This window comes from Erwinia piriflorinigrans CFBP 5888, from assembly GCF_001050515.1.
GTDB classification, from domain to species: domain Bacteria; phylum Pseudomonadota; class Gammaproteobacteria; order Enterobacterales; family Enterobacteriaceae; genus Erwinia; species Erwinia piriflorinigrans.
In genome coordinates this window covers 173,015-288,357 of record NZ_CAHS01000015.1, presented here as the reverse complement: position 1 = coordinate 288,357, position 115,343 = coordinate 173,015, and the positions used below count along the sequence as shown (strand labels likewise).

The following is a 115,343-nucleotide window of genomic DNA, read 5'->3' as shown; positions in this document are numbered from 1 at the left end:
CGTTTGACAAGCCTGGTGAACTGAATATCGACCGTGTTAATGCGCAGCAGGCACGGCGCTTTATGGACCGTGTCGTTGGTTATATGGTCTCTCCACTCCTGTGGAAAAAAGTGGCGCGTGGACTCTCCGCCGGGCGAGTACAGTCGGTAGCGGTGCGTCTGGTTGTTGAGCGCGAACGCGAAATTAAGGCTTTCGTGCCCGAAGAGTATTGGGAACTGAATGCCGATTTGACCACACCTAAAGGTGTCGATCTGCCGATGCAGGTGACGCACCAGCACGATAAACCTTTCCGCCCGGTCAATCGTGAGCAAACCTATGCGGCTGTCAGCCTGCTGGAAAAAGCGCGCTTTACGGTGGTCGATCGCGAAGATAAACCGACCAGCAGCAAGCCCGGCGCGCCTTTTATCACCTCCACATTGCAACAGGCTGCCAGTACCCGCCTCGGTTTCGGGGTCAAAAAAACCATGATGATGGCCCAGCGTCTGTATGAAGCTGGTCATATTACCTATATGCGTACTGATTCCACCAACCTGAGTCAGGATGCGGTAAGCATGGTGCGCGGTTACGTTGAAGATGAATTTGGTGCGAAATATCTGCCGAAAACCGCCATTATTTACAGTAATAAAGAAAACTCACAGGAAGCGCACGAAGCCATCCGTCCTTCAGATGTGAAAATTCAGTCTGAGCTGCTGAAAGATATGGAAGCGGACGCACAGAAGCTTTACCAGCTTATTTGGCGTCAGTTCGTCGCCTGCCAGATGATGCCTGCACAGTACGACTCGACTACCCTGACAGTCGAGGCCGCTGATTTCAAACTCAAGGCGAAAGGGCGTACGCTGCGCTTTGACGGCTGGACGCGCGTCATGCCCGCGTTGCGTAAGGGTGACGATGAGCGTACTTTGCCGGCGGTAGACGTGGGTAGCGAGCTGAGTCTGCAACAGCTGTTGCCAAGCCAGCACTTTACCAAGCCGCCTGCTCGATTCAGTGAAGCCTCACTGGTGCGAGAGCTGGAAAAACGCGGTATTGGTCGTCCATCCACCTATGCTTCTATTATTTCGACCATCCAGGATCGTGGCTACGTGAAGGTCGAAAGCCGTCGTTTCTATGCGGAAAAAATGGGTGAGATCGTGACCGATCGCCTGGAAGAGAACTTCCGTGAGTTGATGAATTATGACTTCACCGCGCATATGGAAGACAATCTCGATAAGGTGGCGAATAACGAAGCGCAGTGGAAAGCGGTGCTTGATAAGTTCTTTGGGGAGTTCAGCGAGCAGCTGGAGCAGGCTGAGAAGGATCCGGAAGAGGGCGGCATGCAGCCGAACCAGATGGTGCTCACCTCTATCGAATGCCCGACCTGTAGCCGTCAGATGGGCATTCGTACCGCCAGCACCGGGGTATTCCTCGGCTGTTCCGGTTATGCCTTGCCGCCTAAAGAGCGCTGTAAGCAGACCATCAACCTGATCCCCGAGAATGAAGTGCTTAACATTCTTGAAGGTGATGATGCGGAAACTAACGCCCTGCGTGCGCGTCGTCGCTGTCAGAAATGTGGCACCGCAATGGACAGCTACCTGATCGATAATCAGCGCAAACTGCATGTCTGTGGTAATAACCCTGAGTGCGATGGTTATGAGATTGAGCAGGGCGAGTTCCGTATCAAAGGCTATGACGGACCGGTAGTAGAATGCGAGAAGTGTGGTTCAGAAATGCATCTCAAGATGGGGCGTTTTGGCAAATATATGGCCTGCACCAATGAAGACTGCAAAAACACGCGAAAAATTCTGCGTAACGGGGACGTAGCGCCGCCAAAAGAAGATCCGGTGCCGTTACCAGAGCTGCCCTGCGAAAAATCAGATGCATACTTCGTACTGCGTGACGGTGCGGCTGGCGTGTTCCTCGCGGCCAATACGTTCCCTAAGTCGCGTGAGACACGCGCGCCACAGGTAGAAGAGTTGCAGCGTTTCCGCGATCGCCTGGCAGAAAAGTTGCGCTATCTGGCGGATGCGCCTGCTGAAGATGCTGATGGCAATAAGGCAGTCGTGCGTTTTAGTCGTAAAACCAAACAGCAGTACGTGAGTACAGAGAAAGACGGCAAAGCCACCGGCTGGTCCGCCTTCTTTGTTGACGGTAAATGGGAAGTGGCGAAGAAATAATTTCGCCGGTTTTCGTCGGGGGCAGCCTGTCAAAGTGCTGTCCCCACTTATCATCCCCTTCAACTCTCCCCGAGTGATGCTATACATATCCGCTACATTTGATATAGTTGTTATAGATATGTCTTTTCTTATTATTTAATTGCATTAAGCCGGTACTGACTCCCCCTCCGGTTACTCTTCGCCTTGCCCCACCCTGGATGGAATACTAAATGAAATTGCAGCAGCTGCGTTACATCGTTGAAGTGGTGAATCATAATCTCAATGTCTCTTCGACAGCCGAAGGCCTTTATACTTCTCAACCCGGCATCAGTAAGCAGGTGCGCATGCTGGAAGATGAGTTGGGTATTCAGATTTTTGCCCGAAGCGGTAAGCATCTGACTCAGGTCACTCCAGCAGGGCAGGAGATCATCCGCATTGCACGTGAAGTGCTGTCGAAAGTTGACGCGATTAAATCAGTCGCAGGTGAGCATACCTGGCCTGACAAAGGTTCGCTTTATGTCGCAACGACTCATACCCAGGCACGTTATGCTTTGCCAAATGTCATTAAAGGCTTTATTGAACGCTATCCACGCGTTTCTTTGCACATGCATCAGGGGTCGCCGACACAGATAGCAGAGGCCGTTTCGAAAGGAAACGCTGACTTTGCCATCGCTACCGAAGCGCTGCATTTGTATGATGATTTGATTATGCTCCCTTGCTATCACTGGAACCGGGCCATCGTGGTGACTCCCGATCATCCATTAGCAGGTAAAAGCAGAGTGTCGATTGAAGAACTTGCAGAATATCCGCTAGTGACTTATACCTTCGGGTTCACCGGCCGTTCCGAACTTGATACGGCATTTAACCGGGCCGGCCTGACGCCGCATATTGTTTTTACTGCCACTGATGCAGATGTCATCAAGACCTACGTCAGGCTGGGACTGGGGGTTGGCGTCATTGCAAGTATGGCGGTTGATCCTCTCTCCGATCCTGATTTAGTCAGGATTGAAGCCACTGACGTGTTCACCTACAGCACCACTAAAATTGGTTTTCGCCGCAGCACCTTCCTGCGCAGCTATATGTATGATTTTATCCAACGTTTCGCGCCTCACCTGACGCGCGATGTTGTCGATACCGCCGTCGCTTTACGTTCAAATGAAGATATTGAAGCGATGTTTAAAGATATCAAGCTACCTGTTAAATAGTAATCCTTATAAAAACTAATGTTTTTTAATGGGCCTGCCTAAGGCCCTTTTTTTTCCACTGAACTTACCTGTTAATCTAACAGGTAATATCCCCGAATAAATTGCCGTAAATGAATCCTGGATCACACCATGCTTCATTTTTATTTCTTAGATTAACAATACACGCCTTTTTAAGCATGGTTGCAGTCCAAATGAGAACCACTTTCATTCACATAAGGTTCGCTTTGAATTGATTCTTATTTAGCTTAAATAAAAAAATTAGCTGGCATTTTAAAATTAAATATCTCTGGATTTTGCAGCACTAAATGTTTAGGATTAATCCTGAAATTCTCATGCATTCTTTAACGAGGTGGTTGTCAATATTATGGCTACAAGAGTCTCTGACCAACCCGGATTCGGGGGAAAGGTTATCACTGCTAAACGTTCAGGTGATGTGAAACGTCGAACCTGGATAACCGTGTTTGCTGCCAGCGCGCTGTTTTGGGCCGTGGTAGTGCTATCTGTTTGGTGTATCTGGGGGTAACTATGTATGTCGCCGCTTTGACTAAACGCTCGGCACGTGAAGTCAGCATGTCACATGTTGGCTTCTGTAAAACTGTTGAAGAGGGTCACATCGATTCTCTGGTGAAAATCCCTTCTTCATGGGATATCAGTAAATTGCAGCGTGGTTTCATTGAGTCAATGTTTGAAGATAAAAAATAAAATAACTCAGTACGTGACCATTTTTTTAGTAACCAGGTAAATAGAATTTACAAATTGTTAAAATATATCCCTTGTTTGGGTTAAGTCACCATTCTGGCAATGATTAAGCTGTATGACATATCTGATTTTTTTCAGATGCACCAGGCGCGAAGAAAGTAAATTTTTACTTAACACAAATAAACAGGACGGTTGCCTGAAGGCTTCAGTTCTGTCAGCGATCTGTGTAGATGCATTGGAAGAAAAGTTCAAAAACACAGTTATAATGATTGCTCAAGTGACTTAATATTAACGCCTCGCTAATTCCAATAGCGAGGCGTTTTTGTTTTTTTTATCTCTTTTTGTTTCAGCCGTTATCTAATAGTAATGCCCGCAAAATGCGACCTCCAGCTTGTGCTATGTTTATAACTAACCCTGTATTTTCTATGGTTATGTCAGATATATAACAAGAAAGGAGGAGCCATGCCGTTAACCCTACGCCAACTCAGTCAGGACATACTCAACGTCAAACAACAGCAATATCACTATTTTAGTCTTACCAAAGTTGCCGCTGAGCTGGGTGACACAACGCGTTTGCCTAAATCAATGAAAGTGCTTCTGGAGAATCTACTGCGCTGGCAGGACGAAGATTCCGTCACCGCAGAAGATATTCGCGCTCTGGCGGCATGGTTGAAACATGGCCATGCCGATCGTGAGATTGCCTACCGCCCAGCGCGGGTGCTGATGCAAGACTTTACCGGCGTTCCAGCGGTAGTCGATCTGGCCGCCATGCGTGAAGCCGTGCAGCGTCTGGGGGGGGATGTAGCAAAAGTGAACCCCTTATCGCCCGTTGACCTGGTGATTGACCACTCGGTGACGGTTGATCATTTTGGTAACGATGAGGCATTTGAAGAAAACGTGCGCCTCGAAATGGAACGTAACCACGAACGTTACGTTTTTCTGCGCTGGGGGCAAAAAGCCTTCAACCGTTTCAGCGTTGTTCCACCGGGCACCGGGATCTGCCATCAGGTCAATCTGGAATACCTCGGCCAGGCAGTCTGGCATGAAACCCGTGATGATAAAGAGATTGCCTACCCTGATACGCTGGTCGGCACGGATTCGCACACCACGATGATCAATGCGCTCGGCGTGCTGGGCTGGGGCGTGGGGGGAATCGAAGCGGAAGCGGCCATGTTGGGGCAGCCGGTATCCATGCTTATCCCGGACGTGGTGGGTTTCAAATTGAGTGGTAAACTGCAGGCCGGGATAACCGCCACTGACCTTGTACTTACGGTGACCCAGATGTTGCGTCAGCACGGCGTAGTGGGCAAATTTGTTGAGTTCTATGGTGATGGCCTGGATGACTTGCCGCTGGCCGATCGTGCGACCATCGCCAATATGGCGCCTGAATACGGTGCAACCTGCGGATTCTTCCCTGTCGATGATATTACGCTAGGTTATATGGAGCTCACCGGGCGAAGTCATGAGCAGGTAGCGCTGGTCGAAGCCTATGCCAAAGCACAGGGCTTATGGCGTTGCAGCGGAGATGAACCTGTATTTACCAGTACGCTGGCTCTTGATATGAGCAGGGTAGAGTCGAGCGTTGCCGGGCCGAAGCGTCCACAGGATCGGGTATCATTGAGAGATGTCCCCGCTGCTTTCCTTGCCAGTAACGAACTGGAGATTAATCACGTTCGAAAGCAGCATAAAGCGGTCAGCTACCAGGACAGTCGTACCGGCCAACAGTACCAGCTTGAAGAGGGTGCCGTGGTCATTGCCGCGATTACCTCCTGTACGAATACCTCAAATCCCAGCGTGCTGATGGCCGCCGGGTTGTTGGCGAAAAAAGCCGTTACGCTGGGGTTGAAGCCCAAGCCCTGGGTTAAAGCCTCACTCGCGCCGGGATCTAAGGTTGTTTCCGACTATCTGGCCAGCGCCCGTCTCACGCCCTACCTCGACAAGCTTGGCTTTAATCTGGTGGGCTATGGCTGCACCACCTGTATTGGTAATTCAGGCCCGCTGCCTGACGAAATCGAAAAAGCCATCAGGCAGGGCGATCTGACGGTGGGAGCCGTGCTTTCCGGTAACCGTAATTTCGAGGGACGAATCCATCCATTTGTGAAGACAAACTGGCTGGCCTCGCCTCCGTTGGTGGTGGCTTACGCGCTGGCAGGTAATATGACGCTTAATCTTGACAGTGACCCGCTTGGTGATGATATCAACGGCAACGCTGTGTATCTGAAAGACATTTGGCCAACCCCGGCAGAAATTGCCGAGGCGGTGCAGCTGGTCTCCACCGCCATGTTCCACAAAGAGTATGCTGAAGTATTTGAAGGCACGCCGGAGTGGCGGCAGATTGAGGTCAGTGAGGCGGCAACCTACGACTGGGATAGTCGCTCGACGTATATCCGCCTTTCACCCTTTTTTGATGGCATGGACAAAGAGCCGAAGCCTGTGCAGGACATCCGCAGTGCGCGCATTCTGGCCATACTCGGAGACTCTGTCACAACCGACCATATTTCGCCAGCCGGTAGCATCAAAGCGGACAGTCCTGCCGGGCGCTATCTGCTGGAGCGTGGCGTTGAGCGGGCTGATTTCAACTCTTATGGTTCAAGGCGCGGCAACCATGAAGTGATGATGCGCGGAACCTTCGCCAATATCAGGATCCGCAATGAGATGGTTCCCGGCGTAGAGGGAGGCATCACGCGTTATATCCCAGGTAACGAACAAATGGCGATTTACGATGCGGCGATGCGCTATCAGCAGGCCGGTATACCTCTGGTAGTCATTGCAGGTAAAGAGTATGGCTCTGGCTCAAGCCGTGACTGGGCGGCGAAAGGCCCGCGTTTGCAAGGGGTGCGTGCGGTCATCGCTGAATCATTTGAGCGCATTCACCGCTCCAACCTGATCGGTATGGGGATTTTACCCCTGGAGTTCCCGCAGGGCGTAACGCGCAAAACGTTAGGTCTTACCGGAGATGAACAGATAGATGTGAAGGATGTTAACCAGCTAAAACCTGGCGGGACGGTATCCGTAACTGTGACAAGAGAGGATGGCACACAAGAGTTGCTATCTGCGCGTTGCCGTATTGATACGGGCAACGAGCTGAAGTATTACAAGAATGATGGCATCCTGCATTACGTCATCAGGAATATGCTGCAATAAAATTAGTTTTACTGGCACGCTGCAGGTGGTGGCATTTCCGGAAGCCTGCAGCGTGACATTTTACAAAGGCGGTTAAGCAAGCTATTTAGATAATAGGTGGCCCAGCTTTGCCGCCTTAGTGTCAAGGTAATGTGTGTTACTTGGATTGCGTCCAACAATCAGCGGCACACGTTCCACGATATTTATTCCGGCTTCGGTCAGGATCTCCACTTTGCGTGGATTGTTGGTCAGCAACCGAACTTCTTTCACGCCAAGCAGTTTAAACATATCCGCACAGATGGTGAAGTCGCGTTCATCGGCGGCAAAGCCCAATTGATGATTGGCTTCCACCGTATCATACCCTTTGTCCTGTAGCGCATAGGCTCTAATCTTGTTCAGCAGGCCGATATTACGCCCTTCCTGACGGTGGTAAAGCAGAATACCACGGCCCTCTTTAGCAATCTGCGTTAGCGCCGCTTCCAGCTGAAATCCGCAATCGCAGCGCAGGCTGAATAACGCATCACCTGTAAGACACTCTGAATGAACACGCGCCAGCACAGGCTCACTGCCAGAAATATCGCCATAGACAAGCGCGACATGGTCTTGCCCGGTGGCAATTTCTTCAAAGCCCACCATAAGGAAATCTCCCCTGGGCGTGGGCAGATTGGCTTCAGCCACCCGTTTAAGTTGCATCTCAATCTCCATAAAATTCCGGTGTTGCGCCAGCGAAAAAGAATGTTCTGTCAATGATCCGGCGTAAACGATGCTACTATTTTGCCACAACATTTACAGCGTTGGGTAATACCTTAGAGCGATTGTTGTAATACAGCACAATTATCAACACTACAAAGGTTATGTTATTATTTTTAAAGATATTCTTATAACAAGCCTCGTCAAGGAATAAAAATGACCGGAATCCTTAAACGCACAATCTCTGGCACGCTGTTATTACTGCTGATGCCGCTGGCCGTGATGCTTTCAGGCTGGCGCTGGCAGCCTGTAGAAATGGGTTGGGGCCATAAAGTCATGTTCTGGTTTACCGAAACCGTTACCAGTCCCTGGGGAACACTGACAAGCGTCATTCTTTGTGGGTGGTTTATTTGGTGTATGCGCTTACGCCTGAAACCTACTTTGATTTTGCTGGTGATCATCACTTTGACGCTGCTTATCGGACAATATACTAAAAGTATGGTTAAGGATTATGTGCAGGAACCCCGCCCATATGTGATGTGGCTGGGCGAGAAGCAAGGTATTGATCAACAGGCTTTTTACGCCGAAAAACGTGCGCAGCGCAGTGAAATAGTACGCGAAGCCGTACGCGATGATAACCAGATCCCAACTTGGCTAAAGCAGCATTGGGCATTTGAAACCGGATACGCTTTCCCTTCGGGACACACTATGTTTGCCGCTACCTGGGCATTACTGGGCATGGCGTTGCTTTGGCCTCGTCGCTGTTATACCAGCGTTGTACTACTCATGAGCTGGGCAATTGTGGTGATGGGGAGCCGTTTGCTGTTAGGTATGCACTGGCCGCGTGATCTGATTGTTTCCACACTAATCAGCGGGCTGTTGGTGACGCTGGCAACGCTGGTGGCGGGGCATTTTTGTGGCCCACTCTCTCTGTCAGGCGGGAAAGATCGGAATCAGATCCGCGCTGCCAGTAAAGATAACTGATTGTAAAACCTTTTTTCGGCCCCATATTTGATGTTTGCCAGGACGCTAAACGGCTACAGTCGCCGCATATCGTGGAATTAGCCTCCAGACTGCAACCGATCGACATCAGGCAAGCATCAACGCGTTTTTTTTGGCATAATTCATCTGGTTAACTCCAGCTTGAGGGATGAACAGTGAAATATTTGCTTATTTTTTTAGTCGTTCTGGTCATTTTTGTTATTTCCGTCACCCTGGGCGCGCATAACGATCGGATAGTGACATTTAATTATCTTTTGGCGCAGGGAGAGTTCAGCATTTCGACATTGCTGGCGTCATTATTTGCCGTTGGTTTTTTGCTGGGTTGGGCTATTTGCGGACTGTTTTGGCTACGAGTACGCGTTTCGCTGGCCCATGCGCAACGTAAAGTGAAACGCTTACAGCATCAACTGGGGCAGACAGACACTGCTGTGACAACGTCACAGAAAGTTGTCACAAAGGAATAATCGTCTATGTTGGAACTGCTGTTTCTGTTACTTCCCGTCGCTGCCGCCTATGGCTGGTACATGGGCCACAGGAGTGCACAACAGAATAAGCAACAGGAAGCGAATCGCCTGTCGCGTGATTACGTGGCGGGCGTGAACTTCCTGCTTTCTAATCAGCAGGACAAAGCCGTCGACCTGTTCCTGGATATGTTGAAAGAGGACAGTGGCACCGTGGAAGCCCATCTGACTCTTGGCAATCTGTTCCGTTCCCGTGGTGAAGTCGACCGGGCAATCCGCATACATCAGGCGCTGATGGAAAGCGCTTCTCTCACCTACGACCAGCGTCTTCTGGCGATCCAGCAACTCGGCCGCGATTATATGGCTGCGGGATTTTACGACCGCGCAGAACAGATGTTTGGTCAACTGGTGGATGAAACTGATTTTCGCGTCAGCGCTTTGCAACAGTTGTTAATCATCCATCAGGCGACCAGTGACTGGCTGAATGCAATAGAGACGGCCGAGCGTCTGGTGAAGCTTGGAAAAGATCGCCTGAAGATGGAAATCGCGCACTTTTACTGTGAGTTGGCTCTACAGGCGATGAGCAGTGACGACCTGGAAAGGGCGATGAGCCTGCTGAAAAAAGGGGAGTCGGCGGACAGAAATAGCGCCCGTGTCTCAATTATGATGGGACGAATTCATATGGCTAAGGCCGAATACGCCAAAGCGGTACAGCATCTACAGCGAGTGATAAACCAGGATAAACAACTGGTCAGTGAAACGCTGGAGATGCTGGAAAGCTGCTATCAGCATTTGGAAGAACAGCCAGCATGGGTTAGCTACCTTGAGCGTTGTGTTGAAGAAGATACCGGTGCTGCGGCCGAGCTTTACCTTGCTGACATCATCGATAGGCAGCAGGGAGCGGAGGCGGCGCAGAATTACATTACGCGTCAGCTTCAGGGGCATCCAACCATGCGTGTTTTCCACCGCCTGATGGATTTCAACCTGCAAGAAGCGGAAGAGGGTCGTGCGAAAGACAGCCTGTTGGTACTGCGCGATATGGTGGGAGAGCAGATCCGCACCAAGCCACGCTATCGTTGTCATAAATGCGGGTTTACCGCCCATGCGCTTTACTGGCACTGTCCATCATGTCGGTCATGGTCTTCTGTGAAACCAATACGTGGGCTCGACGGGCAGTAGCCTGAAGTTTAGATTCAGGTTGAGCGAACCGATTTAGTTACAACATACTAATAATTTATGTACAGACATTTTCCAGCAGCCGCCGTGTTTCGCTTTTCAGGCAAGTAGGGAGTTTCAATCAGATTACATGCAGCCCGCCGAGGGGATTATTCTGTGAATTTTGCACCCGCACGGGTAGAATGCATGCCGTTTATCGTTTGCGCCTTGTGGTGCTTCATCTAAAGAGGGTCTTTTTATGCATTCACCTCAGGTTACCGGTTCGCCAATCGTGGTAGCGCTCGATTATGCCGATCTCAATCGCGCTATGGCCTTTGTCGATCGGATTGAACCCGACAGTTGCCGTCTCAAGGTCGGCAAAGAGATGTTTACCCTGTTTGGCCCACAGCTGATACGCGACCTCCAGCAACGTGGTTTTGAGATATTTCTCGACCTGAAGTTTCACGATATTCCTAATACGACGGCTCATGCGGTTGCAGCGGCTGCCGATCTTGGCGTGTGGATGGTCAACGTCCATGCCAGCGGCGGGGCGCGCATGATGAACGCGGCGCGCGATGCGCTGACGCCTTTTGGCAAAGATGCGCCGCTACTGATAGCCGTAACGGTGCTGACCAGCATGGATGCCAGCGATTTAAAAGGGCTTGGTATTGAGCTGACGCCCGCAGAACAGGCGGAACGCCTGGCGCGTCTGACTCAGCAGTGTGGCCTGGATGGTGTCGTCTGCTCGGCGCACGAAGCCAGCCGTTTCAAACAGGTTCTGGGGCCAGACTTCCGCCTGGTAACACCCGGTATTCGCCCGGTGGGCAGTGATGCAGGCGATCAGCGTCGCATCATGACGCCACAACAGGCGCAGCAAGCAGGCGTGGATTATATGGTGATCGGACGCCCGATTACCCAATCTGCCGATCCGGCTGCGACGTTGCGCGCCATCCTTTGTTCATTACAGGAGGCATAATGGCTGACGAAAACAGTCGCCTGGTCTATTCCACCGATACTGGGCGTATTAATGAACCTGAAGCGGTTATTTCGCGTCCTAAGGGTGACGGGATTGTGCGCATTCAGCGCCAGACTAGCGGTCGTAAAGGGAAAGGCGTCTGCCTGGTCAGCGGCATCGATCTTGATGATGCAGAGCTGAACAAGCTGGCGGCTGAGCTGAAGAAGAAGTGTGGCTGTGGGGGCGCAGTAAAAGAGGGCGTCATTGAGATTCAGGGCGACAAACGCGACTTGCTGAAGACGTTGCTGGAAGCGAAGGGCATGAGGGTTAAACTGGCAGGTGGTTAATATTATTTATTGATTAACGTGAGTAATTAAATATAGTGTATTACACCTGCTGTAATACTAAAATATAAAAGAGATAATTACTTATGAAAAAAATGCTAATGCTCTTGGCCATACTGTCTTTCGCTGGCAGTTATTCAATGACGGCAAGCGCTGTAATCATCTGTTTTGAGGGTGGTACGTGCATTGATGTTGGGGATGTAGGGGTTCACCCTTAAACTCACGAATGGGGCATTGCAAAATGCCCCTTCTTGACAGTATTTAACTTCATATTTTCTAATCTTTTCAAAGTTGCATAAGTATTTTCTCGCATTCATTTCATTTATGTTGCTAATGAATTTGATGGCCGATAATGCCACCAACAGCCGCTCCGCCAATGGTTCCCAGGCCGCTTCCATTTGTCAAAATGGAGCCTCCGATGGCCCCTGCACCGGCTCCAATCGCCGTGTTACGATCCCGCTTGGACCAGTTTGAGCATGCCCCCAGGGAGAGTATTAAGGTTGCTGCTAACATGGCGGCGGTAAGACGTTTTGCGCTAATTAACATAAAGTATTCCTCTGATCAACGGTGAATCTATCTTTCAGTATAGAATACGCACTGTTTAGCAGGCTTTCTGCGCCGCCATCCTTTGGTGATCTCCGTCACTGAAACGTAAAATTCAGCGCTAATCATGCAGTGGGATCTTGTAGGGGGCCGATAGAGAGGGGGCCTACGGCCATTACAGGGTGCGGCAATTTTTTATCGGTAGCCATACCTCTGGAATGCTGAAATACGCGACAACTGCTTTTGATTTTGCGTTAGCACTGTATTTCATCAGTAAAAACGGCGAGTGACCTCTCCCCTCGTCGTTTATCTCATCCTGTTACCTTTTTCATCAACCACCTTCTCACCGTCCTCTTTCGTGAACGGGTTTTTCTGTGCATCGGGAAGGATATCCAGCACCACTTCAGAAGGTCGGCATAGCCGGGTACCCAGCGGCGTCACCACAATGGGACGATTGATCAGAACAGGATGCTGCAACATAAAGTCGATTAACTCCTCGTCAGTAAACCGGTCTTCCGCAAGCCCCAGGTTTTCATAGGGTTCAACATTTTTACGCAACAGCGCACGTACCGAAATACCCATATCCGCAATAAGTTTTACCAGTTCATCGCGCGACGGAGGGATATCAAGGTAATAGATTATGGCTGGCTCAGCGCCGCTGTTGCGGATCATTTCAAGGGTATTACGTGACGTGCCGCAGGCCGGGTTGTGGTAAATCGTAATGTTGCTCATATCAGTACCTCATCACAAACTGAAAGACAGACGAAACGCCAGTGCTACCAGCGTGACAAACAGCACGGGGATTGTCATGACAATGCCCACCCGGAAATAGTATCCCCAGGTGATTTTGATATTTTTTTGCGACAGAACGTGCAGCCATAGCAAGGTTGCCAGACTGCCGATAATAGATGCTTAAAGCATAGCTTACTGAATGAAGATTTTTTTTGACCGGCTTACCTGCAATCGAACCGAATTGCTTTGATGATGCGATTGCCAGCAAACTTCTGGACAGCGCTTAAACCCTGCCGCGTATTCTTATCCTTTAGGGATCGGTATGGGAATGCTCCTACAGCCGTTGTCAGCGGGAAATTGCCGCGATCCAGCCAATCTCTCCATACCCGATCGGCCTTACGCCATCGACAATGACCGGATGTCATAACGGAGAGAACATCATGCTGGAACAACTAAAACAGCAGGTACTGGAAGCGAATCTGGCCTTGCCGCGCCACGGTCTTGTCACCTTTACCTGGGGCAATGTGAGTGCGATAGATAGGCAGCAAGGGTTAATGGTGATTAAACCTTCCGGGATGAGTTATGAGACGATGCAGCGTGACGATATGGTGGTGGTGGCGTTGGGGAGCGGGGAGGTGATAGAAGGCAGTAAGCGGCCGTCTTCCGACACGGCAACCCATCGCGCACTCTATCTTGCCTGGCCTGAGATTGGCGGGGTTGTGCATACCCATTCGCGGCACGCCACTATCTGGGCGCAGGCTGGAAAAGATCTTCCGGCATGGGGCACCACCCATGCCGATGACTTTTACGGCGGCATCCCCTGTACACGCCGAATGCGTGATGATGAGATAGTCGATGGCTACGAATGGCAAACCGGACAGGTCATCATTGAAACACTGCGGCAGCGCGGCATTGATCCGTTATCAGTCCCGGCAATTCTGGTTAACGCTCACGGGCCATTTACCTGGGGACGTAGTGCAGAGGAAGCGGTGCAGAGTGCGGTGGTTTTGGAAGAGGTGGCCTACATGGGGATATTCAGTCAGCATTTGACGCCCGGTCTTCCGGCGATTAATCAGGCGCTGCTGGATAAACATCATCAGCGTAAACACGGAAAGAATGCGTGGTACGGTCAAAATTAACCGCCGTGGCGAACCGGTCGGAAATATTCAGGCGGGACAGTAAAAACTATCCCGCCTGAGGCTATCAGGCTACAGGACGTGCCACGATACTGCGGGTTTCCATGCGTACTTCAGCAATGGTCACCTCAATCAGGTCAGTCACGCGATACGCCACCTCACCTTTGATTTGAACGCTGCCATTTTCATTACTGCACACCATCTCATCACGCACGGCATGAATAAATGGGGCTGGAATAAAGGCCACGGCGCCGTTTTCCTGAAGGCGGACACGCATACCGCCACGGGAAACGTCGATCACTTCAGCACTGAAACGCTGTTCGCTACCGGCCGCTTGCTGCAGGAAACGTGAATATAGCCAGTCGCCGACATCGCGCTCCGCCATACGGTTCTGACGACGGCGTTCAGCCATCTTCAGCGTCAGTTCATCGGCAGGACGCGCACACTGTTCGCCTTTGATAATGGCTTTCAGCAGGCGGTGGTTAACCATGTCGCCATACTTACGGATCGGAGAAGTCCATGTCGCATATGCCTCAAGGCCGAGACCAAAATGCGGGCCTGGCGTGGTGCTGACTTCGGCAAAGGACTGGAAGCGGCGAATACGGCTGTCAAGGAACTGAGTCGGCTGGGCATCAAGCTCACGACGCAGATGGCGGAAACCCTCCAGCGTGGCAATCGCCAGCGGGTCAGCGGTGACGCCGTGATTAGCCAGCACGGCGGCAGCCTGCTCGGCATTCACTTCGTCGAAACCGAGGTGGACGTTATAGATACCAAAGCCCAGCTTGTCGCGCAGCACGCTGGCAGCACAAATGTTGGCGAGGATCATAGCTTCTTCAACGATGCGGTTAGCAATACGGCGATGTTCGGCAATGATATCCAGCACTTCGCCTTTCTCACCCAGCAGGAAGCGGAAGTCAGGACGATCTTTGAACACCAGGGCGTGCGACTGCCGCCACTCGCTGCGCGCGAGGCAAAGGCGATTCAGCAGGCGGATCTGATGGGCAATTGCCTCATCTTCAGGCTGCCAGGCACTTGCTTCATCGTTTTCCAGCCAGTCGGAAACGTTGTCATACGCCAGTTTGCAATGTGATTGGATCCATGCGGCGAAGAACTGGACATCGTCTGGTGTACCATCTGCGGTAATGGTGATGCGGCAAGCCAGTACCGGACGGCGTTCATGCGGGCGCAGTGAACAGATATCATCCGACAGCTGGCGTGGCAGCATCGGGATATTGAAGCCGGGCAGGTAATTGGTGAAAGAACGCTCAGCCGCAGCGGCATCCAGCTTGCTGCCTACCGGCACATAGGCGGTAGGGTCAGCGATGGCGACGATCAGTTTCAGCATGCCGTTGCCAGCATCTTCCACAAACAGCGCATCGTCCATATCTTCGGTACTGGCGCTGTCGATAGTGACAAACGGCAGAGAAGTGAGGTCTTCACGCTCCAGCTGCTCATCCAGCATCTCTTGTGGCGTCGCCACATCCGGCGCTTCGCGCTCCAGATTATGGCGCGACAACGTAACCCACCACGGAGCCAGGTGGTCTTCCGCTGTGGTAATAAATTCGGTCAACTCGGCATAAAAGGTGCGATCGCCTTTCAGCGGATGACGGCGCATTTCAGCAACCGCCCAGTCGCCAGCCTGAAAGTCATGCTTCACATTACGCTCGGAGCGGCATTGAATGGCATCTTTCAGCAAAGGATGATCGGGAATAATCGACAGGCGGTCGTCTTTCTTCTGCACACGGCCGACAAACCGCGTCAGGAACGGTTCAATCAGCGTTTCCGGATCGGCAACTTCACGATCCTTATCACTTTGAATAACCGCACTTACACGGTCACCGTGCATGACTTTTTTCATGAACGGAGGGGGAATAAAGTAACTTTTCTGCGCATCGACTTCCAGGAAGCCGAAACCTTTTTCAGTACCTTTTACCACACCCTCAACGCGCGGCGTTTGGGAATGGAGCTTCTCTTTGAGCTGCGCGAGCAGCGGGTTATCCTGGAACATAATTTCAACAATTTTCGTGGCCTAAGAGCGGCAGACAGTTTTACGCGATTAACCGCTCCACGGCAAGTAAAAAGCCCTGCATGATCAGGCGATGCGTAGCCCGTTTATTGCAGGCGACAGGGTGATTTTAACCGGAATCGATTTTGACGTCGGCGTACCGCTGTCATCGCCAAAGCTGGAAAGAGGAACCAGCGGGTTCGTCTCCGGATAATAGGCGGCAAGATTTCCGCGCGGAATAGCATAAGGAACCAACTTAAAGCCGCTTACCTTGCGGGTAATCCCATCATTCCACAGGGTTTCAATGTCGACATCATCGCCAGCGGCATAACCCAGTTTCGCTAAATCTTCGGGATTGATAAACAGCACTTCTCGCTGGCCATAGACACCGCGATAGCGATCGTCCAGCCCGTAGATGGTGGTGTTGTATTGATCGTGTGAACGCAGGGTTTGCAGAGTGAAGGGGACTTCAACATCCAGCTGTGGGAAAAGCGTCTCGGGCAGGGCCGCCGCGCTAAACTGCGCTTTTTCATTAAGGGTATTAAAACGCAGCTCGGCGGCGGCATTGCCCAGATAGAAACCGCCTTTAATATCGCAGCGGGCATTAAAATCGTTAAAGCCTGGGATGGTCGCGGCAATATGATCGCGGATTTTATTGTAATCATCCGCCAGTCCGAGCCAATCCACTTTCTCGCTGCCCAGAACCGCATGAGCAATTCCGGCCACAATCCAGGTTTCAGAACGCTGGGTCGTGGCGATGGGCTTACCGACGCCTTCTGATGCATGTACCATGCTGAAAGAGTCTTCAACGGTGATAAACTGCGGTCCGCTGGCCTGAATATCCTGTTCTGTACGTCCGAGCGTCGGCAGGATAAGGGCATCCAGACTACCGGGGCAAAGGTGGCTGCGATTCAGCTTGGTACTGATTTGTACCGTAAGGCCACAGCGCTTTAGCGCTTCTTCAGTGCGCGGGCTGTCAGGTGCGGCTGCCGCAAGATTGCCGCCAAGCGCGATCAGAACTTTGATCTCATCACGTAGCATGGCCTCCAGCGCCTGGACGGTGTTGTGACCGATTTCACGCGGTGGGGTGAAAGCAAAGTGTTCTGCCAGACTGTCAAGAAACGCCTTAGAGGGCTTTTCGTCAATCCCCATCGTGCGATTACCCTGCACATTACTGTGACCTCGAACGGGACACAGGCCGGCCCCTTTTTTGCCCAATTGGCCAAACAGTAGCTGTAGGTTAACGATTTCGCGCACGGTATCTACGGAATGCTTATGCTGGGTAATGCCCATTGCCCAGGTACAAATGACCCGATCCGCGCTCTGATAAATTGCCGCCGCTTCACGGATCTGCTGTTCACTCAGACCGGACTGTTTAACAATTTGCGGCCAGCCGGTGGCATCGACCATCGCAAGATAGGCACTGACTCCTTCCGTATTGGCCTGGATAAAGGCTTCATCAAAAAGACCCTGTTCACCCTTCGCGATACGTGCACGATGGTTTTCAGCCAACACTTTAACCATGCCGCGCACTGCCGCCATATCCCCACCCAAATTCGGCTGGTAATAACTCGAACTGATGGTACCCGATTTGCTCGTTACCACTTCAAGCGGCTTTTGTGGATCGGCGAAACGCTCAAGCCCACGTTCGCGCAGGGTGTTAAAGGCGACGATTTTTGCGCCATGATCGGCGGCATGGCGCAGGCTGTGCAGCATACGAGGGTGGTTTGTTCCGGGGTTCTGACCGAAGACAAAAATGGCATTGGCATGGTCGAAATCATCAAGACGAATCGTCCCTTTGCCCACGCCGATACTGCGTTTCAGGCCCGTGCCGCTGGCCTCGTGACACATATTGGAACAGTCAGGGAAGTTATTGCTGCCGTTCATGCGGCCAAACAGCTGATACAGCCATGATGCTTCATTACTGGCACGGCCGGAGGTGTAAAGCTCCATCTGGTCAGGATTGTCCATCGCGTTAATATGAGACGCGATGAGTGCGAATGCCTCTTCCCAGTCAATCGGCTCATAGCGATCGGTCGCGCGGTTATAACGCAGGGGTTCGGTAAGGCGACCCTGATACTCGAGGAAATAGTCGCTTTGTTGATAGAGAGCCGATACGCTGTGCTGCGCAAAAAATTCAGCACCGATGTGGCGACGAGTGGCTTCCCATGTCACCGCTTTCGCGCCGTTTTCGCAGAAGCTGAAAGTACTTTTATTATCATCACCCCATGCACAACCGGGGCAGTCAAAGCCTTTTGCCTTATTCATGCGCATTAGATTGCGCATGTTTTTTAACACTTCTTTGCTGTCGAAGACGAAACGGGTGGTAGCTTCCAGCGAACCCCAGCCGCCCGCAGCGGCCTGGTATGGCTTAATGGCTTGTTTAAATTTCATAATCTCGCAGGCTTATATTGATTTTTTGTTAAAAATTATAGCGCTCTTTTTTGCAAGTCTGCGGCGAAAGAGGGACATTGTCTAATTGATTGCGAAGATGGTGCGATAAGTCGCGTTTATCACGCAATTGGGAAAAACAGCAAGTTGTACGGATTCATCATCAGCAAATTAGCTCTTCGCTTCAACCGCGTTGGGTATACTGGATGACGTGCGCATAATTTGTGTTCCTCCCTGGTAAAGACGGCGCGAATTGTCACCTGATGGCGTCACCGGGAAGCTTACTTGACTGACTGAAATAGAATTCCTATGGATATTAAGCAACTGATCTACCTTTGTAATCTGGAACGTGAACGCCATTTTGGCCGTGCCGCCGAGGCCAGTTTTGTCAGTCAGCCTACGCTTTCAATGCGTCTGAAAAACCTTGAACGTGAATTAGGGCTGTCGCTGATCAACCGTAGCAACAACTTTGACGGTTTCACCCCGGAAGGTGAGCGGGTCTTGTCATGGGCGCGTGAGATAGTTTCTGTTTATCAGGGACTTAAACTGGAGGTAGAATCACTGAAACATGGGGCCGGTGGTACACTGCGTATCGGCGTGGTCCCGCAGTGCAGTATTTCTCTACCGGTCATTCTTAAAGCGGTCACTGAGCGCTATCCACAGCTTGACTATCGTGTCGCGGTGCTTAGCGCCGACCAGCTGCTCGAAGCACTTAACAGCCATACTGTCGATGCTGGAATCGGCTTTTTTGAACCGGCAACGTTGCGCGAGCTGCATTTTCAGGCAGAGATGCTGGCGGATCGAGGGGTGGAACTGCTGTACCATCCACACTATTTTCCGCAGTTAGTGGGTGTGACCTCACTGGAACTGGTGGATATTGCCAGACTGCCGCTGTGTCTCGCTGAACCGACGCGCTATTTTCGTCGCTACATTGACAACCATTTCCGTGATGCGGGCCTCATTCTGCGCGTGGTGCTGGAAACAACCTCTGTATTTCAGCTATTGCAAGGCGTGCAGGTTGGGCTTGGCTGCCTGATTTCACCGGTCGGTCATCTGTCAGAGCCGATGCCCAGCGATGTGCAACGCTGTCGCGTGGTGATACCACCGATGTCAAGGCAGGGAGCCGTAGTGATTGCTGAACCCGGGCGTGCCACACCGCTGGCACAGCATTTCTTTGATGAGGTACGCCGTTGTCTAATGAGTTAGCTAATGGTTACTGCTGGTTCCCAGCCCCTGCATCAGGCGGTTGCACCAGCTGCTCACGGCCACGCTCAGGATAATGCCGAATACTTCTGTCAGGTTCAGGCCCACTTCCCTCAACGGCTGAATATGCGCTTGGCCGACGCGCTCCGGTGTCCGCGTCAGATGGGCGGCGAACTGAATGACCGCCTGCTGTTGCTTATCGGCAGCGCCTAATGCGCATTGGACGCTCTCCTTTAATGCTTCACGCAATGTTCCTGCCGGATAACGATTGAAGCAGATGCTACTGCCGTTAATACGTGCCGTGACTGCTGCGGCAAGGGCGAACTGCGGGTGATGGCGCTCGTCGGCCAGGCTGTCCAGCAGATGGCTCCATCCTGACAGTGTTCTTGCATCATGTGCAAACAGTCGCGCAGCGACCTGCAATTCGTTGAGCGGCTGACAGTGAGCCAGTGCATCCAGCTGATCGGGAGCGGCATAGCGCATTTCCAGCGGGGTGATCAGGGGTTGCCAGTCGACTATGGAGGTGAAAAGAGTGCTGTCGGCATCGGGAGGCACATTCACGCCAGGCATCCAGCGTACCGGTAGCGCCAGCAGGGCGTGAATACCCGCCACCACTCGCGCCTGATAACTGACAAAACCGATAACCTGACTCATGCTGATAATATCGGGTGCGCTCAGGCCAACATCATCCAAACGCTGCACCGTGACGGCATTAATTAACGTTGGCTGGGTAGCAAGCTGACGGGCAAATTCCGTGATCTGCGTCAGACGATGATTGCTTTCTCGCGAGGAGTCTGGCCCCGGCAACGGATGAAGTCTGGCGGCATAATGATTGCATAAGCGCTGTACGCCCGCGACCTGTGCTACCGTCAATGCGCTGCTAAGACGATCGTATAGTGTAAGCGTGTGGCTAAGCGTTGTGGGCAACAGAGCAGGGAAGAGAAGCTGATAAAGATGTTGGGAAGCCCGAAGAACGGGGCGGTTTTGTTGCAAAATGGATTTGATTTCCCCCTCTACTCTTTCGGCCAGACCAAGCAGAAAACGGTCTTCAATTGTTGCAGCTTCGGGAACCAGCGGTGCACGCTGTGCGGGCAGGCTGGTCTGCGTTTCGTGATACCAGCAGCTATTACCGGTAAAGCGGCGCTGTTCCATAAGCTTTCCTTTTCGGGTTAACGTGCACGCAGCGCAGGCACTTTGCGACGCGCATCTGACAAGCGGGCCTGAATGGCTGAATTATCCTGACGCAAGCCGTTGGCCGAAAGAAATAATCATCGGTACTATCAAATAGCTGGAAGGTATAAGCGGCGAGAAATACAGCGCTGATTGCTGACAACTTTGCCAGCAGAATAGGCTGGCGCCGGAAGGGGGGAGGGTTGCCATCAGTGGCGGCAACCCTCCAGATTTATCCGGCTGGCAACAGAGGGTATCGCGGCAGAAAATGACCGGGCGTGAGTTTTATTTATGTATTTGCCTGTTTTAGTGTCCTGGTGCAGGATGCAACGTCTCGCCAAAATGGCTTGAAACCAGGCGTTTAGTCAGTTCGTGTTGAGGCGAGGCAAGCACCTCGGCTGTGGCTCCGCGCTCTACCACTTCACCATGATGCATCACCAGCACCTGGTCGCTGATATGCTTCATCATGCCCAGATGCTGGGTAACATAGACATAGGCTATGCCGTGCTTCTCTTGCAACTCCAGCATCAAATTGATCAGCTGTGAGCGCATGGACATATCCAGTGCGGCTAGCGCTTCATCGGCAACAATCACCTGGGGTTGTAATATCAGCGCACGCGCAAGGCCGATACGCTGTTTCTGACCCGGTGCCAACATATGCGGATAATAGGAAGCGTGATCGGGCAGCAGACCGACCTGGCGTAACGTGGCAATAATGCGTTTTTCACGCTCTGCGCTCTCCAACTTGGTATTAAGACGTAGCGGAAAATCGAGAATTTGGCTGATACGCTGACGAGGATTAAGCGATGTCGAGGGGTCCTGAAAAATCATGCGGATACGCTGGCTACGCCAGGCATAATCACCAAACTCCAGCTTCCGACCGTCAATGGATATGTCGCCATCAGACGGGGCGATCATGCCGCTGAGCATTTTTGCCAGCGTCGACTTGCCTGAGCCATTTTCTCCGATAATCGCCAACGTCTGACGCGCACTCAGGCTGAAACTAACATCTTTTACCGCTTCGACATGCTGGCGTCGAAACAGTCCGGTACGGTAGCGAAAGGTTTTACTCAGATTCTGCACTTCCAGCAGTGTTTCACCCATTATTGGCTCTCCATATTCAGCGGAAAGTGACAGGCAAAAAGATGATTTTTGGACCCAGCCAAACGCGGTGTTTCGATACAGGTTTTCTGCGCGTAGGGGCAACGCGGGCCAAGACGACATCCAATCGGTAAATGCTCAAGAGAAGGAATAGCGCCCGGTAAAGTATTCAGACGACTTTTGTGCGCCAGCGAACGACCGAAGTCCGGCATCGCACGTATCAACGCCTGAGTATAAGGATGATGAGGCGCACTAATCAGCTCGTCGCTGAATGCGGTTTCCACCGTTTGCCCGCAATACATCACGTTGATTCTGTCTGCCCATTGACTAAGCATTTGCAGGTCGTGGCTGATTAACAGAATGGTGGTGTTATTGTTCTGATTCAGGCGCGCCAGCAGGCGGAAAATCTGCGCCTGGGTGGTTGGCTCCATCGCGTTGGTCGGCTCATCCGCGATCAGCAGCCGGGGCTGGTTTGCCAGCGCAATGGCAATCATCACCTTTTGACACTCCCCGTCGGTTAACTCGTAGGGGAAACTGCTCATGATATCTTTGTGATCTTTAATCCCCACGCGGTGCAGAAGTTCAATCGCGCGCCGGTGACGCCAGTGAATGCGTTGATACCAGCGGCCTTTCCATGTCCAGCCTGGAATGGCCTGTTTCAGCTGGGTGCCGATACTTTCTGAAGGATCGAGGCACGACTGCGGCTCCTGGAAAATCATCGACACATTATGACCGACGATTTTGCGGCGTTCGCGTGCCGAGAGATGCAGCAGGTCAATATCGTTGAAGCGCATCCGATCGGCGGTAATGCGCCAGTTATCTTTAGTCACGCCGCAGATAGCCTTAGCGATCAGACTCTTCCCCGAACCCGACTCACCAACCAGACCTCTCACTTCCCCTTCTGTCAGCGTGATACTGACGCGATCCACCACCTTGACCGGACCTTCGGCCGTCATAATTTCAATCGTCAGATTGCGAATATCAAGTAGCGGCATTATTCAACTCCAGCAACGATAGCGCGCCGCACCCCGTCACCCAGCAGATTGACAATGAGTACACTGAGCATAATGGCGGCGCCAGGTAACATGACGGTCCAGGGAGCGACATAAATCAGTTCAAGAGAGTCACCGAGCATCGCCCCCCATTCGGGAGAAGGCAGCTGTGCGCCGAGATCAAGAAAACCGAGAGCGGCTATATCCAGGATGGCTATCGACAGGGCGCGGGTGAACTCGGTGACCAGCAGCGCAAGGATATTCGGTAAAATGGCATAAAGCAGGATCTGAAAGCTGCTGGCACCGTCAAGACGAGCGGCCACCACGTACTCTTTTTCCTGCTCATCGTGTACCGCAGTGTAAATAGCGCGAACCAAACGAGGCAGCAGGCCGAGGAAGACTGCCAGCATGGCATGCTCCAGCTTTGGCCCCATAAACGCCACAACAATGATCGCCAGCAGCAGCGAAGGTATCGACAGCAGGGTGTCCAAAACATGGTTAAGTACCGCCGAACGCAGCCCGTGCGTTAGCCCGGCCATCACTCCGATCAGCATGGCGCAGCAGGCGGAAATCAGCGTCACGATAATCGCCGAACCTACCGTCGGTGTCGCCCCACATAACAGCCTGCTAAGCAGGTCACGGCCCAGATCATCAGTGCCGAGAAAAAAAGAGACGTCGCCATAACGTGACCATGACGGCGGCAGCAGCTGATAACCGAGGAACTGTTGATCGATATCGTAAGGTGCCAGCAAAGTCCCAAAAACAGCCAAAAGCAGCAGGGCCGCAAAGGCGTAAAAGGCAATCATCGAGGTGGTATCGCGATAAAACAGTCCCCAGGTATGGCGGAGTGGACTGGGTGGTCGCCTCTCGGAATAGATATTATCGGATGGCATACAGTTCCTTATGTTTCAGCGGGTTCGTCATGGCACCCAAAATATCGGATAGCACGTTGACGGCGATGACCAGCCCACCAACCACCATCACCCCGGCAGATATCGCTGCATAATCCTGTTGTCGGATAGCATTAATCAGCCAGCGTCCCAATCCTGGCCAGCTAAACACCATTTCAGTGATCATCGCCAACGTCAGCATGGTGGAAAACTGTAAGCCCAGGCGGGGGATCACCGGGGGCAATGCGTTATGCAAAACGTGACGACGAATAATGGTCATTAACGACAGCCCGCGCGTTGATGCTGCTTTGACATAATTTTGTTGCATTACATCCCGCGTGCTGAGACGCAGCAGTCGGATCACCTCGGTGGTTGGAGCGACCGCCAGTGCGATAACCGGCAGTACCATATGTTGCAATGCGCTGATGACCATTTCACGACGCCACGGCGAATCAGAGAGCCACGCGTCGATTAGCGCGAACCCGGTAACATGCTTCACCGGATATAACAGGTCAAAACGTCCTGAAACCGGTAGCCAGCCTAGATTTAGCGAGAAAAACAGCGTCAACAGCAGTGCCAGCCAAAAAACCGGTAACGAAAAGCCTAATAACGCCAGCGTACTAATGGCCTTATCCTGCCATTTGTTACGCATGACTCCGGCAACAATACCTAGCGGGATGCCGATTGTCAGGGCCAGCGTAAAGGCCATCAGACAAAGCTCCAGCGTGGCCGGAAACACTTCACGAAGCTGTTGGTTAATAGACTGACCGTTAATACTGGACACGCCAAAATCGAGATGCAAAATCCCCTTAAACCAAAACATCCAGGCATCCGGCAGGGAGGCCCCCTGTAGCGGTGCTTGCGGGGTAAAGTAACTCAGGCTAAAGCCCAGCAGTGTTAACATAAATAACGTGATAACAAACAGCGCTAAGCGGCGTAGACTATAGATAATCACCGTGATTTCTCCTCGCCATCATCGCGGTAAACACCGGCAAATGAAGCATTTCCAAACGGGCTGAGCACCAGTCCTTTTATATCATAGCGGTAAGCCTGTAGGCGCAGAGAGTAGGCGAGTGGCAGTACCGGTAACTCCTGTGCCAGCATCATCTGCGCCTGGTCATAATAGTCGATACGTTTTGCCAGTTGCTGCGACAGTAGCGCTTTGTGCAGCAGGCCATCAAAACTGACATTGCACCAGTGCGCATAGTTAGTTTGTGAGGCGATGGCTGCGCAACTGAGCAGAGGGCGGAAAAAGCTGTCCGGGTCATTACTGTCGGTGGCCCAACCGGTTAGCGTCAGATCGTGGTTCATCTCCATTAATCTTGCTTCCTGAAAACGACCTTCCACCTGCACGATGGTGACCGTGACGCCGACTTGTGCCAAGTCTGCCTGAATAAGCTCTGCCGTTTTCAGCGGGCTGGGGTTCCAGGCTTGCGAAGCGGAGGGAACCCACAGCGTCAGATGCAGGTTGTCAATTCCCAGCGCCTGAAGCTCTTGACGCGCCTGTGCCGGATTGTAAGGAGTGACGTGCGCCTCCGTATCATAAGCCCATGAGGCACGCGGCAAAATTGAAGCGGCCGTTTCGGCCGTGCCGTAATAGATTGAAGCCATCAAACGTTCGTTATTGATGGCCAGCGCCAGTGCCTGGCGTACCTTTGGATTGTCGAGTGGCGCCTTGCGGGTATTAAATGCCAGATAGGCGATATTCATTCCCGGGCGCAACGTCAGGCGCAGGCGCGGGTCATCACGCAGGATTGAGAGCTGGCTTGCCGCCGGGTAAGCCAGTACGTCGCACTCCCCGGTTAACAGTTTTGATAAGCGCCCGGTACCGCCCGCGCTGATGTCCACCACGACCTGTGACATACGTGGCTGGCCTTTCCAATAGCCATCGTGACGTTGCAGGCGAATATATTGCCCACTGCGGTAGTCATTAAGCATGAACGGCCCCGTACCGACCGGCTGGCGGTCCAGCAGTTCCGGGTGGTCAACTTTGGTTAACCGTTCGGCGTATTCGTTTGACAGCACCGGAGCGTAGTGCGTGGCGAGATGCCACAGGAAGGAGGCATCGGGGCTGTTAAGGCGGATCTCCACCGTGCGATTATTCAGCTTTTTCACGCTCTGTACCGCATCGACAAATTGCAGGCTGTCAAAGTACGGGTAGTTGCCCCCATTAACATTATGCCAGGGATGATGACGGTCAAATACGCGCCCAAAGCTGAACACCACATCATCAGCATTCATCGGCCGCGTCGGGGTAAACCACGGGGTATGCTGAAAAGGGACATCTTGACGCAGGTGAAAACGGTAGGTCGCGCCGCTATCCAGTACTTCCCAGCTCTCCGCCAGCTCCGGGATCAGGCGGTAGGTATAAGGATCGACGTCGAGCAGTCGGTCGTAGAGCTGCGCCGCCAGCGTGTCTACCACCAGCCCACCGCTGGCCAACTGTGGGTTAAACGTATTGATGACGCCATTTACACAATACACGAAGCCGCTCTGGCGAATATCGCCGGGCGAGGAGGACCAGGCCGGTGTACTCAGCACGCTCAGGGCGAGAAGCAATAGAGGGAATAATTTGCGCATAACTCTTCTGATATTTCAGGCAGTAAACTTAGTGTAACCCACACTCTGCCTGTACCCAAAGTTTGCGGTGGTAAATGCTTTTTTTTCATCCAGGGGAGACAAGCGCAGCAATCAGGATACATATACTCACCGCTTCTGCGGGAATGAGAAAAATTCTCAATAAACCTCTTTACAAGTGTTATTGAGAATGATTATTATTATCGCGCTGCTTGTCGGTGGCTCTGCCGCTAAGTAGCACGACATTGCTCACATTACTTCCAGTATTTTTAGCCCGCCTGGCGCGGGCTTTTTTTTCGATATGCCGATTCTATTCGTTGGGATCATCGGCCGATATCCAGATAAAAAAATCTTGACCCTGGCCGGGACACAATGATATCAGTAGTTTCGTTACGTGACTAATTTTAATATTTCCCTTGCCCACCGCAAAATTAAAGTCTCACTATGGATAAAAGGAAATGATCTCTGTTTTTTTAAAAAAATCATCTGCCATATTAAGTTTACCGCTAACAATATTATCTATCTCTTTTTCATCGATGCGCATAATTGGCGAGCATAACTCCCTTGTTGACGTTTTTTTATCAGTCATCATTTTCCTTGGTTTTACGGGTTTATTTAAAATAATAATAAGTCTGACATGCTGGTTCAATGGAAAGAGCAGTTAATATCTAACTCTAAAAGGAATTTTAAATGAAAGCATTAACACAAGTTGAAATAGTCTCTGTTTACGGTGGGGATGGTGGGGCTCCAGCAACTCCCGCCAACGCCGTTGGAGAAGCCGTAATCATTGGCGCTATGAGTACAATCGCCTTAGGTGCTGCCACAGGTTCCCCTGTGGGCCCTGTTGGTATGATTATTGGCGGCGTTACTGCCGGCATATTAACTGCCGTTGGTTCACATATTGGCGGCGGTGGTCGACAGTGTCGAATCCATGCCGGATATCAGTTCTGTGATTGATAATTTGTATTAAAAGGTTGGATGATCGCATTGCCAATTGTCCAACCATTGTTAGCCTTTGAAAAAAGGCTAACAATTTTCAGGTTATTAATCATCACATATCTAAAGTCTCATATTATCGTTCAAATCAATCCTCTGTGTTCACTCATTGAGATTCCACCAAGTGATATTCTATAAAATCGAAACGCGGTACACGGCCCTGCATGCATGACGGCGAAGGAGGAACCTGATGGTGAATTCAGTCACTATCACTGCGGATTGCCTCACTTGGCTACTCCTCATCAAACTGAATTTGATGCTTCTTAAGCATGGCCCTTAGCTGATGATAGGTCACGCTCAACAGTTCAGCGGCCCGGCGTTGATTAAATCGCGCTTGTGTCAGAGCTTGTTCAACCAACATTTTTTCCTGCTGATACTGCCAGTGACGCAGATCGAGCGGCAGAGCCGGCAAACTGTCTGCATTGTGCGGCGGCGGAGACTCCACTCTGCTGCGTTGGAAAGGATCGATAATGATGGTATCCAGCGTCTCTTCGCTATTTGCATGGCGGTAAACCGAGCGTTCCACCACATTTTTCAGTTCGCGGACATTTCCCGGCCAACCGTATTCCAGTAGCTGTCTCTCTGCGGCGCGGGAAAAACCGGTAAACAGCGGCAGTCCCAGTTCTCTGCACATCTGAATGGCAAAATGCTGCGCCATCACCAGGATATCGCTACGACGTTCGCGTAAAGGCGGTAGCTGGACAACATCAAAAGCCAGCCTGTCTAACAGATCGGCGCGGAATCGACCCTCGCGTGCCAACTGGGGTAAATCGGCATGAGTGGCACAAACCAGTCGGACGCTTACCTGCAACGGCTGGCTGCCACCAACCCGCTCAAGCTGACCATATTCAATAACCCGCAGCAGTTTTTCCTGTACCAGCATCGGTGCGGTTGCCAACTCGTCAAGAAACAGCGTGCCGCCATCGGCGCGTTCAAATCGCCCCAAATGACGTTTCTGTGCGCCGGTAAACGCCCCGGCCTCATGGCCAAACAGCTCAGAATCCAGCAGGTTTTCATTCAGGGCGGCGCAATTTAAGGAGATAAACGGCCCCTGCCAACGCTCCGAGAGGTAGTGCAATCGGCTGGCGATTAACTCTTTACCTGTACCGCGCTCACCAATCACCAACACCGGTTTATTAAGGGGGGCCAGCCTTGAGACCTGCTCCAGAACCTCAATAAAATTGTTTGATTCACCAATCAGATTATCAGGGTTTTCACTTGTCATTAAATTCACCAATTTTTAGTGATAATCACCATGTTATTAACTTTCACACTGGCTGTAAAGTTAATCGTTCATTGAAAATCAATGAGATACAAATTGGCACGCTATTTGTATTAAGTCTTTAGCCAACAGGCACAGTGCCTGACACCAGACTCAAAGAGGATTTTAATTATGGGTATTTTTTCCCGTTTTGCCGACATCGTTAACGCCAACATCAACTCTCTGCTGGAGAAAGCGGAAGATCCGCAGAAGCTGGTCAGACTGATGATTCAGGAAATGGAAGACACGCTGGTAGAGTTGCGTTCCACCTCTGCACGAGCGCTGGCTGAGAAAAAGCAGCTGCTGCGCCGAATTGGGCAGGGAGAAAGCCAGCAGGCCGAATGGCAGCATAAAGCCGAACTGGCGCTGTATAAAGAGAAAGAAGATCTGGCGCGTGCAGCCCTGATGGAAAAACAGAAACTGACTGACCTGATTGCCGCTTTGCAACAGGAAGCCAGCCAGGTAGAAGAGAGCCTGACACGCCTTAAAGGTGAAATCGGTGAGCTGGAAAATAAGCTGGCTGAAACCCGGGCGCGCCAGCAGGCGCTGACGCTGCGCCACCAGGCCGCTTCCACATCACGGGATGTGCGTCGTCAGCTTGACAGTGGCAAACTGGATGAAGCAATGGCACGCTTCGAATCATTCGAACGTCGTATTGATCATATGGAAGCTGAAGCCGAGAGCCACAGCTTTGGCAAACAAAAAAATCTTGATCAGCAGTTTGCTGAATTGCAGGCAGATGATGAAATCAGTCAACAACTTGCCGCACTGAAAGCGAAACTCAATCGTAGCGACGATAAGTAATCATTGGGCAGGGCATCCGTGGCGATGCCCGTGAACTCAAGTCAGGTTAATTCAAGGAGAGTGAATGAGCGTGTTATTTCTTGCTATACCCTTAACCATCTTTGTGCTGTTTGTTGCGCCGATTTGGTTATGGTTGCACTACACTAACCGAAATAATGGCAGTGCTGAGCTGTCGCAAAATGAACTGCAACGCCTGCAACAACTGACGGTGGATGCACGTAAAATGCGTGAACGCATTCAGGCGTTGGAAGCTATACTTGATGCCGAGCATCCGAGTTGGAGGCAGCCATGATTCAGAAGAAGCTTTACCGTATTCCGCAACAGGGTAAGGTAAAAGGAGTTTGCGCTGGGATTGCCGATTACCTGAATATTCCGGTGCGGCTGGTGCGGATTATCGTGGTGCTGTCGATGGTGTTCGGCCTGTTTATCTTTACGCTGGTGGCTTACTTCGCACTGGCAATGGTACTGGATGAGATGCCGCTGAGTGAGCAGGGCGCCGATAAACCGCTCAGCGCCCATCAGTTGCTTGACCAGTTGAGTCATGAACTTAACGGCGGTGAGCAGCAGCTGCGACAGGTGGAGCGTTACGTGACTTCTGAAACGTTTAGCGTACGCAGTCGCTTCAGTCAGCTTTAACCTCAAGGGGTAATAAGATGCGTCATATAAAACGACATGCTCCGGCGCTCAAAAAAGCCGGTAAATTTATTTTGATCAACGCGATCACCTACGGCCCGGCGGGGCTAAGCGGCTGGGCGGTGAAATCAGTGGCGCGCAAGCCGCTGAAAATTTTCCTGGCCTGGGCGCTGGAACCGCTTATCCGCCGCGTAATCAAAGGGGCCAGCTCACGCTGGGTTAAACCCTGATCGATTGACGACATAACCCGATAAGGCATTATCGCCACCGATGAAAAGACTACAAAATGAATTGCTGTCTCTGGTCAATCGCGGCGTGGATCGCCATCTGCGTTTGGCTGTTACCGGACTGAGCCGTAGCGGCAAAACCGCGTTTATAACCTCCCTGGTTAATCAACTGCTTAATGTCAATGCTGGCGCGCGTCTGCCGCTGTTTTCCGCAGCGCGCGAACAGCGCCTGCTCGGCGTGAAACGCGTCGCGCAGCGCGATCTTGGTCTGACTCGTTTTACCTATGATGAAGGGCTGGCACAGCTGTACGGCACGCCACCAAGCTGGCCTACGCCAACGCGCGGCGTCAGTGAAATGCGCCTTGCGCTGCGTTACCGTTCTCGTGATTCGCTGCTGCGTCACTTCAAAGATACCTCAACCCTCTATCTTGAAATCGTCGACTATCCAGGAGAATGGCTGCTTGATTTGCCCATGCTGGCGCAGGACTATCTGAGCTGGTCACGCCAGATGACCGGGCTTTTGCAGGGCGATCGTGCCATCTGGGCGCAGCGCTGGCGGGAGCTGTGCTCCGGGCTGGATCCGTTCGCTCCCGCTGACGAAAATCGGCTGGCGGAGATTGCCGCTGCCTGGACAGAATATTTACAGCTCTGTAAGCAGGAAGGCTTACATTTTATCCAGCCCGGACGCTTTGTGCTGCCCGGAGAGATGGCTGGTGCACCGGCTCTCCAGTTTTTCCCGTGGCCAACGATAGAGGAAGGGGCGGAAACGCGTTTGATGCAGGCTGAGGCCTCCAGCAATATCGGTACGCTCCGCGCGCGCTATCAATATTATTGCCAACACGTCGTGAAGGGTTTCTACAAAAATCACTTCCTGCGTTTTGACCGACAAATCGTACTCGTCGACTGCCTGCAACCTCTCAACAGCGGGCCGCAGGCATTTAACGATATGCGTCTGGCGCTGACGCAGCTGATGCAAAGTTTCTCTTACGGTCAGCGTACCCTGTTTCGACGCCTGTTCTCACCGGTGATTGACAAGCTGATGTTTGCCGCGACAAAAAGTGACCATGTCACGGCTGACCAGCATGCCAATCTGGTCTCTTTGTTACAGCAGTTGGTACAAGATGCCTGGCAGAATGCCGCTTTTGAAGGGATCACAATGGATTGTGCGGGGCTGGCTTCAGTGCAGGCCACACAGAGCGGTCGGGTCGATCATCAGGGAGAGAGCATCCCGGCGCTGCGGGGTCACCGGCTGGCGGATAATCATGAGCTGACCGTTTACCCAGGTGAGGTTCCTGCCCGTCTGCCCGGCAGCGTATTCTGGCAAGAGCAGGGCTTCCATTTTGAACAGTTCCGCCCGCAGGATGTAGATATCGATCGTCCTTTGCCGCATATCCGTATGGATGCGGCGCTGGAATTTTTACTGGGAGATAAGCTGCGATGAACGCACCGATTAAACCACGTATCGATTTTGCCCAGCCGCTAAAGGAAGAGCGGGTGACGGCTGTGCGCCAGCCGCAGGCTTTTGTCGACCGGCAGGATCGCTTTATTGCCGCAGATCCTGCAACAGAGACAGCACCTGAAGGTGCAGGCGAACAGGCTGTGGAGGCAGCGCTGCGGCCGAAACGCAGCCTGTGGCGTAAAATGGTCACCGCCGGGTTGGGCCTGTTTGCCGTCAGTGTTATCGCCCAGGGCGTGCAGTCGTTGTACCACGCCTGGATCGCGGCAGACTGGATTGCTTTGGGGGCTGGCGCGGCTGGCACATTGATCGTGGCCGCCGGAGCCGGATCGTTGATTAGCGAGTGGCGTCGCCTGTATCGTTTGCGCGAACGCGCAGAAGAGCGTGATGTGGCGCGTGAGCTGCTGGCCAGTCACAGTATTGGCAAAGGTCGTTCCTTCTGCGAAAAGCTGGCACAGCAGGCGGAGCTGGAAGCGGGGCATCCGGCGCTGCAACGATGGCAGGCATCACTGCATGAAACCCATAACGATCGTGAAGTGGTCGTGCTGTATGCACAGTTGGTGCAGCCGGTGTTGGATCGCAAAGCACGGCGTGAAATCAGTCGTTCAGCCGCTGAGTCAGCGCTGATGATTGCCGTCAGTCCGCTAGCGCTGGTGGATATGGCATTTATTGCCTGGCGCAACCTGCGTCTGGTCAATCGTATCGCCGCACTGTATGGCATCGAACTTGGCTATTTCAGCCGTATCAGGCTTTTCCGTATGGTACTACTGAACATGGCATTTGCCGGGGCGTCAGAGCTGGTCAGCGAAGTCGGAATGGATTGGGTGTCACAAGATATTGCCGCCCGACTCTCCACCCGGGCAGCACAGGGGATCGGTGCGGGTCTGTTAACCGCCCGGCTTGGCATTAAGGCAATGGAGCTTTGCCGCCCGCTGCCGTGGCTGGAAGAAGATAAACCGCGACTTGGCGACTTCCGACGTGAGCTGATGGCGCAACTGAAAGAAAGCCTGCAAGGAAGTGATAAAAAAGCACAGTAGTCTGCCTAAGTGTCAACTTTTCATGACAGAGTACTTCTGGCCCGGCGAGGGATAGCGTATTATCTGCGGATAGGGTTTGCACTGTAATAACAAGGGAAACGCATGCGTCTTGAAGTTTTTTGCCAGGATAGAATCGGCCTGACCCGCGAACTGCTGGACCTGTTGGTTGAACGCAGTATCGATCTCCGTGGCATTGAAATTGCCGCCATCGGCCGCATCTATCTCAACTTTTCTAATCTTGGTTTCGACGCGTTCAGCCAGCTGATGGCGGAGATCCGCCGCATTTCCGGCGTTACCGATGTTCGTACCGTCTCCTATCTCCCTTCGGAACGCGAACATCGTGCGCTAAGTGCGCTATTGATCGCCCTGCCGGAGCCGGTTTTTTCTATCGACTTGAAAAGCAAAGTTGAGCTGGCTAACCCTGCCGCACAGACACTGTTTGCCCTTAACGAAGAAAAAATGCGCAACTATAATGCCGGTTCGCTTATTTCCGGCTTCAACTTTCAGCGCTGGCTGGAAAGTGAACGCATTGAGCCTGAAGCACATCATGTGGTGCTTCAGGGGAGAGATTTTCTCATGGAGGTGACGCCGGTATATGCTCAGGATGAAGGGCAGACGGCACCTAATCCGGTGGGCGGCGTGGTGCTGCTAAAGTCAACGGCGCGCATGGGCCAGCAGTTGCAAAAGCTGGCGGTCAATGACGACTCTGATTTTCAGCACATTGTTGCGGTTAGCCCCAGGATGCGCCAGGTTGTCGATCAGGCCCGTAAGCTGGCGATGCTGGATGCTCCGCTGCTGATCGTCGGGGATACCGGCACAGGAAAAGATATGCTGGCAGCGGCATGCCACCTGCGCAGCGCGCGCGGGAAAAAGCCGTTCCTTGCTCTCAACTGCGCCTCACTGCCTGATGATGTTGCGGAAAGTGAGCTATTTGGTCACGCGCCGGGGGCCTATCCCAATGCCCTTGAGGGCAAGAAAGGCTTTTTCGAGCAGGCCAGCGGCGGCTCGGTGCTGCTGGATGAAATTGGCGAAATGTCACCACGCATGCAGACCAAACTGCTGCGCTTTCTTAATGACGGCACTTTCCGACGCGTAGGGGAAGAACACGAGGTTCACGTTGATGTTCGTGTGATCTGCGCTACGCAGAAGAATCTGTTGGAGCTGGTACAACGCGGTGACTTCCGTGAAGACCTGTACTATCGACTTAATGTGCTGACGCTGAATCTGCCGCCGCTGCGCGACCGCCCACAGGATATTCTGCCACTGACGGAAATGCTCGTTGCGCGGTTTGCTGATGAGTTGGGTGTGGCACGGCCTAAACTGTCTTCACAGCTTAATGCCTTTCTGACTCGCTACGCCTGGCCTGGCAACGTGCGGCAGCTGAAAAACTCGCTGTATCGGGCATTAACCCAGCTGGAAGGCAATGAAGTGCGCCCGCAGGATATTATGTTGCCGGAGCATGTCATGGCGCTGCCATTAGGAGAAGAGGCGATTGAGGGGACGCTGGATGAAATTACCAGCCGCTTTGAGTCTTCAATATTGACCCGGCTTTATCTTGCCTATCCCAGCACGCGCAAGTTGGCAAAACGACTGGGGGTTTCCCATACGGCAATTGCCAATAAATTGCGTGAGTATGGCATCAGCCAAAAGAAAAGCCACCAAGACACGGGCAGCTAAGCGTATTGCGGCAGGCAAAGGGCGCCCCTAATCGGGGGCGCCACGTTGTGAGAATTACTTTAGACTTGCCAAAGCCGCGTCGTAATCCGGCTCTGAGGAAATTTCATCAACCAACTGGCTGTAAATCACCTGGTCATTCTCGTCAAGCACCACGACGGCGCGTGCGGCAAGGCCATTTAACGGGCCATCGATAATAGCAACGCCGTAATCTTTAAGGAAAGCGGTGCCGCGCAGGGTAGAAAGGGTCACGACGTTGCTTAAGCCATCTGAACCACAGAAACGTGACTGCGCAAACGGCAGATCGGCCGAGATGCACAACACCACGGTATGGGTGAGCTCGCTGGCCAGTTGGTTGAACTTACGTACTGAAGTGGCACACACGCCGGTATCAACACTGGGGAAGATATTCAGTACCTTACGTTTTCCCGCGTAATGTGAAAGTGAAACATCTGAAAGGTCTTTAGCGACCAGAGTGAAAGGTTGCGCCGTCTGGCCAGGTGTTGGCAACTGGCCATCAACGGTAACCGGATTGCCCTGAAGATGTACGGTCTGAGACATAATCTATCCTTTTATTGTTTATGATGTTTTATCGTCTTCAGTGTCAGTCACACTAAAAGCATGAACCCGTAAAGTACCATTAGAGCAGCTTAAAGCGAACCTGTTAAGGAACTCAGTATGAGAGCAGTGAGGGTCTATCCAGAAAGCTGGCCATTGCACAGTGCATTTGTTATCGCGCGTGGTGCGCGCCTGGAAGCGGGGATTGTGGTGGTGGAACTGGAGGAGAACGGCGTGAAGGGGATTGGCGAATGCACCCCTTATGCGCGTTACGGCGAAACGGATGCATCGGTGCTGGCGCAAATCGCGCCGCTGATCCCAGAGATTGAGCAGGGATTAACGCGCGCCGCGCTGCAACAGCGCTTACCGGCCGGTGCGGCGCGTAACGCTATCGACAGCGCGCTGTGGGATCTGGAAGCACGTTCTGCTGCGCAGAGTCTCTGGCAATTAACCCATACAACGCCCCCCGTGCAGATTGAAACAGCGCAGACCGTTTGCATCGATGTGCCGGAAATGATGGCCAGTAGCGCACTGGCGCTTTGGGAAAATGGTGCCACGCTGATAAAAATTAAGCTGGATGACCATTTGATTGCTGAGCGCCTGGTCGCGATCCGCAGCGCGGTTCCACAGGCGATGCTGATCGTTGATGCCAATGAGTCCTGGCACAGTGAAGGGCTGGCATCGCGATGTCAGCTGCTGGCGGATCTGCACGTCGCCATGCTGGAGCAACCGTTGCCGGCCGGCGATGACGCAGCGTTGGAAAACTTCGTCCATCCACTGCCAATCTGTGCTGACGAAAGCTGTCATACTGCTGACAGCCTGTCTGCACTGCGCGGACGCTATGAAATGGTCAATATCAAACTGGATAAAACCGGTGGACTGACCGCAGCGCTGGAGCTGGCACATGTTGCTCAACAGCAGGGATTGGCTATTATGCTGGGCTGTATGCTGTGCACTTCCCGCGCTATCCGGGCGGCGCTGCCGCTGGTGCCGGCCGCGCGCTTCATCGATTTTGATGGCCCAAGCTGGCTGGCGATAGATGCTGAACCGGCGCTGGCATTCCACCGTGGGCATATTGCGCTCACATAGCGGTCAGCCGCGCCGTTCCACCTTTATTCAGTGTATTTGGGCAATAAACTCGGGGGGCAGAATGAGTGCTTCGGTCGACGAGGTCAACCACAGGCGCTGACAATTAAAACGCTGTTTCCCGGCGGATAATTTGCGTTAATGTGCCGCTGCTAGCCATAATACACCTTATATCAAACGACTCTGACAGGTAAGGATATCGTATATGAGCGAGCCATCACCCATTCCGCTGGCCGTATTGGCCCTGATTATTACCTCGGTAGCGCACGCTGCGGACGTCCCGCCGGGGGCCCAGCTGGCGCAGCGGCAGGAAATTGTGCGGCACATCAAAGACGAACCCGCTTCGATCGACCCGGCGAAAGCGGTGGGCCTGCCGGAAATCCCGGTGATCCGCGATCTGTTCGAAGGGTTGACCAACCAAGATGCCAGCGGCAACATCGTTCCCGGTGTCGCAAGCAGTTGGCAAACTCAAGACAATATCACCTGGGTATTTACGCTAAGGAAAGATGCACGCTGGTCTAACGGTGACCCTGTCACAGCCGAAGATTTTGTTTACAGCTGGCGGCGACTGGTGGACCCAAAAACCAGCTCTACCTTTGCCTGGTTCGCAGGATTGGCTGGGATTGCCAATGCAGACGCGATTGTTAAAGGCCAGATGCCTGCGGATAAGCTGGGTGTCAGTGCCATTGATGCCACCCATTTGAAAGTCACGCTTGATAAACCACTCCCCTGGTTTGTGAGTCTGACTTCCAACTTCAGCCTGTTTCCGGTACCACAAAAAGCTATTGCGCAATACGGTGAGCTATGGACGCGCCCCGGCAACCTGGTGGGCAACGGTGCCTATGAGTTACATAGTCGGGTGGTGAATGAAAAGCTGGAACTGGTGAAGAATGAGAATTATTGGGATAACGCCCACACCGTTCTGACCAAAGTGACCTTTGTGCCGATCAGTGAGGAGTCCAGCGCCACCAAGCGTTACCGGGCAGGGGATATTGATATCACCGAGTCATTCCCGAAAGAGCTGTACGGCCTGTTGAAAAAACAGCTGCCGGGCGAGATCTATACCCCGGATCAGCTAGGAACTTACTACTATGCGTTCAATACGCAGAAGGGGCCGACTGCTGACGTGCGGGTACGCAAGGCGCTGTCCTGGACGATTGACCGCCAGGTGATAGCGGGTAAGGTGCTGGGAACCGGCGAAAAACCGGCCTGGCATTTTACGCCGGATGTGACCGCCGGTTTTCACCCGCAGCAGAGTTTCATCCAGCAGCACAGGCAGGATGCATTAAATACCCAGGCTAAAACGCTGCTGGCAGCGGCGGGTTATGGTCCCGATCGTCCGCTTGATTTAACGCTGCTGTATAACACTTCCGAAAACAATAAGAAGCTGGCTATCGCGGTTGCCTCAATGTGGAAGAAAAATCTCGGTGTGAATGTCAGGCTACAGAATCAGGAGTGGAAGACTTATATCGATAGCCGTAACAGCGGAAATTTTGACGTCATCCGCGCATCCTGGGTAGGCGATTATAACGAACCGTCTAGCTTCCTCAGTCTGCTGACGTCCACACATAGCGGTAATATGTCCCGCTTTAGCAACAGCGAGTATGACGGTCTGTTGGCGAAGGCCAGCCGTGAGACCGACGCTAAACGGCGTAATGATGACTATAACCGGGCGGAGCAGATTATCGCCGATTGGGCACCGATTGCTCCGGTCTATCAATTCACCAACGCCAGGCTGATAAAACCGTACGTTAAGGGGTATCCCATTACCAACCCGGAAGATATTGCCTACAGCCGCACGATGTATATCCTGAAGCACTAGGCCTCCCGCAGTAAGTCAGACCTGCTGGCTTACTGCGAGTTTGAACTGCACTTCTAATCAATTAGCGTCAGCGTTAACTGTGATTCACTGCGGTGCATGCTGCTGACTCGTGCATTTTCTTCACCTAAAGTGGGTTGTATCTCCAGACGTGCCGTTAGCATTTTTCCCTCAATCACTCGCCCGGAGGAAACGGCGATCAGCCGTTGGCCCGATGCCAACGCTAATGCTTCACTGGCAGCCTCTGCCAGTGCACCATCTGGCGAAAGTGGACGTAACTCTGCCGCATTGCCGTCCAGCTCAACATCCAACAAGCGGAACCGGGTATAACCACGGTCACCATAGCGCAGATGACCTGTTTCGTTGACCTCTCCCTGGACCAATAGCTTTATTGGCCGTGAATGTGGGCAGACCACGTTCACCATCGTCGAGCGGATGCCGGGAGTAACCTGTCTGTTTGGCAAATCCTGCATCTGCCAACGTGACATCACACCGTAGTCGACAAACGGGTTACTGACAGAGATTGTGCAGTGAGCATCAGGCATCCGCTGTGGTGTGAAAAGGTTATCAATACCGTGGTTGGGTTCGGCAGTGCTGGGGTGGCTGATTGCCATTAACAAGGGCAATATCCACGTTCTGTAAAATACTCTCATTCCGTATCCTTACTGGCAGGTTGCCGTTGCGTTTTCGTACAGCTGCGAAGATCCCGCCTTCTTTGGCAGCGTGAGATTCATCGTGCAAAGCGATGCACCCGCACTTTGCACTTCCAGAGTCATATCAACTGCCGCATCCGGGACGAAAACCGTTCCATCATCAGCCACAATCGTCACCAGACGGCCATCTTCATCAAACAGGCTTGCACCACGAGGGAGTTTGCTCCCATCCGCCATTTGCGCATTGACCAACACCCGGCGGGTTTGTACCACCTCAAAATTCACCTTACCGACAGCACCGTGAGCCAGGTCAGTTTCTTTCCACGCGTTGGCGATATCGACATTTTTCTTCAAGCTCCGGGTATCGACCTGAATGTTGGAGCTGCGGTAACCGTTTAACACAGGCAGAACGGCATAGCCGCGCCAGTCAGTCCAGACCGGCCCTGCTGGCGTGTCGATGCGTACGCCCGACTCATCACCCACTTGTGCAACGCCGAAAGTATCGGAAACGCGATGAGGTGAAAAGGTCAATCCATCAGCATGCAGTACCGCTGTGCCACTGGCTTGCGTCGACCAACTGGTATAATTATTGCTGTTATGATTGATGCTGGCACCAAGTTGGCTAACGCGCGTTATCGTACTCAGACTACCGCTTGCCGAGGTCCGGTCGTTACGCAAGTCGCGTTCGCTGGCAATGCTCCAGTTGAGATCCCGACTGGCGCGATCGCTGTAGCGGATACCGCTCCGTGCGCTGCGTTTTGTCGCATTCAGGAAGCTGTTGATCTCGCGTTTATCACCTACAGGTATGCTGAGAGAGGCATACAGACGATCGTCATTTTGACCACTCAAGGTGCCGGAGTCATGTTCAAGGCTGAGTCCCAGCCATGCGCAACCCAACTGTTGGTTCCAGCCTGCGCGAAGATAATCGTTTTGTGCGCCAGCAAATGTGGTTGTGCGGCCCCATGACAGTGACAGGCTTCCCACCGCGTCTGTTGACCAACTGAGACCGCTTCCCCACTGATAGCGACTACGGCTCATGCCGTTGGGGTTATCGTGCCGCATGCTGACCAGTGCATCACTCAGTTCACGGTAGCCTGATGTTTGCTGACGTCCATTTGCACTAAAGCTCAGGCGCTCGGTAAGGCTGTGGCTGAGGAGGGCGGATGTTGACGTTCCGGCAGCTGCATGTTTTGCATCCTGAGCAATTGTCGTCTGGAGGTTAAGCCGTGTCGGAGCAAACAGTTGGGTATCCAGGCTGAGTGCTCCGGCTCTCCAGGGGGACGATACGATCAGTCCCGCGTACAGTCCGCTATAGGGCGTCAGTTGCCAGCCTGTGGCGATGGTTCCCACCAGCGGTTTGATCCCATCATGCTGTTCGATACGCCCTGCACCGAAAGAGATACCCGGCGATACCACGGGTGCGTGTACCAGCAGCGTGGAGGCAGGGACGGTAAATTGGCGTGCCTCCCCGTTACTGCCGGTCAGGGTGACTTCCAGATCCGAGCGTGTGTTAAGCAGGGAAAACCCCTGTAGTCGAAAAGGACCAGCGGGAACGATGGTGTTATAGACCAGAACGCCGGACTGCCTGACTTCAACGACTGACGGCGAGTCAGCCACCCCATCTACCAGCCCGGCTCCTTCCTGTTCGTCAAGGGCAGATTCGGGGAACATCTGGAATCCCTGTACCTGTCCCGTACCAAACAGGGAGTTGGCTAAACTGACCTGGCCGAGCTGCAACACTTTTTTGATGTCGGCAAAACTGCGCTGTGCATAGGTGGCCTGATGGTTAATACGGTTCTGCCGATTAAAACGGCTAAAGGTCTGGCGACTGCGTAATATCCAGTTGCTGTAGTTTAGCCCGACCTCGCTACCGATTTGACCGAAGCTCACACCGCCCGACGAGTTCATATAACTGGCGTCATAATTTAGCATGCCGGCATTTCCGCCGTGCTGCCATCTACCGTTCTCAACGCCTGGCTTAGTGACAGCCTGAGGCGGAACGATCAGGTTGACTTTACCTTCACTCTGGTTTGTTTGCACTTCAGCCTGGGGCCATGCAAGCCTAAGGTCAAAACAAGGAATATCGTCAGAATAATTGGCTGGTGAAATCAGGCCAGACTGCTGCTGAAAGATGCGGTCTGCGCAGAGCGTGCCGGTATCATCAAATTTCACCTTTACGCGCCCCCGATTTGTGCCATTTACCGTTAAGATCGCCGAAGACTCGCCGGGGAGAAAACGTGGCCGATGACGGAAAAGTTCCGCTATTTTGGGGTCTATTCCACGTTCTTTCAGCACGTCGGTATCGAAGGTGATATTGTCGTGCTCAGAATGACTAGGTTCCGCATCGGCAGGTGATACATGGCCGATCACCGCCACCAAGGTGAACGTTAGCCGCAATATACGCTGCTGCAATGCACTAAAATTCGCATGCATAATCATTCTCCTGACTGCAACGGCGCATCATAGTTGTCTACGCTGAAGCCCCAGGCGGTGGCCGGAGAGATACGTACTTTGCCTTTTTCAGCATTTGAAATATTATCTTTACCTGACAGCGTCAACCGTTGACCGGGCAAAATCCAGGCGTGGGGGAGTGACCAGTTAGAACCTTGCGGAAGGATGGTAACGCTCTGTCCAAGTCTGACGACGTAGGGTGAGGGATTACTGACGCTGAGTTTGCCTGCTTTATGCGTCCATACCAGCCGTTTCCAGGGCGTTTTGTCACGTTTAAGGCCGGCGGGGCGAATAATTACCGGCAAATTCTGCCGCACTGTCATGCGCACCACGTTCTTACCCTTTTCCTGTGGCGGCACACCGTCAAAAGCTACCCGCATCAGATGTTCGGTTTTCAAAGGTACTTTTGAGGTCAGAATGAAACGCACCCGCTGCGTCTTGCCCGGCTCTACTCGGGCTGCGGGTGGTGTAACGGTTAACAGCCTGCCTGTTTCCGATTCAACATCCTGCAGGTTAGTCAGTAGTAATACGGGAGAGGCGTCGGAATTCTTAAGATTAATAACGCCTTCACCATCTTCTTCTTCAACGATCACGACTGATGTTTCGGGTAAAATTCCCGTTGCATTTGCAAAGGCTGCAATAAACCACAACGCCGGGGCTATAACCCAATAGATGGCGGTAAACTTCATATTATCAATCGTCCATGTTTGAAGGGTATATAAGGCTGGGATAAGTTTTCAAAATTAACCGGGCGCACAGGCCCGGCCTAACAACCGATTACAGGTAGACCAATTCAATGGTGGTCTGACCGTCAAGCGCAATCGGCTGGCTGATATCAAGTTCAGAGGTTTTATTTATATAAGCACGGACATTGATCGTGCCGCTCATATTGGTAAAGGTAAGCGGGGTATTGCCGCTGGGCTTGGACCATGAGGTTAAAATTTCTTCTTTAAGATAAAAAGGAAGGAATAGCATTTTATCCCACGAGGACGAACCGGAAGATGTAAATCTGTAGAGATTATTAACGGGATCACCGTCGGCGGTTATACGGTCCATCATAATATTGTATCCGCCAATTTTTTTATCACCACTCTTGCCCAGTCCGACAACTACATTACCATTTTCAGCGGAAATTCCAACGGGAGTAAAGCCGCCATAGTGGCCATCCTCATCCCCCCTTGCAGCGGCAGCGGTGCCCGGACGCCCGTTAACCGCTTTCAGGCCCAACTTAGTGGGAGCATCGCAGGTGATTGAAAACGTCAGCTGTTTATTATCCAGCTGGGTTAAGGAATCCGTACTTAATGTGGCAGTCGAAATAATGCCGTAGTCAATATTCCCATCATTGGAAATAACAGGGGTGCATGCCGATGGCTTTATCGTGCCAACGACTTGCACTCCAACGCTTTCAGATATTGCCGTGCCGGAAAATATTGCCAATGCGGCAACTGCACAGGTATTTATTAATGATTTCATCATTTAAGCACTCTTCTTATTGGTAAGCCTTTTGGGTAATGGTTTATGCCAGAAAAACGGCATTAGGGATACCTTATATGTTTTTAATCAAAGAGGGTTAGCCCTTAATTAAGAGTGAATAAAAAATAGACGCATATGTCGCCAGTTATCTTTATAGCGACCATAAAGATCGAATATCAATTTTATCAAGTAAAAATCATCAGGGTAATGCTGGCTCGACTGTTTTTATTAAAAACAAAAAGACCAGACGCATGGTCAATATTTAATATCAGCGGGCGTTGATGGGATTTTTTGTTATTCCAATCGGCGTTTTGTTCACTGACTTATTCAATAGCTATGCCCCTCTTTCTTTAGAATGGCATGGAAACGATAATCGAAATCTGCGACACGCATACCCCGTAGAATGAAAATACGACATGTCACTCCTTGATACATAAGCAAAATTTGCAACAAAGCCGTCACGGGTTAGACTGTCTTACAATAAATATTATCAAGGTGGAACCAACGTGGATGCTATTGCAGGAAAATCACTACAGGTATCAGACGCAATTATCTCATGCCAGTTAGATGGTAAGGGGGGAATGAACCCGATTAATGACCGTGAGATATTTGACTGCGATCGGCCGTGCTGGTTGCATCTCAATTACGCCCATCACGAGAGCGCTGACTGGCTGAGGCTGACGCCGCTGTTGCCTGATGCGGTGCGTGATGCACTCGGCGGCGACAGCATGCGCCCGCGCGTAAGTCGACTTGGTGATGGCACCATGCTCACCTTACGCAGCGTCAATCTGAACACCGAATCGCGCCCGGAACAGCTGGTGGTGATACGGGTGTTTATCAACGAAAAGCTTATTATTTCCACACGGCGGCGCAAGGTTTATGCCGTTGATGAAGTCCTTAACGACCTCAAAAATGGCAATGGCCCGGTGAGCAGCGGCGGCTGGCTGGTGGACGTGTGTGATGCGTTAACCGACCATGCCAGTGAGTTTATTGAACAGCTGCACGACAAAATCATAGAGCTGGAAGATGCCGTGGTCGATCAGCAGGTGCCGCCGCGCGGCGAGCTGGCACTGATCCGCAAACAGTTGATTATTATGCGCCGCTATATGGCACCGCAACGCGATGTTTATTCACGTATCGCCAGCGAACGTCTGCCCTGGATGACCGATGATGATCGCCGTCGTATGCAGGATATCTCCGATCGTTTGGGACGAGGGCTGGACGATCTCGATGCCAGCGTTGCACGTACCGGTGTCCTCTCTGACGAGATCAGTACCGTGATGGCAGAAGCGATGAACCGCCGCACCTATACCATGTCATTAATGGCGGTTGTCTTTCTGCCCACTACATTCCTGACGGGACTGTTTGGCGTTAACCTGGGAGGAATACCCGGTGGCGGATGGCGCTATGGGTTTGCCGCGTTCTGTTTGCTGTTGGTTTCTCTGGTTTTGGCGGTTGCCTGGTGGTTGAGAAAGCGCAAATGGCTTTGACCAGTAATGATAAGTATTGCTAATCGTTAAAAGAACGACTTAATACTGATCGATATCAATAAAGGACGCCTCGCTTCAGGGCAAACTCTTTCTTGCAGGTGAATGCAACGTCAAGCGATGGACGTTGCGCTCCAATTTGTCCTTCTTCCTTTTTGAATTGATGCATAGCAAGTTCGATTCCTACGACACCGGCCTTGAGCCGGTTTTTTTTACTCCTGTTCACTCGAAATAAGGCCGTACGTAATGCGCTCAGACTCATAGGCCAGTGTGCGAGAAGGGTAAAAATGACAATCAAACCAGGGAAAATTCTAGCCGTTTAATAATGGATTTCTTACGGAGAAAAGTTTGATGTCACGTTGTCTACTCAATATCGCTACGGCGTTATTACTTACACTTTTGCTGTCTGTTTCTTCAGGTCAGGTGATGGCCGCTAAAGCAGATGTTGCAATGACCACAGAGATGCAGAAATCTGATGATCTACCCTCCTGGTGGAAGCAGGCGGTATTTTATCAGGTTTATCCACGATCTTTTAAGGATACAAATGATGATGGTATCGGTGACCTGAAAGGAATTATTGAAAAACTCGACTATCTGAAGAAGCTGGGTGTTGATGCTATTTGGATCAATCCACATTACGACTCACCCAACACCGATAACGGCTACGATATCCGCGACTACCGCAAAATCATGAAAGAATACGGTACGATGGAAGACTTCGATCGTCTTATCGCGGAAATGAATAAACGTGATATGCGATTAATGATTGATATCGTGATTAATCATACCAGCGATCAACATAGCTGGTTTTTGCAAAGTAAAAGCGGCAAAGATAATCCGTATCGGGATTATTATTTCTGGCGTGATGGAAAACAGGATAAGCCGCCTAATAACTATCCCTCATTCTTCGGCGGTTCAGCGTGGGAGAAAGATGATAAATCTGGCCAGTATTACCTACATTATTTTGCAAAACAGCAACCAGACCTGAACTGGGATAACCCCAAAGTGCGTGAAGACCTCTACGACATGTTGCGCTTTTGGTTAGATAAAGGCGTCGCTGGCCTGCGGTTTGATACGGTCGCTACCTATTCGAAGATTGCGGGCTTCCCGAACCTTTCCCCTCAACAGCTTAAGAATTTTGCCCAAGCCTACACGGAGGGGCCAGACATTCATCACTATATTAAAGAGATGAATCAGAAGGTATTTTCTCAGTATGATGTGGCCACTGCCGGAGAAATATTTGGTGTTCCTTTAGAGAAATCAATTGATTATTTCAGCAGCCAGCGTGAAGAGCTGAATATTGCATTTACCTTTGACCTGATCCGTATGGATCGAGGGGTAGAAGAGCGGTGGAGGCAGAAAGCATGGAGCTTGACTGATTTCCGCCAGACGATTGGCAGCGTTGACCGCTCAACGGGAAAATATGGCTGGAATGCCTTCTTCCTTGATAATCACGATAACCCGCGTGCCGTATCGCATTTCGGTGACGATCGACCACAATGGAGAGCTATATCCGCAAAAGCGCTGGCAACCTTAATTATCACCCAGCGTGCGACGCCTTTTATTTATCAAGGCTCTGAACTTGGCATGACAAATTATCCATTCATGAATATCAACGACTTCGATGATATTGAAGTTAAAGGTTTTTGGCAGGATCATGTTGCGAGCGGCAAGGTTAATGCCAATGAATTTTTGCACAACGTACGCATGACCAGCCGTGATAACAGCCGCACACCGTTTCAGTGGGACGCGACTAAAAATGCCGGGTTCACCTCCGGTACACCGTGGTTCAAGGTCAATCCCAACTTTAAACAGATAAATGCCGCGAATCAGATCGACGATCCTGATTCGGTCTTCAATTATTATCGCAAGCTGATCGGCCTGCGGCATGCTATCCCGGCACTGACATACGGCGAATATAGGGATCTGGACCCCAGCAATGATACGGTTTATGCCTATACGCGCACTCACGGAGATGAACGCTATTTAGTGGTGATTAACTTTAAAGAAAAGAGAGTTAACTTCCATTTGCCGGAGAATATGACCATCTCAAAAGTCGTCACAGAGAGTAACGCTAAAGAAGTCGTGTCCATGAATGCGACTGCGCTTGAGTTACAGCCGTGGCAATCGGGCATTTACAGGCTCAATTGAAAAAGGTCAGGGCCAGAAAACGTTGAATTTGCGTTTTCTGGCCGCTATTTGACTAACGTATTTGTACCACGTCCAGACGGGCAGGCGCGGCTTCATCTTCCTCCGGCTGCCAGGCGGACGGCTGAAGAGGTAGCGTTTCTCGGTCAAATGCCAAATCGCCCCCGTCTATTACCTCGCTACCGTGGCGGATCTGTTTAAAGTTGAAAAGATTTGCATCGGCAAGATGAGAGGGAACCACGTTCTGCATGGCGGTGAACATCGTTTCAATACGCCCCGGGTAGCGCTTATCCCAGTCGCGTAGCATATCGCCAATCACCTGACGCTGTAGGTTAGGCTGCGAACCACACAGGTTACATGGAATAATCGGGTACTGACGAGCAATAGCAAAACGCTCTATGTCTTTTTCGCGGCAGTAGGCTAGCGGGCGAATAACGATATGCTGACCATCGTCGCTCATCAGTTTCGGCGGCATTCCCTTCATTTTCCCACCGTAAAACATATTCAGGAACAGCGTCTGCAAAATGTCATCACGATGGTGTCCGAGAGCGATTTTAGTACAACCCAGCTCGCTGGCAGTGCGGTAAAGAATGCCACGGCGCAGGCGTGAGCAGAGAGAGCAGGTGGTTTTCCCTTCAGGGATCTTCTCTTTGACAATGCTGTAAGTGTCTTCGTCGACAATCTTATATTCCACACCCTGCTGCTCAAGATATTCAGGCAGGATATGCGCCGGAAATCCTGGCTGTTTCTGGTCCAGGTTTACTGCCACCAGTGAGAAAGAGATCGGGGCACTTTGTTGCAGATTGCGTAAAATCTCCAGCATGGTGTAGCTGTCTTTACCGCCTGAGAGGCAGACCATAATGCGGTCGCCTTCTTCGATCATATTGAAATCAGCAATCGCTTCACCCACGTTACGGCGCAGACGCTTTTGAAGTTTATTCAGGTTGTACTGTTCTTTTTTACTATTTTCTTGATTTGATTGCATTTTACTATCTCTGAAATCAAAAAGGGCATGTAAGGGGCAAAAGTGTCTAAAGTGCCAGCTTATTGTTAAACGTTAGCACCCGGTTGCCGTTCAGCTAACCCACTCTCCGTAGACTTCATAAAGCCTCCGCGCGTTTTCATGCCCCATCTGATTTGCGATAAACGAAGGGTTTGCACCGACAGGCAAAAGTATGCCGCGTATGGTACGGATTCCGACGGCGAATGCCAGCATGTTTTGCGGCTGCGTTCTATGCCAGTCATTCGATTAGACTGGAAATTCCTGGATAGCACTTCAGGTCATCTCAATGACTAAGAGGTAACTTTTATAGTAGCGGCGTTTCAACTGGCCAAGTTTGACCACTTTCAGAAGACTTTTAGCGGTTCTTCATTCGTCCGGCTTTCAGCCGCAATTTCTTCGCGCAGGACATTAATAAGTTCTCTCAGGCCCTGAGGTACACGTCGGTGGCCCGGGTAATAGAGATACATTGCTGGCTCTATGGGTGACCAGTCAGGAAGCACAATACGCAAGCTTCCGTCTCGCAGATAATCCTTAACTCTATCTTCAAGGCAATAGGTAATGCCGACACCTGCAAGAGCCAGCTCGACCCCCATAGTGGTTTCATTAACACAAACCTGTCCTTTTACATCAATTGCAAAATATTCTTCGTCTTTTTTAAATTCCCAGTTATAAATAATTCCCTGACCAGTTCTGATCTGAATACAGGAATGGCGGCGAAGATCATCAGGTATAACCGGCTGCGGACGCCGGTAAAGATAGCGCGGTGATGCCACCGCAACCCATCTAAGATCCGATCCAAGACGCACGGCCACAAGGTCCTCCGGTACCGTCCCTCCAAAGCGTATCCCGGCATCGAATCCTTCAGAGACAATATCCACCATTCTGTCATCTACGCTGATTTCAACTTCAACTTCAGGATACTGACTCAAAAATTTGGGCAGATGCCTGGCCATAATCAGCCGGGCACCATCACACAGAACGTTGAGTCTCAGGCGGCCTAACGGGCGGTCGCGCATCCGATTAATTTCATCCAGTGCATCACCTATTTCACGGAATCCTACATCAAGGCGAAGGGCCAGGCTCGCACCAGCTTCCGTTGCTGCAACAGTACGGCTGGTACGATTAAGAAGTCGGACGCCAAGGCGAGACTCAAGATTGCGGACAGCATGGCTGAGTGCTGATGTGGTTATACCAAGTTCAACAGCGGCCTTAGTAAAGCTGCGCAATCGCTCAACAATACGAAACGCGTTTAAATCTGCAAGGTCGCTGCGTGACAAGCGTGATGTGGGTCTGGCTGGCATGAGGCAATTTCCATAGATGAGCTGAATTTAATGGCGTATTGAAAAACACGCAATATCAAGCAAGGAATGTGATGTTAAGTTTAGTAAAATTCATAAATACTGTGCAAGCGGTACACAGTATTTCATCCAGCCGTACTGGTGTGTTGATCATTGCGGAGAAGAAAAATATTTCATGTAAGGACGCTGCTGCCTGCCGTGTATGTATGCCTGCGCTTTATATGGCCGCTGGGCTACAGCAAAAAACTTAAGTTCCTGATTGGACTGATTGTAGTGGCCGGGTGCGAATTCCACCTAATCAGCCGTCTTATCTTCGGCACCATGTTTTCCCCCGAACTACCTCTGCCTGTCATGATCCTTCTGGAATGGATGTTTGGCTGCACGATAATTCTTGCGCCCAACAGATGGGTATTACGGAGTCGAATATTGAGCAGGCTGTCAGGGGGGCAAAAAAGGGGGCTTGTATGGCTGCCTGCCTGACTCTGCTGAACAGGCTGACCCTCAAGGATACACCTGAAGAGCGGAACAGGATGAACTTGACGCACCAGGCCCTTACCGCCAATCCTCTGACGGATATATTAAGACTCGGAGCCGTGGGTTTTATGCGTTAATCATCAGGCTGTCCGAAGCGCTCATGGTTTGCTTCTGCCGATAAAATTGGGATATCGGTGGGTGGTGCTTCCCCAAATTTAAGTGGGCTCGGTGGCTGAGGAGAGGAATACACAAATGAAGAGACTAACGCAGACAACAGGCAGCACAGGAAGAACATGATGTCCATGAAACGTCCTCACTGGTGACGTAGTAGAATCTTTCAGTGACGACCTGAAAATATCAAGATTCGTCCGATCCTCAGACCGGACGATAAAGAATCCCTTATGTACTGATTTCTTCAGAAAAAGAGGTTATTTGTTGTTGGCGGAGCCTGGTTCAGAAATAATGCGGTGCCGCTGTGCTTTTTGAGATTCACTCTGAAGACGATTGAGCACATCACCTTCATGCTCGGCTTCATCATTTCCGTAAACATATTCATGACCGCTCATCAGTGCATACCAGGCACGTTCAGCTACTTCGTTTGGCTTGGTGGTCTGCGAAGCACCAACGCGGGTATTGGACTGACCGGCATTTTTGAAGAAATTAGTTTCCGTGGCACCCGGCATTAACAGGGTCATATTCAGACCGTTACCTTTTAGCTCGTTGCGGATTGCCCAGAAGAAGGAATTTATGAAGGCCTTGGAAGCACCATATACAGCCTCAAAGGGAATGGGAGCCGTACCTGAGAGTGATGAGGTCATCAGAACATGCCCGCCACCACGTTTGATCATGTCCGGCAGGAAAATCTTGGACATATGGACGTAAGAGTCCACATTAAGACGGATAAGTTGCCGTTCTTTTTCAAGCTCGGTACCGCCAATAAAGCTGCCGCCCAACCCCTGGCCGGCATTAATAACAAGGGCGTCAATGCCATACCCGGCATCATCGACTTTCGTCTTAAGCAATTCAATCTCTTGATAACAGCTCAGATCGGCAGAAAAAGCATGTACGCTGCCGCCGAATTGACGAAGCTCGTCACAGGCTTTATTCAGTTTCTCTTCGTTCCTGGCCACGGCAATAATGTCGTATTCATTTTTAGCGAAAATTTTCGCCAGTTCGAATCCAATGCCATTGGATGCCCCGGTAATAAAAGCCAGTTTCTTACTCATTATAACAGCCCCCTTATTTCATGAATTATAAGCAAGCATGGCATCAAAATTAAAATAATGCTTCCGAAAATCATCGGGTAAATAAATTTATCAGGTGAGGCGTGTAATTTTTATATAAAAATCATTATGTTAATCATGTTGAGGGGGATTCAATGCAGTATTGATTAAGGTGAGAGGATTTTCTGGTAATATCCGCTAAGATTTTACTTTTAATCTTTTTTAATCTAAGTGCACCGATATGCAAAATATTTCTTTATAAATTACTTGTTGATTTAAACTATTTAACGCCAGGAGTAATTATTTATGTCACTGAATAAAGACACGGTAACAGTTATTACCGGCGCAGCTTCAAGCATTAGTGCCTCAGCCGCCAACAGACTGGCCCAGTCAACTACCCGTATCATTCTGGCTGCACGCAGTGAAGATAAGCTAAAAAAATAGCTGAAGAGATTAGCGAAAAGGGCGGTCGCGAGGTTTTACAGGTGAACTAATGCCCGGAGCATTTACACTTCAACACGCAAATATCGACTAAGCTTAATGAAACAGATCGAAAGGAGAGAGTCATGTCCCAAGCTGAACGTCACCATGAACCGCACCCCGCTAAAGATGAGCCGAAAGAACACGGCGAAGTCCCGCGCGCGCCAGACAGCAGTGAAGATGATAAAAAAGATCCCTACCGACCCCGTTGAGCCCCGGTAATCTGTTACAATCGCCTTCAATAACCCCTCCGTTTTTCAGAGAACTACTTCGTGACTGCTTTTTCTACCCTGACACAACTGCCAGCCAGCCAGATCGATAACCTTAACGAACTGGGCTATCTTGCCATGACGCCAGTACAGGCAGAATCGCTGCCCGCAATTTTAGACGGTCGTGATGTTCGCGCCCAGGCAAAAACCGGCAGTGGAAAAACTGCCGCATTTGGTCTGGGTGTGATGCACCGCGTTGATGCCAGCCAGTATGTCACACAGGCGTTGGTGCTCTGTCCTACGCGTGAATTGGCCGATCAGGTGACGAAAGAGTTACGTCGCCTGGCGCGCTTCACCGCCAATATTAAGATCCTCACCCTGTGCGGCGGGCAGCCTGTTGGCGCACAGCGTGACTCCCTGCTGCATGCTCCACATATTGTGGTTGGAACACCAGGGCGTATTCTTGATCATCTGAAACGAGAGACGCTGAAACTGGATGCGATCACCACTCTGGTGTTGGATGAAGCCGACCGCATGCTGGAAATGGGCTTCCGCGAAGATATCGATACCATTATCAGCCACAGCCCGCAGAATCGACAGACACTGCTGTTTTCCGCCACCTGGCCGCAGGCGATTGCTCAGATCAGTCAGAAAATCCAGCGTGACCCTCTGACGGTTGAAACTGGCGATGTTTCTGACCTGCCAGCGATCGAGCAAACCTTCTATGAAGCAGGGCCGCGCGAAAAACTGACGGCATTGATCGGATTGCTCAGCGAACGTCAGCCTTCTTCCTGCGTGGTGTTCTGTAATACCAAACGCGAATGTGATGATATCGCCTATGCGTTGGAAAATGCGCAGATCAGCGCGCAGCCGCTGCATGGCGATCTTGAGCAGCGTGAGCGCGATCAAATGCTGATACGTTTTGCCAACGGCAGCTGTCGGGTACTGGTTGCCACCGATGTGGCGGCACGCGGGCTGGATATTAAAGCTCTGGCGATGGTGGTTAATTATCAGCTCTCATTTGACCCTGAAGTGCATGTACACCGTATTGGCCGAACGGCCCGTGCAGGGCAGGAGGGTTGCGCTGTCAGCTTTGTTGCGCCTGACGAAATGATACGTGCGCATACACTTGAGGACTATTTACAGCAAAAGCTGGTTTGGAGTTCTGTTTCCACTTTGAAATCAGTGGCTTCCAGGCCGCTGCTGGCAGAGATGGTGACGGTGAGCCTGGACGGCGGGCGCAAAGCCAAAATCCGCCCGGGGGATATCCTGGGGGCATTGACGGGTGAGGGCGGCCTTAGTGGCGATCAGGTTGGTAAGATTGATATTGGTCCAACCCTGGCTTATGTCGCTATCCGCCGTGAGTTGGCGCGCAAGGTCATGCAGCAGTTACAGCAGGTAAAGATCAAGGGTAAAACCTGTCGGGCGCGATTGCTGAAATAGCGGGCTTGGGCAGCCGGGGTTAATTCAGTCCGGCTGCCTTATATCTATTGAGAACGGACGTCCCCTAAGTCAGATTTTATTTATTGCCGGGGCTTCGGCCAGCAGCGGGCCAGCTTCTTCAAGCAAGGTTAAGAAGTGGGGCTGCGCTTCATGCAGGTCTACGGCTGCCGTGTTTTTCCAGGTTTCATGGAACAGGAACCTGTCACTGTTTTCAACGCTGCGGTATAAATCATAATGCACGTTACCCTGTTCAAGTCGGCTTGGTAGCACGCAACGATGCAAAATTTCATAAAGTTCATCACCTTTACCCGCTTTGGCGATGATATTGGCGATAATCAAAATCGGCTTATCAGACATCTGTCTCTCCTTAAAGAATAATCAATCACGTTAAGCGCTGCGCAGTAGCGGAACGTTAATGTGTTAATTAGCTTGGCACGGCTTAACGCATTTGCCATGATCTTTTCTGGCTCTTGAGCATTATCAGGACTGTTTGGTCGCTAATAATTCAGAGCACATCTCTTGAAATTTACTGAAAGTTGTTTTGTAAAAAAGCGTGACATCTATCGACCTAATGTGAAACGTGGCTTATGCTGATCGCTCCATCTCAGCACAGACCAATCCGGAGCCAATTTGATGAAAGCAGCAACGTTGTTGTTGGTGGCAGCTTCTTTATTACTGTCTGCCTGTAGTAGCGGCAGTGATGATGAACCTCCGCAGCAGGCCACAGCAGCTCATGTTCCTGCCAGAGTTGAGATGGCAGACCTGGCGGCAAATAACTGCCTTAACGCAGGAGGAACACTGGCGCTCTCTCGTCAGTTGGATGGAAGTTCGGTAGGAATGTGCCAACTGAGAAACGGTCGCCGCTGTTCGGAGAATGCTTTACTCAATGGAAGCTGCGCACGATGATTTTCATCATTTAGCGCTACGGATGTTCATCCCGGTCACCCACTGGCCTTAGCTTCCGGGATTGAAACTCTCTTCTTATCCGATCACGGGGTCAGCAGGTTATCGCAGGGTTCACCTTTTTCTAACAGCCGCAGATTCTCCAGCGTAGTGTGTGAAATGTTGGTTAACGCTTCGGCAGTGAGGAATGCCTGGTGCCCGGTGAACAGCACGTTATGACAGGCGGACAGACGACGGAAAATATCGTCCTGGATGACGTCGTTGGATTTATCCTCGAAGAACAAATCGCGCTCGTTTTCATAGACATCCATCCCTAACGCACCAATTTTTTGCTGTTTAAGTGCTTCTATTGCTGCCTGTGAATCGATTAATCCGCCCCGACTGGTATTTATCACCATAACCCCTTGTTTCATCTCGGCAAAGGCACTCTCGTTAAGCAGATGGTGGTTTTCCTCCGAGAGCGGGCAGTGCAGAGTAATGACGTCAGACTGGCTGAACAAGGTTTCAATATCGACATATTCTGCGCCCAGTTCCACAGCCAGAGGATTCGGCCAGGGATCGAAAGCCAGCAGGCGCATACCGAAACCTTTCAAAATGCGCAGTACGGCAAGTCCTATTTTACCCGTGCCTACCACTCCGGCGGTACGGCCGTGCATATTAAAGCCAATTAAACCTTCAAGCGAAAAATTGGCGTCGCGCGTGCGTTGGTATGCGCGATGGATACGGCGGTTAAGCGTCATCATCATGCCCACCGCATGCTCAGCTACCGCTTCCGGCGAGTAGGCTGGGACACGGACGACTTTTATACCCAATTCAGCGGCTGCACCCAGATCAACATTATTGAACCCCGCACAGCGCAGGGCGATAAATTTGACCCCCAGCCCGGCCAGCTCTTGCAACACCACCCGGCTGCCATCGTCATTGACAAAGATGCAAACCCCTACACAGCCCTCGGCATTTTTTGCCGTCGTTTCACTAAGCAGAAAATCGAAAAACTCAAATTCAAAGCCATAGTCCGCATTGACCTGCTGAAGGTATTTCCTGTCATACTGCTTATTGCTGTACACCGCAATTTTCATGGTTTTACTCCTTTATCTGCACATGATTCGTTATCTTTCAGTGTAACAATTAATGCTCGGTTGGGGGACTGGCCCAAAGGAAAAGGCAGCACATCGGCCCTATTGCCGTGAAATACTTCACCCTTGTGCCATTCCATGCCATCATTTAATCAATAATCACGGACTGAACAGGATTTGCCGCCATGAAACAGGGCTGGATGAGAGCGTTAGCTGCACTGATGGCAGTTATCTTGCTACTGAGTGGGCTACTTCTTACCGTGACACAATGGCTGCCGACACTGGCCGGTTTGTGGCTGCCGCAAAATACTACCATCGCTCTTGATGGCAATCCCCGCTGGCAGCAAGGGGCATTACGGCTGGCCGGTGTGCATTATCGCGTTGGCGACTGTGAGCTGGCGACAGTTAGCGCCGTGGCACTCTCTTACCGTCAGTCACGCTGGCAGCTGTCTGCCGATGCGGTATCAATTGACAGCGCCTGTGCAGCGAAGATCCCGGCATCTGACAACCGTCAGCAAGCGCCACGATCTCTGGCTGAATGGCAGAATATGCTACCGCCTGCCGATGTGAGCATTGGTCAGTTGGCCGTTGCGCCCTGGCAGAACTGGAGCGGGGGGCTGGCGTTACACACCGACGCCCAGCACCAGCATCTGGAGTACCGGGGAAAGAACCTGACGTTGCAGGCTGAAATTGATGGCCGGGATCTGGCAATAAAGACCTTTAAGCTAATGGCTCCCGGCATGTCGCAGCCCGTTATGCTTAACGGTACGCTCAATTTGCCTGCAATCCCCGACAGTCTGCCTGAATCCGGCGCGTTACACAGTAATCTCAGGCTTGATGGCATACCCGACCCGATCGCCGTGGAACTCAAATGGCAACAGAACAGCGGAAAGCTGCTTGTCCGCAGTGAAAATCATCCCACCCCGTTACTGACATTGCCGTGGCAAATAACGCCACAGTTGATTGACATCAGGCAAGGGCAGTGGAACTGGCCATGGTCCACCCAGCCTCTTGCAGGCTCCGTCACGCTAAGTGCAAAAAACTGGCAGCAGGGGTTAGCGGCAACGGAAATAGCCGGTCGTCTCAATCTTCTGACCCAGGGACGCGGCGGAAAGGGTAACGTGGTGCTTAGCCTCGGGCCGGGGCGGCTTGATTTGCAAGATAGTGAGTTACCGTTACGGCTTACCGGCGATGCGAAGATGATGAAACTACAGTTTTATGCCGGACTCCCCGGCATGTTACGAGGCTCACTAATCGATCCGCAGCTGGAACTGTTGCCCGGCGCACTACTGCGCATGAAAGGACAATTGCTCTCGACGCTGGAGGTCGATGAAGCGCGCTGGCCTCTGGCTGGCGTAGTCGTTTCTTCCGCTGGAATTACCGGTCGTTTACAGGCCATTCTTAGCGCCCATAATGGGGATATGGGGCGCTTCCGTTTGCATCTTGATGGCCGGGCCAGCAACTTCTGGCCGGACAAAGGGCTGTGGATGTGGCGCTACTGGGGCAAAGGCTATCTTGCGCCGCTGGCAGCAAAGTGGGACGTGAACGGCCGTGGTCGTTGGCAGGACACGCTGATTGAACTGGATACCTTGTCGACTGGCTTTAACCGTCTGCGCTATGCAGGCACCACAATGGATGCCCCGCGCCTGACGTTGGCTAAACCCCTTCTTTGGCAGCGTGATCCGGCACGGCCTTCGTTCGACGGTCAGCTAAACCTGAAGGCCAAAGAAACACGCCTCGGTAGCGGGGGGTATTTGCCGCCATCGATTTTAACCCTTGGGGTGAAAGGGCGCGATCCGGCCTGGTTCCTGTATAACGGCAGCCTGAAAGCCGGTGAGATTGGTCCTGTACAGGTGCGTGGACGCTGGGATGGCGATCGGCTGCGCGGCCAGATGTGGTGGCCACAACAGTCGCTGCGCGTTTTCCAACCGCTAATCGCCCCTGATCTGAAAATATCAATCCAAGGCGGACAGTTAAAAGCCCAGGTTGCCTTCTCCGCCGCTGCCGATCAGGGGCTGAAAGCCGGTGGGCACTGGCTGGTCACCAACGGCAACGTGTCGATGCCCGATAATGCATTCGAGGGGGTCGATTTCTCTTTGCCTTTCCGTCTGGAGGCGCAGCGCTGGTATTTTGGCGCTCATGGCCCGGTGGCACTGCGCATTAGAGAGATCTCCAACCAGTTTGCTCTACAAAATATTACCGCAGATTTGCAGGGGTGGTATCCGTGGAGCAGTGCTAATCCGCTCCGGCTCTCCAACGTCAATATTGATGTTCTTGGGGGGCAATTGAGCATGGAGAGTTTGCAAATGCCGCAAACACGCGCCGCCAACGTGCAGGTAAAGCACGTTGATATGTCCAGACTGGTGAGCGCGATGAAGTTAAAGCAGCTCGCCATTTCCGGCAAAATTAACGGCGCGTTACCGCTCTGGCTGAATAATTCACGGTGGCTGATCAAAGGCGGATGGATCGCCAACGGCGGGCCGTTGACGCTGCGTATGGATAAGGATATGGCGGATGCCATCAGCGGTAATAATTTTGCCGCTGGTGCTGCCATAGATTGGCTACGCTATATGGAGATATCCCGCAGCTGGGCAACTGTCGATCTTGATAATCTCGGTTGGATGACGATGACGGCGAAGGTGAATGGTTCCAGTCGTTTCAGTAACCGCAACCAGCAGGTATCGCTGAATTACACCCAGCGCGAAAACCTGTTTCAACTTTGGCGCAGCCTGCGCTTTGGCGACAATCTGCAAACTTGGGTAGAAGAGAATGCTGCCCTGCCGCTGCATAAGGAAAAGAGTGATGAAAGCCCTGATTAGCTTAGCAATAGCCAGCTCCATATTGCTGTTAAGTGGTTGTGTTCCGCGTATTGAAGTCGCCGCGCCGAAAGAGCCGATTACCATCAATATGAATGTCAAAATTGAACATGAGATCCATATCAAGGTGGACAAAGATGTGGAAACCTTGCTCAAAAACAACAGCAGCCTGTTTTGAAGGAATACCTATGAAACAACTGTACCGGAGATTACTGCTGTGCTGTTTGCTGCTGTCACCTGCCGCGATGGCTTTGACGCTTGACGAAGCGCGTCAGCAGGGGCGGGTGGGCGAAACGCTGAGCGGTTTTATCGCGCCCATCCAGCAGGATAGTGTGACCCTGGAGCTGGTCAGGCAGATCAACGCAGGCCGTACTGAGCAATACCAACTACTGGCGCAGCAAAATAATCTCTCTGCGCGAGAAGTCGCCAACATCGCCGGACAAAAACTGGTTGAGCGGGCAAAGCCCGGTGAGTTTGTTCGTGGGATTAATGGGCAGTGGATGAAGAAATAACCCTGCTGCCGACAGCGGCAGCATGGCTGTATCCGATTTCGTCACAGGAGTTAACCTGGTACGTCATCCCCCTGCCCGTGGAACACCTGTCAGGCCGTCACAATCTGCGAAATGACATCTTTTGCCTCGCTGGTGGCTTTCGCTGCCACTTCCGGACCGTAAGCAATACCTTCAGCGAAAACAAACTGCACATCGCTCATACCCAGGAAGCCGAGGAAGAGGGTCAGGTAGGGGGTCAGCAAATCGCTTGGGGTATCTTTGTGAATACCGCCACGGCTGGAAAGAACCACCACTTTTTTATCTTGGATAAGGCCTTCAGGACCCTTTTCGGTGTAGCGGAACGTCACGCCTGCACGAGCAACCAGGTCAAAATAGTTTTTCAACTGGGTAGGAATGTTGAAGTTATACATGGGGGCGGCGATCACGATGGTGTCGTGTGCCTGGAGTTCAGCAATCAGTTCATCGGACAGATCCAGTGCTTCCTGCTGGCGCGGGGTTAACGCGGCATCTGAAGGACGCAATGCGCCAACCAGCTCGCCATCAAGAACCGGGACGGGGTTGGCTGCCAGGTCGCGTTCGGTGACTTCATCATCAGGATGGGCGGCTTTCCACTCAGACACCAGATAGTCGGCGAGCTGGCCAGACTGAGAGTAACCGGCAAGAATACTTGATTTCAGGACTAATACTTTGCTCATGGTTTTTTCCTGTGCTGTCATACGGAGATATTCCGCTCGTTGATTGATACTTTACGGATAAATGCGCGCCAGTGTAAGTGCGAGTTTTCGATAACTATGTTCGAAAAGTTTGAATAAGTTCCCGCTGCGCATTTGAATCGCTAAGTCCCTGTCTGTGTTACACTACGCGTCATTCTGCCCCTGATTAATCCCTGTTGCCCATGCAGGCGCAACAAAGCGAGACTATTACCATGTCTGACACCTCACAATCTATCCTCACAGCGCTGTACTCCCGTCTGGATACGCTGATGCTACGTGACCGCCAGCGTCTGTTGCGCCGCCTGCAGGGTGCCAAAAAAATCAAAAATTCAACGCTACCAGAGGCGTTGGTTGAAGAGCTGAGCGCCGAAATCACCCTAGCCGAACAGCGGATAACGGCACGGCGGGCGGCGACCCCAACGATACGCTATCCAGAAAATTTACCGGTCAGTCAAAAGAAGCAGGAGATCGCCGATGCCATTAGCGCCAATCAGGTGGTGATCGTGGCGGGTGAAACCGGTTCGGGTAAAACCACCCAGCTACCGAAGATCTGCCTGGAGCTGGGGCGTGGTATTCGCGGGTTAATCGGCCATACGCAGCCACGTCGGCTTGCCGCTCGTACCGTGGCGGAACGCATCGCCTCTGAACTGGAAATCTCCCTTGGCGGTTGTGTCGGCTATAAGGTGCGATTTAACGACCGGGTAAGTGATACCACGCAGGTGAAATTGATGACCGACGGCATTTTGCTGGCGGAAATCCAGCAGGACCGCCTGCTGATGCAGTATGACACCATTATTATTGATGAAGCGCATGAGCGCAGTCTGAACATTGATTTTATTCTCGGTTATCTGCGTGAGCTGCTGCCTAAACGCCCTGATCTCAAGGTCATTATCACTTCGGCCACCATCGATCCGCAGCGTTTCTCGCGCCATTTCAACCATGCGCCGGTAATTGAAGTTTCCGGGCGTACCTATCCGGTTGAGGTGCGCTACCGCCCGGTGGTGGAAGAGGCTGATGACAGCGAACGCGATCAGCTACAGGCAATATTCGATGCGGTAGATGAATTGGGGCGAGAAAGCCGTGGTGATATTCTGATCTTTATGAGCGGTGAACGCGAAATCCGCGACACCGCCGATGCGTTGAACAAACGCGATCTGCCGCACACGGAAATACTGCCGTTATATGCTCGCCTGTCAAATGCCGAACAGAATCGCGTATTCCAGTCCCATGCCGGACGGCGCATCGTGTTGGCTACCAACGTTGCAGAAACGTCTTTGACGGTGCCAGGGATCAAATATGTTATCGATCCCGGAACGGCTCGTATCAGCCGTTACAGCTTCCGCACTAAGGTACAGCGTCTGCCGATCGAAGCCATTTCCCAAGCTTCAGCGAACCAGCGTAAAGGGCGTTGCGGCCGCGTCTCCGAGGGCATTTGCATCCGTCTGTATGCGGAGGATGATTTCCTAAGCCGTCCAGCCTTTACCGATCCGGAAATTCTGCGTACCAATTTGGCGTCAGTTATCCTGCAAATGACCGCGCTGGGTCTGGGCGATATCTCCGCATTTCCGTTCGTAGAAGCGCCGGATCGACGCAACGTTCAGGACGGTGTTCGCCTGCTGGAAGAACTGGGCGCGATTACTCTTGCTGATAATCAGCATTATCGTTTGACACCTTCCGGACGTGCGCTGGCCCAACTGCCCGTCGATCCCCGGCTGGCAAAAATGGTGCTGGAAGCGCAGAAGTATGGCTGCGTGCGTGAAGTGATGATCATTACCGCCGCACTGTCGATTCAAGATCCGCGTGAGCGTCCAGCCGACAAAAAGCAGGCATCGGATGAAAAACATCAGCGGTTTGCCGATAAAGAATCTGACTTTATCGCTTTTGTTAATCTTTGGAACTGGCTGCAAGAGCAGCAAAAGGCGCTGTCATCCAGCCAATTCCGTCGTCAGTGTAAAACGGACTACCTTAACTATCTGCGCGTGCGTGAGTGGCAGGATATCTATACCCAGCTCCGGCAGGTAGTGCGTGAGCTGGGACTGCCGGTCAACACCGAACCGGCAGAGTTGCGCGAGATCCATACCGCACTGCTGACCGGGCTGTTATCGCATATCGGCCAGAAGGACAGTGACAAGCAGGAATTCACCGGGGCACGCAACGCCCGTTTCGCCATTTTCCCCGGTTCTGGGCTGTTTAAGAAGCCGCCAAAGTGGACGATGGTGGCCGAACTGGTTGAAACCAGCCGTTTATGGGGGCGCATTGCCGCACGCATTGAACCGGAATGGATCGAGCCTGTCGCACAGCACCTGATAAAACGCAGCTACAGTGAACCGCACTGGGAAAAAGCGCAGGGTGCGGTGATCGCCAGCGAAAAAGTCACGCTGTACGGTTTACCCATTGTTGCCGCACGTAAAGTGAACTATGCCCCGATCGATCCGCTGCTGTCGCGCGAGCTGTTTATCCGTCATGCTTTGGTTGAGGGCGACTGGCAGACGCGCCACGCCTTCTTTAAAGCCAATCTGAAGCTGCGTGCAGAAGTGGAAGAGCTGGAGCACAAATCTCGCCGCCGCGACATTCTGGTGGATGATGAAACGCTGTTTGCATTTTATGACCAGCGCATTGGCCATGAGGTGGTTTCGGCCCGTCATTTTGACCGCTGGTGGAAAACCCTGAGCCGGGATGAACCTGAACGTCTGAACTTTGCCAAAGAGATGCTGATCAAGCAGGGCGCAGATAAAGTCAGCCAGCTCGACTACCCGAACTTCTGGCACCTGGGCAATCTGAAGCTGCGTTTAAGCTATCAGTTTGAACCAGGCGCTGATGCCGATGGCGTTACGGTATTTATCCCACTGCCATTGTTGAATCAGGTGGATGACAGTGGTTTTGAGTGGCAAATCCCCGGCGTGCGCCGCGAGCTGGTGATTGCCTTAATCAAATCGCTACCTAAGCCGTTACGCCGTAACTTTGTCCCTGCGCCGAATTATGCTGATGCTTTCCTCGCACGGGTTACTACGACTGAAATACCACTGCTGGATTCACTGGAACGAGAATTTCGCCGTATGTCGGGTGTCACGCTGGAGCGTGATTCCTGGCAGTGGGATCTGGTTCCCGATCATCTCAAAATCACTTTCCGTATTGTCGATGAGCAAAACCACAAGCTGGCGGAAGGCAAAGATCTGACCGCGTTAAAAGCGCAGTTAAAGGGAAAAGTACAGGAAACGCTGTCGCAGGTGGCAGATGATGGGCTGGAACAGCGCGGCCTGCATATCTGGAGCTTTGGCGACTTACCTGACCATTTTGAACAAAAGCGTGGCAATTACCGTGTGGAAGCCTGGCCCGCGCTGGTTGATGAGAAGGACAGCGTGGCGATCCGTCTGTTTGATTCACAGCACGAACAACAGAAGGCCATGTGGCACGGTCAGCGACGTCTGCTGCTGCTTAATATTCCTTCACCGATCAAATATCTGCATGAAAAGCTGCCGAACAAGGCCAAACTGGGGCTCTATTTTAATCCATATGGTAAGGTACTTGATCTGATAGATGACTGCATTGCCTGTGGCGTTGACAGACTGATAGCCGAATTCGGTGGCCCGAGCTGGCAGCAGCAGGGCTTTGAGCAGCTACACGACAAGGTACGGTCAGATCTGAATGAAGCGGTGGTAGATATTGCACAAAGGGTCGAACAGATCCTCACTGCCGTATTCAATATCAACAAACGGCTGAAAGGGCGCGTCGACATGACAATGGCGCTGGCACTGTCGGATATAAAAGCGCAGATGGGTGGGCTGGTGTATCGCGGTTTCGTTACCGGCAATGGCTGGAAACGACTGGGTGATACGCTGCGTTATTTGCAGGCCATCGAACGTCGACTGGAAAAGGTTGCGGTCGACCCTCACAGCGATCGCGCCCGCATGCTGAAAGTTGAATCTGTGCAGCAGGCCTGGAGCACCTGGTTGAACAAGCTGCCGCCGCAGCGTAAGGATGATGATGACGTACAGGCAATCCGCTGGATGATAGAGGAGCTGCGCGTCAGCCTGTTTGCTCAACAACTCGGGACGCCGTACCCCATTTCTGAAAAACGTATTCTACAGGCGATGGAACAGATCGTGGCGTAGCGCCTTTGCCAGCCCGCCAGGGCTGGCTTTCATTAACGGCTCAAAGCCCCGTGTTGTTTTCTTCGCGCAACATTTTTTGCGCCGAACGATATTTCGCAACCAGCGCAGCAGCAATCGCTTCTGTTTCCGCATCGGCTGTGCCAGTAATGTTGGTGGGTCGAAAATGCATCTGAAACGCACTGATAACTTTTTGGGTCTGGCTGTCTTCAATGCCGGTCTGTGGGATAGTAAATCCGTAGCTGGCGAGATCGGCCTGAATTTTGCTGACGGAACCGGTAGCGTAACGAGAGCGACCGGCAAGATAATGCTGAACCATATCGCTATCCGGCCAGGCACCAATACCCTGTTCTGCCAGCTGCTGCCACGGGAAGAGTGGGCCTGGGTCAAACTTACGTCCTGGCGCAATATCGCTATGTGCAACCACGTTATCCGGGGTGATGGCATAGCGCTGAATAATATCTTTCGCCAGGCTGGCAACCAGCCTGATCTGTTGGTCATCCCAAGGATACCAGTGTCTTCCACTGCTTGAATCGGTGAAGCCGGGATGAACAATCTCGATGCCAATTGAGCTGTCGTTAAGGTTGCTGCGCCCGTTCCAGTTGCTGGCTCCCGCGTGCCATGCGCGTTTATCTTCCGGTACCAGTTGATAGACCGTATTTTGCTTGATCAAAGGATCGGCCGCCGATGGAACAAGATAATGGGCGCTCACGCCACCCTCGGTCAGCAGGCGTAGCGATGTGGCATCATCGGTGGCGGTATAGTGTAGAACCAGAAAGCGCACGCGTTCGTTCTGGCTTTGGGAGGAATATTGCGTATTAAGCCGATAATTAGTCGACAGGGTCGAATTAGGAAACGGGTCGGCACAGCCCGCTAATAAAAGAGTAATAGTTGCCAGGGTGGTTTTTTTCATGACTTCTTCCTTGATGACTGTCTGGTGCGGCGACATTATCGTTCAATCGCCGGGTAGCGGAAATCCGTTTAATTACGATAAATCCCTCTTTACTGTGCCAGCGCATCCAGGCTGTCACGAAAAGCGGTAACGGCTATCGCCCGGTTATCGGCGAGATAGCGGTCTTTAGCGGCAGGTGCCGAGCTCTGTACGCCGATCAATTGCCACTCGCCATCAACGTTAAGCAGCAGCGGGGAACCGCTATCGCCTGGTAGCGTGTCGCACTGGTGAGACAGTACCGCTTTCTGCGCCCATCCGGTTACCAGGCAGTCGCTGTGCGAATAAAGTGTATCGAGGTGATCTTCCGGGTAGCCTGCCTGGGTAATCCGACGCCCGGTTGCCTTCAGGGCGGAAGTTAACGCCTGGCGCGAACCGGCAAAAAGAGGCAGTGGAACGATCCCAGAAGGGGGATTGCGCAGAACAATCAGACCAAAGTCATAAGGTGCCGCTGAAGATGGGACTATCCAACCGTCTCCATCTGCTTTTAATTTTCGTCCTAACGCCGGATCAACCCGCGCCTCGATATCGTGGATCTCATAACGCCAGCCACCTTTATCATTGGCGATAAAACGCAAAGCCACGGCTTTATCCAGTTTGCCTGGCGGGGAGAGCAAGCAGTGTCCTGCGGTCAGAGCCAAGTTGGGGGCGATCAGCGTGGCACTGCACAGATTGCCGCTGGCAGTCTCCAGTTGACCAATAGCTTCCCAGGGTGCGCGAGCCGTATTGTTGACCGGTTGACGATTGTCTTTGCCAAAGAACAGCGTGGTGGTATCTGCCTCATCGCGGGCATCATCATCGGCATGAGTATAAAAGGAACAGGCAAAGCAACCCATTAATAACACAGCTGTCAGGCGCATATTTTTCTCAGGCTTAAAGCGCGTTGGTATCAGTGATTTCGTTAGTGCAGTAACTATAGTCGTCCGGCACTAAAAGTGAGAGATTAATTTGAGATTTCAGCGCACTAGTCATGTTGTCACCAATAAAAGCTGGCGGCAATAATCCCACAGACAATCATGACAACCAGAATGATTTCGAATAAATAGCGACGTACCATCATCCGAAACTCCTTAAAAAAACACCCGGCATAACCGGGTGTTGTGTTGACTGTTTTGCGCGAGGTGTCGGCCACCCCTGCTATAGAAATTACGCTTTAGGAGCGGCTTTCTTTACAGCTTTGTGGTGTTTTTTAGCAGCCTGAGCTTTCTGGGCTACTGGCTTAGCTACTTTGTGGTGTTTTTTAGCAGCCTGAGCTTTCTGCGCGGCTGGTTTAGTCGCTTTATGATGCTTTTTAGCAGCCTGGGCTTTCTGCGCGGCTGGTTTAGTCGCTTTATGGTGCTTTTTAGCAGCTTGGGCTTTCTGTGCGGCTGGTTTAGTCGCTTTATGATGCTTTTTAGCGGCCTGAGCTTTTTGTGCAGCGGCCTTCTTGTGCTTCTTCACATGCTTAGCAGGCGCTTTAGCCGGTGCAGCAGCGGCAGGAGCGGCAGTGGTAGCAGCAGGTGCTGCTGCTGGCGCGGCGGCGGTTTCAGCAGCGAAGGCAACTGAAGACAGACCCATTGTCGCGGCGATGACCAGAGCTAATAATTTTTTCATTGCAAAACCCTCAAGTGTTTTAGTTCATCTGTCAGCCCACTGCGGGGCCGGTGAAAAGACTATATGTGAATGACAGAGAGCTTTCCGTGAGTGTTTGGTATCGGCGTGTAACCGATTGTACGAATCAAACGGCATATCCGGCCAATAAGGCATTACTTGAGATAGCGGCGTTCCAGATGCTGGCGGAAATAACCGCTATTTAAATCTTCTCCGGTGGCATTCTCAATCAGCTGACGAGTAGTGAAACGGCTGCCGTGCTGCCAGATGTTCTGCTGTAGCCAGTCAAACACCGGCTGCAAATCGCCCTGAAGAATATTTTCACCGACCTGGGGGATAGCGCGTTGCAACGCATGGAACAGCTGTGCGGCATACATCGCGCCCAGCGTGTAGGTTGGGAAATAGCCGAAAGCGCCGTCGGTCCAGTGAATATCCTGCATACACCCGTCGCGATAGTTGTCACCGACGTCAAGGCCAAGCCATGCCTTCATTTTCTCATTCCACAATAGCGGAATATCGTCGACCTCGATCTCGCCGGCAATTAGCGCCCGTTCGATTTCATAGCGCAGGATCACATGGGCTGGATAACTGACTTCATCGGCGTCGACGCGAATAAGACCCGGTTTAACACACTGATTAAGCGCAATAAAATGATCTACATCCATCCCAGGTTGTTCTCCGAGATGTTTAATGACCAGCGGATGGATCAGGCTAAGGAATTGCGGACTACGGCCAAGCTGTTTTTCGAAAAACAGGCTTTGCGACTCGTGGATTGCGGTAGAGCGAGCCAGGGCCACCGGCTGATTGGCCCACTGCTGGGGCAGGTTTTGCTCGTAACGCGCATGGCCGGTCTCATGGATCACCCCCATCATTGCGCTGATAAATTCCGCCTCGTTGTAACGAGTAGTTATGCGCACATCTTGCGGGACGCCGCCGCAAAACGGATGGGCGCTGATATCCAATCGACCTGCGTTAAAGTCGAAACCCAGTTGCTGCATAATCGCCAACCCCAGCTGCTGTTGGCTGGCCTGTGGGAACGGGCCGGAAGGGCGAACGATGTTCTCGTGGGACTGCTGTTCAACAATCTGTTGCAGCAGGTTGGGTAGCCACTGTTTCAGATCGCCAAAGGTTTTATCCAGTTGTGCGCTGGTCATGCCAGGCTCAAACAGATCCAGCAGGGCATCGTAACGCGAGCAGCCATTCGCCTGAGAGCGAATTTCTGCCTCCTCACGGCTGAGTTTAACCACCTCTTTTAGATTAGCGGCAAACCCCTGCCAGTCATTAGCCGGTCGCTGCTGACGCCAGGCATGTTCGCAACGCGATCCGGCAATGGATTTCGCTTCGACCAGCGAGGCAGGTAACAGTGACGCTTGCTGCCAGGCGCGCTGCATCTCATAAAGGTTGGCCTGCGCCACATCGTCCAGACTTTCTTGCTGCGCCTGCTGCAACCATTCTCCCACCTGTTTCGCGGTCAAAATTTCATGGCGCAGTACGCTCAATTCCGCAAGCGCTTCACCGCGTGCGCGGCTGCCTCCGGGGGGCATCATGGTTTGCATGTCCCATCCGGCGATGGCCGACAGGTGGCCGAAACGGGACAGGCGTTGGAAAGTACGTGTCAGATTAGTGTAGGCAGAAGTCATAGCATTCCTTAATCAATGGAGGTCAAGCGCGTGGCCAGCAGAAACGTATGCTGGCACCGCCCAGCGGGCTGCTGTCAATCGTCACATAGCCGCCAAAAGCCTGGGCAATAGAGTGGACAATGGCCAGCCCGAGGCCACAGCCGCCGGTGGCGCGGTCACGGCTGGGGTCGAGGCGCACAAAGGGTTCAAACACCCGTTCACGCTCATCAGGCGGGATACCCGGCCCATCGTCTTCCACCTGAAGACAAACCGTGTCACCGTCAAACCATAATCCCACCCGCAAACGTTTATCGGCGTAGCGCAGAGCATTGTTGACCAGATTATCCAGCACGCGCTCCATGAGCCGGGTGTCAGCAACAGCTAAATTTTCCCGCTGCGGCGTGTCCAGCTCAATTTCATATTCCGGTTGCAGCGTGCGGATGTCATGCAAACGTTCGTTCAACCACAGGGCGAGATCGAGGTTTTGCAGGTTCAGATTCACTTCTGGACGATCGAGACGTGCATAGGTAAGCAATTCTTCAATCAGCGACTCCAGTTGGCCAACGTCGCGATTGAGCGCCGCTAACTCCGCTTCTGTCAGATTATCACTCATTTCCAGCCGATAACGCAGGCGCACTAAAGGAGTACGCAGCTCATGGGCTATGCCGTCAATCAGCTGTTTTTTACTGGCAACCAGCGTATTAATATTATCTGCCATCTGATTGAACGCCACGCCCAGACGCAACAGGCTGGAAGCGCTGTCAAAATGTATTCGCTCATCCAGATGACCCTGGCCCAGCCGCTGTGCGGCATTTTCCAGCTTGAGCATGTCTTGCCAGTGTGGGCGCATCCAGATAAACACCGGAAAGGCGAGTGAAATACCGATAAATGCCAGGAGGCCAATATCAAGAATGCGCATCTCATGCAGGAAGAATAAGTAGGGAATAGGGCCAACTGCCAGCACATAATGGCTACGCGGGATATGTTGCAGGAAAGTGTATTCTTCATCCAGCGCGACAATCTCCCCTGAACGCAGACGACGCATAGTATTGGGATCGAGCTGATATTTGCTCATTGGCTCAATATGCATTTTAAATGACAGGTTCAAATCAAGATTATCAATGGTTTTGTTCCAGTCACGCGGCGGGATTTCGCGCAGCTCACTGCGCATCAGGTAGAGTGAGCTTTTCATCAGGTCGTTCATGGACTCACGGCCGGCACGCTCGGCGGTAAATTTGTAAACCAAACCGACCAGCATCGCCATCACCAAAAAGCAGACGAACAGCAGCAGGTAAAACTGAATAAACAGCTTTTTCATGAAGCATCCCAGGCATGCGGGGCAAACAGATAACCCTTGTTTCTGATCGTTTTAATCCGGTAGGGTTCGGTGGCGCTGTCCAGCAGCTTTTTACGCAGGCGTGAAATAGCAACATCAATGCTGCGATCCATGCCATCGTAGCTGACTCCGCGCAGGGTCTTCAGAAGGGCATCGCGATTGAGGATCGAGCCTGCATGGGTGGCTAACTCCCACAAAAGGTCAAAATCCGCCGTGGAAAGCGCGACCGTTTCGTCTGAAAGTGTCACCTGGCGGTTGACCGGATCGATGCTCAAAGTGCCAAAACGCAGTGCTTTCTGCCCGGCAATGCTTGGTGAAATCTCCTCATGCTGGTTGCCACCTCGTGCCTGTCGCAGATGCAGACGCAGACGCGCCAGAAGAACAGCAGGGGGCGTGGTTTTGAGGATGTAGTCATTAGCCCCCATTTCCAGCGACAAAATATGATTCATATCACTGTCAAGTGAGGTCAGCAGCACGATCGGGCCTTGCCACACGTCGCTGCTGCTCAGGTCACGGCAGAGGGTCATGCCATCTTTACCTGGTAGCATAATATCCAGCATCACCAGATCGGGATTGGTGGCAGCGATAGTGGCTTCAGCACGATCGCCCCGACTTTCAACAATGACGTCAATATCGTGCCGACCGAGATAGGCAGCAATCAGTTCGCCAACATCTTTGTCGTCTTCGACAAATACAATTTTGTTCATAGAGGCAGATATCTGGGTTGGGAATATAGGCTAGCTTATCCTGTCCGGCACGCCACGACTATGAGTTGGCATAAATTATGTCCCTGCATTCACCCACATAAAGTCGGTCATGCTGGCACTGTCTTCGCTTACAACGTGACCCAAGCCTAATTATTTAGAGTATATCTGGTATAATCCAGGTCGACTATGTCATCATAATCAGCAGGGTTGTTAAGGCAAATTTGAACGGAGAGAACAGCGTTGGAAAAGAAACAGGCTTCAGTTGACTGTAGTTCGCCCATCTGCCTGAACTATATCGATTTCCTTTCCGCCTCATGCAAAAAACAATGGCGTTTTGTTGATGCAATCTACGGCGTTATTCCTTTTTTCGGTATGATCACCAGAAAGCCTGCCGACATGCCACAGCCATCTGCAGAACAACTGAAAGCGCTGGCGCTGCAAATCATCTCTACCCAGGTCAGTGATGAAATTAATATTGCGCGTCTCATCACCCTCGCCCGACAACAGCAGATAGAGCAATTTGATATTTTGCTGCCTTATTTTCTTTCAGAACAGCAGCTGGACGGTATTCGTCAAGAATACGCCAGGCCGCTCGATATTGAGCAGCATGACGACCGTCTTAGCGTCAGTATCCTGCCGCTGGCCCATTAATCACTAGCTAACCAGCATCCACATTGCTGGCATGGCTGCCAGCATAAGCATAGCCATCAATGCCTTTTCTACTACATGGAGTGGCTGGCTTGCTCTTCCTCCCCGACGTGCATAAAGAAACAACAGTATCCCCGGCGCATAGAGTACGACCGAAAGCAGCAGATGCAACGGCCCCGACGCATAGAGTAGCCACAGACCATAAGCGCTGGCGCCGAACGCCACCAGCGTTACCGCCGGTTTTTTCAATCCGCGCGCTATCTTGAGAAGATAGGCACCCACCAATAAATAGGGTACGAGGATCATTTCTGAGGCGATGGTCAACAACGTACTGTAGTCGGAGCCGGTCAGCCAAATCAGGATCAAACTGACCTGAACGCAGCCGTTAGTCAACCACAGTGAGGCTGCCGGTGCTCCGCGATCGTTTTGGCGGCTCAGGCTGCGCGGGAAAGCGCCGTGCTGTGCGGCGATCAGTGGCACCTCGGCGGCCATAATTGTCCAGCTGAGATACGCGCCGCATACGGAAATAATCAGCCCGGCAACGATCACCAGATTTCCCCACGAGCCAATGAGTGTTGTCATCAGGCCTGCCATTGAGGGGTTGCGCATTTCTGCCAGCTCGGTCCTCGGGACGATGCCCAGCGACAACAGAGTGACCAGCAGATAGATGCCCAGCGCGGCGATAACGGCCATCAGCGTGGCGCGGCCAATATCGCGTTTATCGCGCGCCCGTGATGACACCACCACCGCACCTTCAACACCAATAAACACCCACAGCGTGATCAGCATCGTGTCTTTCACCTGCTGCCACACCGGTTTACTTAGCGAAAGGCCGGTAAAATCGAAACGGAAACGTTCATAGTGAAAAGCGGCAATCGCCAGCAAGATAAACAGTCCAAGTGGCAACAGTTTACCCAGTGTGGCCACCAAATTAATACTGGCCGCCGTCTGCACGCCGCGCAGCACCAGTGCGTGGACCAGCCATAATAACAGGGAAGCACCGAGCATCGACTGCCAGGTATTACCATTGCCCAATATCACATTACCAGGAGAATCGGTAAAAAAACTCATGGCGGAAAAAACGATCACCAGATAGGAAACGTTGGCGATCACCGCACACAGCCAGTATCCCCAGGCAGAACAGAATCCAACTAATTCACCAAAACCCGCCTGGGCATAACTGAAAATCCCGCCGTCCAGATCGGGTTTGAGCCTGCTCAGCAGCAGCATGGCCAGCGCCAGCAGCACGATCCCCACGCCGGTAATCGCCCAACCAATAAGCAGTGCGGCCGGACTGGCGACAGCCGCCATATTTTGCGGCAAACTGAACACCCCGGCACCCAGCATCGAACTCAGTACCAGCGCCGTCAGTGTGCCCAGGCCTAATTTTTTGTCCAAAAAATACCCCAGATTCAGAATAAAATGCCAGTTGATGTGATTGATTCAGGTTTAACTTAGTCAGTGAGCAATAAAAAACAAAGAAAGCGCTAAATTGGCGGGCGATTTTACGGAGAGAGGAGTCAGTATGCAATGACTTACTATGCAAAAACGGACGAGGATTATTCAAAAGGGGGAGGCAGAGTACCTCCCCCCACAAACCTGGATTACTTAAACAGGTCGGCAGAGACGGTCAGATTGCCGCCGCTCTGATTAGACCACTGCCGGGTAACGTGGTAGTACTTGGCACCTTTGGAAATGGCCCGGCGGCCTACCTCTTCTGATACTTCTGTCGGCGTACTGAAGTGGCCGGTAAAAGTAATGCTGTCAAACGGCTGCATCTGGGCCGCAGTAACTACATTCACTTCCTGTACGCTTTTACCATTCGGAGTGGTGACGGTGTAACGCTTGCCGGTTGAACTCTGGGTTTCGAAGAAACGTCCCACTTTATTGCTTGGCGTTTCAGCAGAAGCCACTCCGGGTATTTCAACCTTTTTCGCCGCCGCTCCGCCGGCAGCAAGGGCCGCTTTACCGGCTTCCGAGTCGGCAGGGACAAGGTTGGGTGACTGAACCTTGCGCTCAGGCGCGTTGGCTTTATAGATATAAGCGGTGATAATCTGGTTGCCACCGCTATTTGTGTCAATCTGACGAATAATAAAGAAAGACGCCGCCCCTTTGTCTTTCGCGGAACGGGTAATGGCATCATTGACATCAGGCTGGCTGCGGAAAAATCCGCTGGCGCTGACGGTGTCGTAGGGTTCAAGCGTATAGGCTTCTGCTTTAGTCAACTCACGCACGCCATTGATAATGCGATCTTTGTTCTTTGGTGCCGCAGGAGCGTCAGCATGGTACAGGTCAGCGGTGACATTCCAGTTGCCGCCGTTCCCGTTGGTATCATTGATGCCCTGTATATAATAGGAGTCAGCACCTAAGGCATCCGCACGCTTTGATACTGCATCACTCGCTTCGTAGATGGCGCTGAAACGCCCACTAAGGGTGATCCTGTCGAACGGTTTCAACGATGCTGCTTTTTCCGGAGTCAGTTCCTGTGCTGCCTGGGCGGACAATGCTGTGATTGATAGCAGCGCTGATGCCAGAATGGTGTATTTCAGCTTCATAAAATTAATCCTTCGCCTTACGCAGAAAATGAGTACATAAACCTGCTGGACATCTTGATGTGTAACATATTAGCCATCGATTATTACATGTAATAATGTTCCCTGTCTCAGCGATTTTTCATGTGACTGGCGTGACCTCTGTTACCGCACCAGGGCAGGCAGAAATGCCTGTGGTTGAGGGGCTTACAGGCGTGCCGGCGGGAAGGGAAGAGTCGTACCAGGGGGAAGACTTCTGGCTAAAACGCTTTCTGCGGGGAAATTGACTCTGCGCAGCATGGGTAAAATAATACGACCCGGTCATAAACCGGGTCGGGTATCGCTAAACCGCTCGTAATGCTGGGTTTTAGCGCCTTTTACTGGCCGTTCAAGACTGACTTTCCGACGACTGTTCGCCGATAAAGAAATACCAAAGCGGAATTGACAGCAGCAGGGTAAATACCGAACTGTAGATCAGGATCATAAAGAACTCAGACACATACAACTCAACTGGCCAAGTAGAGAAGGGCATATTGTATTCGTTTATCGCTCCTCCAATGATCGCTTTCGTCATCACTAATGCAGTGCAAACCAGCACACAGAGCTGGGCGATAAAGAAATTCCGGCGCTTCTTGCCAGGGGGAAACATTGCCATAATTTGTACTCCTGTACCTTTTATCAGAATTTAGCGCTTACTTTCGCCCACCAGGTGCGGCCAGGCTCATTGACCGGGCTGCTCCCGGAATAGCCGAAGGCGCTATTGCCCGCCAGGTTTAAATGTTCGCTGTAAGTGCGGTTAAAGATGTTATCTACACCGGCACTGACTTTGATGTCCTCGACAATTGCGTAGGCAGCATTGGCAGAGAAGATAGCAAATCCATTGCTGCGGTCAAAATCTTTGCCCACGACGTTACCTTCGTTCATCGCCACCCGATGCTGAGGGCTGACTAAACGCAGTAAGCCGGTGGTACTCCAGTCACCTTTCTGCCACGTCAGGCCAAGACGGCTTTCCAGCGGGGGCATTTGTGGCAACGGGCGTTTATCGGAACGGTTCTGACCCCAGGAGTAAGCCAGGCTGGCATCGGCTTTCAGACTGTCAGTCAATTTATAGTTCAACCCTGCCTCGCCACCCATAATGGCAGCATCAACATTGCCAACTCGTTTCGTGCCACCATTGGCTTCGTCGTAATTAAACAGAATAAAATCGCTGACACGACCCGCATAAGCGGAAACCCAACCGTCCAGCTTTTCACCGCTGTATTTTGCCCCAATATCCAGCTGAGTGGTTTTTTCAGGGGCTATCGAATCGAACGTGCTGGAGTGCCCATCAGCAGCCGTGCTTTTGGAAAACAGCTCCCAGAAGTCAGGAAAACGTTCGGTGTATCCCAAACCGGCATACAGCATCACCGGCAGGTCTTCCAGCGTATGTTCCAGCCGTATAAATCCGGCAGGCATGATGTCGTTTCTGGCTGCCTGACCGGTGGAGGTGAAATTATCCACCCAGGTCCTGTCAAGGCGCGCTCCGGTGACCAGCTTGTTTTGATCGTCTGCTGTCCAGCTCAGTTCGCTAAACACGCCGATATTATGAAAGCGGGCATCTTGCACCCACTGGCTAACGGCATACTTACGGTAGCTGCTGGTTTGCATATCCATACCGCTTTGAAGTTCAAAATCGGACCAAAGCCAGGTTCCCATCATCCGGCCGTTGACCGAACGCGTATCACGCTGTGAGGTTTTTTCTGGCACAATGCTGCCCCCCGAGTCGCGCAGGCTGTGATTATCCATCACATGGTTGGCATAATTGTAATGAATTTTAGCTTCAAACTTATCAAACACCTCACCGATATTTGATTTTTCGAAGCTGGCTCCCAGACTCTGACGCTTGAACTGCGCTCCGTCCATCGCTCGACCTGCGTAGCTCGCTTTACCATCCCCCGTGCCCGCCGTCAGTTCCAGCAGCGTATCTTTATCCGGCGTCCATCCCAGCGCCATATCGGCGTTCCATTTATCCCAACGCGACGGGATGCGGGTGCCATTACCGTCTTTATAGTCGCTGGCGCGCGAGGTATTGCCCATCAGTCGCATATAGCCATCTTCATTGCCAGTACTGAAATTGGCGTTTTCATCCCAGCGGCGGTTAGAAGCTGTCAGCAGACTGACATCGCCTTTGAGGGCTGCTTGATCGAAATGGGTAGTGGCGCGATCGAAACGAACGGTCCCCGCTGAATTCCCCGGCCCCCACAGGACGGTTTGTGGGCCTTTAACGATGCTAAGGAGATCGAAACTTTCCGGCGAAATGTATGAGCTTGGCGCATCCATCCGGCCAGGACAGGCCCCTAATATTTCACCTCCATCAGTGAGGATCCGCAGGCGAGAGCCGAACATGCCGCGCAGTACCGGGTCGCCGTTAGTGCCGCCATTACGGATTTGGGAGAATCCAGGCATGCTCTTTAAATGTTCGGAAGCATCGCTGGCAGACAGTTCTGGTGTTTTGGTTGACGTCACTGACGTCAGTGGCGAGGTAAGTGGGGCGGAAACGACAATGAGCGGTTCTTGATTGTCGGAGGATAATTCTGTCGCCGATACATGGCAGGCAGTTATTAGCGCAACGCTTAAAACCGATAAGCGGAAGTGGCGGTATGGCATGGTTAAATCCTTACGTACTTTATCTGTCAATATTGCTGTGCGCAGATGACCATGAGTGAAACAAAAAGATCGGGTCGTGTGGGCGAGGTTTATATTCGCCGTAATGCAACCATTGATTTATTTTGTCCGCAACTCATCCTGCGCATTGCGCATAATCAGAATTGAGTTATTTTCTTAATGAAATAACTCAAAATATCTTTTTGTTCTGATGCGTAAATTAATTGACAGGTGGTGCGCGGGGCTGAGAAAGTCCGGGGAAGAAGGTAAAATGATAAGGCGAAAACTTGAGCGGCGCTGGCGTCCTGGTCGATAACAACAGCATGCGGATAATAACGATAAATATCGCCAGCAGCAGCGGTAAATGCACCAGAAGCTGACAATAGCCACAGGCGAAATGCTCCAGCATATTGCCGCTGCTGCGCTGGTGATGCAGCCCGTCATCAGGCGTTTGGGACAGTGTCGGATTGCAGTGGTTGTGACCGCCAACCATCGGCATATCATTCATCATGCCGTGCTGAGCCATTTCGTTTAAGCCACTCCTGGGATTTTCTGCAGTCGTCTGATGGTGATGTTCTGCACCGCGCCGCTGCTCAAGAATAGTCGACACATCGGGCGCAATAAATAGCATCAGAATCGCCATAATGGCGATTAATGCGGGCATACGGCGCTGCGACAGTCGGGAAAACGAAAACACTCTGTAATCCATAACAGAATAAAAAAGAGGGATAATTCTAGCGACTTTTATTCTCTTTGTTAATGGAATAATGCATTAAATCCCATTAGTGGCGCAATTTCACCGTCATAACGCAATGAGTACGGCGGTCGATTAAAAAATACCGCCGTCCAGGAAAACAACGAAATATTAATCGATCTCGTCGTCATCCACGGCAACAGGCGAGACAAAACCATCTGGTTTGATAGCCAGCAGGTCACAACGTAAATGATCAATGACCTGCTCTGCGGTGTTGCCCAGAAAAGCCGCAGAAAGCCCGGTACGACCAATCGTCCCCAGAACCACGACGCCAGCATCAAGATGTTCAGCCAGATCTGGAATCACTTCTTCCGGCAGGCCTTTCTCGACATGGGTGAGGTGAGCATCAATACCGAAGGGTTGACGCAACGCCTTCATCGCCAGCAGGTGCTGACCACGGATGGCATCGTTATAAATATTGGGATCAAAGTCCGGTAGCTCAATGGCAATATTAATAGGGGTGGCCGGGTACGCGCCGACAAGGTGTACTTCGGTGTGATTAATACGCTCCGCAAGCGCCAGCGTTTCTTTAACCAGTTTGGTATTCAGCGGATCGTGATGCGGCTCTTCACTGGCAAGATTGACCGCCACCAGCGCTTTACCTCCTTCTGGCCATTGCTGGTCTTTAACCATCCATACCGGGCAGGGGCATTTGCGTAACAAATGCCAATCGGTTGGGGTAAATACCACCGCCTGTAGGCGATCATGCTGATGGGTCATTTTTATCACCAGGTCATGATCACCGTTCAGCACTTCCTGAATGATCGCTTCAAAGGGGCGATTGTGCCAAATAACCTTAATATCTATCTGCACGCCGGCTGCCAGATAGGCTCTTGCCTGCTCGCGTATCCATTCAGTACGTTGACTCACTACGCCTTTACGCATGGTGATGCGTTCATCAGGCGAAAGCAAAGTAGTGATCTCATAGGAGAAGTCATAAATGGGCAAGAAGCAGGTGATCTTGCCGCCAAGACGTTGATTAAGATAAACCGCGCGTCGTAGTGCCGGCTGATCATCCTGCTCGGGATCGATTACCACCAAAATATGTTGATACAGGGCCATAACGTTTCTCCTCAAGCAGATCGTATTAGCTTAAAGATAGCCTAATGACGATAAAGGGCGAAGGGAAAGAGTTGCAGCCGGATCGATAGACTAACAAATACCGATCCGGCAATGTTCAGGCAATGGCGCGACAATGGCCTGCCAGTTCAGCCAGGGTTTCATGATTTTCGACGGTGATGTATTTGCCTTTTACTGCCAGCATACCGCTTTTTTGAAAACGGCCCAGCAGGCGGCTAATGGTTTCCACCGTAAGGCCGAGATAATTGCCGATGTCGCTACGGGTCATCGTGAGGCGAAACTCACGCGGTGAGAAACCGCGCTGACCAAAGCGCTGAGAAAGACCGTAGATAAATGCGGCCAGTCGTTCTTCCGCATTCTTTTTCGACAGCAGCAGAATCATCTCCTGATCGTCCTTAATCTCGCCGCTCATCAGGCGCATCATCTGCTGACGCAGGCTGGGCATTTTTCCTGAAAGGTCATCCAGAATTTCAAAAGGGATTTCGCAGACCATAGCGGTTTCCAGAGCCTGCGCAAAACCGGGGTGTTGGCTGATGCTGATGGCATCAAAACCCACCAGATCGCCCGCAAGGTGGAACCCGGTGATCTGCTCGTCACCCTGTTCAGTGATGGTGAAACTTTTGATTGTTCCGGAACGGATGGCATATAACGACTTCAGTTTGTCACCCGCTTTAAACAGCGTCTGGCCCTTTTGTATTGGCTTTTTGCGCTCAATGATATTGTCGAGCTGATCCAGCTCATGTTCGTTCAGCGTAAAGGGGATACAAAGCTGGCTGATGCTACAGTCCTGGCAGTGAATGGCGCAACCACCCGATTGTATGCGTTTGGTGAGAATTCGCTTTTGCGGAATCATAATATACGCTCGATGATAATTGACTCACATCAATTTACATTTTTTAGTTACGAAAAGGAACATTTCTCCGCCGATAAGCACATAGAAATTAGGGTTGTTACCTGCTGTAACTCACTATGTAACCTCAGTGTTAAGCCAGACACTTGACCAGGCAGCATGCGTGTCATAACCGGGGGCACGAGATGACAGAACAGGATCTGTTTTAGAGGAATGTCAAGCCACTCAACCCAACCCGACAAAGCTATTTTCGCAAGAGAAATCGATAACAATCCGTTATGATAGCGGCCACTTTTCTTTTCAGTCTCGCTCATCGGCCAGTGAGAGCGGGGCAACACTGGCCTGTTATGGAGTGCGTAGTGGACAGTACCGCAACCATTGATATCCGTACATTAATTAACCAAGAGGCGCTGAGTCGCTATCAGAAACGAATCATTGCCTTGAGCTTTGCCGTCGTTGCTATGGACGGGATGGATATTGCTCTGATGGGGTTTATTGCCCCTGCACTAAAAAATGCATGGGGAGTGACCAATCATCAACTGGGTGCGGTGATCAGCGCCGCGCTTATCGGCCTTGCTTTAGGAGCCATGTTTGCCGGCCCGCTGGCGGACCGATTTGGCCGCAGAGTCATCATTATCTTTAGCGTGTTCTTTTTCGGCCTGTGTACGCTGGCAACCGCATTCTCTCAGAACCTTGATCAGATGATGTTACTACGTTTCCTGACCGGGCTGGGGCTGGGTGCGGCCATGCCTAATGTCGGCACCCTGGTTGCCGAATACTCACCGGAGCGTAAACGCGCTTTTATTATTACCGTGGTCTTCTGTGGTTTCACCTTTGGTGCCGCCAGCGGGGGCTTTGCGGCATCATGGCTAATTCCCAATATGGGCTGGCATGCGGTACTGGTGGTGGGCGGTATTTTGCCATTGCTTCTGGTGCCGTTGCTGCTGGGCTATCTGCCGGAATCCGTGCGTTTTATGATTGCGCGTAATGCACCAGCCGCGCAGATCCGCCAGATTGTTGAAAAGATGCATCCTGGCATCATCGGTGAGTCAACGGTGTTCACCCGCAATGAATTGGCAGTAGGAGAGGGGGCAATGAAAGTCGTGCTCTCCCGGCGCTATTTATTTGGCAGTATCATGCTTTGGGGCAGCTACTTTATGGGGCTGTTTCTGGTTTACCTGATTGGCTCCTGGTTGCCGTCACTGGTAAGAGACGTCGGTATGACCGTCAGCCAGGCGGCGCTGGTCACCGCTATCTATCAGGCGGGTGGCACAGTAGGCTCCCTGTTCGCCGGTTGGATGATGGATCGTTTCAACGCCAATCTTGCGCTGGCGGCTATCTATTTCAGCGGTGCGATAGCCACCGTGTGCATTGGCTATGTGCCAGCGGACGCGGTGATGCTGAGTACCATCGCCTTTTGCAGTGGTTTCTGCCTGAATGGCGCTAACACCGGAATGAATGCGCTTTCAGCCAGTTATTATCCCACGCACGCACGTGCTACCGGCTCCAGCTGGATGCACGGCGTGGGCCGCGTAGGGGCCATATTAAGTGCTTTTGCCGGCGCACAGATGCTGTCATTGGGCTGGAACATAACCGATGTGTTCTCATTCCTTGCCATTCCAGCGGTACTGACCACACTGATGCTGGTTGCCAAATATCTCTACGGCTTTCAACGCGACCGGGTTTAACGCAATGGTTCGGCCCGAAGTCCCCTGGCGCTGTTGCATAGCGGTTGGCGATAAAATCAGGGTTATCACTCATTCACATCCGCACAGATAAGCCAATGAGAAACGATCGATTATTACGTGTTATGACTGCCGAGGGCATCCTGCGCGGCAAGATGGAAAAAGAGATCTTTGTTTTTAAAGGGATCCCCTATGCGGCGCCCCCGGTGGGTTCTCTGCGCTGGAAAGCCCCGCATCCGGTCGAACCCTGGAATGAGGAAAAGGACGCGAGTGAATGGGGAGCAGCCTGCTGGCAGAACCGTGATGACTGTCTGGCAATGGGCGGTGGTGATCCTGGTAAATTAAGTGAAGATTGCCTGTATCTCAATGTCTGGACGCCGGACGTTGCCCCGCAAGAGCCGCTCCCGGTCATGGTGTGGATCCACGGTGGAGGTTACGCCATCGGATCGGGTGGCTTAACCCCTTATAGCGGCACGCCAATGGCGCAACGCGGCGCGGTGGTGGTCACTCTCAATTATCGTCTTGGTCCACTTGGCTTTTTTGCCCATCCGGCGCTTGATAGCGAATATCCCACCGGGCAACCGATCAATAATTTTGCTTTGCTCGATCAGATTGCTGCCCTGCAATGGGTGCAGAGAAATATCCATGCTTTTGGTGGGGATGCCAAGAATGTCACTTTGATGGGTGAATCTTCAGGGGCACGTAGCGTGCTTTCATTGTATGCCTCACCGCTGGCAGTCGGGTTATTTCATAAAGGTATCGTACAGAGTGCCTACACACTCCCTGACGTTCCTCGCGCCGTCGCACTGGATAAAGGGCAAAATTTGGCACGCTATTTCAATCTGCCAGATGCCACAGCAGAGCAGTTGCGTCAACTCCCCGCAGAGGCATTCTGGTCGCTCAATAGCAGCCTGGGTTGTGGCCCGGTGGCTATCTCCGGCGATAGGGTATTACCGCAGCCGATGCTGAGCGTATTCGCGTCAGCAAGACAGCACCCTTTGCCGCTAATGACAGGCAGCAACAGTGACGAAGCCAGCGTGTTGGATTATTTTGGCGTCAATGCGGCACAGACGATCGCGGCAATGCGCAAAAAACATCCGTTAGGGCTACAGTTGATCAAATGGTTGTATCGCGGTATCAAGGACGATGCGGAGCTGGGGCGGCAGGTAGCCCGCGATATGGCCTTTACGACGTTGGGCTATATTGTGACTCGCGCCCAGCAGCGCATTGGCGCACCGGGCTGGCGCTACTACTTTGATTATGTCTCTGAGAATGCCCGTGATATTTACCTTCACGGCACCCGACACGGTAATGAAATCCCCTATGTGCTCGATACTCTCGGGCAATTAACGGCGGCAAATAATGAGCAGCCGTTTACCTCTGGTGACCAGGCTTTCGCCAGAAGTATCAGTGAATACTGGTTTAACTTTGCGCGCGACGTCACGCCGGAATCTCGCTACATCAGCGGTCAAGTTAACTGGCCCGTCTGGCGGGATGACTGCGACGTCACGCTGCGATTTGGTCGTGACGGTAGTGCGGATATCGCCATTGAGGAGCGCTTTATGCGCCGTAGAGTGCAGATATTTCGCCTGCTGATGAAGACATTTGTTCATTTAAGGCACTAAAAATAAAGATTATTTTAAATAACCGATTCTAACCGGTGATACCCCTTTACATTGGATTTGTTAAATAATTCACTATTCCCCCCCGGCCTGCCGATAACATCTCTTGATAGAGCAAAAATAACAAATTATTACATACGGTTTCACCAGGCCAGGAGTCTTTATGAATTACCTAAAAAACTATACGATCCGCGCAACCCTTCTGTGGATTTTGGGGCTGTTCTGTCTGATGTGGGGGGCGGTAGGGATATACAGCCTTAGCTCGTTGGATCAGTTGAGCAAAGGTGACGCGGTGGGGCGTCAACTGGTCGATCAGATGACGATTCTAAGTAAAGGTAACGATCAATATTTCCGTGTTATTACTCGCCTGTCTCGCGCAACAGATTCCAAAAAGCCGCAAGATATGGCGGCTGCACAGCAATCTCTGGACAATATGGCCGCCCTGCTGGAAGAGTTTAAAGCTCATACGCCGGGACCGCTGGATGCGCAGTATGCCACAGCCGCGACGGTACGCTGGCAGAAGCTGCTGAACGACGGCGTCATTCCTCAGATGCGCCTGGCGCAGCAGGCCACGCTTGATGACTATCGCCGTCATGCCAGCACTGTCACCCCGGCATTAAGCCGTGATTTTGGCGCCAGCGTGGAGAAATTTAATACTGCTGCCGCGGCCAAACTCGAGCAAACGCGGATAAACGGCGATCGTCTTATCAGCATAACCAAAAGCGTGCTGGTACTGGCACTGGTAGTGGGTATTGCGCTTTTGCTGTTTACCGACCGTTATTTAGTCGCGATGTTGGTTCGTCCTCTAAATAACCTGCGCGATCATTTCCGCCTGATTACCCAGGGCGATCTGACCCATCCATTACCAGATCTAAACCGCAATTGCGTTGGCCGTCTGGTGCCACTCGTACGCGAAATGCAGGACAGTCTGCGCGAAGCCGTCAGTGCCATTCGCAGTGGAACGGACAATATTCATCGCGGTGCAGCGGAAATCTCATCAGGTAACAACGATCTCTCCTCGCGCACCGAACAGCAGGCATCCGCGCTGGAACAGACCGCAGCCAGCATGGAACAGCTTACGGCAACGGTAAAACTCAACGCCGATCACGCCCGTCAGGCCAGTACACTGGCGGATAATGCATCCCTGACGGCAGGTAAGGGCGGCAGTCTGGTGACAGAAGTGGTCACAACGATGGAAGGAATTTCTGACAGTTCGAAGAAAATTGCTGATATCACCTCTGTCATTAACAGCATTGCGTTCCAGACTAATATCCTGGCACTCAATGCGGCGGTAGAAGCCGCGCGTGCAGGAGAGCAGGGGCGTGGTTTCGCCGTGGTAGCCAGTGAAGTACGCAGTCTGGCCCAGCGCAGTGCAGGAGCGGCGAAGGAGATTGAGACCCTGATCGCCGATTCAGTATCGCGCGTGAATAACGGCTCGAAGCTGGTGGGGCAGGCGGGCAGCACCATGCAGGATATTCTGCAATCGGTGAATGAGGTGACTGAGATTATGAAGCAAATCTCCTGTGCTTCAGAGGAACAAAGCAAAGGCATCGATCAGGTGGCAACGGCGGTGTCAGAAATGGACAGCGTAACTCAGCAAAATGCCTCACTGGTTGAGCAGGTCTCCTCGGCTGCCAGCGCATTAGAACGTCAAACCGTCGAACTGACTCTGTCCGTCGCCAGATTCCGCCTGCCCGAACAGCCGGAGCCTATATCGCGGACAACGCCAGCGGTAATTACGCCACTGGCGGCGAGAGAGACTAAGTCAGGTGACGACTGGGTGGCATTCTGACAGAACGGGAGGCGTAAAGCGGTTCTGATTACCCGACTGACATCTTTACTGGCGAAGGGGTGAACAGGTGATCATAGCCTGCTTAAAAGCAGGCTATGAGGACGGGTTTCAACCTACTTTTGCGGTTAAATTTGCGGCTAAAAGACAAATTCTCTCTGCCAGCTGATACGATTTGATAAAGGAAGGAATCGGCAAAAATTCAAATTTTGAATGGAAGTTATGTGCCCCGGTAAAAAAGTTCGGCGTTAGCAATCCTTTCGCGGACAGCGCGGCCCCGTCGGTGCCGCCTCGCATCGGTATCACCTTCGGCTCAATGTTCAGTTGCGACATGGCGTCAAATATCAGCTCAATGGGGCGTCGATCCGCGCCAATAGCGTTGCTGATATTGCTATATATATCGCTGATTTTCACTTCTACTTTACCGGTTGGATAAGCCAGCCTTATTTTATTTGCTACCTCATCAATCTGCTGTTTGCGATGCCCAAAGTGCGCCAGATCGAAATCACGAATGCTGGCTTTAAGATGGGCCGTGCTGGCATTAGCCTGAATATCATTGAACCAGATGTATCCCTCACGCCCGGCGGTATGCTCCGGTGTCTGACGGCGGTCAAAGTGACTGATAAAGTCGCAGGCCATCAGCAGCGGATTGACCAGCACGCCTTTTCCCGACATCGGGTGAGCAGGGACTCCGGTCAGGATAATTTCTGCCGTTGCCGCATTGAAATTTTCAAACACGACCTCTCCCAGCTCGCAGCAGTCGATGGTGTAGGCAAAATCAACATTAAAGCGTGTCTTAATATCCAGTGCCTTAGCGCCGCGCAATCCGATCTCCTCATCGGGTACGAACGCCACCACGATATCGCCGTGCGCATGCCGATCGGACAAATTTTCCATCAGCGTCATGACCACCGAAACCGCCGCCTTGTTATCCGCGCCCAGTACGCTGGTGCCATCGCTAAAAATAATATCCTGGCCATGATAGGCGGTAATTTCCGGATGATCCGTCTGACGCAGCCAGATATTTTCTCGGGCGTTCAGGCACAGGTCCTCCCCCTCGTAGCGCAGGATCTGCGGGAGAATATGCGGTGAAAGTCCGACATCAACCGTATCGATATGGGTAATAAACCCGATACGCGGCGCGCTGGGGTGACGGCCAAGCTTCACCGCAGTGACGGTGGCGTACTCATCGATCACCACATCCTCCATGCCAAGCTGCTGCAACTCTTCTGCCAGCAGCTGCGCCATTTCATATTGACCCGTCGTACTGGGCAATGTTTTTGACGCGGCATTACTTTGGCTGCTAACGGCAAGGTAGCGGTAAAAACGTTGAGTCAACTGACGTCTCAGGAGATCGGTCATAACGGTTCCTTATTTGTCGCAGAGTAAAACAGTACTGTAATGTGGCAAATTGGGTTATTTATTAATCCCTTTCGTTTTTCGAGCGGACTTACCTTGTGATCTGCTGCTGGCGACAGGGAACAATCCTTTAATGGTTTTACGCAGGCCCCGGATAATGTCAAATAAAAGCGAGGATGGAGATGAAGAAAACCCTGTTGCATACGCTACTGGCGGCACTGACGCTGAGTATAACCAGCGGCGCGTTGGCGAAAACGCTGGTGTACTGTTCGGAAGGTTCTCCCGAAAACTTTAACCCGCAGCTGTATACTTCCGGCACCAGCGTGGATGCCAGCGCGGTGCCTATTTATAACCGTCTGGTCGACTTTACGCCAGGCACGACCCAGCTAATCCCAAGCCTGGCAGAGCGCTGGGATGTCAGCCCGGATGGTAAGATTTATACTTTCCATCTGCGCAGCGGTGTTAAATTTCATAGCAACAACTCTTTTCAGCCCTCGCGTGATGTTAACGCCGATGATGTCATCTTCTCGTTTATGCGCCAGAAAGACCCGGCAAATCCGTACCATAAGGTTTCGAACGGCACCTACGCTAACTTCAACAGTCTCGAATTTGGCCAGTTGCTACAAAATATAGAAAAGGTGGATGAGCATACCGTGCGTTTTACCCTGGCGCACGCGGAGGCACCGTTTCTTGCCGACCTCAGCTGGTATTTCGCCTCGATCCTGTCAGCGGAATATGCCGATGCCATGTTGAAAGCCGGTACGCCGGAAAAGCTTGATCGTGAGCCGATTGGCACAGGGCCTTTTGAACTGGTGCAGTATCAGAAAGACTCACGGATCCTGTTCCGCGCATTCCCGCAGTACTGGCAGGGTAAAGCAAAACTGGATCGATTGATTTACAGCATCACGCCGGATGCATCAGTCCGTGCCGCCAGGCTGGAGAAGAATGAATGTCAGGTTATACCGTTCCCAAACCCGGCCGATCTGCCACGGCTCCGTGCGAACCCCAATATCACCGTGATGGAGAAGGCAGGACTTAATACCGGCTATCTGGCTTTCAATACCCAAAAAGCGCCGCTGGATAATATCAAGGTGCGTCAGGCCTTGAGTATGGCGATCAATAAACCGGCAATCATTGAGGCGGTATTTCAGGGGACCGGAATTGCCGCGAAAAATCTGCTTCCCCCTGGCGTGTGGAGCGCGGATAAAGATCTGAAGGATTATGACTATGCGCCGGAGCAGGCGAAAGCGCTGTTGAAAGAGGCTGGTATCGCGCCGGGAACCACAGTAGAGCTGTGGGCAATGCCTGTTCAGCGCCCGTACAATCCGAACGCTCGCCGCATGGCCGAGATGATTCAGGAGGACTGGGCGAAGATTGGGATAAAAGCCAATATTGTCAGCTTTGAGTGGGGCGAATATCTTTCGCGCATCAAGAACGGTGAACACCAGGCGGCGCTGGTGGGCTGGACTACCGCCACCGGCGATCCGGATAACTTCTTCAGCCCGCTATTCAGCTGCACGGCGGCTAACGGTGGCTCCAATGCGGCCAGGTGGTGCTACCCGCCGTTTGAGCGCCTGATTAGCCAAGCGCGCAGCGCGCAGGATCGGCAACAGCGCGTCACTCTTTACCGTGAAGCGCAGCAGATCATGCACGATCAGGCTCCGGCGGTGATGATTGCGCATTCGACCATCTTCGAACCGGTACGTAAAGAGGTCATTGGATACCAGGTTGATCCCTTTGGCAAACACGCGTTTTACCAGGTAGATATGAAATAACCGTACCTTCGCGGCCCGGCTACGGGCCGCAAAATGCAAAAGTAGTGGTAAGCCGGGATCCGCCAACATGTCACTATACCGATTTTTATCGGGCGGATTTACTGTTTTCTACCCTCTATCTGAGCGAGTATCCTATACCAATCATTTTCATCTAATTCATTTATTTCATCTTTACGTTCTGTATCAGAGCTAAAATACCTGTCACGCCCATCACTAATATCAATGGGATAAAAAAGCCGTGAGCTCACATCCCATAATATATTTTCAGAATGTAGATCGTCATGAATGATGCCGATATTATTCAACTTTTCAATCATGTCGACATATCGTTGTTTGGCATCATCAGGTAATGAGCCAGGCGATAGCGATCCAAGCGTTTTTCCGGGCACTCTGTACATGCGGATATAAGCGTTATTGTTTTTATCCACGAATACCATTGCGGCTCTTTCACCATAATAACGATTAAACATTTCAGCTTCGTGCAGGGCGCTTTCAATAGGAGTTGTTTCAATAAAATACTTACCGACAGGAACGGTGAAATTTTCAATGGGGATTTTTTTTATTAAATAATCTTTATCATCCGCATCTAAATAAACCTCTCCATAGCCTCCCTTAGATAAGACACCACCCAAATTTAATTTCAATTTATGCTGTGGGAAATCGGGTTTTGCAACTCTAACTGTTTGCAAAATTTCTTCCGAACCGTCATCTAAGCGAGGCCATTTTTTGAATCTGCCAGCCCACGGCGGAATTTTTCCAGTTTGCTCAACATCCAGTGCGAACATATAGTCGCTGTAAAAACTATTATCAGGAAATTTGTAGTCAGCAAGTAACTGTCTTGCACTCTCTTTCGTAAAGCCATCCTGTTCTTCAAGTACGCTGACGGCAGCTTTCCTTTTTCTTCCACCCAAGCCTGCTTCCCGATTACTTGTCCAGTCTACTATTTCTCTCGGAAGTGAATTGTCATTGGGAGGCATTCTTTTTTCATCTGACAGATTATCTGCTCTTCCGGTGTTTATAGCAGGACTGACACACGTGTTATGTAGAGAAACTAATGGTAGCGATATACGGGCTACTGGCTGGCTGACTGAAATGTTTACGTCATTTCCTATCGCTGTGCTGTATTGTGCTACTGCTTGGGGCATGATTTTATTCCTTATTAACTTTCGCACGACTGCAAGGCTGTAAAATAAGGCTCATTTCTGTAATTCATCTACCTTATACAATGCCTGACTGCGTATTAATGTGCGGTAAACCGTGGCGGTTAGACTGAAAAAATACGGACAAATCATTAGCAGACTTAGTAGATAGTATTTATTCGAAGGAGGCTTGAGTCGTGCGAGGTGTGTTACGTCGATGGCGAAAATTCAGACAGTTAAAGTAGTAATAGACTCCCACGCTATGTAGAAACAAAGCCGTTCCCCCGGCTCCTGATCCGATCAAGAGCCGGGGACCTTACCCAATGAAAACCTATCCGTTCAGGCGTAGCTGCGGATGACGTTTCATACTCCACACACACCACAACAGAGAGAGTATGCCGATAGCGCCACCGACATAGCCCACGCTGGCCATATTCAGGTGCAGGCTTACCTGACCACCGAGCAGCGCTCCGGCACCGATACCGATATTGTAGATACCAGACAGCAACGACATCGCCACGTCAGTGGCATCCGGAGCCAGCGCCAGCACACGCACCTGCACTGCCAGGCCCATCACCATCACCGCCATTCCCCAGACAATGCAGAGTGAAGAAACCGCCAGCGTATGGGTTGCCGAGACATAGAGACACATCATCGACAGGGTGATTAAGCCGATTGCCCCAAGTAAAAACGTTGCCGGGAATTTGTTCCCGTAAATGCTGAACAGCACGCTGCCGACAATCCCCGCCGCACCGAAAATCAACAGCAGGAAAGTGGTGAAACCGCCGCTAAGCCCGGCAACACTTTGAATAAACGGCTCGATATAGCTGTAAGCGGTATAATGTGCGGTAACAGTGATCGCAATCAGCAGATACAATGCTATCAGCGCCGGACGGCGAAAGAGCATCGGCACACTTTTCAATGAGCCGGTGTGTTCGCTCGGCAACTTAGGCAGCAGTTTCAGCAGCAGCAGCATGGTGACAAACGCGACCACCCCAATGACCGCAAAGGTCATGCGCCAGCCGAGTAACTGTCCGATCATGCGGCCGATAGGCAGCCCGAGCACCATTGCCAGCGCGGTGCCTGTCGCCATCATACTTAGCGCCTGGGTCTTTTTACCCTGGGGCGCAACGCGGATCGCCAGCGAAGCGGTAATCGACCAGAAAATCGCATGAGAGAGTGCAATACCAATACGCGAGACCAGCAGGGTGGTGAAGTCCCACGCCACGGACGAGAGCGCGTGGCTGGCAACAAACATCACAAATATTATCATCAGTAGCAGACGCCGCTCGACATTGCGCGTCAGCAGCATCATCGGTAGTGACATCAGCGCCACGACCCAAGCGTAAATGGTCAGCATCAGCCCCACCTGTGCCGTCTGCATAGAAAAACTGCTGCCAATGTCCGACAACAGGCCCACCGGTACAAATTCAGTGGTGTTAAATATAAAAGCGGCAATAGCGAGCATCAGCACGCGTAGCCATGCGGTTTTACGAGAAACAGGAATTGTTTGCATGAAAAGTTAGCGCTGTGTTGAGATAATGTTAACCCGAAAGCAGGATTTGAGAATAATTCCTGGATATTGTCTTTTATTTATTGGTGAGATGAAATAAAAAAATAAATAATTTTGTAAATCGGAATATAAGTGATTACTGCTATATTTCACCGTGACAAATGCCTTTTTATCGACTACGGCAGCATTTGACGTCATGGCACTGAGGCGGAAGAATTACGCCGAAAATGAGAGAGTTACACCCGTTTAAACAGGAAGGGGCATGGTGAACGTTCTGAGTAATACATTGTTGGAGGATATTCTCCAGCAGGCAAGCACATTAATCGGACAGGGCAAGGTCGCCAGCTATATTCCGGCGTTGGCAGAGGTTCCGGCTGAACGCCTGGGAATAGCCGTCTGTACTCTGGATGGCACTATTTATCAGGCAGGAGATGCGCAAGAACGTTTTTCCATCCAGTCTATCTCTAAGGTGCTCTCCCTGACGTTGGCAATGACGCGTTACCAGGAAAGCGAACTGTGGCAGCGGGTAGGAAAAGAGCCATCCGGCCAGCCGTTTAACTCATTGTTGCAGCTTGAACTAGAGCAGGGAAAACCGCGCAATCCGTTTATTAACGCGGGTGCGCTGGTCGTTTGCGATATGCTGGAAACGCGTCTTACCGCACCGCGCCAGCGTATGCTGGAAGTGGTGCGTAGCCTGACGCAGCAGCCGGAAATCAGTTATGACCGTCATGTGGCGCGTTCTGAATATGACCACTCCGCACGGAATGCGGCTATAGCCTGGCTGATGAAATCATTTGGTAACTTTGCTAACGACGTGCCCAAAGTACTGCAAACCTATTTTCACTACTGCTCGATGACGATGAGCTGCGTTGAGCTGGCGCGCTGTTTTCTTTATCTTGCCAATCATGGCCGCAGTCGTGGACAGGAAGCTGCAGTGTTAACCCCGAAACAGACTCGACAGATTAATGCCTTAATGGTGACCAGCGGGATGTATGATGGGGCAGGTGAGTTCGCCTGGCGAGTGGGCATGCCGGGGAAATCGGGCGTGGGCGGCGGCATTATTGCCGTCGTGCCGGGTGAGATGAGCATTGCCGTGTGGTCTCCTGAACTGGATGGCTCAGGTAATTCGTTGGCAGGCACGGCGGCTCTGGAACTGCTGGCAGAGCGTATCGGACGCTCCATCTTTTGATTAAATACCCTAATGAACTGCCCGCTCGAAAACAGCCGGTGAGCGGCAGTCACCTGTGATGATATGAACAATAGCCCGTATCGCTTAGTGCATGGCTTCTAAACTGCAACAATATTTGTTATATTATCTACCGTCTATTTTTATAGTTCACTGATTTTCAATGCTTTTGTATACCAATGGTTCATCCTGAAATGAACAGTTAAAAGCAAGGATCTCAACATGCTTGATATTCGTTTTCCCACCGCCATGCAAATGGTTTTGTGTATAGCCAGAGCGAATAGCGAAGGTCTGCGCTGCACCAGCAAAATTCTTGCCGATGGTCTGAAAGCTAACCCGAGTTTTGTACGCAAAATGATGGTGCCGCTCACGCGTGACGGCATTATCGTTTCAACGCTGGGCCGCAGCGGTTCTATACGGCTGGGACGTCCCGCACAGCTGATTACGCTGTGCGACATCTATCTGTCAGTCATTGAAGATAAGCCATTAATGGCAGGCCGTCCCGAAGTCGAACCGTGCTGTGTGGTAAGCGCCAACGCCTGCTGGTACTTCAAAGAGCTGGCAAAAGAAGCCGAACAGGCTTCACTTGATGTTCTGGCAAAACGTACCGTTGCCGATGCGTTGCACGATATTTTGCAGCGCGGCATTGGCGAATCCGAGCGCCAGCAGAGCTGCATATCCTGAATACGGTCTCCCCACGCGTAAGGGAGGCCGCCTGCCATTGCTTATCCTGCATCAAGCCATCAATAACAGCGCTGTAGCAAACTGACTTAGTGCAACAATAATACTTGCATTATAAGAGCGACTGACATAACGTTACTAAATGCACCCGTTAAAGTTGCTTTTAAGTGGATTCAACATGCGGCGGGGCAGGCAAATCCAGTACCAAAAGCCAGTATGCCCACACAAAAAGAGGAGTACAGCGATGAGTCACGATGATTTTATTAGCGATCTTGTTAAGTGGATCGATAACCACATTGAAGGGAAGATGGACTTAGACACGGTGGCAGATCGTGCGGGGTACTCTAAATGGCACCTGCAGCGCATGTTCAAACAGCATACCGGCTATGCGCTGGGGGAATATATCCGTGAGCGCCGTCTGAAAAAATCCGCTGAACGCCTCGCACGGGGTGGTGAGCCGATTCTGGATGTGGCAATAAGCTTTGGCTTCGATTCGCAGCAGTCCTTTAACCGCAGTTTTAAACGCCAGTTCGGGCAATCACCTGGAGCATGGCGGCGTCAGGTGCAAGTCTCTGCGCACGCTTGAAAAACCGGGGGACGGCGGGCAATTAACGGTCGTCCCGGTTTTTTCTGCACGATGATCCCCACACACCCATCTGGCAACGCCTCGCGATGCTGACCTGTTGCGATGACCTGACGCAAAAAATTGATAAAAAAGAGTATACTGTCTGAATAAGCTCCATTTATACCCAACAGACAGGATCCCTCATGCACATAAGGAATTATGATCGTGTAATGCTTTGCCAGATCGCCAGCTACCTGCTGGTTTTTTCTGCACTGTTTGCCATTTTCCCGCTTCGTTTGCTGCCCTGTTTTCTGGCTGGTTTTATCGTTTATGAAACCATCCTGGCACTGACCCCGTTGGTGGAACGTCTGGTGAAGGGGCCAATAGCCCGCTGGATCAGCATTATGTTCCTCAGCGTGGTGCTGATCCTTGCGCTGGTTACGGGTATTACTAAACTGATTAGCTTTCTGCTACACGACTTCCAAAACCCTGCCGCTTTTCATGCCACGGCCAGCAAACTGCTGGAGGATGCTCAGCATACGCTTTCCCCGGTTATTACCCGCTATCTGCCGTCAGACATTGATGAATTACAAAATCAGGTGATGGGCTGGCTGCGCGAACACCTGGTCGTGGTGCAAACCTTTGGCCGTAACACGGCGCATACCTTTGCCACTATGCTTATCGGCATGCTGCTGGGGGCGATTATCTCTCTGCGGATCGGCGGCGGTAAACGCCCGGATGCGCCATTAAAAGAAGCGATGCTCAACCGCCTCACTATCCTGGCCGCTGCCTTTCACAATGTGGTCTTCGCCCAGATCAAGGTATCACTGGTCAATACCGTTCTGACCGGGGCTTTTCTGTTTGGCATACTGCCGCTCTTCGGGCTGCACTTCCCCTTCGCGAAAACCGTTGTGGTCCTGACTTTCATCGCCGGATTGCTGCCAATTATCGGCAACCTGATCTCCAATACGGTCATTGTGCTGATCGGGCTTTCCATTTCACTTAAAGCCGCGCTGATCGCGCTGATTTATCTGATGCTGATCCACAAGCTGGAATACTTTATCAATGCGCGTATTTTTGGTAGCCGCATCAGTGCAAAGACGTGGGAAATTCTGTTGGCGATGCTGGTGTTTGAGTCTGCCTTTGGTCTTGCGGGCGTGATAGCCGCTCCGGTCTACTACGCTTATCTCAAGGCTGAACTGCGCGCCGCTGATTTAATTTAACCAAAGCCATTTATGTGCTTTTCCATTCGTCAGAATTCAGGATCTGCCAGACGACATGAATAAAAAACTCATTATTGCGGCTATTCTGGTGATTATCGCCAGCTATGCCGGGCTACATAAACAGGGGCCGCATACCGCGCCTGCCAACAGCCAGCAAACGCAGACTGGCGCAGTGCGTGCTGAAAGCCGGGATATTAGCGTACTGACGCAGCAGCGGAGAGTGGCGGACTACCTTCAACAGCATCAGCAGCTGCCGGATTACTATATCCATAAGGGTGAGGCACGCCGTCAAGGTTGGGATCCGGCAAAGGGCAATCTGTGCAGCGTATTGCCCGGCAGAGCGATTGGCGGCGACCGCTTTAGCAATCGTGAAGGAGGATTACCCGACAAATCCGGGCGACGCTGGTTTGAAGCTGATGTCAACTACCAGTGCGGTCGACGCGGTACAGACCGTATGTTGTACTCAAACGATGGGCTGATCTTTGTTACAAAAGACCATTATCGTCATTTCGAACAGGTGAAATAAGATGCTGCTGGTAAGTTTTGATTTACGGCAGGTGGAAGACAGCACCGACTTCTACCGTAAGTTTGCACTTAAATTCGATCTGGATCCTTTTGGCGACAATCTGGATGCACTCTGGGATATGCTCACCGCTGGCGTGCCGTTGCCGCTGCGCATTACATTACGCCATCTGCACGGGCATCCGCATCAGGATGATTTTGAGCGGATTGTGCGGGTGATGAAAGAAGCGGAAGAGGAAACGGGCGGGGCATTCAGCGTTCGCATCAGCTGAATGTTTTGCCGGCCCCAAAGCCTCGGGGCCGAGCTGATTACTGGCGTATCAGGTTTAATATCTGTGCCAGCTTTTGACGCTGTTCTCCGCTAATTTCGCCAGAGGCTGCATATCCGGCGTTTTGCACGATCGTTTCGTTTAAGCCGACCAGCCAGTCGTAGATATAGAAGGCTGCATGATTATTCGGCTTCAGCGCCAGCCGGCTCAAACGCTGTCCGGGCCCGAGATCAACGGTCTGTGCTTCAGGTTTGGCAAAAATTTTCTGCCCACGATTGATCCGGCTGTCAGGCCGTTGCGCCTCTGGCAGAAGCTGAAAACCAAGCCAGGCAACGAAATCGCCCAGTACGCTTAGCGCGCGTGAGACCTGACGATCGGCGATCTGCTCGGCAGGCAATCCCAGCGTGTCACCGTCAGCCAACACGTTCACCAGCGCCTTTTCCAACTCGAGACGAACGCTGGCGGTGATCAGCTCTTCGGTCAGTATCTCCAACGTCGGTTTACTCACGCCCAGCAACTCCAGCAGCGCGCCATTATCCGGCAACAGGCGCAGCTGGTTAATCCAGTGACGATAGACGGTTTGTGCATATTCCGCTTCATGATCTGCCGAAGGTGCGCTTGGGTAACTGGTTTGCACCGCCGTCAGCGGCTGCTCGCTGAAGAGATCGATGGTCATGCCAATGCCAAACGGATCGCTTTCACTCAGGCTGTATTCATCGGCGGCGGTACGACGTTGAAGATACTGACGTTGCAGGAAAAGATGACGCAGAGTATCGCGCACCGGAACCAGACGCTCCAGCAGTTCACCGTGAACGCCCGTGCGCGTCTGTAGCGCTTTCAGCAGCGTTTCAGCAATACGCATCCGCTGCGCCGGGTCTTCTCCCTCTGCCGCCTGATACCAGCGGCCAAGCAGGTTTTCACTCAGCTCACGCTGGATCTCACTACGCTGGCTGGCAATGCGTTGCAGCTTGCCTTCACGGCGTACTTCATTCACCAGGTAGCCAGCCATACGCTGCACGCCTTTCGCATCCATCGCCAGCATCGCGCCCCAGGCATCGCCCGGATGGCCAACAAAACGCTGCACCGCCGCATCGCAATGATGGCCATGAGTGATGCGCTGATCGAACGGGGTCATTGCCCAAATCAGCCCCGGTTTGCTCCCGTTACGTGTAGCGCTGGTTTCTCCCTGGGTTTGTTTCACCCAAAAGTCCAGCAGGCGGCCCACATGGCGAATTTCGTTACGATGTGCCGCGGCACGGCACACCAGCAGATGAGTCACATCCTGTTGCTGTGCCGCACGCTGGAGCAGGAGCGGGCGACGCGCCTGTAAAAAACCCACCGCCAGAGCATGCTGTTCATCGTCCGGCAGCACCGCAGGGGCATCAAATCCGGGATAATCAAGAAGATCGACCTCGCTGAACAGATCTTCACGCGGTGCGCTGTATAGGGGCAGCAGGACTTCCCGGCTTAACAACGTGAGTTCTGCCAGCGCCACACTGACAGACGCCAGAGCGCGCCCGTTATGGCGCGGCTGCACCAATAATGTCAGGTCTGTTGCGGCATTAAACTGGCTGACGCCGGAACGATAGAGCAGGCTGTAGCAAGGCTCATCCACTACGCTAAGCGGAGCACGTACCTGACTGACGCAGGAAAGGTGATGTAATACGTGCGCCAGCTGGCGGTAAAGCGCGGTAAGTTGGCGATCTTCGCCCCACAACAGGGAAAAAAGACGGGCGCGGTCGTCCACGCCCAGTTGCGGAGCCAGCTCGACCGCCTGCGGCCAGAAATGGCTCTCCAGCGCAGAGTTGGTTGGCAAGCTCTGCTGAAGGGTATCCCATAGCGCGACCATCTGGTGACGATCGATGCCGTCAACCCCTTCTGTCTGGCGGTACATCGCCACGTTTTTAAGTTTATCCGTCAGCTGATGCTCATCAAACGCCGCTTTTTCTTCGCAGCCCTGATGGTATTGCAGCGCCAGAATCGCCACCAGTTCACATTCAGTGAGCAGCTCCAGCTGAACCGGCCAGCCGCTGTCGCTACTGTGTTGCTGCCCACTGAAACGCAGCACCAGGTTGGCCGTGTGCTGTTGAGGGTTAAGCTGACCGGCATAATCCAGTACGCTGTTGCCGAGGGCGCATTCCACACGCCCCTTATCACTGGCGGCCAGAGCGCCAATGAGATAGGACTTGCCGGCCTGCGCCAGGCCAAACAGACCAATGGCGCAAGGCTGCTCTGCCTGGCGAGTCAGTACGCTGGCGCGGTTGTGCTGGCGCAGCAGCTTGATTGCCAGACGGTCAGCCTCCCGTTCCAGGCGTGGTGACTGTTGACGATTCACCTCCAGCCATTCGAGCGCCTTTCCTATGCCCCGGGTAAGGGCGTCACGTCGGTTATTAGCCTGTGCAGACAGGATATTTTGAAGAGATTTCATTTTTTATAGACGCTCCCGCTGTCAATCCAGTAATGCGTCATGCCCGATCCACTGCTGGCCAGCGTATTGAGCTTCAGATGCAGGTGTTCCAATGGCACCTGGCTACCGTCATCCAGAGTGGCATCGGCAATAGCAAAACGCTCCGGGCCGAACTCGCCAAACGGGCGGCTTACCGCCAGCTTGATACGCAATACCTTATCTCCGGCCACGCTGCGGGCCAGCTGGGAGTCGATAATCGTCAGGGTATACAGCGGTGATGCGGGCCAGCGGTCATTATCCAGCTGGCGGAAGCCGAGGGTTAATGCACCGCGTATCTGAAAGCGGCTGCGCACATCCAGATTAAAATGCTGTTGGTCGAGATCAATATCGCTGTACCAGACGTTATCTGCGGTCAGCGCGCCCGTTCCGTCAAGCATACCGAGATACCGGATGGTGGAATAGGGTTGGAAGTCACCGGCTTTAAACCAAAAGTTGCCAAGACGCAGATCCAAAGAGAGCAGGCACAACATCGCCCCAACGGCTGCCGTCGATTTCGGGTTTTCAATTTTTCCCTGTTTGTTGAACGGATACCAGTCGTTAGTGTGATAGCCATCCAGGGACAAAATACGACTAACCGGCAGCGGCTGCAAATGGCGGAACAACGCCTGCACGCCGGGGAAACGTGAAGGACGCCCGGTTAGCAGCAGCACGTCACAGTCATAAACCGCCACCACTTCAGACATCGAACGCAGGCTGTGGGTAATGTTCATGCGCGGCGACAGGAATTCAGCATGCAGCTTACTGAGTCGGACGATCAGCGCAACGTCGAGAATATCAAAGGTCAGGGCATCGCCAGGCAGCTCGCGCTGGATCTCGCGATTGATGTAATCGCGCAGTTTGTCAGTCGGCGCCTGCGCCAGCAATTCGCCAAAGCGTGCATCAATTTCTGCGTTGAGGTCGAGCGGGTCGAAACTTTCGTAAGCGGCAAGGATAGCCTGACCAAGCGGAATAAACAGCTGTAGCGTGACCTGCTGGCGCAGAGTCGAATGGCCGTCCATATGACCTTCGTGTCCAAAAAGACGCGTCATCACCGCTTCAGGGTTAACCATTCCGGCCTGTTTAAACGCCACCTGTAGCGCGGGCAGCACGTACAGTTGGATCACATCCAGCAGGATATCGTCTCCTGCCAGCTTAAAGCCTTCGCGGAACAGCAGACGTGGCAAAATCTTGACGTTATTACCCACACCATCGTCCAGACGGTACTGCGTGATAGCAAGATCGGTGGTGCCGCCGCCAATATCAATGGAAGCAATGCGCAGCGTTTTACCTGCTGGTTCGTCGGCAGATCGGGCGCGGTCGGGGCGCGCCATGCTGGCGAAGAATGCCTCCGCACGTCCACCAAAGTTGACCTGCGTTTCGTTATAAAGATAAACCATTTGTCCGCAGGTCGCTTCATCCCACTCCATCTGCACCTGAGGGACAGGAACGCGACTTTTCGCCTGGTCATGCATGTGGGTAAAATCATCATCCTGTGGATGCCAGCCCATCGCTTTCCATACCAGCGCAATCGCTTCCTGCATACGGCGGCGGAATATTTCGCGTTCAGGTTTTGGCATCGCCGAAGGCAGGGTGAGGATAATATTGCGCAGTTGACGTGGCGCGCTGCTGTGCAGCATTTTGTGACGTTGTAACGGACTGTTCATTTGCAGCAGCGCCTGCGCCAACAATTCGGATAGCATCAGGCTCATCAGTGAACTGCGGCTATAATGCGGCGCAAATACCGGAAGACGTTCCTCCAGCGCGATGCGGTACAGCGGCTGCCCTTCATCGTTAATCAAATTAGTAAGCGGGGCGGCGATGGCGAGCGACTCCTGCATCAGCTTGCCTGGAATACGGCTGAATCGCCAGCCCGGCGCATAGCTCTCTTCATCCCACAAATAGCGGCGTGGACTGGAAAGGCCGGTTGCGCCTTCGGTGCCGAGGCGCTGTAACGCCAGCTGGGCGGCTTCACGGCCTACACGGGTGATTGACGGCCAGATAAACGCATCATCGCGCCCGCTTTCCAGCGAGAAATTTTGCTTGCCGAAGCTGGCCTGGGCGAACTCAACGCGGCTTTCAAACAGTTCGTTATAACGTTGATGCGGTTGACTGAGGTTTCGCATCTGCAATTCGTAAGTATGTTTGAGCCCCTGATGATCGTCCGTATGATCTTCGACCATGATGCCACACGTATGCGAGTTCCCCACATCGAGGATCAAATCGACGGATATCGCCGGTTCTTGCAACGTGGCGGTGCTGATTTTCAGTTCCGGCAGTGACAACTGGTGGGCGAGGAAATGCAGTATGTTGAGATAGTGGGCCTGATACTCAAATTCGCGCAGAGCCGTTTTGATATTGACCTGCGGACGCTGTTCCAGCAAAGAGGCACTTTCGCTAAAGGCTTCACGCAGCCATCCGTCCACCCAGGTGTGGTCGAGAAATTCGCCCAGATCGTTGCTGTGATGGGCCAGTGAAAAGCTGACGCCATTCTTCACATCATTTTCATTGAGCGCCAGCGATTCGTCTTCGCCATCGGGCCAGACTTTGGTATCAAACGCCAGTACAACGTGATGCGTGTTGCCGCTGGCATCCGCCTGATCCAACGCGATGATCTGCACGCGCGCCCAGTTATCCGGGCCGCCAATAAAAGTGTGAGGAGAATTAAACCGGAAAAATGGCAGTGGCAGCCACTGACCATCAAGCAGCGTCAGCGACTGCTCCAGCGGGAAGCTAAACTCCGGCTTTACCACTTCGTCGGGCGTACCCGCAGCTTGGGGCAGCAGGTACTTGCCGCTCTGTTGATGATAGTTAAGCCGCAGCAGCGGGCCGTTCGCCGTCTGGCGCACAAATTTTCCCGGCCAGTCGGCGGCCAGGTCTGGCGTCAAAGCAAAGTCGAGGAACTGGATGCCACTATCCTGTATCAGCGTCATGTTGGGCTTAAAGTCAGTCATTGTCGCCAGTATCATTATTTACTCTCACGCTTCATCGTCATTGGCAGTACCGTGTCATCGTTATAACGGCCGCTACACTCGGCGGCTCCGGTCAGATCCTGCTTGCAGACCAGTTCCGGCATCTGATAACGCGAACCATCGCTACAACGTGCTTTGCTGCGGCTGTTAATCACCAGATTGCCTGACTTCATCAGCCCGGCGAACACCTCAACCCGACAGCTGACGCCATCGCCCTGAGTTATGCGCGCGCTGCCCTTGCCATTTTGCAGCTGATATCTAAGCATTGGCGGCGTACCGGTGAGCGGATTTTTCATCTGTACCTTGACTCGCCAGCTACCGTTGAGGAACTTGACCGAGCCGTTTTTAATCGAATCTTGCGGCATCACCAGCTCGTCCTTCTGTATCGCACGAACCTCCACCATCGTGGCTGGAGCTGGCGCGGGTTCAGCAGCGGGAACAGGCTGCGAAGGGGGGGAGACCGTGGCAGCCGCCAGGGGCAGGGTTATCTCCGCGATACTCACCGCCGCCGGGATGGGATCTGACGCTGATGGTAGCGTGGGTTGCGTGGCTGCAGAGGGCGGCGCTTTCACCATATTCTTTTCGCTACAGCCTTTCAGCTGCACGCCAGCCGCAAACATCAAAACGGCAGCCGGGATCAGCCACCCGTAGCGGAGCCAGGCAGCGGCGGGTGGTTTTACAGGCGCGACCAGCGGAACGGCGTCTTTGGTGGCTTCAGGTTTGTCGACTATTTCCAGCTCTGGCATGGGCGCGATCGCCGGGTCAGCGATCAACTCTGGTTTTGCAGGCGCTGAAGCACTATTCGCGGCTGGTGTATCAGTCGGAGCCAGTCGCGACAGGGCAAGCGGCGGATCGACTTCATCAATAGTCAAACAATCGAAAGCATCCTGGCGAGACTTCTTATCCAGGCTGACAAAGCCCCAAAAGGTGATAACCGGCTTGCCATCAACCAGATAAACATAATTTTGGTCAGGAAACTGTAGCGCTTTAGTCAGCAGGGCACCAAATAGCTTCTGGCTTGGCTTATCAGAGTTCAGAGCGCGTTTTCCAATCTCTGAGAAAGCACTCTGGCACGCCAACAGCTGATCCAGCGCGGCGCGGCGTGCGCTGTTACTGGCTGCGGCCCAGGTGGTCACCTTACCAGCCAGCGACGAGTACCAGTCTATTCGGTCACCAACTTCATTCAGCTGGGGGATCGCCAGGCAGTCAGCAATCTGTGACTGTTTTCTCAGGCGCAGGGTTTCGCGCAGTTGCAAAGCGGAGAGGTAAACCGGTTGCCCGTTCTCACCAAGAGCAAGAAGTGCATCCAGATTTCCACTGCGTAAGAAGATTTTTGCCACGCAAAAGGCCTTATAGTCAGGTTTGAATGTTACAGGCGGGTAATAGCAGCCTACTTTAGTGCCGTTTGACTTAAACCAAATGGGCAAACAAGCCATAAATTAGTGGGGTACTTGGCTCATAGGCAGGGCATAGCGGTGTCAATGAGGTAAATTAGGAACTACCCTAAGTATGAAGTGCTGTTTTTAGCCGTGGTGAGCGTTATGATACCAGGCTCAAACTATGCTGAGGAAATCCCTGTATCATGTTCTATCGTTCGACTCTCGCCACTATTGCGGCCGCCCTGGTACTGACTGGATGTAGTCATAAAACGGCCGAGCCTCCCGCTGCCGTAGAGATTTCCGCGGCCGAAGCGACGCCTGCCGTCTCTGAATTTGCCGCTGGAGCAACGCAAATTAACGTCTCACACGTTATTACCCGCGCCGATGATGGGTCTTCGGTGATCCTGACTATTGATGATAAAGAGGCGGGTATACTCGGTCGCGGCAACAGCAAAGCGCTGTTTGTTCCAGCCGGTAAACATAAGGTTGGCGGCTATGTGCAGACGCTGTTTGGCTTTGGGCGTGTGAGTATTCAGTCAGTTGACGTGACAACACAAGAAAATAACCCCGTCAACGTTGCCTATTCGGTCACCAGAAATAAACCCACTTTTAGCATCGCCAGTCAAAAAGCCTGGTGATATTCACCAGGCTTTTTTCGTTATATATGTGCGAGATTACAGCGCCATATCGTGTTGCGGGCTTTCTGCATGCTTCTCTTGTTGAGGTGCAGCATCGGTTGCCTTACCGGTTTTGCTATCAATAACCGGTGGTTTGGTCAGTTGCAGCGTGGCAGCAGTATCATCCCAAACTTGCTGGGTCAGTGGCACATTACCGTTCAGCTGCTGGCCATAGCTTGGCACGATAGCGCGGATCTTGCTTTGCCACTCTGGGGAGTTGAACTCCTGCGGGAACAGTTTCTTAATGACATTCAGCGCGATAGGCGCCGCAGTTGATGCGCCTGGCGATGCACCCAGCAGGGCCGCGATGGTTTTCTGCTCATCGGTGACAATTTCGGTGCCCAGCTTCAGCACGCCGCCTTTGTCGGCATCTTTCTTAATGATCTGTACACGCTGGCCGGCCTGAATCAGTTTCCAGTCCTCTTTACGCGCATTTGGATAGTACTCTTTCAGCGCAGCAAAACGGTCATCATCACTCAGCATGACCTGACCAACCAGATATTTCACCAGATCAAAGTTATCCAGACCAACGTGGGTCATCGGCATAAAGTTGCTGCCCGTCGTGGTGCTCAGCAGATCAAACAGTGAACCATTTTTCAGGAACTTGGTAGAGAAGGTGGCAAAAGGTCCAAACAGCACGACACGCTTACCGTCAATAAAGCGAGCATCCAGATGCGGAACGGACATTGGCGGTGCGCCAACCGAAGCCTGACCATACACCTTTTCCGTGTGCTCTTTGGTCACTTCAGGGTTTTCACTCACCAGGAATGAACCTCCCACCGGGAAGCCTGCATAGTTATCGGCTTCAGGGATACCGGTTTTTTGCAGCAGTTTCAACGCACCGCCGCCAGCACCGATAAAGACGTATTTTGCATCAACGCTGTGTTCTTTACCGCTTTTCACATCGGAGATGGTGACATGCCATGAATTATCAGCATTACGTTTAAATTCAGTTGCTTCGGCAGAGGTTTCCAGCGTGAAGTTTTGGTCTTTCTTCAGACTGCCGATTAGCTGACGGGTGATCTCCCCGTAATTCACATCGGTGCCGACCGGCGTCCAGGTTGCGGCAACTTTCTGCTGCGGGTCGCGGCCTTCAATGATCAACGGTGACCATTGCTTGATCTGGTTCTGGTCGGTAGAGAATTTCATCCCCTGGAACAGAGTCGTCGTCTGCAATGCTTCATAGCGTTTGGTCAGGTAGTTGACGTTGTCATCACCCCAGACAAAACTCATATGTGGCGTGGAGTTAATGAATGAATGCGGGTTGTTGAGAATGCCGCGCTTCACCTGAGCAGTCCAGAACTGACGAGAAATCATAAACTGCTCGTTGATTTCCAGTGCTTTGCTGAAATCGATAGAACCGTCTGCACGCTGAGGCGTGTAATTCAGTTCCATGTTTGCCGAGTGACCTGTACCGGCATTATTCCAACCGTTAGAAGACTCCAGCGCCACGCCGTCGAGTTTTTCCACCATCAGTTGCTTCCAGCCTGGCTGCAATTCCTGAAGCCAGGTCCCCAGGGAAGCACTCATAATGCCGCCGCCAATCAGCAGTACATCCGTTTTTTGCGAGGCGGGAGTTTCAGCCCAAGTGCTGGTGCAAACCAGCAACGCGGACAAAGAGAGAAGGGGGATCGTTTTTCTGGTGTTAGACATAAGAAATATCAATATGAGTTAAAGAAATGAGATAATATTTTAACGCAATTTAACCCTAAGTTAAGAACTATTTTCACATCTCTGGATAAAACTCAATAATCTTTAGTTAATCGTTGATTACTTTAATTACTTTCGAGGTTTATTTAATTTAAAAAATGATAGAGGAATTATTAAGCAGCACGGTAAAATACGTTTTTTTCTATTAAAATCAACTATTCCATAATGAGATTATGGTTAATGTGCCTGTTTACCATTACTGTTTAAATGGTTATTTATTGCATTTCGCAAAATCACCCTTTAACAACGCACAGAATGCCACTTACATGGGCAATAAATTCACCGCAGATAGCGCTTATGGCACTTAATTACTGGGCGGCCAGGGTGATATATCTCTCTGGCAACATTTTCTCTTTTGATGTGCCAGGCTTAAATGAGATAACTAGCTTAAGGAATAAGGCCGTCATGAAGGAGTTTGATTACCAGCAGGATTTTGAGAGCACAGATTTTCGCCAGCATCCTGAAAAGTATCAGGTTGGCCGAGGAGAGCAGGGTGTTTTGATGGTCGAACCCTATAAAAGTGAAATCCTTCCCCATTGGCGATTCAAAACGCCTGAGGTGGCAGATATTTCCGCAAAAAAAATCATGCAGCTTTTTGAATCCTACCGTGATGACGATGACTTTGTCGGCATGGATATGGCGCGAAAATTCATCCAGATGGGGTATACCAGAGCACGTCGATATGCGAATCATCCTGGTGGCCGAAAGTATGATGCGCAGCGTAAGATCTTGCCTTATCAACTTGACGAAGAGAAAGCTGCTGCCGCCGCTATTTTCAAAACCCACTGGGATCAAATACGTGCGGATAAAGACTATCTGGCACGCAAGAAAAAACACCAGCAGCAGTTCGGTTAGGCTAACCTGGCTGCATGTTTAGGATGGCTGTGTGCCGAACTGGTGAGAAAGGGCATCCTTGCCGCGAGAAATTACTCGAAATAAACCTGCGGATTATCAGATAGCAGAACAAACTTTTTGCTGTCCTTATCCAGTGCACGGATTGCGCCGCTTTCAATATCATACACCCAGCCGTGCAGGCGCAGTGCGTTGTTACGCAGGCCAACGGCAACAGAGGGGTGCGTTTTGATATTGTTCAGCTGGGCAATAACATTTTCCTGCACCATCGCGTTCACTTTGTCTTCTTCAGTGTCATAGGTTTTCTTCTCGATCACCGCTTTGGCGGCGTCCGCATAACGCAGCCAGTGTTCTACGGCGGGCATCGGTGCCAGGCACTGACAGGTAGCAATCGCCTTCATTGCACCGCAATTTGAGTGACCACAAATCACAATATCGCTGATACCCAGCGCAACGACGGCATATTCGATAGTGGCAGATACGCCGCCTGGCTCCGGGCCAAAGGAAGGTACGATATTTCCGGCATTACGGATAACAAACAGCTGGCCAGGATCCTGCTGGGTGACCAGTTCTGGCACCAGCCGGCTATCTGAACAGGAGATAAACAGCGCTTTGGGATTCTGACTTGAGGCGAGACTACGGAACAACTCTTTCTGTTCCGGGAAAATATCTTTCTGGAAGTTCAGGAAGCCTTCGACAATGTGTTGCATAGCAATTATCTCTTTTTATGGTGATTGTATAACAAAGGTGACATTCTGCATTTTATTGCGGGCAGCGACAACCAGAGCAACACTCGGAGGTATCTGATAACGATTGGGTATCAGATTTTACGTACCGCTATTATGGTGCGCATAATGTATATTATGTTAAATTGCATTTTATGAGTGCTAAGTCCATATATCTCTTACAGACGAAGCTCAAACTACTGACCTCCCCCATATCATTTCGCTGCTCGACGTTGTCTTTACTCTGTACACGGCTATCAGTGAACAGCTTGCTATTCTGCTGTTGCACCCTATTGCCCCTACTCACTCAGTGAGCATAGCTCCGTAACAGTTGGCCTATCCCGGTGAGCATTTTCCCCAGCATCCTTTCCCCGGTACATACTGACCACCTCTCCGATAATCAGTAATGCCGGGGCTTCCACTTTATGACTTGTCACCAGCTGCGCTAACTCATCAAGCCGCCCGGCGATCGTCCGCTGTTCAGGCTGAGTTCCTCGCTCAATAACAGCGGCTGGCGTTGCTTTACTCAATCCATGAGCGATTAATTGCTGGCTAATTTGACTAATATTGGAAATACCCATGTAAAACACCAGCGTTTGACGGCTTGCCACCAGTTTCGACCAGTCAGGCTCTGATTCACCCTGAGCATTATGACCGGTAATAAATCTTACGGACTGCGCTAATCCACGATGTGTTAAGGAAATACCGCTGGCGGCGGCACAACCCATTGCTGCGGTGATGCCCGGCACGATATGGCATGCAACGTTGTGCTGCTGGCAATGGATCATCTCCTCACCACCGCGACCAAAAATAAACGGATCGCCCCCTTTAAGCCGCACCACGCGATGGCCGTTCTGCGCCAGACTGACCAGCAGCTGATTGATTTCCTCCTGCCCAACCGTATGATTTCGCATCGATTTACCCACATCAATGCGCAGCGCATTCTCAGGAACCAGCGCCATAATCGGGTCTGATACCAGCCGGTCAAATACGACAACATCGGCCTGTTGAATCACTCGAAACGCTTTTAAGGTCAAAAGCTCGACATCTCCTGGCCCGGCACCAACCAGCCAGACTTCACCACCGCAAACCGGATGTTTCTGGTTCGCCATCGTTATTATTTGCGCAAAAGTGCGGGTCCACTGCGGTATCGCCAAAGGTTGCTTGAGCCTGTTCATCGGTTATCTCCCACCGCCAGCGTCTTAAGCTGTCGGGTAATGAGTTTTTTAAGTTCAGGAACGCATGAACCGCAGTGAGTTCCACACTTCAGTTTACCCCCCAGCTGTTGCACGCTATGGCACCCCTGCCGTATGGCATCGCCGATAGCTATTTCATCTATCGCAAAACAGCTACAAATGATTGCGCCACAGGCCGCTTTCCCGTCCCCTGCACGACCGCCCAGCAAAGCCAGCCGCTGTTGCGGGCCGTCTGGGGGCATGGAAAATGCCGAGATAACCGCCTGGCGGTCTGGTGCGGGCCGGTGACGGTGAGCATAAAAGGCCAATTGCAATTCACCGTTTTCCCATGCCAACAGATTAAAGCCGTGTTCACCCAGACGCGCCGTCTGATTTTGCCATTTTTCGATGCCAAACCGTTGGCTAAGCCAGTCAAACCAGTCCGTGGGTTTTGATGAATCAGCCAATGTGAAGTGCGTTACGCCCTGCTGCGTGATCCTGCTCCAAAAGGCCGTTGCGGGTGGCATGGCATGCTGGTCACGCAAAAAAATTTCGCCCTGCCACGCCGCATGCCAACGCTGAATACGCACGGGCATCTGCTTACTTTCCGGCTGGCCTGAAAGCGGATCGGTGCATGCGGCGATAAGAGAATCTACGCGGGCCTGCTGGCTGAACTGGTTATTCCAGTGCATCGGCACAAAGACACTCCCGCGCGGTTGCAGGCTGTCCGGCTGGGCGCGCAGCAGTAGCCAGCCATATGCAGAGGAAACGCGCAGCAAATCGCCCTCCTGTGCGGAAGGACAGTCGTCAGGATGATACTGGCAAAACGGTTCGCTGATATGTTGCATCAGGCGTGCAGATTTACCCGTCCGGGTCATGGTATGCCACTGATCGCGCACCCTGCCGGTGTTCATCACCAGCGGGTAGAAAATCGTCGGCAGGTTTACCGGCAGCCGTGGCGTAATGGGGATCAGCTGAGCCTTGCCGTCAGGAAAATAGAATTGACCATCGGTGAACAGGCGCAACGTTCCCAGCGGCGCGTTGGCATTCACCGGCCACTGGATCGGGTTCATCTCGTGCCATTGCTCGTTGGATAGCTGTGCCAGCCCACTGATATTAAAAGCGCGCGTCCCTTCATTTTCATATCCTGACAGCCGCGCGTGTTCGCGAAAAATTTCAGCGGGATGCTGATAGGAAAACGCCTCTACGAATCCAAGACGCTGGGCGACCTGACTGACTATCCACCAGTCCGGTTTTGCTTCACCGGGCGCTGGCAAAAAAGCCCGCTGGCGCGAAATGCAGCGCTCTGAATTCGTCACCGTACCGCTCTTCTCACCCCATCCAAGCGCGGGCAGGCAAATATGCGCAACCTGCGTGGTGTCGGTATCGCGCATGATGTCGGAGACAATCACCAGCGGGCAGCGAGTTAACGCCGCCCGCACGCGGTCGGCATCGGGAAGCGACACAACCGGATTCGTCCCCATAATCCATACCGCTTTTATTTGCCCTTCTTCGATAGCGCGGAACATGTCCACGGCATTGAGCCCCGGTGCGGAGGCAACGTTGGTGCTTCCCCAAAAACGGCCCACTCGGTCAACATCCTCTGGCAAGAAAGCCATATGTGCCGCTAGCTGATTGGCAAGCCCGCCAACTTCCCTTCCCCCCATCGCGTTTGGCTGACCGGTTATCGAAAACGGACCACAGCCTTCGCGTCCTATCTTGCCGCTGGCCAGATGGAGATTGATGATTGCATTGCACTTATCCACACCTGAGCTGGACTGGTTAATGCCCATCGAAAATAGCGTGATCAAGCGGTCACTGGCCAAAATCATCTGATAAAAAGCCTGTAATCGTTTCACCGACAGCCCGCAAAATTCTGCGGTCTTCTCCACAGTCCATTGTTGTGCCGCTGTTAACGTTTCTTCTGCCCCCTGGGTATGCTGCTGCAAAAAATCGCTATCGATTTTGTTATGTTCTTTCATGGCATTCAGCGCGCTGCAAAACAGTGCCGCATCGCTACCGGGGCGCAACGGCAGATGGAGATCGGCAATATCACAGCTGGCGGTGTGCCGGGGATCGATAACGATAATGTGCATGTCCGGCCGCTCTTTTTTAGCCTGAGCGATGCGCTGATACACCACCGGGTGCGCCCAGGCGGTATTGGAGCCGGTGATAATCACGCAATCGGCCTTATCCAAATCCTGATAGCTGCAAGGAACCGCATCGGCACCAAAGGCACGCTTATACCCGACAACCGCAGAAGCCATACACAGCCGCGAATTGGTATCCATGTTTCCGCTACCGATAAATCCTTTCATCAGTTTATTAGCGACATAATAATCTTCAGTCAGCAGTTGGCCGGAACCATAGAATGCAACGGACTGTGGGCCGTGTTCGCGAATGGTATCCTGTAGTCCCTGCGCCACGGCATCCAGCGCCTGTGACCAGCTAACCGGCACGCGCCTGATTTCTGGCTGCAATAAGCGCCCGGTTAAGTTCAGGGTTTCACCCAGGGCAGCGCCTTTGACGCACAGCTTTCCCAGATTGGCCGGGTGCGACAATTCGCCGCTGGCCGTGAAGCCTTCAGCCTGCGGCTGCATCCGGACGCCGCACCCCACGCCGCAGTAGGCGCAGGTGGTTGAAACCGCAGTTGGAAAACATGTCATAAGCTAACCGTCTGAATGGCGGTCGCGGTATTATCGGCCTTCGCTGCTGGCTGTTTTCGCACCCAAACGCGGCCATTGTCGATTTTGACTGGCCAAACGCGCAATGCAGTGTCGGCATCATCGATACTGCAACCGTCCTGTAGGCGAAAGCGCCGTTTGTACAGCGGCGAAATGATCACCGGCTCGCCTTTTACATCGCCCACTAATCCGCGCGCTAATACGTTAGCGTCGCTGCCTGGTTCATGATTACTCAGGGCAAATACCCGTTGAGGATGGTCAGGCAGGTGAAACAGTGCAATCTGCTGGCCCTCCAGGCGCGCCGCCACGCCTGCGTTGGCAGGGATACGGCTAATGTCACAGACGTCTACCCAACCTTCACCGATCTCCTGTGGCTGCACCTGATCTGTCAGAGAGAATGCCTGACGCTCCTCATAAGTCGCCGGGCGGATCTGTTGACGCTCTGGCACCATCACCACCGATTCATCCGGCTGTTCGCTGTTGACGAAAGGTTTAAATAACGCCAGGCGATCGGGGTCGGCGAGGGTCGTTTGCCACTCACACTGGTAGGTGTCGACGACCAGGTTCATCTCGCTTTCCAGTTCGGCGGCGATTTGAAGGCTGTCTTCCAGCACGACCTGACGCAAATAGTCCATGCCGCCTTGCAGATTATCCATCCACGTGCTGGTGCGTTGCAGTCGATCGGCGGTGCGGATGTAGAACATCAGGAAACGATCGACCGTGCGAATGACCTCTCCGGTGCTCATGCTCTGTGCCAGAAGATCGGCGTGACGTGGTTTCATTCCCCCGTTGCCGCAGACATACAGATTCCAGCCTTTATCGGTCGCAATCACGCCGACATCTTTACTTTGTGCCTCGGCGCATTCGCGAGTGCATCCAGAGACCGCCATCTTTATTTTGTGTGGTGCGCGCAGCCCCTTGTAACGGTTCTCCAGTATGAGTGCCAGCGAAGTCGAGTCCTGCACGCCGTAGCGACACCAGCTGGAACCTACGCAGGATTTCACCGTCCGCAGTGATTTGCCGTAGGCGTGGCCAGTTTCAAACCCCGCATCGACCAGCTGCTGCCAGATTTCCGGCAGCTGTTCCAGACGGGCGCCGAACAGATCCACGCGCTGCCCGCCGGTAATTTTGCTGTAAAGGTTGTAGCGTTTGGCGACCCGGCCGATAGCTATTAAGCCATCCGGCGTAATTTCTCCGGCGGGAACGCGCGGCACGACGGAGTAAGTTCCGTCTTTCTGAATGTTGGCGAAATAGCGGTCGTTAGTATCCTGTAGCGGCAGGTGCTGCGGTTTAAGCAGATAATCATTCCAGCACGAGGCCAGAATTGACCCAACCAGCGGCTTACAAATCTCGCAGCCCTTCCCCCGTCCGTGTTTGCCCAGCAGCTCATCCCAGCTACGAATGTTGCCGATGCGCACCAGATGATAAAGTTCTTGCCGTGAATAAGCGTAATGCTCGCAGATATCTTTCTTCACTTCGACGCCCATACCGGCGAGCGCGAACTCCATCACCTGTTTCGTCAGTGCCGCGCAACCGCCACAGCCGGTCGCCGCCTTGGTGCAGGCCTTGATCGCCGCTATATCCGCATTGCCTTCCTTCACCGCGTTACAGATATCGGCCTTGCTGACATGATGACAAGAGCATATTTGCGCTCCGTCCGGCAGCGCGGCAACCCCCAGACTTTGTGATGCCGCACCCGCCGCCGCAGGTAGAATCAACCCTTCGGGATTGGCAGGGAGCGGCATGTCGTTGAGCATCATCTGTAGCAGCGTACTGTATTCACGGCTATCACCAACCAGCACCGCACCGAGCAAGCGTTTGCGGTCTTGGGAGACCACGATTTTTTTATAGACTTCTTCCGGGCCATTGATCCAGCTGTAGCTTTGGCTGCCGGGAGCACGGCCGTGCGCATCGCCGATCGAGGCGACCTCTACGCCAAGCAGCTTCAGTTTTGTGCTCATATCAGCACCTTTGAAAGCGGCCTCACTGCCCGATAACGTGTCTGCCAACGTGCGTGCCATCTGGTATCCTGGTGCGACTAACCCGAAAATCTGACCGTTCCACAGCGCGCATTCGCCGATGGCAAACACGGCAGAATCGGATGTCTGACAGCGATCGTTAATCACAATACCGCCACGAGGCCCAACCTCCAGCCCGCTCTCTTTAGCCAACCGGTCGTTGGGGCGGATCCCCGCCGAGAACAGCACCAGGTCAGTTTCAAGATGGCCGCCATCGGCAAATTCCATCCGGTAACAGGACTCTTCACCCGCCACGATGCACCGCGTTTCCTTCCCGGTATGCACCTGCACGCCCAGCGCCTCAATTTTTCGCCGCAGCATGCCTGCCCCATCCTCATCAAGCTGTACGCCCATTAGCCGGGGCGCAAATTCGACAACGTGGGTTTGCAATCCAAGATGCTTTAGCGCGTTGGCGGCCTCCAGCCCCAGCAGCCCACCGCCGACCACCACCCCTACCTTGCCTTGTTGTGCGCAGGCTTCAATAGAGACTAAATCGTCGAGCGTGCGGTATACCATGCAGCCCGGCGCATCGTTACCCGGAATGGCAGGAACAAACGGATAAGAGCCAGTAGCCAGCACCAACAGGTCATAGGCGGTTTGATGGCCGAATCTGTCGACCACAAAACGGTGTCGGGTATCCACGCGATCGACGCCACACCCCAGCCGCAATTCAATACCGTTCGACTCGAAGAAGCCGTCTTCAACCATCGACAGCGATTTGGCACTGCGTCCCGAGAACAGTTCTGAGAGATGAACGCGGTCGTAGGCCGGTGACGTTTCTTCTGCAAACACGATCACCTGATACTGCAAATGCAGCTCGTGAGTGACCAGCTGCTGTAGAAAATGATGACCGACCATACCGTGTCCGGCCATAACTAATACGGGTTTTGACATTGCGAAGCTCCTCGTCACCTTGATGGGTGACTGTTCTGGGGTAACAGGCTGACGCTGTGAAGGTACAGACTCTGCAACGGGGCTAAACACGCTGAGCCGAGCGGGATCGGTCTGGCTACGGCCTAAAGACGATAAATAGCGCGGACCATCGCGTATATCGCCCCACAGCAGCACGCCCGCCAGCTGGTTTTTACGAAACAGCAGACGACGATAATCGCTGTTAACAGGATCAAACGTGCTGTGGATCTGGGCGGCCTCATCGCTATTCAGCTCTCCGGCGCAGAATAAATTGAGGCCGGTAACTTTAAGCCGCAGCGGCACAATGCCACCGTCGTGAGGAACGGTTATGACACCCGCAAGGCGTGCGGCGAGTATCCCGGCCTGCTGCCAGCACGGCGCCAGCAGGCCAAAGGTCATTTCCCCCAGCTGACAACATTCACCGATGGCCGAGATATGCGGGTCGGAAGTCTGCATCTCTCCATTCACCCTAATCCCGCGATCGCACAGCAATCCGGCGGATTTGCCCAGCGCGGTATTCGGCCGCACGCCGGCAGCAACCACCACTCGTTGGGCACGAATTTCACGGCCATCATCTAACATCACCGCCTGCACGTTGCCTGCCGCATCGCCGATATATCCGCTCGTTTTTGCCTGCAACAAGGTTTTAATACCGCGTGCCGACAGGCTGTTAAGCAACAGTTCTGCGGCCTGGCGGTCGAGCTGCCGATCCATTAAATGCGTTCCTTGATGCAGTAACGTCACCGCCATACCGCGCAGCGCCAGCGCTGCCGCTGCTTCAATCCCCAGCACCCCGCCGCCGATCACCACAGCTGTCTGCTCACGATAATGCGGGAGAAGGATCTGTTCGACGTCCTGCTGAGTACGAAAACCATAAATACCGGCTAAGCTGTCACCCGGCAGCGGTGGCATAAAAGGGAGTGAACCCGTAGCAATCACCAGATGATCGTACGCTAGCGTTTTATCTCCCGCCTTGACGGTGCGCGCCTCACGGCAAATTTCTGTCACCGACGTATCAGCGATAAACGTCACCTTATGCTGCTGATACCATGAAGCCTCGTGCGTGACGATGTCGGCAAAAGATTTCTCCCCCGAGAGCACCGGCGTTAACAGGATACGGTTATAGGCCCCCTGCGGCTCATCACCGATAATATGAATGCGGTAGCGTTCGGGGGCCAGTTCGCACAGTTTTTCAACCAGCCTTATTCCCGCCATCCCATTGCCAATCACAATCAAAACAGGTTTATCCATCGCATACTTCCCGCTGGGTATATCAGGCGACCGCCTGATGTTTTTCATACAGGAATTGCAGCACCTGCTGGCGATATTGATGAAACAGCGGGTCGCTCGCCAGCGCCAATCTGGAGCGTGGGCGCACCAAGTCAACCTGTAAAATCTCGCCAACCTTCGCCGCAGGGCCGTTGGTCATCATCATCACCCGATCTGAAAGCAGCACGGCTTCGTCGACGTCATGGGTGATAAGCAAAATGGTTGTCTTGAGGCGTGTCTGGATATTCATCACCGCATCCTGCAAATGTGCGCGGGTCAACGCGTCTAATGCGCCAAAGGGTTCATCCATCAGCAGCACTTTCGGTTTCATCGCTAACGCGCGGGCTATACCTACCCGCTGCTTCATGCCGCCCGAAATCTCGCCGGGGCGCTTGTCCAGCGCGTGGCCCATATGCACCAGTTCCAGGTTGTGCACTATCCAGTCATGAATTTCACTTTTGTTCATCAAGCCTTTAAAGACCTGATTGACGGCCAGCGCAACGTTGTCGTATGTCGATAACCAGGGCAGCAGCGAGTGATTCTGAAAGACCACGCCGCGTTCCGGGCCGGGATCGGTGATTTCCCGATTGTCGCAAAGCAGCACCCCCGCGCTCGGACGACTTAGCCCGGCAATCAGGTTCAGTAAGGTGGATTTCCCACAGCCAGAATGACCGATAAGGCTGACGGTCTCGCCTTCAGCGATAGTAAAACTTACATTGTCGAGTGCCAGAAATGGCCCTTTTGCCGTGCTGAAACTCTGACTGACGTTTTCAACGCGAATAATGGTTTTTTTGTTTGTCATATCCGGTTTTTCCTAACGATTGTCGTAACTGAAACGACGGGCAATAGCCATAAGCCCCTGCTCAAGCACCATTCCCACCACGCCAATGAGTACAATCGCGATGATGATGTTTTCCACATTGAGGTTGTTCCATTCGTTCCAGATCCAGAAACCTATTCCTACGCCGCCGGTCAGCATCTCTGCCGCGACGATAACTAACCATGCAATACCGATGGACAGGCGCACACCGGTGAGGATGTAAGGTAATACCGCAGGGAAAAGTATTTTGCGCATCACGGTGAACTCGTTAAGGTTCAGCACCCGTGCAACGTTGAGATAATCTTGCGGGATACGTTTAACGCCTTCAGCAGTGTTAAGGATCATCGGCCAGATTGAGCAGATGAAAATGGTCCACGCCGACGCGGGTTCTGCGCGCTGGAACAGCAGAAGACCGATAGGCAGCCACGCTAACGGACTCACTGGGCGCAGCAGCGAAATGATCGGATTAAACATATTGGCGATAAAACGAAAGCGACCAATGAGAAAGCCAGCGGGGATACCCACAATTGCCGCTAATCCGAAGCCAATGGCTACGCGCCTCAATGACGCCAACAGGTTCCAGCCAATTCCCATATCATTAGGCCCGGCGATATAGAACGGATCGGCAAAAATCACCTTCGCTGCCGCCAGGCTTTTCAGCGGGGTGGGAAAGCCCTTACTGCTTAGCGCCGCAATCTGCCAAATGGCTAAGAGCACCGCGATGCCAAGTATTGCCGGAATGATTCTCTGCCCAATGCGGCGTAAAAGTTGACGGTGCAGGAAACGGTTAGCGTTTTTTGCTGGCTTAGCTGGCGTAGTTTTGAGCACCACGACCTCAGCGTTCACAGGCTCGTTCAATTCAACGACATTGCTTTTTGAGTTTATAGACATCTCTGGCCTCACTTAGCGTTTCATGGCAAAACTGTTGGCATACTCAGCGGGGTTACTGCCATCCCAGACTTTTCCATCAATCAGCGTGCTGCTGCGCATATTGTTTGTGGGCAAGTTGATACCGCCCGCTGCCGTAGCCGCCTGTTTGTAGATTTCGATACGGTTGATTTTTTTTGCAATGGCCAGATAGTCAGGGTCTTTGTCGAGTAACCCCCAGCGTTTGTGCTGAGTCAGAAACCACATGCCGTCAGAATAATAGGGATAGTTGACCGCCCCATCGTTGAAGAAACGCATACCGTGGGCGTCTTTCCATTTTTTTCCCAAACCATTTTCATAGTCGCCCAACATCCGTCCCTGAATGGTTTCGACCGAGGTGTTGATATAGGCCCGCGCCGCGACAACCTGCGCCGTTTCGATCCGGTTAGCATCGGAGGTGTCTATCCAACGCGAGGCGTCAAGCACCGCAGCAGTCAGCGCGCGCGCAGAATGGGGATTTTCTGCAACCCATGAGGAGGTTGTGCCAAGAATTTTTTCGGGATGGTCCGGCCAGATTTCCTGGCTAGTTACCACGGTATAACCAATATCATCAAGGATGGCTCGCTGGTTCCAGGGTTCACCCACGCAGTAGCCGTTCATATTGCCCGTCTTCATATTCACCACCATTTGCGGCGGCGGTACGACAACATTACGCACATCGTTAAACGGATGAATACCCGCGTTTGCCAGCCAGTAATAAAGCCACATGGCGTGCGTACCGGTTGGGAACGTCTGCGCAAAGGTATAGGTGCCCTTAGCACTGGCATCGACGACCTTTTTCAACGAGGCGGCGTCCGTCACCCCGATCGCCTTTAACTGATTTGACAGGGTGATCGCCTGCCCGTTGTGATTAAGCGTCATCAGCATCGCCATATCGTGCTGCGGCCCGGCAACGCCGAGCTGTAGTCCATAGACCAGCCCGTACAGGACGTGTGCGGCATCCAGCTCGCCCGACACCAGTTTGTCTCGCACGGATGCCCAGCTCGACTCCTTGCATAGCGTGATTTTGATACCGTATTTCTCATCAAACTTTTTCACCGCCGCCATCACCACCGAGGAGCAGTCGGTAAGAGGAATAAAACCGACCCGAATCTCTTTCTTCTCTGGTGCATCCGATCCGGCCGCCCAAACGCTGTTCATAAAGCCCGGCATCATCATGCTGCCACCCAGTGCTGCGCTTCCTGCTATAAATCGGCGGCGAGTCAGGTGCCTTTCAGGTGTTCTATCGTTTTGCGCCATTGCAGCTTCCTGTAACGTTAAAAATGAGCAAAAAAAAAGCGTCCGGTTAGCATTCAGTTTTCTGAACGCTAACGGACGCCTTTATCCGAAATGATGACTAAACCGCCATTGGCTTAGTACGTTATGTCATTTTAAGATGCAGCTTACATGCCAATATTTTATTGCTCTTCTTAGATCAATAAGTTACCGAAAATCAGGCTTGTTAAAATCTGGCTATTGCACTAATGCGGTTAATCATGCACCGCCTGATGGCACAATAACAGTGCAGGAAATCCGCTACTATCATAGAGAAGTCTTACCCAGCACGGCCGCTACCGAGATTATCGCTTCGGCAATTTCCACCAGCTTTTTGTTCTGCTTCATGGCCATATCGCGCAGCGCTTTATGTGCCTCTTGTTCTGTCATTCCGTGATGTTGCATTAATAGCCCCTTTGCGCGTTCAACAAGCTTGCGGTCGGCAAGTATCGAACGCAGCTTGGCCAGCTCTGCATCCTGCGCCTGTAACTGGCGAGACTGCTGCTGAACTAGCTCCAGAATTGAGCGGCTTAGCTGCGGGGGGATAAGCGCCGAGTAATGATTGTCATGGGCCGGGATAAGTACCATCTCTTTTTCCTGGCGCAGCCGTGACGTCTCGGCATCAAGGATGCGCTGGCTACAGCATTCCATAAGAATGGTTTCCAGCAGTTCTTCAACCTGTTTCATGCCGTCAATGCGCGTAGTGGCCAGTTCAAACCAGCGAAGCGCCAGCTCCTGTGGCTGTCCAACAGGCGTTACCAGCGTGCAGGCGATACGCCGCAAACGCTCAAACTCGCTGCTGTCGTTGGCTAACTGCTGCTGCCAATGTGCCACACAGCGGGCATCGGCAAATTCGAAGAAAGTTTGAAAGCAGCGCTCCTGACCGTCAATAAGATCAAGAATTTGCTGATGCGCACGATCGGCAAAATGAGTGGCAGCAAAACCGGCTGCTCCGAGCGCGCGCTC

At 52.3% G+C, this 115,343-nt stretch carries 99 protein-coding genes and 2 pseudogenes (2 of these 101 running past the window's edge); 46 read left to right on the top strand and 55 right to left on the bottom strand.

Annotated elements, in window-relative coordinates:
* The 5 genes from topA to acnA all read left to right on the top strand — a co-directional run.
* Positions 1-2,150: the 3' portion of a type I DNA topoisomerase gene (gene topA, locus EPIR_RS09535; protein WP_048697270.1), read on the top strand. Its footprint begins 448 nt before the window's first position; 2,150 of the gene's 2,598 nt are visible here — the last part of the coding sequence; the start codon falls outside the window, past its left edge; the stop codon is at positions 2,148-2,150.
* 209 nt (positions 2,151-2,359) lie between these two features.
* Entirely contained in the window at positions 2,360-3,334 is a 975-nt protein-coding gene (cysB, locus tag EPIR_RS09530) for an HTH-type transcriptional regulator CysB (RefSeq protein ID WP_023655167.1), read from the top strand.
* Between the two features lie 364 nt (positions 3,335-3,698).
* The gene (locus tag EPIR_RS18240) at positions 3,699-3,857 is read left to right on the top strand and encodes a YmiA family putative membrane protein (RefSeq protein ID WP_072066026.1); all 159 of its coding nucleotides are present in this window, start codon (positions 3,699-3,701) and stop codon (positions 3,855-3,857) included.
* Between the two features lie 2 nt (positions 3,858-3,859).
* Positions 3,860-4,036, top strand: coding sequence for a hypothetical protein (locus EPIR_RS09525; RefSeq protein WP_023655166.1), 177 nt, complete (start codon positions 3,860-3,862; stop codon positions 4,034-4,036).
* Between the two features lie 459 nt (positions 4,037-4,495).
* Positions 4,496-7,177, top strand: coding sequence for an aconitate hydratase AcnA (gene acnA / locus EPIR_RS09520; protein WP_023655165.1), 2,682 nt, complete (start codon positions 4,496-4,498; stop codon positions 7,175-7,177).
* An 81-nt stretch (positions 7,178-7,258) separates the two neighbouring features.
* On the opposite strand, the gene ribA is transcribed toward acnA, so the two are convergent.
* A complete protein-coding gene (gene ribA, locus EPIR_RS09515; RefSeq protein ID WP_023655164.1) occupies positions 7,259-7,849 on the bottom strand; it encodes a GTP cyclohydrolase II in 591 nt (196 codons plus the stop codon).
* Positions 7,850-8,062: 213 nt separating this feature from the next.
* Between ribA and pgpB the strand changes: the two genes are divergently transcribed.
* The 5 genes from pgpB (at position 8,063) to yciH (ending at position 11,766) form a co-directional block, all read left to right on the top strand.
* Positions 8,063-8,830: a phosphatidylglycerophosphatase B gene (pgpB, locus tag EPIR_RS09510; RefSeq protein WP_023655163.1), complete on the top strand. Its 768-nt coding sequence runs from the start codon at positions 8,063-8,065 to the stop codon at positions 8,828-8,830.
* 173 nt (positions 8,831-9,003) lie between these two features.
* Positions 9,004-9,312, top strand: coding sequence for a LapA family protein (locus EPIR_RS09505; RefSeq protein ID WP_023655162.1), 309 nt, complete (start codon positions 9,004-9,006; stop codon positions 9,310-9,312).
* Positions 9,313-9,318: 6 nt separating this feature from the next.
* On the top strand, positions 9,319-10,488 hold the full coding sequence (lapB, locus tag EPIR_RS09500) for a lipopolysaccharide assembly protein LapB (protein WP_023655161.1): 1,170 nt from the start codon (positions 9,319-9,321) through the stop codon (positions 10,486-10,488).
* A 235-nt stretch (positions 10,489-10,723) separates the two neighbouring features.
* Positions 10,724-11,440 carry an orotidine-5'-phosphate decarboxylase gene (gene pyrF / locus EPIR_RS09495; RefSeq protein WP_023655160.1) on the top strand — a complete coding sequence of 239 codons (717 nt, stop codon included), beginning with the start codon at positions 10,724-10,726 and terminating at the stop codon, positions 11,438-11,440.
* Positions 11,440-11,766 carry a stress response translation initiation inhibitor YciH gene (gene yciH, locus EPIR_RS09490; RefSeq protein ID WP_023655159.1) on the top strand — a complete coding sequence of 109 codons (327 nt, stop codon included), beginning with the start codon at positions 11,440-11,442 and terminating at the stop codon, positions 11,764-11,766. Before pyrF ends, yciH begins: the two co-directional genes overlap by 1 nt.
* Before the next feature lie 134 nt (positions 11,767-11,900).
* Here the strand turns inward: yciH and EPIR_RS18895 are convergent, their stop codons facing one another.
* The 4 genes and pseudogenes from EPIR_RS18895 to EPIR_RS18230 form a co-directional block, all read right to left on the bottom strand.
* Complete coding sequence (locus EPIR_RS18895; protein ID WP_048697267.1) at positions 11,901-12,161, bottom strand: hypothetical protein; 261 nt, start codon at positions 12,159-12,161, stop codon at positions 11,901-11,903.
* Positions 12,094-12,309 carry an osmotically-inducible lipoprotein OsmB gene (gene osmB, locus EPIR_RS18235; RefSeq protein ID WP_023655158.1) on the bottom strand — a complete coding sequence of 72 codons (216 nt, stop codon included), beginning with the start codon at positions 12,307-12,309 and terminating at the stop codon, positions 12,094-12,096. Before osmB ends, EPIR_RS18895 begins: the two co-directional genes overlap by 68 nt.
* Positions 12,310-12,612: 303 nt before the next feature.
* Complete coding sequence (arsC, locus tag EPIR_RS09480; protein ID WP_023655156.1) at positions 12,613-13,038, bottom strand: glutaredoxin-dependent arsenate reductase; 426 nt, start codon at positions 13,036-13,038, stop codon at positions 12,613-12,615.
* 12 nt (positions 13,039-13,050) lie between these two features.
* Positions 13,051-13,209 (bottom strand): annotated as a pseudogene (locus EPIR_RS18230) (ArsB/NhaD family transporter); the annotation flags it as partial.
* Positions 13,210-13,478: 269 nt separating this feature from the next.
* On the opposite strand from EPIR_RS18230, the gene EPIR_RS09475 reads away from it, so the two are divergent.
* The gene (locus EPIR_RS09475; RefSeq protein ID WP_023655154.1) at positions 13,479-14,177 is read left to right on the top strand and encodes an L-ribulose-5-phosphate 4-epimerase; all 699 of its coding nucleotides are present in this window, start codon (positions 13,479-13,481) and stop codon (positions 14,175-14,177) included.
* A gap of 64 nt (positions 14,178-14,241) precedes the next feature.
* Here the strand turns inward: EPIR_RS09475 and EPIR_RS09470 are convergent, their stop codons facing one another.
* Positions 14,242-16,182 (bottom strand): exoribonuclease II, encoded by a 1,941-nt coding sequence (locus tag EPIR_RS09470; protein ID WP_023655153.1) that lies wholly within the window; start codon positions 16,180-16,182, stop codon positions 14,242-14,244.
* A gap of 84 nt (positions 16,183-16,266) precedes the next feature.
* Entirely contained in the window at positions 16,267-18,573 is a 2,307-nt protein-coding gene (locus EPIR_RS09465) for an FdhF/YdeP family oxidoreductase (protein ID WP_023655152.1), read from the bottom strand.
* A 306-nt stretch (positions 18,574-18,879) separates the two neighbouring features.
* Between EPIR_RS09465 and EPIR_RS09460 the strand changes: the two genes are divergently transcribed.
* Positions 18,880-19,776, top strand: coding sequence for a LysR family transcriptional regulator (locus EPIR_RS09460; protein WP_023655151.1), 897 nt, complete (start codon positions 18,880-18,882; stop codon positions 19,774-19,776).
* Here the strand turns inward: EPIR_RS09460 and EPIR_RS09455 are convergent, their stop codons facing one another.
* From EPIR_RS09455 to sapA, 6 genes are all read right to left on the bottom strand, one after another.
* The gene (locus EPIR_RS09455) at positions 19,777-20,925 is read right to left on the bottom strand and encodes a CMD domain-containing protein (RefSeq protein ID WP_023655150.1); all 1,149 of its coding nucleotides are present in this window, start codon (positions 20,923-20,925) and stop codon (positions 19,777-19,779) included. It lies immediately after the preceding gene.
* A 324-nt stretch (positions 20,926-21,249) separates the two neighbouring features.
* Complete coding sequence (gene sapF / locus EPIR_RS09450) at positions 21,250-22,047, bottom strand: putrescine export ABC transporter ATP-binding protein SapF (RefSeq protein ID WP_023655149.1); 798 nt, start codon at positions 22,045-22,047, stop codon at positions 21,250-21,252.
* Positions 22,047-23,039 (bottom strand): putrescine export ABC transporter ATP-binding protein SapD, encoded by a 993-nt coding sequence (sapD, locus tag EPIR_RS09445; protein WP_023655148.1) that lies wholly within the window; start codon positions 23,037-23,039, stop codon positions 22,047-22,049. Before sapD ends, sapF begins: the two co-directional genes overlap by 1 nt.
* Complete coding sequence (gene sapC, locus EPIR_RS09440) at positions 23,039-23,929, bottom strand: putrescine export ABC transporter permease SapC (protein ID WP_023655147.1); 891 nt, start codon at positions 23,927-23,929, stop codon at positions 23,039-23,041. The genes sapD and sapC overlap by 1 nt, the downstream gene beginning before the upstream one ends.
* Positions 23,916-24,881 carry a putrescine export ABC transporter permease SapB gene (gene sapB / locus EPIR_RS09435; RefSeq protein WP_023655146.1) on the bottom strand — a complete coding sequence of 322 codons (966 nt, stop codon included), beginning with the start codon at positions 24,879-24,881 and terminating at the stop codon, positions 23,916-23,918. Before sapB ends, sapC begins: the two co-directional genes overlap by 14 nt.
* On the bottom strand, positions 24,878-26,506 hold the full coding sequence (sapA, locus tag EPIR_RS09430) for an ABC transporter substrate-binding protein SapA (protein WP_023655145.1): 1,629 nt from the start codon (positions 26,504-26,506) through the stop codon (positions 24,878-24,880). The genes sapB and sapA overlap by 4 nt, the downstream gene beginning before the upstream one ends.
* A 687-nt stretch (positions 26,507-27,193) precedes the next feature.
* On the opposite strand from sapA, the gene EPIR_RS09425 reads away from it, so the two are divergent.
* Positions 27,194-27,460, top strand: a complete 267-nt coding sequence (locus EPIR_RS09425; RefSeq protein WP_053083506.1) for a hypothetical protein — start codon at positions 27,194-27,196, stop codon at positions 27,458-27,460.
* 271 nt (positions 27,461-27,731) lie between these two features.
* Here the strand turns inward: EPIR_RS09425 and pspF are convergent, their stop codons facing one another.
* A complete protein-coding gene (gene pspF, locus EPIR_RS09420) occupies positions 27,732-28,724 on the bottom strand; it encodes a phage shock protein operon transcriptional activator (RefSeq protein ID WP_023655142.1) in 993 nt (330 codons plus the stop codon).
* Positions 28,725-28,892: 168 nt separating this feature from the next.
* On the opposite strand from pspF, the gene pspA reads away from it, so the two are divergent.
* The 7 genes from pspA (at position 28,893) to tyrR (ending at position 34,594) form a co-directional block, all read left to right on the top strand.
* On the top strand, positions 28,893-29,564 hold the full coding sequence (pspA, locus tag EPIR_RS09415) for a phage shock protein PspA (protein ID WP_023655141.1): 672 nt from the start codon (positions 28,893-28,895) through the stop codon (positions 29,562-29,564).
* A 64-nt stretch (positions 29,565-29,628) separates the two neighbouring features.
* Complete coding sequence (gene pspB, locus EPIR_RS09410) at positions 29,629-29,856, top strand: envelope stress response membrane protein PspB (RefSeq protein WP_023655140.1); 228 nt, start codon at positions 29,629-29,631, stop codon at positions 29,854-29,856.
* Positions 29,853-30,200, top strand: coding sequence for an envelope stress response membrane protein PspC (gene pspC / locus EPIR_RS09405; protein WP_023655139.1), 348 nt, complete (start codon positions 29,853-29,855; stop codon positions 30,198-30,200). The genes pspB and pspC overlap by 4 nt, the downstream gene beginning before the upstream one ends.
* Positions 30,201-30,217: 17 nt before the next feature.
* Positions 30,218-30,427, top strand: coding sequence for a phage shock protein PspD (gene pspD / locus EPIR_RS09400; RefSeq protein WP_023655138.1), 210 nt, complete (start codon positions 30,218-30,220; stop codon positions 30,425-30,427).
* Positions 30,428-30,467: 40 nt separating this feature from the next.
* Complete coding sequence (locus EPIR_RS09395; RefSeq protein WP_023655137.1) at positions 30,468-31,865, top strand: YcjX family GTP-binding protein; 1,398 nt, start codon at positions 30,468-30,470, stop codon at positions 31,863-31,865.
* A complete protein-coding gene (locus EPIR_RS09390; RefSeq protein ID WP_023655136.1) occupies positions 31,862-32,917 on the top strand; it encodes a YcjF family protein in 1,056 nt (351 codons plus the stop codon). Before EPIR_RS09395 ends, EPIR_RS09390 begins: the two co-directional genes overlap by 4 nt.
* Positions 32,918-33,019: 102 nt before the next feature.
* Positions 33,020-34,594, top strand: coding sequence for a transcriptional regulator TyrR (tyrR, locus tag EPIR_RS09385; RefSeq protein ID WP_023655135.1), 1,575 nt, complete (start codon positions 33,020-33,022; stop codon positions 34,592-34,594).
* Between the two features lie 54 nt (positions 34,595-34,648).
* Here the strand turns inward: tyrR and tpx are convergent, their stop codons facing one another.
* Positions 34,649-35,152, bottom strand: a complete 504-nt coding sequence (tpx, locus tag EPIR_RS09380; RefSeq protein WP_023655134.1) for a thiol peroxidase — start codon at positions 35,150-35,152, stop codon at positions 34,649-34,651.
* A 117-nt stretch (positions 35,153-35,269) separates the two neighbouring features.
* Here tpx and ycjG point away from each other — a divergent pair, with 117 nt between their 5' ends.
* Positions 35,270-36,238: an L-Ala-D/L-Glu epimerase gene (gene ycjG, locus EPIR_RS09375; RefSeq protein ID WP_023655133.1), complete on the top strand. Its 969-nt coding sequence runs from the start codon at positions 35,270-35,272 to the stop codon at positions 36,236-36,238.
* A 202-nt stretch (positions 36,239-36,440) separates the two neighbouring features.
* Positions 36,441-38,057: a peptide ABC transporter substrate-binding protein gene (locus EPIR_RS09370; RefSeq protein ID WP_023655132.1), complete on the top strand. Its 1,617-nt coding sequence runs from the start codon at positions 36,441-36,443 to the stop codon at positions 38,055-38,057.
* A gap of 53 nt (positions 38,058-38,110) precedes the next feature.
* Here EPIR_RS09370 and EPIR_RS09365 read toward each other — a convergent pair whose 3' ends face one another.
* The 4 genes from EPIR_RS09365 to EPIR_RS09350 form a co-directional block, all read right to left on the bottom strand.
* Positions 38,111-38,707, bottom strand: coding sequence for a DUF1120 domain-containing protein (locus EPIR_RS09365; protein WP_023655131.1), 597 nt, complete (start codon positions 38,705-38,707; stop codon positions 38,111-38,113).
* A gap of 9 nt (positions 38,708-38,716) precedes the next feature.
* Positions 38,717-41,140: a fimbria/pilus outer membrane usher protein gene (locus EPIR_RS09360; RefSeq protein WP_023655130.1), complete on the bottom strand. Its 2,424-nt coding sequence runs from the start codon at positions 41,138-41,140 to the stop codon at positions 38,717-38,719.
* 2 nt (positions 41,141-41,142) lie between these two features.
* Positions 41,143-41,847, bottom strand: coding sequence for a fimbria/pilus chaperone family protein (locus EPIR_RS09355; RefSeq protein ID WP_023655129.1), 705 nt, complete (start codon positions 41,845-41,847; stop codon positions 41,143-41,145).
* Between the two features lie 88 nt (positions 41,848-41,935).
* Positions 41,936-42,634 (bottom strand): DUF1120 domain-containing protein, encoded by a 699-nt coding sequence (locus tag EPIR_RS09350; RefSeq protein WP_023655128.1) that lies wholly within the window; start codon positions 42,632-42,634, stop codon positions 41,936-41,938.
* A 503-nt stretch (positions 42,635-43,137) separates the two neighbouring features.
* Here EPIR_RS09350 and zntB point away from each other — a divergent pair.
* Complete coding sequence (zntB, locus tag EPIR_RS09345) at positions 43,138-44,121, top strand: zinc transporter ZntB (RefSeq protein WP_023655127.1); 984 nt, start codon at positions 43,138-43,140, stop codon at positions 44,119-44,121.
* A 348-nt stretch (positions 44,122-44,469) separates the two neighbouring features.
* The gene (locus EPIR_RS09340) at positions 44,470-46,269 is read left to right on the top strand and encodes a glycoside hydrolase family 13 protein (protein WP_023655125.1); all 1,800 of its coding nucleotides are present in this window, start codon (positions 44,470-44,472) and stop codon (positions 46,267-46,269) included.
* Between the two features lie 52 nt (positions 46,270-46,321).
* On the opposite strand, the gene ttcA is transcribed toward EPIR_RS09340, so the two are convergent.
* The 3 genes and pseudogenes from ttcA to EPIR_RS09330 form a co-directional block, all read right to left on the bottom strand.
* The gene (gene ttcA / locus EPIR_RS09335; protein WP_023655124.1) at positions 46,322-47,251 is read right to left on the bottom strand and encodes a tRNA 2-thiocytidine(32) synthetase TtcA; all 930 of its coding nucleotides are present in this window, start codon (positions 47,249-47,251) and stop codon (positions 46,322-46,324) included.
* A gap of 90 nt (positions 47,252-47,341) precedes the next feature.
* Positions 47,342-47,498: pseudogene (locus EPIR_RS19055) on the bottom strand (site-specific integrase); the annotation flags it as partial.
* Between the two features lie 115 nt (positions 47,499-47,613).
* The gene (locus EPIR_RS09330; protein ID WP_023655123.1) at positions 47,614-48,570 is read right to left on the bottom strand and encodes a LysR family transcriptional regulator; all 957 of its coding nucleotides are present in this window, start codon (positions 48,568-48,570) and stop codon (positions 47,614-47,616) included.
* Positions 48,571-48,641: 71 nt separating this feature from the next.
* Here EPIR_RS09330 and EPIR_RS18705 point away from each other — a divergent pair, with 71 nt between their 5' ends.
* Positions 48,642-48,818, top strand: a complete 177-nt coding sequence (locus tag EPIR_RS18705; RefSeq protein WP_157037515.1) for a hypothetical protein — start codon at positions 48,642-48,644, stop codon at positions 48,816-48,818.
* 651 nt (positions 48,819-49,469) lie between these two features.
* Here EPIR_RS18705 and EPIR_RS09320 read toward each other — a convergent pair.
* Complete coding sequence (locus EPIR_RS09320) at positions 49,470-50,267, bottom strand: SDR family NAD(P)-dependent oxidoreductase (protein WP_023655122.1); 798 nt, start codon at positions 50,265-50,267, stop codon at positions 49,470-49,472.
* A 303-nt stretch (positions 50,268-50,570) separates the two neighbouring features.
* On the opposite strand from EPIR_RS09320, the gene EPIR_RS18700 reads away from it, so the two are divergent.
* The 3 genes from EPIR_RS18700 (at position 50,571) to dbpA (ending at position 52,396) form a co-directional block, all read left to right on the top strand.
* Complete coding sequence (locus EPIR_RS18700) at positions 50,571-50,708, top strand: hypothetical protein (protein WP_023655121.1); 138 nt, start codon at positions 50,571-50,573, stop codon at positions 50,706-50,708.
* Positions 50,709-50,830: 122 nt separating this feature from the next.
* Positions 50,831-50,956: a hypothetical protein gene (locus EPIR_RS19190; protein WP_023655120.1), complete on the top strand. Its 126-nt coding sequence runs from the start codon at positions 50,831-50,833 to the stop codon at positions 50,954-50,956.
* A gap of 60 nt (positions 50,957-51,016) precedes the next feature.
* Complete coding sequence (dbpA, locus tag EPIR_RS09315; RefSeq protein ID WP_023655119.1) at positions 51,017-52,396, top strand: ATP-dependent RNA helicase DbpA; 1,380 nt, start codon at positions 51,017-51,019, stop codon at positions 52,394-52,396.
* Positions 52,397-52,465: 69 nt separating this feature from the next.
* Here the strand turns inward: dbpA and EPIR_RS09310 are convergent, their stop codons facing one another.
* Entirely contained in the window at positions 52,466-52,753 is a 288-nt protein-coding gene (locus EPIR_RS09310; RefSeq protein WP_023655118.1) for a putative quinol monooxygenase, read from the bottom strand.
* A gap of 276 nt (positions 52,754-53,029) precedes the next feature.
* On the opposite strand from EPIR_RS09310, the gene EPIR_RS18215 reads away from it, so the two are divergent.
* Positions 53,030-53,302 (top strand): putative hemolysin, encoded by a 273-nt coding sequence (locus EPIR_RS18215; protein WP_023655117.1) that lies wholly within the window; start codon positions 53,030-53,032, stop codon positions 53,300-53,302.
* A gap of 83 nt (positions 53,303-53,385) precedes the next feature.
* On the opposite strand, the gene EPIR_RS09305 is transcribed toward EPIR_RS18215, so the two are convergent.
* Positions 53,386-54,378: a 2-hydroxyacid dehydrogenase gene (locus EPIR_RS09305; RefSeq protein ID WP_023655116.1), complete on the bottom strand. Its 993-nt coding sequence runs from the start codon at positions 54,376-54,378 to the stop codon at positions 53,386-53,388.
* A 182-nt stretch (positions 54,379-54,560) separates the two neighbouring features.
* Here EPIR_RS09305 and EPIR_RS09300 point away from each other — a divergent pair, with 182 nt between their 5' ends.
* From EPIR_RS09300 to EPIR_RS09290, 3 genes are read left to right on the top strand one after another with little or no spacing between them, the layout of a single operon-like run.
* Complete coding sequence (locus tag EPIR_RS09300) at positions 54,561-57,194, top strand: YdbH family protein (protein WP_048697260.1); 2,634 nt, start codon at positions 54,561-54,563, stop codon at positions 57,192-57,194.
* A complete protein-coding gene (locus tag EPIR_RS09295) occupies positions 57,178-57,369 on the top strand; it encodes a YnbE family lipoprotein (protein ID WP_048697258.1) in 192 nt (63 codons plus the stop codon). The genes EPIR_RS09300 and EPIR_RS09295 overlap by 17 nt, the downstream gene beginning before the upstream one ends.
* A gap of 10 nt (positions 57,370-57,379) precedes the next feature.
* Positions 57,380-57,703, top strand: a complete 324-nt coding sequence (locus tag EPIR_RS09290) for a YdbL family probable chaperone protein (protein WP_048697256.1) — start codon at positions 57,380-57,382, stop codon at positions 57,701-57,703.
* An 89-nt stretch (positions 57,704-57,792) separates the two neighbouring features.
* On the opposite strand, the gene EPIR_RS09285 is transcribed toward EPIR_RS09290, so the two are convergent.
* On the bottom strand, positions 57,793-58,398 hold the full coding sequence (locus tag EPIR_RS09285) for an FMN-dependent NADH-azoreductase (protein WP_023655112.1): 606 nt from the start codon (positions 58,396-58,398) through the stop codon (positions 57,793-57,795).
* 230 nt (positions 58,399-58,628) lie between these two features.
* Here EPIR_RS09285 and hrpA point away from each other — a divergent pair, with 230 nt between their 5' ends.
* Positions 58,629-62,528 carry an ATP-dependent RNA helicase HrpA gene (gene hrpA / locus EPIR_RS09280; protein WP_048697253.1) on the top strand — a complete coding sequence of 1,300 codons (3,900 nt, stop codon included), beginning with the start codon at positions 58,629-58,631 and terminating at the stop codon, positions 62,526-62,528.
* A gap of 40 nt (positions 62,529-62,568) precedes the next feature.
* On the opposite strand, the gene EPIR_RS09275 is transcribed toward hrpA, so the two are convergent.
* From EPIR_RS09275 to rstA, 7 genes are all read right to left on the bottom strand, one after another.
* A complete protein-coding gene (locus tag EPIR_RS09275; RefSeq protein WP_023655110.1) occupies positions 62,569-63,438 on the bottom strand; it encodes an N-acetylmuramoyl-L-alanine amidase in 870 nt (289 codons plus the stop codon).
* A gap of 89 nt (positions 63,439-63,527) precedes the next feature.
* A complete protein-coding gene (locus EPIR_RS09270) occupies positions 63,528-64,334 on the bottom strand; it encodes a trypsin-like serine peptidase (protein ID WP_023655109.1) in 807 nt (268 codons plus the stop codon).
* A 116-nt stretch (positions 64,335-64,450) separates the two neighbouring features.
* Positions 64,451-64,531: a small membrane protein YdgU gene (gene ydgU, locus EPIR_RS19340; protein WP_476729625.1), complete on the bottom strand. Its 81-nt coding sequence runs from the start codon at positions 64,529-64,531 to the stop codon at positions 64,451-64,453.
* 89 nt (positions 64,532-64,620) lie between these two features.
* Positions 64,621-65,067, bottom strand: a complete 447-nt coding sequence (gene asr / locus EPIR_RS09265; RefSeq protein ID WP_023655107.1) for an acid resistance repetitive basic protein Asr — start codon at positions 65,065-65,067, stop codon at positions 64,621-64,623.
* Positions 65,068-65,219: 152 nt separating this feature from the next.
* Positions 65,220-66,704 (bottom strand): carboxypeptidase M32, encoded by a 1,485-nt coding sequence (locus tag EPIR_RS09260; protein ID WP_023655106.1) that lies wholly within the window; start codon positions 66,702-66,704, stop codon positions 65,220-65,222.
* 22 nt (positions 66,705-66,726) lie between these two features.
* Positions 66,727-68,001 (bottom strand): two-component system sensor histidine kinase RstB, encoded by a 1,275-nt coding sequence (gene rstB, locus EPIR_RS09255; protein ID WP_023655105.1) that lies wholly within the window; start codon positions 67,999-68,001, stop codon positions 66,727-66,729.
* Positions 67,998-68,726, bottom strand: a complete 729-nt coding sequence (gene rstA, locus EPIR_RS09250) for a two-component system response regulator RstA (RefSeq protein ID WP_023655104.1) — start codon at positions 68,724-68,726, stop codon at positions 67,998-68,000. Before rstA ends, rstB begins: the two co-directional genes overlap by 4 nt.
* A 240-nt stretch (positions 68,727-68,966) precedes the next feature.
* Between rstA and EPIR_RS09245 the strand changes: the two genes are divergently transcribed.
* Positions 68,967-69,377: a hypothetical protein gene (locus tag EPIR_RS09245; RefSeq protein WP_023655103.1), complete on the top strand. Its 411-nt coding sequence runs from the start codon at positions 68,967-68,969 to the stop codon at positions 69,375-69,377.
* Between the two features lie 3 nt (positions 69,378-69,380).
* On the opposite strand, the gene EPIR_RS09240 is transcribed toward EPIR_RS09245, so the two are convergent.
* The 7 genes from EPIR_RS09240 to EPIR_RS09210 all read right to left on the bottom strand — a co-directional run bounded on the left by EPIR_RS09240 (position 69,381) and on the right by EPIR_RS09210 (position 77,235).
* Positions 69,381-70,772: a basic amino acid/polyamine antiporter gene (locus tag EPIR_RS09240; protein ID WP_023655102.1), complete on the bottom strand. Its 1,392-nt coding sequence runs from the start codon at positions 70,770-70,772 to the stop codon at positions 69,381-69,383.
* Positions 70,773-70,978: 206 nt separating this feature from the next.
* Positions 70,979-71,929: a DUF1471 family protein YdgH gene (gene ydgH / locus EPIR_RS09235; protein WP_023655101.1), complete on the bottom strand. Its 951-nt coding sequence runs from the start codon at positions 71,927-71,929 to the stop codon at positions 70,979-70,981.
* A gap of 364 nt (positions 71,930-72,293) precedes the next feature.
* Complete coding sequence (locus tag EPIR_RS09230; protein ID WP_023655100.1) at positions 72,294-72,560, bottom strand: DUF2534 family protein; 267 nt, start codon at positions 72,558-72,560, stop codon at positions 72,294-72,296.
* 23 nt (positions 72,561-72,583) lie between these two features.
* On the bottom strand, positions 72,584-74,551 hold the full coding sequence (locus tag EPIR_RS09225) for a TonB-dependent copper receptor (RefSeq protein ID WP_023655099.1): 1,968 nt from the start codon (positions 74,549-74,551) through the stop codon (positions 72,584-72,586).
* Between the two features lie 217 nt (positions 74,552-74,768).
* On the bottom strand, positions 74,769-75,257 hold the full coding sequence (locus EPIR_RS09220) for a DUF2946 domain-containing protein (protein ID WP_023655097.1): 489 nt from the start codon (positions 75,255-75,257) through the stop codon (positions 74,769-74,771).
* Positions 75,258-75,413: 156 nt separating this feature from the next.
* Entirely contained in the window at positions 75,414-76,364 is a 951-nt protein-coding gene (uspE, locus tag EPIR_RS09215) for a universal stress protein UspE (RefSeq protein ID WP_023655096.1), read from the bottom strand.
* Between the two features lie 115 nt (positions 76,365-76,479).
* Positions 76,480-77,235 (bottom strand): FNR family transcription factor, encoded by a 756-nt coding sequence (locus tag EPIR_RS09210; protein WP_023655095.1) that lies wholly within the window; start codon positions 77,233-77,235, stop codon positions 76,480-76,482.
* A 356-nt stretch (positions 77,236-77,591) separates the two neighbouring features.
* On the opposite strand from EPIR_RS09210, the gene EPIR_RS09205 reads away from it, so the two are divergent.
* The 3 genes from EPIR_RS09205 to EPIR_RS09195 all read left to right on the top strand — a co-directional run bounded on the left by EPIR_RS09205 (position 77,592) and on the right by EPIR_RS09195 (position 82,331).
* Positions 77,592-78,920, top strand: coding sequence for an MFS transporter (locus tag EPIR_RS09205; protein ID WP_023655094.1), 1,329 nt, complete (start codon positions 77,592-77,594; stop codon positions 78,918-78,920).
* A 95-nt stretch (positions 78,921-79,015) separates the two neighbouring features.
* Positions 79,016-80,542: a carboxylesterase/lipase family protein gene (locus tag EPIR_RS09200; protein WP_023655093.1), complete on the top strand. Its 1,527-nt coding sequence runs from the start codon at positions 79,016-79,018 to the stop codon at positions 80,540-80,542.
* A gap of 160 nt (positions 80,543-80,702) precedes the next feature.
* Positions 80,703-82,331 carry a methyl-accepting chemotaxis protein gene (locus EPIR_RS09195; RefSeq protein ID WP_023655092.1) on the top strand — a complete coding sequence of 543 codons (1,629 nt, stop codon included), beginning with the start codon at positions 80,703-80,705 and terminating at the stop codon, positions 82,329-82,331.
* Positions 82,332-82,439: 108 nt separating this feature from the next.
* On the opposite strand, the gene pepT is transcribed toward EPIR_RS09195, so the two are convergent.
* Complete coding sequence (pepT, locus tag EPIR_RS09190; protein ID WP_023655091.1) at positions 82,440-83,690, bottom strand: peptidase T; 1,251 nt, start codon at positions 83,688-83,690, stop codon at positions 82,440-82,442.
* Between the two features lie 179 nt (positions 83,691-83,869).
* Here pepT and EPIR_RS09185 point away from each other — a divergent pair, with 179 nt between their 5' ends.
* Entirely contained in the window at positions 83,870-85,462 is a 1,593-nt protein-coding gene (locus tag EPIR_RS09185; RefSeq protein WP_023655090.1) for an ABC transporter substrate-binding protein, read from the top strand.
* A gap of 98 nt (positions 85,463-85,560) precedes the next feature.
* On the opposite strand, the gene EPIR_RS09180 is transcribed toward EPIR_RS09185, so the two are convergent.
* Both EPIR_RS09180 and EPIR_RS09175 read right to left on the bottom strand, forming a co-directional pair.
* Entirely contained in the window at positions 85,561-86,607 is a 1,047-nt protein-coding gene (locus tag EPIR_RS09180) for an OspG family effector kinase (RefSeq protein ID WP_023655089.1), read from the bottom strand.
* Between the two features lie 325 nt (positions 86,608-86,932).
* A complete protein-coding gene (locus EPIR_RS09175) occupies positions 86,933-88,117 on the bottom strand; it encodes a sugar transporter (RefSeq protein WP_023655088.1) in 1,185 nt (394 codons plus the stop codon).
* Positions 88,118-88,376: 259 nt separating this feature from the next.
* Here EPIR_RS09175 and glsB point away from each other — a divergent pair, with 259 nt between their 5' ends.
* The 6 genes from glsB to EPIR_RS09145 all read left to right on the top strand — a co-directional run bounded on the left by glsB (position 88,377) and on the right by EPIR_RS09145 (position 92,563).
* Complete coding sequence (gene glsB / locus EPIR_RS09170; protein ID WP_023655086.1) at positions 88,377-89,303, top strand: glutaminase B; 927 nt, start codon at positions 88,377-88,379, stop codon at positions 89,301-89,303.
* A gap of 219 nt (positions 89,304-89,522) precedes the next feature.
* Positions 89,523-89,984 (top strand): RrF2 family transcriptional regulator, encoded by a 462-nt coding sequence (locus EPIR_RS09165; protein WP_023655085.1) that lies wholly within the window; start codon positions 89,523-89,525, stop codon positions 89,982-89,984.
* A gap of 241 nt (positions 89,985-90,225) precedes the next feature.
* Positions 90,226-90,567, top strand: coding sequence for a helix-turn-helix domain-containing protein (locus EPIR_RS09160; RefSeq protein ID WP_023655084.1), 342 nt, complete (start codon positions 90,226-90,228; stop codon positions 90,565-90,567).
* Between the two features lie 182 nt (positions 90,568-90,749).
* The gene (locus tag EPIR_RS09155; RefSeq protein ID WP_023655083.1) at positions 90,750-91,769 is read left to right on the top strand and encodes an AI-2E family transporter; all 1,020 of its coding nucleotides are present in this window, start codon (positions 90,750-90,752) and stop codon (positions 91,767-91,769) included.
* A gap of 55 nt (positions 91,770-91,824) precedes the next feature.
* Entirely contained in the window at positions 91,825-92,295 is a 471-nt protein-coding gene (locus EPIR_RS09150; protein ID WP_023655082.1) for a ribonuclease domain-containing protein, read from the top strand.
* Between the two features lies 1 nt (position 92,296).
* Positions 92,297-92,563 carry a barstar family protein gene (locus EPIR_RS09145; protein ID WP_023655081.1) on the top strand — a complete coding sequence of 89 codons (267 nt, stop codon included), beginning with the start codon at positions 92,297-92,299 and terminating at the stop codon, positions 92,561-92,563.
* Positions 92,564-92,600: 37 nt separating this feature from the next.
* Here EPIR_RS09145 and EPIR_RS09140 read toward each other — a convergent pair whose 3' ends face one another.
* Genes EPIR_RS09140 through EPIR_RS09130 form a run of 3 tightly spaced genes read right to left on the bottom strand, consistent with a single transcriptional unit; the run spans position 92,601 to position 99,315 of the window.
* Positions 92,601-94,988 carry a virulence factor SrfC family protein gene (locus EPIR_RS09140; protein ID WP_023655080.1) on the bottom strand — a complete coding sequence of 796 codons (2,388 nt, stop codon included), beginning with the start codon at positions 94,986-94,988 and terminating at the stop codon, positions 92,601-92,603.
* Complete coding sequence (locus EPIR_RS09135; RefSeq protein ID WP_240987361.1) at positions 94,985-97,969, bottom strand: virulence factor SrfB; 2,985 nt, start codon at positions 97,967-97,969, stop codon at positions 94,985-94,987. The genes EPIR_RS09140 and EPIR_RS09135 overlap by 4 nt, the downstream gene beginning before the upstream one ends.
* A gap of 2 nt (positions 97,970-97,971) precedes the next feature.
* On the bottom strand, positions 97,972-99,315 hold the full coding sequence (locus EPIR_RS09130; protein WP_048697247.1) for an SrfA family protein: 1,344 nt from the start codon (positions 99,313-99,315) through the stop codon (positions 97,972-97,974).
* Between the two features lie 242 nt (positions 99,316-99,557).
* On the opposite strand from EPIR_RS09130, the gene EPIR_RS09125 reads away from it, so the two are divergent.
* Positions 99,558-99,992 carry a hypothetical protein gene (locus EPIR_RS09125; protein WP_023655077.1) on the top strand — a complete coding sequence of 145 codons (435 nt, stop codon included), beginning with the start codon at positions 99,558-99,560 and terminating at the stop codon, positions 99,990-99,992.
* A gap of 36 nt (positions 99,993-100,028) precedes the next feature.
* Here EPIR_RS09125 and mqo read toward each other — a convergent pair whose 3' ends face one another.
* Positions 100,029-101,684, bottom strand: coding sequence for a malate dehydrogenase (quinone) (gene mqo / locus EPIR_RS09120; protein WP_023655076.1), 1,656 nt, complete (start codon positions 101,682-101,684; stop codon positions 100,029-100,031).
* A 462-nt stretch (positions 101,685-102,146) separates the two neighbouring features.
* On the opposite strand from mqo, the gene EPIR_RS09115 reads away from it, so the two are divergent.
* Positions 102,147-102,596 carry a DUF4385 domain-containing protein gene (locus EPIR_RS09115; RefSeq protein ID WP_023655074.1) on the top strand — a complete coding sequence of 150 codons (450 nt, stop codon included), beginning with the start codon at positions 102,147-102,149 and terminating at the stop codon, positions 102,594-102,596.
* 71 nt (positions 102,597-102,667) lie between these two features.
* Here the strand turns inward: EPIR_RS09115 and EPIR_RS09110 are convergent, their stop codons facing one another.
* The 8 genes from EPIR_RS09110 to EPIR_RS09075 form a co-directional block, all read right to left on the bottom strand.
* Positions 102,668-103,303, bottom strand: a complete 636-nt coding sequence (locus tag EPIR_RS09110; RefSeq protein WP_023655073.1) for a carbonic anhydrase — start codon at positions 103,301-103,303, stop codon at positions 102,668-102,670.
* Positions 103,304-103,617: 314 nt separating this feature from the next.
* Positions 103,618-104,496: a uroporphyrinogen-III C-methyltransferase gene (cobA, locus tag EPIR_RS09105; protein WP_023655072.1), complete on the bottom strand. Its 879-nt coding sequence runs from the start codon at positions 104,494-104,496 to the stop codon at positions 103,618-103,620.
* Positions 104,493-107,159: a nitrate reductase gene (locus EPIR_RS09100; RefSeq protein WP_048697245.1), complete on the bottom strand. Its 2,667-nt coding sequence runs from the start codon at positions 107,157-107,159 to the stop codon at positions 104,493-104,495. The genes cobA and EPIR_RS09100 overlap by 4 nt, the downstream gene beginning before the upstream one ends.
* The gene (gene nirB, locus EPIR_RS09095; protein WP_023655070.1) at positions 107,156-111,358 is read right to left on the bottom strand and encodes a nitrite reductase large subunit NirB; all 4,203 of its coding nucleotides are present in this window, start codon (positions 111,356-111,358) and stop codon (positions 107,156-107,158) included. The genes EPIR_RS09100 and nirB overlap by 4 nt, the downstream gene beginning before the upstream one ends.
* Positions 111,359-111,380: 22 nt before the next feature.
* Entirely contained in the window at positions 111,381-112,178 is a 798-nt protein-coding gene (locus EPIR_RS09090) for an ABC transporter ATP-binding protein (RefSeq protein ID WP_023655069.1), read from the bottom strand.
* Positions 112,179-112,190: 12 nt separating this feature from the next.
* The gene (ntrB, locus tag EPIR_RS09085) at positions 112,191-113,087 is read right to left on the bottom strand and encodes a nitrate ABC transporter permease (protein WP_023655068.1); all 897 of its coding nucleotides are present in this window, start codon (positions 113,085-113,087) and stop codon (positions 112,191-112,193) included.
* Positions 113,088-113,099: 12 nt separating this feature from the next.
* Positions 113,100-114,362, bottom strand: a complete 1,263-nt coding sequence (locus tag EPIR_RS09080) for a CmpA/NrtA family ABC transporter substrate-binding protein (RefSeq protein ID WP_023655067.1) — start codon at positions 114,360-114,362, stop codon at positions 113,100-113,102.
* Between the two features lie 282 nt (positions 114,363-114,644).
* A protein-coding gene (locus EPIR_RS09075; RefSeq protein WP_023655066.1) for a nitrate regulatory protein crosses the window boundary here: on the bottom strand, positions 114,645-115,343 show its 3' portion. The gene runs 519 nt beyond the window's last position; the window shows 699 of its 1,218 coding nt (coding positions 520-1,218); its start codon lies beyond the right edge, outside the window; the stop codon is at positions 114,645-114,647.

Coding starts and splice junctions, on each gene's coding strand:
- cysB (WP_023655167.1), top strand. CDS start 2,360: ATGAAATTGCAGCAGCTGCGTTACATCGTTGAAGTGGTGAATCATAAT.
- EPIR_RS18240 (WP_072066026.1), top strand. CDS start 3,699: ATGGCTACAAGAGTCTCTGACCAACCCGGATTCGGGGGAAAGGTTATC.
- EPIR_RS09525 (WP_023655166.1), top strand. CDS start 3,860: ATGTATGTCGCCGCTTTGACTAAACGCTCGGCACGTGAAGTCAGCATG.
- acnA (WP_023655165.1), top strand. CDS start 4,496: ATGCCGTTAACCCTACGCCAACTCAGTCAGGACATACTCAACGTCAAA.
- ribA (WP_023655164.1), bottom strand. CDS start 7,849: ATGCAACTTAAACGGGTGGCTGAAGCCAATCTGCCCACGCCCAGGGGA.
- pgpB (WP_023655163.1), top strand. CDS start 8,063: ATGACCGGAATCCTTAAACGCACAATCTCTGGCACGCTGTTATTACTG.
- lapB (WP_023655161.1), top strand. CDS start 9,319: ATGTTGGAACTGCTGTTTCTGTTACTTCCCGTCGCTGCCGCCTATGGC.
- pyrF (WP_023655160.1), top strand. CDS start 10,724: ATGCATTCACCTCAGGTTACCGGTTCGCCAATCGTGGTAGCGCTCGAT.
- yciH (WP_023655159.1), top strand. CDS start 11,440: ATGGCTGACGAAAACAGTCGCCTGGTCTATTCCACCGATACTGGGCGT.
- EPIR_RS18895 (WP_048697267.1), bottom strand. CDS start 12,161: ATGGAAGCGGCCTGGGAACCATTGGCGGAGCGGCTGTTGGTGGCATTA.
- osmB (WP_023655158.1), bottom strand. CDS start 12,309: ATGTTAATTAGCGCAAAACGTCTTACCGCCGCCATGTTAGCAGCAACC.
- arsC (WP_023655156.1), bottom strand. CDS start 13,038: ATGAGCAACATTACGATTTACCACAACCCGGCCTGCGGCACGTCACGT.
- EPIR_RS09475 (WP_023655154.1), top strand. CDS start 13,479: ATGCTGGAACAACTAAAACAGCAGGTACTGGAAGCGAATCTGGCCTTG.
- EPIR_RS09470 (WP_023655153.1), bottom strand. CDS start 16,182: ATGTTCCAGGATAACCCGCTGCTCGCGCAGCTCAAAGAGAAGCTCCAT.
- EPIR_RS09465 (WP_023655152.1), bottom strand. CDS start 18,573: ATGAAATTTAAACAAGCCATTAAGCCATACCAGGCCGCTGCGGGCGGC.
- EPIR_RS09460 (WP_023655151.1), top strand. CDS start 18,880: ATGGATATTAAGCAACTGATCTACCTTTGTAATCTGGAACGTGAACGC.
- EPIR_RS09455 (WP_023655150.1), bottom strand. CDS start 20,925: ATGGAACAGCGCCGCTTTACCGGTAATAGCTGCTGGTATCACGAAACG.
- sapF (WP_023655149.1), bottom strand. CDS start 22,047: ATGGGTGAAACACTGCTGGAAGTGCAGAATCTGAGTAAAACCTTTCGC.
- sapD (WP_023655148.1), bottom strand. CDS start 23,039: ATGCCGCTACTTGATATTCGCAATCTGACGATTGAAATTATGACGGCC.
- sapC (WP_023655147.1), bottom strand. CDS start 23,929: ATGCCATCCGATAATATCTATTCCGAGAGGCGACCACCCAGTCCACTC.
- sapA (WP_023655145.1), bottom strand. CDS start 26,506: ATGCGCAAATTATTCCCTCTATTGCTTCTCGCCCTGAGCGTGCTGAGT.
- EPIR_RS09425 (WP_053083506.1), top strand. CDS start 27,194: ATGAAAGCATTAACACAAGTTGAAATAGTCTCTGTTTACGGTGGGGAT.
- pspF (WP_023655142.1), bottom strand. CDS start 28,724: ATGACAAGTGAAAACCCTGATAATCTGATTGGTGAATCAAACAATTTT.
- pspA (WP_023655141.1), top strand. CDS start 28,893: ATGGGTATTTTTTCCCGTTTTGCCGACATCGTTAACGCCAACATCAAC.
- pspB (WP_023655140.1), top strand. CDS start 29,629: ATGAGCGTGTTATTTCTTGCTATACCCTTAACCATCTTTGTGCTGTTT.
- pspC (WP_023655139.1), top strand. CDS start 29,853: ATGATTCAGAAGAAGCTTTACCGTATTCCGCAACAGGGTAAGGTAAAA.
- pspD (WP_023655138.1), top strand. CDS start 30,218: ATGCGTCATATAAAACGACATGCTCCGGCGCTCAAAAAAGCCGGTAAA.
- EPIR_RS09395 (WP_023655137.1), top strand. CDS start 30,468: ATGAAAAGACTACAAAATGAATTGCTGTCTCTGGTCAATCGCGGCGTG.
- EPIR_RS09390 (WP_023655136.1), top strand. CDS start 31,862: ATGAACGCACCGATTAAACCACGTATCGATTTTGCCCAGCCGCTAAAG.
- tyrR (WP_023655135.1), top strand. CDS start 33,020: ATGCGTCTTGAAGTTTTTTGCCAGGATAGAATCGGCCTGACCCGCGAA.
- tpx (WP_023655134.1), bottom strand. CDS start 35,152: ATGTCTCAGACCGTACATCTTCAGGGCAATCCGGTTACCGTTGATGGC.
- ycjG (WP_023655133.1), top strand. CDS start 35,270: ATGAGAGCAGTGAGGGTCTATCCAGAAAGCTGGCCATTGCACAGTGCA.
- EPIR_RS09370 (WP_023655132.1), top strand. CDS start 36,441: ATGAGCGAGCCATCACCCATTCCGCTGGCCGTATTGGCCCTGATTATT.
- EPIR_RS09365 (WP_023655131.1), bottom strand. CDS start 38,707: ATGAGAGTATTTTACAGAACGTGGATATTGCCCTTGTTAATGGCAATC.
- EPIR_RS09360 (WP_023655130.1), bottom strand. CDS start 41,140: ATGCATGCGAATTTTAGTGCATTGCAGCAGCGTATATTGCGGCTAACG.
- EPIR_RS09355 (WP_023655129.1), bottom strand. CDS start 41,847: ATGAAGTTTACCGCCATCTATTGGGTTATAGCCCCGGCGTTGTGGTTT.
- EPIR_RS09350 (WP_023655128.1), bottom strand. CDS start 42,634: ATGATGAAATCATTAATAAATACCTGTGCAGTTGCCGCATTGGCAATA.
- EPIR_RS09340 (WP_023655125.1), top strand. CDS start 44,470: ATGTCACGTTGTCTACTCAATATCGCTACGGCGTTATTACTTACACTT.
- ttcA (WP_023655124.1), bottom strand. CDS start 47,251: ATGCAATCAAATCAAGAAAATAGTAAAAAAGAACAGTACAACCTGAAT.
- EPIR_RS09330 (WP_023655123.1), bottom strand. CDS start 48,570: ATGCCAGCCAGACCCACATCACGCTTGTCACGCAGCGACCTTGCAGAT.
- EPIR_RS18705 (WP_157037515.1), top strand. CDS start 48,642: ATGTTAAGTTTAGTAAAATTCATAAATACTGTGCAAGCGGTACACAGT.
- EPIR_RS09320 (WP_023655122.1), bottom strand. CDS start 50,267: ATGAGTAAGAAACTGGCTTTTATTACCGGGGCATCCAATGGCATTGGA.
- EPIR_RS18700 (WP_023655121.1), top strand. CDS start 50,571: ATGTCACTGAATAAAGACACGGTAACAGTTATTACCGGCGCAGCTTCA.
- EPIR_RS19190 (WP_023655120.1), top strand. CDS start 50,831: ATGTCCCAAGCTGAACGTCACCATGAACCGCACCCCGCTAAAGATGAG.
- EPIR_RS09310 (WP_023655118.1), bottom strand. CDS start 52,753: ATGTCTGATAAGCCGATTTTGATTATCGCCAATATCATCGCCAAAGCG.
- EPIR_RS18215 (WP_023655117.1), top strand. CDS start 53,030: ATGAAAGCAGCAACGTTGTTGTTGGTGGCAGCTTCTTTATTACTGTCT.
- EPIR_RS09305 (WP_023655116.1), bottom strand. CDS start 54,378: ATGAAAATTGCGGTGTACAGCAATAAGCAGTATGACAGGAAATACCTT.
- EPIR_RS09300 (WP_048697260.1), top strand. CDS start 54,561: ATGAAACAGGGCTGGATGAGAGCGTTAGCTGCACTGATGGCAGTTATC.
- EPIR_RS09295 (WP_048697258.1), top strand. CDS start 57,178: ATGAAAGCCCTGATTAGCTTAGCAATAGCCAGCTCCATATTGCTGTTA.
- EPIR_RS09290 (WP_048697256.1), top strand. CDS start 57,380: ATGAAACAACTGTACCGGAGATTACTGCTGTGCTGTTTGCTGCTGTCA.
- EPIR_RS09285 (WP_023655112.1), bottom strand. CDS start 58,398: ATGAGCAAAGTATTAGTCCTGAAATCAAGTATTCTTGCCGGTTACTCT.
- hrpA (WP_048697253.1), top strand. CDS start 58,629: ATGTCTGACACCTCACAATCTATCCTCACAGCGCTGTACTCCCGTCTG.
- EPIR_RS09275 (WP_023655110.1), bottom strand. CDS start 63,438: ATGAAAAAAACCACCCTGGCAACTATTACTCTTTTATTAGCGGGCTGT.
- EPIR_RS09270 (WP_023655109.1), bottom strand. CDS start 64,334: ATGCGCCTGACAGCTGTGTTATTAATGGGTTGCTTTGCCTGTTCCTTT.
- ydgU (WP_476729625.1), bottom strand. CDS start 64,531: ATGGTACGTCGCTATTTATTCGAAATCATTCTGGTTGTCATGATTGTC.
- asr (WP_023655107.1), bottom strand. CDS start 65,067: ATGAAAAAATTATTAGCTCTGGTCATCGCCGCGACAATGGGTCTGTCT.
- EPIR_RS09260 (WP_023655106.1), bottom strand. CDS start 66,704: ATGACTTCTGCCTACACTAATCTGACACGTACTTTCCAACGCCTGTCC.
- rstB (WP_023655105.1), bottom strand. CDS start 68,001: ATGAAAAAGCTGTTTATTCAGTTTTACCTGCTGCTGTTCGTCTGCTTT.
- rstA (WP_023655104.1), bottom strand. CDS start 68,726: ATGAACAAAATTGTATTTGTCGAAGACGACAAAGATGTTGGCGAACTG.
- ydgH (WP_023655101.1), bottom strand. CDS start 71,929: ATGAAGCTGAAATACACCATTCTGGCATCAGCGCTGCTATCAATCACA.
- EPIR_RS09230 (WP_023655100.1), bottom strand. CDS start 72,560: ATGGCAATGTTTCCCCCTGGCAAGAAGCGCCGGAATTTCTTTATCGCC.
- EPIR_RS09225 (WP_023655099.1), bottom strand. CDS start 74,551: ATGCCATACCGCCACTTCCGCTTATCGGTTTTAAGCGTTGCGCTAATA.
- EPIR_RS09220 (WP_023655097.1), bottom strand. CDS start 75,257: ATGGATTACAGAGTGTTTTCGTTTTCCCGACTGTCGCAGCGCCGTATG.
- uspE (WP_023655096.1), bottom strand. CDS start 76,364: ATGGCCCTGTATCAACATATTTTGGTGGTAATCGATCCCGAGCAGGAT.
- EPIR_RS09210 (WP_023655095.1), bottom strand. CDS start 77,235: ATGATTCCGCAAAAGCGAATTCTCACCAAACGCATACAATCGGGTGGT.
- EPIR_RS09200 (WP_023655093.1), top strand. CDS start 79,016: ATGAGAAACGATCGATTATTACGTGTTATGACTGCCGAGGGCATCCTG.
- EPIR_RS09195 (WP_023655092.1), top strand. CDS start 80,703: ATGAATTACCTAAAAAACTATACGATCCGCGCAACCCTTCTGTGGATT.
- pepT (WP_023655091.1), bottom strand. CDS start 83,690: ATGACCGATCTCCTGAGACGTCAGTTGACTCAACGTTTTTACCGCTAC.
- EPIR_RS09185 (WP_023655090.1), top strand. CDS start 83,870: ATGAAGAAAACCCTGTTGCATACGCTACTGGCGGCACTGACGCTGAGT.
- EPIR_RS09180 (WP_023655089.1), bottom strand. CDS start 86,607: ATGCCCCAAGCAGTAGCACAATACAGCACAGCGATAGGAAATGACGTA.
- EPIR_RS09175 (WP_023655088.1), bottom strand. CDS start 88,117: ATGCAAACAATTCCTGTTTCTCGTAAAACCGCATGGCTACGCGTGCTG.
- glsB (WP_023655086.1), top strand. CDS start 88,377: ATGGTGAACGTTCTGAGTAATACATTGTTGGAGGATATTCTCCAGCAG.
- EPIR_RS09165 (WP_023655085.1), top strand. CDS start 89,523: ATGCTTGATATTCGTTTTCCCACCGCCATGCAAATGGTTTTGTGTATA.
- EPIR_RS09160 (WP_023655084.1), top strand. CDS start 90,226: ATGAGTCACGATGATTTTATTAGCGATCTTGTTAAGTGGATCGATAAC.
- EPIR_RS09155 (WP_023655083.1), top strand. CDS start 90,750: ATGCACATAAGGAATTATGATCGTGTAATGCTTTGCCAGATCGCCAGC.
- EPIR_RS09150 (WP_023655082.1), top strand. CDS start 91,825: ATGAATAAAAAACTCATTATTGCGGCTATTCTGGTGATTATCGCCAGC.
- EPIR_RS09145 (WP_023655081.1), top strand. CDS start 92,297: ATGCTGCTGGTAAGTTTTGATTTACGGCAGGTGGAAGACAGCACCGAC.
- EPIR_RS09140 (WP_023655080.1), bottom strand. CDS start 94,988: ATGAAATCTCTTCAAAATATCCTGTCTGCACAGGCTAATAACCGACGT.
- EPIR_RS09125 (WP_023655077.1), top strand. CDS start 99,558: ATGTTCTATCGTTCGACTCTCGCCACTATTGCGGCCGCCCTGGTACTG.
- mqo (WP_023655076.1), bottom strand. CDS start 101,684: ATGTCTAACACCAGAAAAACGATCCCCCTTCTCTCTTTGTCCGCGTTG.
- EPIR_RS09115 (WP_023655074.1), top strand. CDS start 102,147: ATGAAGGAGTTTGATTACCAGCAGGATTTTGAGAGCACAGATTTTCGC.
- EPIR_RS09110 (WP_023655073.1), bottom strand. CDS start 103,303: ATGCAACACATTGTCGAAGGCTTCCTGAACTTCCAGAAAGATATTTTC.
- cobA (WP_023655072.1), bottom strand. CDS start 104,496: ATGAACAGGCTCAAGCAACCTTTGGCGATACCGCAGTGGACCCGCACT.
- EPIR_RS09100 (WP_048697245.1), bottom strand. CDS start 107,159: ATGACATGTTTTCCAACTGCGGTTTCAACCACCTGCGCCTACTGCGGC.
- nirB (WP_023655070.1), bottom strand. CDS start 111,358: ATGGATAAACCTGTTTTGATTGTGATTGGCAATGGGATGGCGGGAATA.
- EPIR_RS09090 (WP_023655069.1), bottom strand. CDS start 112,178: ATGACAAACAAAAAAACCATTATTCGCGTTGAAAACGTCAGTCAGAGT.
- ntrB (WP_023655068.1), bottom strand. CDS start 113,087: ATGTCTATAAACTCAAAAAGCAATGTCGTTGAATTGAACGAGCCTGTG.
- EPIR_RS09080 (WP_023655067.1), bottom strand. CDS start 114,362: ATGGCGCAAAACGATAGAACACCTGAAAGGCACCTGACTCGCCGCCGA.